Source organism: Bordetella ansorpii (genome assembly GCF_900078705.1).
Lineage (GTDB): Bacteria > Pseudomonadota > Gammaproteobacteria > Burkholderiales > Burkholderiaceae_B > Bordetella > Bordetella ansorpii_A.
This window is the reverse complement of record NZ_FKIF01000010.1, coordinates 1-113,617: the sequence shown is the minus strand read 5'-3', so window position 1 is coordinate 113,617 and position 113,617 is coordinate 1. Positions and strand designations below refer to the sequence as shown.

Sequence of the window (113,617 nt, the reverse complement as noted above, 5' to 3'; positions counted from 1 at the left end):
TTGATCCAGCGTTCGGGATCGGCGGGCTTGCGCCATTCCTCGCCGCCCCAGTCGGGGTACGTCGATTCGTATGACCACGTCGGCGTGTGTGCGTCTTGCAGGATGCCCGCGTCGAAGCCCATCAGGGCGATGGGCAGCTTGAACGACGAGGCGGGCGTGTAGCGCGACGTGCAATCGCCCTGCGTACCCTGCTGGACCAGGATGCGGCCATCGGAGGCATCGGCGACGAGGGTGCACAGCATGCGCGCCGATGCGGGCAAGGCGGTCAAGGCGGAGCAGGACAGCGCGGCAGTCAATGCATGGCGCAGATAGCGTCGGATCATGGCCAACAACCCGATATCACGACACGCCCGGCGGCGGATTCGTCTGGTCGCCCACCTCTTCCGGCGGCGAGAACAGATCCCAGCACGCCACGAACAGCGCGGCGATCAACGGTCCGATGACGAAGCCGTTCAGGCCGAACAGCGCCATGCCGCCCAGCGTGGAAATCAGCACCAGATAATCAGGCAGCTTGGTGTCCTTGCCCACCAGGATGGGGCGCAGCACGTTGTCGACCATGCCGATGACCAGCACGCCGAACAGGATCAGCACGATGCCCTGCCAGGTGTCGCCCGTCAGCAGGAAATAGATGGCCACCGGCGCCCAGATCAGGCCCGCGCCGATGGCCGGCAGCAGCGACAGGAACGCCATCACCACGCCCCACAGCAGCGCGCCCTGGATGCCCAGCACCCAGAAGATGATGCCGCCCAGCGTGCCCTGCGCGGCGGCCACGGCGACGTTGCCCTTGACCGTGGCGCGGATCACCGTGGTGAACTTGCGGAACAGATGCTGCTTGTGCATGTCGGACAGCGGCACGGCGCGGCGCACGCGGCGCGACAGGGCCGAGCCGTCGCGAAGCAGGAAGAACAGCAGATACATCATCACGCCGAAGCTGATGAGGAACTGGAACGTGTCCTGGCCGATGTTGAACGCCTGGGTCGCCAGGAACTGGCTGGCCTGCATGGCGCCGGACGTGAGCTTGTCCTGGATGCTCCTGACGTCGCCGACGTCGAAGCGCGCCAGCATGTCGTGCACGGGTTCGGGCAGCGCGCTGATGGCCTGCTGGAAGAACTTGCCGAAATCCAGGTTGCCGGAACGCATGCTCTGATAGAGATTGGCGCCTTCCTGCACCAGCGCGCCCGCGATCATGGCCAGCGGCAGGATGACCAGCAGCAGCACCATGGCCAGCGTGAGCAACGCGGCCAGATTGCGCCGTCCGCCCACACGGTTGATGATGCGGCGCTGCACCGGCGCGAACAGGATCGCCAGCGTGCCGCCCCAGAACACGGCGCTCCAGAACGGCAGGAGCACCCACGCGAAGGCAAGGGAAACCACGATCAGCAGGTAGTGGAACGTTCTGCTGTGCATCAAGCTGATCTTGCTCATGAGCCATCCATAGGGCCGCGCCCTGCGCGAGGACCGGCCATTGTACGAGTTACAAAGAATCAAGGAGTGGGCGACTTCAGCGCGCTCAACTGGCGCTGTGCCGCGTCGATGTCGCCCGATCGGCCATTGAGCCGCGCCAGAAGCGTATTGAATTGCGCCTGGACCGAGGGATCCCGCACCTGCGCCAGCGCGCCATCCACCACCAGTTGCTCCTCATGCGATTGCGCATAGGCGGCCACGCGCCCCGCATCGCCCAAGGTGTCCTCCATCGTGGGATACAACGCCAGCAAGGTGCCGGCAGGCTCGGTCACCGCCTTGTGATACGCCGGCGTGAAAGCCTGCTTCAGATCGTCCGCCTGCAGCAACGCCGCGCGCGCCTCGTCGGCCCGCGCACGCGCCTTCAGCAGGGCCTGCCTCGATTGCGCCAGGCGCGTCTGCAATGCCTGGAACCGCATGCCGCGCGCCGCGACCTCGGCCAGGCTGTGCAGCGTCAAAACGCGCACCGCCTCGCCCATGTCCGCCATGCTGTCCTTCAACGTCTCCTGGAAATCGCTGATGACCTCGTACTGGCGGGTGTAGCCGCCCAGCGCCTCGCGCTCAGGCTCGGACGGCGGGCGCACCAGCGCGCCGGGCGACGCGGTCACGCGGGTCTGCAGGAACAGGATGAAGGCGGCGCGCTGCTGCGGCTCGCGATCCACGCAGCCGGCCAGCGCCAGCAGGCACAGGCCAAGCACACAATAGAACGGGCGATACAAGGAGGGTCGCATCGGCGGGCAAATTCAAGCGGCGCTGCGCAGCTTATCCCACGGCAAGCCTGGCGGCGCGCTGGCGTGGAAATTGTTGCCATCGAAGCGGACTGTGACAGAGGCGCGACAAAACATCTTGACAAAACAAGTGGTTACGCATATAGTGTTGAAAGTTTGCCTCAGCAGCCACAGAATAATCACGCAAAACAGCTGCGGCCCCCGTCTGGTATCGACCTTCCCCAAGATCCATCCAACGCCCTGACCGAGCCATTCATCAAGTCAGGCGGTCGAACCTTTATCGGGTTTCCGATGCGCTAATCGGCAAACCAGTTCTCGTGCCCTTGGGCCGAGTCACCCTGCGTCGAAAAGTGCATCCCAGGTGCCTTGCATCGGCGTATTCACCCCGGCGATGCCTCGCATTTCCCCGGCATGGCAGGCGCCTTTGGCCCTGGCTTCGGAACGCAGCCGTCTTGTCACGTCATCGCGATTCTGCGGTCACGCTGTTGCAACGCGTTCGGGCCATATTGGTCCGTTCTTTACGCTCGGGTTCGCCCGCGCATCGCAGTCCCCATAACAACTCAAAGAGAGAATCCTATGAAAAAAACGATCACCCCCATGCTGCTGAGCCGTCCGCAGCACACCCCGCTGGACGACACGCCCATCCACGTCGGCGACATCGTCCATCTGCAGCCGGCGGAAGGCCCGTCCATCCGCGCCCAGGTCATCTACAACGCGCCGCTGAACGGCACGGTCACCTACACCACCGATCTGGTCCGCTGCAACGGCGGCGACGCCAGCAAGCAGACGCGCATCCGCTTCCGCCACGAGCACGTGCATCGCGTCGAATCGGTGCAGCGCCGCGCGGCCGCCTGCTGAAATCTTGCCGACCCATGGGCACGAGCACGTGCCCATGCGTGCTAGAGTGCCCCGGTTCCCCACTCCAGCAGCCTCGCCATGCCCTATTCCCGCCACTCGGTGCGCATCTGGGATGTGCCCACCCGACTGTTCCACTGGGCGTTTGCCGCCTGTGTCGTCGGCGCCTACGTCTGTGTGAAGCTGGGCGGCCTGTATATGGACTGGCACGTGCGCCTGGGCCTGGCGGCCTTCGGCCTGGTGGTGTTCCGCATCGTCTGGGGCTTCATCGGCCCGCGCCATGCCCGTTTCTTCAACTTCGTGCGGGGGCCGGGCGCGCTGATGGCCTACTTGCGCGGCGCCTCGGCGCAAGGCGGCCACAATCCGTTGGGCGCGCTGTCGGTGCTGGCCATGCTGCTGGCGATCGGCGTACAGGCCGCCTCGGGCCTGTTCATCACCGACGACATCATGGTGCAGGGCCCGCTGTATGGCCGGATCGACGAGTCCTCGTCCAGCTTCCTGGCCTGGCTGCATCACAGCAACGAGTGGATCATGGTCGCGCTGGTGGGGCTGCACTTGGCCGCCATCGCCTGGTATACGCTGGTGCGCCGCCAGAAACTGGTGCGCGCGATGATTTCCGGCGACATGCCGGCCGGCCAACTGGCCGACGACGCCCAACCGAGCGAAGACGGCCCCGCCGTATGGCTGCGGGGGCTGGTGCTGGCCGCCTGTGTGGCTGGCCTGGTGTGGTGGATACAGTCGCTGGAAGCGACGGCCTCGATGTCGTACTGACACCGGGGCCGCCCCGGGGCCGGAAGCCTCAGCGCTTCTGGCGATAGGAGTCGTGGCAGGCCTTGCAGCTGGCGCCCACGTCGCCGTAGGCGGCGCGCAACTGGGCCAGGTCGCCCGAATCGGCGGCCGCGGCCAGCTTGTCCACATTGGCGCGGAAGGCATCCTGTTTCTGCTTGAAGTCGGCCGCGTCGCTCCAGACCGCGGGCAGCGCGTGGCCACCCTCGGTGCCGGCGCCGAAAGCCGCCCACGGCAGCGCGGACAGCGTCTGCAGGACTTGCACATTGGCCTTGACCTGGGCGGCATCGAACGGCGCCTGGCCGCGCACCACCGGCTGCATGCGGCCGAAATGCGAAGCAATCAGGGACAGGGCCGATTGGCGGTACTTGACGGCGTCTTCAGGCTTTGCGAATTGCGCTTGCGCCGGAGCCGCCCAGAAGGCGGCCCCCGTACAGGCCACCAGAGCGGCCGCAAACAATTTCTTCATCTATCAACTCCTGGAGTGAATCGGACAGTGCGCGCCCGCGGCACGCACCGCATCGACCACTACCAGGAGTGGACGCGAGCGGCGCGCGCGTTCCTCGCGCCCCGCTTGGACTATACCTGCCGGGCGAGGTTCGCGGCCAATCCGAGATAAGAACGCGGCGTCATGTCGAGCAGGCGCTGCTTGGCGTGCGCCGGCAGGGCCAAGCCCGTGATGAACTCGCGCAGCGCCTCTTCGGTGATGCCCTTGCCGCGGGTCAGCGCCTTCAATTGCTCGTAGGGCTGCGGCAGGCCGTAGCGGCGCATGACGGTCTGCACCGGCTCGGCCAGCACTTCCCAGCACGCGTCGATGTCGGCATCGATGGCGGCCGTGTTGACCTCGAGCTTTTCCAGGCCGCGCAGGCAGGCGTCCCAGGCCACCAGGCAGTAGCCCAGGCCCACGCCCAGGTTGCGCAGCACGGTGGAGTCGGTCAGGTCGCGCTGCCAGCGCGACACCGGCAGCTTCTCGGACAGGTGGCGCAGCACGGCGTTGGCCAGGCCCAGGTTGCCTTCGGAGTTCTCGAAGTCGATCGGGTTGACCTTGTGCGGCATGGTCGACGAGCCGACCTCGCCTTCCTTCAGGCGCTGCTTGAAGTAGCCCAGCGAGACGTAGCCCCAGATGTCGCGGTCCAGGTCCAGGATGATGACGTTGGCGCGCGAGATGGCGTCGAACAGCGCGGCCATCCAGTCGTGCGGTTCGATCTGGATGGTATGGCGGTTCTGGGTCAGGCCCAGGCCGGCCAGCACGTTGCGGCTGAACTCGGGCCACTCGATTTCCGGGTAGGCCGACAGGTGGGCGTTGTAGTTGCCGGTGGCGCCGTTCAGCTTGGCCAGCGGCTCGACCTTTTCAATGGCCTCGATGGCGCGCAGCAGGCGCGCGGCCACGTTGGCGAATTCCTTGCCCAGCGTGGTGGGGCTGGCGGGCTGGCCGTGCGTGCGCGACAGCATCGGCTGGTCGGCCTGGACGGCGGCCATTTCGGTCAGCTTGGCGGCCAATTGGCGCAGGCGAGGCACCACCACATCGGTGCGGGCGCGGCCCAGCATCAGCGCATGCGAGGTGTTGTTGATGTCTTCCGACGTGCAGGCGAAGTGGATGAACTCGGCGGCGGCGGCCAGCTCGGCGTGGTCGGCCACCTGCTCTTTCAGCCAGTACTCGACGGCCTTGACGTCGTGGTTGGTGGTGCGCTCGATTTCCTTGATGCGGCGGGCATCGGCTTCGGAGAAATTCCGCACCAGGGCGGCCAGGCGTTGGCGGGCCTCTTGGGTGAAGGGCTTGAGCTCGGGCAGGCCGGCGTCGGACAACGCCACCAGCCAGGCCACCTCGACCTCGACGCGATGCGCCATGAAGCCGGCCTCGGACAGCAGCCCCCGCAGCGCATCGCCGCGCGACGCATAGCGTCCGTCCAGTGGCGAAAGCGCATTGAGTTGGGTAAGCTGGTCGGCAATCTGCATGATTTGTCTGGAAAAAATAGAGGAGGAAGAAAACGGGCGCGAAGGACTCAGCGCGGCGGCAGGACGGGGAGGATTGGAAACCACGCCGTCTTCCGAGATCGGGAAGAAGCGTTGCACATGCTTCATGAAACGGGCCCGATTTTATCATTGCACCCCCTGTAATACTGTCGCACCCGCGCATCGCCCGCGGCCCGCCCCGGCCGGCCGGCCCTTTGGGCCTGCTATACTTCGGCCCGCTTTCCGACTATGCCTTTTCCGTGACTCCATGAAACTGATCGGCTCGCTTACCAGTCCTTACGTCCGTAAAGTACGTGTCGTCATGGCCGAGAAGAAGCTGGACTACAAGCTCGAGCTCGAGAACGTCTGGGCCGCCGACACGCAGATCCAGAAGTTCAACCCGCTGGGCAAGGTTCCGTGCCTGGTCATGGAAGACGGCGGCGCGCTGTTCGACTCGCGCGTCATCGTCGAGTACCTCGACACCCTGTCTCCCGTGGCCCGCCTGCTGCCGCAATCCGGCCGCGAGCGCGCGGCGGTCAAGTGCTGGGAAGCCATCGCCGACGGCGTGCTGGATGCCTGCGTGCTCATCGTCAAGGAGCGCCAGCGCCCCGAGGCCCAGCAAGGCGCCGACTGGATCGAACGCCAGTACGGCAAGATCGAGGCCAGCCTCGACGCCATGGACAAGAGCCTGGGCGACCATCCCCACTGCATGGGCGTGAACTACAGCCTGGCCGACATCGCGCTGGGCTGCGCGCTGGGCTACCTGGACCTGCGCTTCCCCGACCTGAACTGGCGCGCCAACCACGCCAACCTGGCCCGCCACTACGACAAGCTGTCGGCGCGCCAGTCGTTCATCGACACGGCGCCGCAAACGGCCTGACGCTCGGTCGCGGGTCGCGGCATCCAGAAACGCGAAGGCGGACCACGAGGGTCCGCCTTTTTTGTCTGCCGCGCGTGCGGTGCGCCATGCCGCGCCAACCCGTCGCGCCAACCCGTCGCGGCATGCCGGTGGCATGAGACCCCGAGCGCCCTCGTGATGAGGGCTCGGCGGACGCCGTCCCGGCTCAGGCAAACGCCTGCCAGGCCTTCACCAGCATGTACGCCGACAGGGCGAACAGCAGGCAGGCGAACACCCGCTTGAGCGTGGCCACCGGCAGCTTGTGCGCCATGCGCGCCCCCGCGGGCGCCGTCAGCACGCTGGCGCAGACCAGCGCCAGCAGCGCGGGCCAATAGATGAAGCCCAGCATGCCGGGTTGCATGCTTTCTTCCCGGATGCCCGACAGCACGTAGCCCACGCTGTTGGCCAAGGCGATCGGAAAGCCCAGGGCGGCGGAGGTCGACACGGCGCTGTGCAGCGCCACGTTGCACCACACCATGAACGGCACCGACAGGAAGCCGCCGCCCGCGCCCACCAGGCCCGAGATGAAGCCGATGCCCACGCCGGCCGCGCTGGTGCCGGCGAAACCCGGCATCTGGCGGCTGGGCTTGGGCTTGGTGTTGCGCAGCATGTTGAAGGCCGAATAGCCCACGAACAACGAGAAGAACAGCGACAGCCAGGCCGTGTTCAAGGCGGCGAACGCCGCGCCGCCCGACAGCAGGCCGCCGACGATGATGCCCGGCGCCATCGCGAACACGATGCGCCACTGGATGGTGCCCTTCTTCTGGTGCGCGCGGATGCTGGACAGCGAGGTGAACAGGATCGAGGTCATCGACGTGGCGATGGCCGCGTGCACGACCAGATCCCGGGGCATGCCCTGCAGGGTGAAGATCATGGTGAGGAACGGCACCAGCAGCATGCCGCCGCCGATGCCCAGCAAACCCGCGGCGAAGCCGGCCACTGCGCCCAATGCCAGCAGGCACAGCACGATCGAGATATCCACGCGAAGCTCCCCTTCCCTTTATATGAGCGGCAGGCCGCTACCTGGCGCCGCGCGCGCCTGTGCTGATGATGGCCGTGGGAAATGCGTGCGCATCCCCACCGCCGCGCGATCACGCGATGATACCGCCCCCCAGGCACACATCGCCGTCATACAGCACGGCCGACTGGCCGGGCGTGACGGCCCATTGGTCCTGCGTGAAGGCCAGCCGGAAGGCGGCCTCGCCGGCGTCCGTCAGCACGCAGGCGGCGTCGGCCTGCCGGTAGCGGGTCTTCGCGCCGTACGTGGCGGCGGCGGGCGCATGACCGGCGATCCAGCTGGCGTCCTGCGCCTTCAACTCATTGGACAGCAGCCACGGGTGATCGTGGCCCTGCACGACGTACAGCACGTTCTTTTCCAGGTCCTTGCGCGCCGCGTACCAGGCGTCGGCGGTGCCGTCGTCGTTCTGGCGTCCCTTCACGCCCCCCACGCCCAGGCCCTTGCGCTGGCCCATCGTGTAGAAGGACAGGCCATGGTGCGTGCCGACCTTCTGCCCCTCGGGCGTCAGGATGGGGCCCGGCGCGGTGGGCAGATAGCGGTTGAGGAATTCGCGGAACGGGCGCTCGCCGATGAAGCAGATGCCGGTGGAGTCCTTCTTGGCCGCGTTGTGCAGGCCGATCTCGTGCGCGATGCGGCGCACTTCGGTCTTGTGCAGTTCGCCCAGCGGGAACAGCGTGCGCGCCAGCTGCGCCTGGTTCAGGCGGTGCAGGAAGTAGCTCTGGTCCTTGCTGGCGTCGACGGCCTTCAGCAGTTGGTGTTCGGAGCCGTTCGGGCCGTCGACCGTGCGCCGGCGCGCGTAGTGGCCCGTGGCGATGTGCTCGGCGCCCAGCGCCATGGCGTGGTCGAGGAAGGCCTTGAACTTGATCTCGGCATTGCACAGCACGTCGGGATTCGGCGTGCGGCCGGCGGCATATTCGCGCAGGAAGTCGGCGAAGACGCGGTCTTTGTATTCGGAGGCGAAGTTGACGAACTCGAACTCCACGCCGATGAGGTCGGCCACGCTGGCGGCGTCCAGCAGGTCTTGCCGCGTGGAGCAGTATTCGGAATCGTCGTCGTCTTCCCAGTTCTTCATGAACAGGCCGACGACCTCATAGCCTTGTTGCTTGAGCAGCCAGGCGGTGACGGAGGAATCGACGCCGCCGGACATGCCGACGACGACGCGGCCAGGCTTGGTGGGGGATACGGACATGATGGCGATATTTTATCTGCAGGGCATGGCGGCGTCAGGTGGCGGCGCCCGGCCGGAGCACGAGGGCGCCGGCGGGCGCCGGCGTGGCGGGCTCGGCGTGGCTTTCCGCATCGAGCCGCGGCTCGGCCGCCAGCGACACCTCCATCAGCCAGGCCCGGAACGCCTGCAGCATGGGCAGGCCGGCCTTCTGCTCGGGGTAGCACAGGTAATAGCCTTGCCGCGCGCGGATCGGCAGTTGCACCGGCACGACCAGCGTGCCGTCCACCAGTTCGTCGCCGATCAGGCAACGCGGGACCAGCGCAATGCCGAAGCCCGCGGCGGCGGCCTGCGACAGCAGCGCGTACTGGTCGAAGCGCGCGCCTTCGCGGGCGCGGCGCGTGTCGCAGCCGGCCTGCTCCAGCCAGTCCAGCCAGCCTTCCAGCGCGGAAGTATGGTGCAACAGCGGATAATCCAGCAGTTCGGCCGCCTGGGCGCCTTCGTGCGGAATCAGGCGGGGGCTGCATACCGGCACCACGTCGCGGCCCACGATGTAGTCCGCCCCGCTGCCGGGCCAGATGCCCTCGCCGAAGCGCACCGCGGCGTCCAGTTCCGGGGTGGAGAAATCGTAGCCCTGGCGATGCGGCAGGAATTCGACATGGATGTCGGGCCGCAGGCGCATGAAGGCCGCCAGCCGGGGAATCAGCCAGCGGGCGCCGAAGGTGGGCATGCAGGTCAGGTGCAGCGTGCCGCCGCGCCCCTGGTGCGCCATCAGTTCCACGGTGGCCGCCTCGATCTGTCCCAGGCCGGCCTGGATCTTCTTCAGATAGGCCTGTCCGGCCTCTGTCAGCACCAGGCCTTGCCGGATCCGCAGGAATAGCTGGACGCCGACGAAATCCTCCAGATGCTTGACCTGCTTGCTGACCGCGCCCTGCGTGACGCACAGCTCCTGCGCCGCGCGCGTGAAGCTGCTGTGGCGGGCGGCGACCTCGAAGGCCTGTAAATCAGTAAGGGACGGACAGAATCGACGCATGGGGGCGCCCGGCGCCCGGTGCGCGCGGGAGGAATGGGAAACGGAGGTGTCGCCCGGCGATGCCGGGCGCGATGCCGGCCAGCCATGACTAAACGGAATAGATTACGGAGAATCTTTCGTTTGCGCAAATCGTGCGCGTCCCGCCAGAATCGAGGGTCGTGCCGATCTTTGCGGCCTTCTTAGAACAGCTATCCCCCAAGGAAAGAAATATGCAACGCCGTTCCGCCCTGCTGGGCCTGTCGCTGGCCGCCCTGGCCACCCTGCCGCTGTTTTCCGGTGTGGCCCATGCCCAGGACTACCCCAACAAGCCCATCCGCCTGATCGTTCCCTTTCCTCCCGGCGGCACCACCGACATCGTCGGCCGCCTGTTCGCCGACAAGCTGACGCGCGCCCTGGGCCAGACCGTGGTCGCCGAGAACCGCGGCGGCGCCGGCGGCTCGATCGGCAGCGCCTTCGTGGCCAACAGCGCCCCCGATGGCTACACGCTGGGCATCGCCACCGTCAGCACGCACGGCATCAACCCGGCCATCTACCCCAACCTGCCCTTCGACGTCACCAAGGACTTCACGCCGATCTCGAACCTGGCGTCGGTGCCGAACATCATGTCGATCAACCCGAAGGTGCCGGCCAAGAACATGGCCGAGTTCATCAAGCTGGCCAAGAGCGAGCCGGGCAAGCTGACCTACGCCTCGGCCGGCAATGGCTCGGTCTCGCACATGATGGGCGAGATGTTCAAGATGGCCTCGGGCACCAACCTGATGCACGTGCCCTACCGTGGCGTCGGCCCCGCGCTGAACGACACGCTGGCCGGCCAGGTCGACATCCTGTTCGACAACCTGCCGTCCACCCTGCCGCACGTGCAGGCCGGCAAGCTGGTGGCCATGGCCGTGGCCGCGCCCAAGCGCGTCGCCGCCCTGCCCGACGTGCCGACCTTCGCCGAAGTGGGCCTGGGCCCGGTGAACGATTCGTCGTGGTTCGGCCTGGTGGGTCCGGCCAAGCTGCCGCAGCCCATCATCGACAAGCTGTACAAGGCCGTGGTCGAAGTCAGCGCCGATCCCGAGGTCAAGAACAAGCTGCAAGGCCTGGGCGCCGAGACGGTGGCCAACACGCCGGCCGAGTACGCCAAGCAGATCAGCGATGAAGTCGCCAAGAACAAGCGCATCGCCAAGGAAGCCAACGTCAAGATCGACTGAGGCCCGCAGCACCTTCAGGACTCGAGCCCCGCGCCCGTGCGCGGGGCCGCGATCCCAAACGGCAGTACCCAAAGCAGCACCCCAAGCCATGCTTATCCAGCAACCTCTTTCCTACCGCTTCGAACTGCCGGCCGATTATCCGGCCGCCGCCCTTTCCGCGCCGCTGGTGCTCGACTCGCCGCACAGCGGCACGACCTACCCGCCCGATTTCAAGTCGGTCATCGAGGCCGGCGTGCTGCGCACCGCCGAAGACACCTGGGTCGACGACCTCTGGAGCGACGCCATCGAGCTGGGCGTGCCCCTGCTGGGCGCCACGTTCCCGCGCGCCTACATCGACGCCAACCGCAGCGAGCAGGACATCGACCCCGACATGCTGGACGCCCCGTGGCCCGGCCCGGTGTCGGCCTCGCCGAAGATCAAGCTGGGCAAGGGCCTGATCTGGCGCATGATGGACGACGGCACGCCGCTGTACGACCGCAAGCTCAGCGTGGACGAGGTGCGCCATCGCCTGGAAACCTGCTGGCGCCCGTATCACCAGGCGCTGGGCCGCGTGCTCGACCAGGCGCATGCGCGCTTCGGCCGGGTCTGGCACATCAACTGCCACTCCATGCCCAGCGTGGCCGGCGCGTTCGCCACCGACAAGCCCGGCCTGGTCCATCCCGACTTCGTGCTGGGCGACCGTGACGGCGCCACCAGCGATCCGGCCTTCGCCCGGTTCGTGGCCGACTTCCTGCGTCCGCGCGGCTATGACGTCGCCATCAACGATCCGTACAAGGGCGTCGAGCTGGTACGCGAATTCGGCCGCCCCACCGAGGGCCGCCACAGCCTGCAGATCGAGATCAACCGCAAGCTGTACATGGACGAAGTTTCCCTGCGTCCGACCGCCAACTACGGCAAGCTGAAGAACGACCTGCGCGAACTGACCATCGCGCTGGTCGAATGGACGCGCGCGCAGGTCGCCTGACGCGCGCCAGGGCGGGGCGAGGCTACTCGGCGTGCAGGTGTGCCTTCGCCACGACTTCTTTCCACTTCGCCAACTCCGACCGGACCCGCTGATCCAGCTGCGCCGGCGTGCCGGCCTGGACCGTCGCCCCCTCCCTCTCGATGTGCCTGACAACGCCGGGGTCGGCCAGCGCGGCGTTCAGCGCCTGGTTCAGCTTGCCGATGATCGGCGCTGGCGTCCCCGGCGGGGCGAACAGCGCGTACCACTGCGTCACGTCGACCCCCTTCACGCCCAGCTCATCCAGCGTGGGCACGTCGGGCAGCACCGGCGATCGATGCGAACCGGCGATGGCCATCGCCCGCAGCTTGCCGGACTGCACATGGGCATACGCCCCGATCAGGCTGGGAAACATGACCTGGGTCTGTCCTGAAATGGTGCCCAGCATGGCCGGAGCCGAACCCTTGTACGGAATGTGCGCCAGTTGCGCGCCCGTGGCGATCTTGAACATCTCGGCCGCAAAATGCGGCGCGGTGCCGTTGCCTGCCGAGGCGTAATTGAACTTGTCGGGGTGCGCCCTGGTATCCGCCACGAACGCGGCCACCGTCGCGTCGGACACCGCCGGGCTGATGACCATCAGGGTGGGAGACTCGCACACCATGCCGATCGGCGTGAATCCGCCCACGGGATCGTATCGGACGGTCTGCAGGGCGGGATTCATGCCATGCGTGCCGATGTAGCCGAACAGAATCGCATAGCCGTCGGCCGGCGCGCGCGTGATGTATTCCGAGGCGATGGCGCCGTTGGCGCCGGCGCGGTTTTCCACCACCACGGGCTGTCCCAGCACGACCGACATTTTCTGGGCGACGACGCGGGCGATGGCGTCATTGCCGCCGCCCGGTGACGTCGGCACCACCATCGTGATGGGCCGTTCCGGATAGTTTCCGGCGCTGGCGGACAGCGGAATGAGGGCCGCTGCCGTTGCCAGCAGCCAGAGATGGCGAATGCGTTCGGACGTGCCTTTCCAGGGCTTCATGGTTGTCTCCTGATGTTTTCTTGGATTCAAAGAGCGGGCGTCAATCCGGCAGGAACAAGGTGCCTTCGAGGATCTTGCGGGCAGTGCGCACCAGCGAGGCGCTCTGCAGATTCAATTGGCCGTGCTGCTGTGTCGCTTCGACCTGGACATCGATCTTGCCGGCGGGATGCAGGACGGCGACGTGATGCGTGCCTGGGCAGGATGGCGCGGCAGAGATGACGGTCCCCGGCAGCACGCTCATCGCGGCCACGCCGATGGCGCCCGTGGCCGCATGCGACCGATGGCAGCGGTGTGGCGTGAAGTATCGCGACAGCACGGTCCCGGCCCGTGGGCCCGGCGCCACCAGAACGGGCTTGGGCAGCACCCCCTGCGAGACATCGCCCAGCCCCATCCGGCGTCCGGCCTCCAGCCGGATACGTTCCAGGCGGGTGGACAACTCCGTGTCGCCGTCCAACGCCTCGGGCCGCTCGGCGGCCGTCAGCCCCAGACAGGCGCTGCGGATGAGCACCATGACCTGCGCCGCGTCCACGCAGCTCACGTCGACGCCGTCGATGATCTCGCTGCGCTGGCCGGTGGGGAAGACGCGTCCCGTGACGCTGCCCCAGACATCCAGGAAACTGAGCAGGATCGGCGCGGCCGTGCCGGGCACGCCGTCTATCGATACGTCGCCGTCGTAGCGCACGCATCCGGACGGGGTATCGATGATGGCGTCGATGCGCGAGCGCGTATTGATGTTGAAGATGCGCACCCGTGTCGTGCCGTCACGCCGCGCCCGTACCAGGCCCCGCTCGATGGCGAACGGACCGACGGCGGCCAGCATGTTTCCGCAATTGGGCGACACGTCGACCTTGGCACGCTCGACACTGACCTGCGCGAAGAGGTAGTCGACATCGCAATCCGGCAAGTGGGAGCGCGACACGATGGCGACCTTGCTCGTAAGCGAATTGCCTCCCCCCAGTCCATCGATCTGAAGTTCGTGCGGGGAGCCCATGGCAGCCAGCAGCGCGCGGTCCCGTTCGGCGGGATCGGACGGCAGCCAATCGCTGAGGAAGAACGGCCCCCGGGAGGTGCCGCCGCGCATGAGGACGCAAGGGATATTTTTCGACATGGCCGCCATGGTGACGCCACCACGTTCCTGCTGTAAATTGCAATTTTTCTTCGTATTGATGCACCCTGTGCATTTATATGAATTCAGCAAGCAGAAAGAAATACATCCGGCTCATGCAACTTGACGATGCACTGATGCATGGCAAGCAATTATCAAAAGTGGCGTCCCCCGCACGATGAACAGAAACTTCGATCTTGGCGACATGCAGGCATTCGCCGCCGTGGTGCAACTGGGCAGCTTCCGCGCCGCCGCCACGTCGTTGCACCTCTCGCAGCCGGCGCTGAGCCGGCGCATCGAGAAACTCGAGGATGCCTTGGGCGTACGGCTGCTCGACCGCACCACCCGCAAAGTGACGCCGACCACCGTGGGCCGCGACTTCGCGGGCAAGACCCAGGACTGGCTGGAAAGCCTGGACGCGATGCTGCTGGGGCTGGGAGATGTGACGGCGCGGCGCATCGGCGAAGTGTCCGTGGCCTGCGTACCCTCCGCGGCCTATTACTTCCTGCCCCAGGTCGTGCGGCAGTACCACGAACTCTCCCCCAACATCCGTGTGAAGGTGCAAGACTCCAGCGCCAACGAGGTCCTGCTGGCCGTGGCCAGCGGCGAGGCCGAGTTCGGCCTGAACTTCATCGGCAGCCAGGAAGCGGAGATCGAGTTCAAGCCCGTCCTCACCGAACGCTTCGTGGCCGCCTGCCGCCGCGACCACCCGCTTGCCAGGCGCAGGCGCGTGACCTGGGCGGATCTGGGCGAGCACGAATTCATGTCGGTGGGCAAGAGTTCGGGCAACCGGCTGCTGATGGATCTGGCCTTGGCCAACGTGCCGAACCGGCCGCAATGCCTGTTCGAGTCCAAGCACGTGACGACGCTGCTGGGCATGGTGGAGGCCGGACTGGGCGTGGCGGCCGTGCCGCAACTGGCGATGCCCAGCCACGACCACGCCACCCTGGTCAGCATCCCGCTTCACGAGCCGGTCGTGACACGCCAGATCGGCCTGATCAAGAAGCGCGGCCGATCCCTCTCGCCCGCCGCCCAGAAACTCTATGACCTGCTTGCCCAGTCGCGCAAACCGCGGGCCCGCAAACGCTGACCGCCGGCGCTGGCGCTTCCTGGCGCTTCCTGGCGCTTCCTGGCGCTTCCTGGCGCTTCCTGGCGCGGCATGACGCGGCATGACGCGGCATCGCTGCGCGGTCAGGGGTTCGTGTATAACTACACCCACCCTTCGAAGGAGGAGGAGCGTGATGCAGATCGGGATACCAAAAGAAACCCGGGACGGGGAAACCCGTATCGCAGCAACGCCGGAGACAGTCAAACGATACGTCGCGGCCGGGCACCGTGTCTGCTTCGAGCGCGGCGCGGGCATGGCCGCGCGGTTTCCGGATCAGTCCTATGAAGAAGCGGGCGCGCAGCTCTGCGATGCCGCACAGGCGCTGGGCAGCGAAGTCGTACTGAAAGTGCGCGCGCCCTCGCCGGACGAGCTGGCGCACATGAAGGCCGGCAGCGTCGTGGCGGGCATGCTGGATCCTTACGACATCGACGGCATGAGGGCGATGGCCCAGGCGGGCCTGACCGCCTTCGCGCTGGAACTGGCGCCGCGTATTACACGCGCCCAAAGCCTGGACGTGCTGTCGTCGCAGGCAAACCTGGCGGGCTACAAGGCGGTGCTGCTGGCTGCCCACTACTACGGCCGCCTCTTCCCCATGATGATGACGGCCGCCGGCACGGTGAAGGCGGCGCGCGTCGTGGTGCTGGGAGCGGGCGTGGCGGGATTGCAGGCCATCGCCACCGCGCGCCGATTGGGCGCGGTGGTGGAAGCGTCGGACGTGCGGCCCGCCGCGCGCGAACAGATCGAGTCGCTGGGCGGCAAGTTCATCGACGTGCCCTACGAAACCGACGAGGAACGCGAGATCGCGCAAGGCACGGGCGGCTACGCGCGCGCCATGCCGCCCGCGTGGATGGCGCGGCAGGCCGTGCTGGTGGCCGAGCGCTGCAGGCAGGCGGACATCGTCATCACCACGGCGCTGATACCGGGGCGTCCCGCGCCCATGCTGCTGTCGGCAGAGACGGTACAGCAAATGAAGCCGGGCTCGGTCGTGGTGGACCTGGCGGTGGAGCGCGGCGGCAACTGCCCGCTCAGCGAAAAAGGGCTGGTCGTGCACAAACACGACGTGACGCTGGTCGGGCTGACCAATCTGCCCGGCATGGTGGCCACCGATGCATCCGCGCTGTATGCGCGCAATCTGCAGGACTTCCTGAAGCTGATCGTGGACGCGGAAGGCAAGCTGGCGATCAACCGCGACGACGAGATCGTGGCCGCCTGCCTGCTGTGCGAGAACGGCGACCTGGCGAGGAAGATCTAGATGACGACCCCCACGTTCATTGCCTACGGTTGGAACTGATATGGAAGGCATCGACCACACCCTGATCAACCTGATCATCTTCGTACTGGCCATCTACGTGGGCTACCACGTCGTCTGGAACGTGACGCCGGCGCTGCACACGCCGCTGATGGCCGTCACCAACGCCATCTCGGCCATCATCATCGTGGGCGCCATGCTGGCCGCGGCGCTGACCGAAGGCGGGCTGGCGCGCACCATGGGCGTGGCGGCCGTGGCGCTGGCGGCCGTCAACGTGTTCGGCGGCTTCCTGGTCACGCGGCGCATGCTGGAGATGTTCAGGAAGAAGGACCGCAAGGCCGCCCGCGCCGGGGAGAAGCATCCATGACGATCTCGATGAACCTGGTGACGCTGCTGTACCTGGTGGCGTCGGTGTGCTTCATCCAGGCGCTCAAGGGCCTGTCGCATCCCACCACGTCCCGGCTGGGCAACGCGTTCGGCATGGCCGGCATGGCGATCGCCGTGCTGACCACCGCGGCATTGATCATCGGCCTGGCGCGCGAGGGCCAGGCGGGCATCGGCCTGGGCTGGGTGCTGCTGGGCCTGCTGGCGGGCGGCAGCGTGGGCACCTTGATGGCCCGGCGTGTCGAGATGACCAAGATGCCCGAGCTGGTCGCCTTCATGCACAGCATGATCGGGCTGGCGGCGGTGGCCATTGCCGTGGCCGTGGTGGCCGAACCGCATGCATTCGGCATCGCGGCGGCGGGCATGCCGATTCCGGTGGGCAACCGGCTGGAACTGTTCATCGGCACCTTCGTGGGCGCCATCACGTTCTCGGGCTCGGTCATCGCTTTCGGCAAGCTGTCGGGCAAATACAAGTTCCGCCTGTTCCAGGGCGCGCCGGTGGTGTTCGGCGGGCAGCACATGCTGAACCTGCTGCTGGCCCTGGCGATGCTGGGCTGCGGTTTCTGGTTCATGGCCACGCAGGCCTGGCTGCCCTTCGTGCTGATGACGGCGATCGCCTTCGTGCTGGGCGTGCTCATCATCATCCCGATCGGCGGCGCGGACATGCCGGTGGTGGTGTCCATGCTCAACAGCTATTCGGGCTGGGCGGCGGCGGGCATCGGGTTCTCGCTGAACAACCCCATGCTGATCATCGCGGGCTCGCTGGTGGGCTCGTCGGGCGCGATCCTGTCGTACATCATGTGCAAGGCGATGAACCGCTCGTTCTTCAACGTGATCCTGGGCGGCTTCGGCGGCCAGGCGGGAGCAGGCGCCACGGCGGGCGACGGGCAGCAGCGCAGCGTGAAATCGGGCAGTCCCGAGGACGCGGCCTTCCTGATGGCCAACGCCGAGACCGTGGTGATCGTGCCCGGCTATGGCCTGGCCGTGGCGCGCGCGCAGCATGCGCTGAAGGAGCTGGCGGCCAAGCTGGGCGAGAAAGGCATCGCGGTGAAGTATGCGATCCATCCCGTCGCCGGCCGCATGCCGGGCCACATGAACGTGCTGCTGGCCGAGGCCGAGGTGCCCTACGACCAGGTGTTCGAGATGGACGAGATCAACGGCGAATTCGGCCAGACCGACGTGGTGCTGGTGCTGGGCGCCAACGACGTGGTGAATCCGGCCGCGAAGAACGACCCGCAATCGCCGATTGCGGGCATGCCTATTCTGGAAGCCTACAAGGCGCGCACGGTGATCGTGAACAAGCGCTCGATGGCGGCGGGCTATGCGGGGTTGGACAACGAACTGTTCTACCTGGACAAGACCATGATGGTATTCGGCGATGCGAAGAAGGTGCTGGAGGAGATGGTGAAGGCGGTGGAGTGAACGCATGGGCTGCGGTGTGCCATGGCGGGGCGTGCCAGGGCCATTCATGGCGGACATCGACAGGACTCGTGCGCACGCCGTTGGTTCGCCCCGCCGGGGCCGGCCACCCGCACCTAGGCCTTGCGATTGCGAGGCCTCTTTCGGCGTGGACCATCCCTAAGTCCTCATGGCATACGTGGGGGCGGCCGCGCCGAACCCCGGTCTGGCCCGCGTGGAACCGCCCTCTCCCACCACCAATACAAGCCGCGCACGCCGCAGTTCGCCTTGCACGCTACGTACGGTGATGCCATAGCGCAAAGCCACCTCCTGTGCCGACAGGTCTTCCATCTGTGCCGCCAGCAGGATGCCCAGGCGCCGCCGGGGCATCGAGCCAGGAACTGGGCGCCGAGGGCGCGCCGGGGACGAATCATCGGAGAGAACCAGGACAGGCCGCGAGACGCGCGGCGGCGGACAGCAATGCGGCCGGATCGTAGCCCCGGCACATGACCAAAACGTTACTCCGTTGTGAACACGCCTCAGCGCGCCAACGCCATGTCCACCGCCTCGATCCAGTGCCGCACCGGCGTATCGGTCCCCCCTTGCAGATGCCCGATGCACCCCATGTTGGACGACACGATCATCTCGGGCCTGGCCTGCGCGATGTTGCCCAGCTTGCGATCCCGCAGCGTCTGCGAAATCCCGGGGTTCAGCACCGAATACGCGCCCGCCGACCCGCAGCACAGGTGAGCCTCGCCAAACGGCTGCAGGTCGAACCCGAGGGCCGCCAGCATCTGCTCCGACAGCGGACGCAACCCCTGCCAATGCTGCAGCGTGCACGGCGGATGGAACGCCACGCGCGGGCCGGGTTTCAAGCGCGCCTTCAGTTCCGCGGCATGCGGCGCGACGATCTCTGCCACGTCCTTCACCAGCGCCACGATGCGCGCGGCGCGCTCGGCGTAACGCGGATCGCGCCGCAGATGATGCGCATAGTCCTTCACCATGGCGCCGCAGCCCGAGGCATTCATCACGATGGCCTCGACGCCGCCCTGCTCCACCAGCGGCCACCACGCGTCGATGTTGGCGCGCATCTGCGCCAGGCCGTCTTCCTGCGCGTCCAGGTGGAAGTGGATGGCGCCGCAGCACCCCGCGCCCGGCGCCACGCGCGCGCCGATGCCGATGGCATCCAGCACGCGGACCGTGGCCGCGTCGATGGTGGGCATCATGGCGGGCTGCACGCAGCCGGCCAGCAGCAGCACCTGCCGCACATGTCCCGCCCCATCGGGCACGCGGCCCGCCGCGCGGCGCGCGGGCACCTTCAGGCGCAGCGCCGCCGGCAGCATGGGCCGCAGCGCCTGCCCCAGCCGCATGGCGGGCGCGAACAGCGGCGAATTCATCGCCTTGCGCAGCAGCAGGCGGCGCATGCGGTCGGACCAGCGGCGCGTCACGCGCTCGTCCACGATCTGGCGGCCGATGTCCACCAGATGCCCGTACTCGACCCCTGACGGACAGGTCGTCTCGCAATTGCGGCACGTCAGGCAACGGTCCAGGTGCTGCTGCGTGGCCTGCGTGGGCTCGACGCCTTCCAGCACCTGCTTGATCAGGTAGATGCGGCCGCGCGGCCCGTCCAGCTCGTCGCCCAGCACCTGATAGGTCGGACACGTGGCCGTGCAGAAGCCGCAATGCACGCAGCGCCGCAGGATGGCGTCCGCATCGTCACCCAGGGGCGTCTCGCGTGCCCAGCTTGCCAGGTTGGTTTGCATAGGCTTACAGCTCCGGGTACAAACGGCCTGGGTTGAACAGGCCGGCTGGATCGAGCTCTTGCTTCAGGCGCCGCGTGAGCGTGGCCACCGCGGGCGCCAAGGGATGGAACACGCCGTCGGCCGGCGCGGCCGATCGCGCGGCGCGGAACAGCGTGGCATGGCCGCCCGCGCGCGCCGCGGCATCACGCACTTCCCGTACATCGGCCTGGCCGCTGAACCAGCGTTGCCCGCCCCCCCATTCGATCAACATGGGCGCCAGCGCCAGGGCCGGCGCCGTGGGCGGCACGGCCACGCGCCACAAGGGCCGCGACGTGTCGAAAAACGGATGCGTCTGCTCGCGCAAGGCGAGCCACCATGCATCGGCGTCTTGCAGTTCCTGCCCGCCGATGCGCGCCGCGGCGGCCTCGACGGCGGGCGGCGCGCCGGACAGGCGCACCGCCAGTTGCCCACGGCCATCCGCTTGCGGCGCCCAGCACGAGGCCGAAACCGGCATGGGCCGGCCACGCCACTGCGAGAACAGGTCCAACGCTTCGTCCTGGGTGGCCTCGCGCAGCAACGTGCGTTCCTGCATGGGACGCGGCAGCACCTTCAGCGACACTTCGACGATGGCCCCGAAGATGCCTTGCGATCCGGCCAGCAGGCGCGACACGTCGTAGCCCGCCACGTTCTTCATCACTTCGCCGCCGAAGGCCAGCAGGCGCCCATGCGAATCCAGCAGGCGGGCGCCCAGCACGAAGTCGCGCACCCCGCCCGCCGCCATGCGGCGCGGCCCCGCAAGGCCCGCGGCCACGCAACCGCCCACCGTGGCATCGGGCCCGAAGTGCGGCGGCTCGAAGGCCAGCATCTGCCCGCGCGCGGCCAATTCGGCTTCGAGCTCGGCCAGCGGCGTGCCGGCGCGCGCCGTCACCACCAGTTCCGAAGGCTGGTAATTGATGATGCCGCGGTACCCCGTCATGTCCAGCAGGCAGTGCCCATCCTGCGGCGTCAGCGGCCGGTGGTTGCCATAGAACGACTTGCTGCCGCTGCCCGCGATGAACAACGGCTTCTGGCCCGCGCGGGCGGTCAGGACCTGCTCGCACAGTTCCGACAGGACGAATTCCATGATTCGCCTCTAGAAACGGGACAGGTCGGGGAAACGCATCTCGCCGCCGTGCACGTGCATCTTGCCGTACTCGGCACAGCGCGCCAGCGTGGGAATGACTTTTTCGGGATTGAGCAGCAGGGGCGGATCGAAAGCCCGTTTCACGGCAAGAAAGGCGTCCAGCTCGTCACGCGAAAATTGCACGCACATTTGATTGATCTTCTCCATACCCACACCGTGTTCACCTGTCACGGTGCCTCCGACCTGCACGCACAGTTCGAGAATGGCGGCGCCGAACTTGTCGGCGCGTTCGATCTCTTCCGGCTTGTTGGAATCGAACAGGATCAACGGATGCAGGTTTCCGTCGCCCGCATGGAACACGTTGGCGCAGCGCAGCCCGAACTCATCCTCCATCTGCTCGATGGCGTTGAGGACGCGGCCCAGGTGCCGGCGCGGAATCGTGCCGTCCATGCAATAGTAGTCGGGCGATACCCGGCCCGCGGCGGGAAAGGCGTTCTTGCGGCCCGCCCAGAAGCGCAGCCGCTCGGCCTCGCTGCCCGAGACCTGGCAGCGCGTGGCGCCAGCCTGCCGGCATACCGCCTCGATGCGCGCGATCTCGTGCGCGACCTCTTCGGGCGTGCCGTCGGACTCGCACAGCAGCAATGCCTGCGCGTCGAGGTCGTAGCCGGCCTTCACGAAGGGCTCGACCATATGCACCGCGCGGCGGTCCATCATTTCGAGCCCCGCCGGAATGATGCCCGCGGCGATGATCTGCGCCACCGCGTTGCCCGCGCTCTCGACGCTGGGGAAGCTGGCCATCACCACCTGCGCGCACAAGGGCTTGGGCACCAGCTTGACCGTGACTTCGGTCACGATGCCCAGCATGCCTTCGGAGCCCACGAAGACCGACAGCAGGTCGAGGCCGGCCGCATCCGGCGCCCCGCCGCCCAGCTCGACGATCTCGCCTTCGATGGTGACCATCCGCACGCGCAATACGTTGTGCACCGTCAGGCCGTACTTCAGGCAATGCACGCCGCCCGAGTTCTCGGCCACGTTGCCGCCGATGGTACAGGCGATCTGGCTGGACGGATCCGGCGCGTAGTAGAGGCCATGCATGGCCACCGCCTCGGATACGGCCAGATTGCGCACGCCCGGCTCGACCACGGCCGTGCAGGCCGCGGGGTCGATGTGCTTGACGCGATTGAACTTGGACATGCCCAGCAGCACCCCGCGCGCATGCGGCATGGCGCCGCCCGACAGGCCCGTGCCCGCCCCGCGGGCCACCAGCGGCACGTTCATGCGCTTGCACAGGCGCATCACGTCCTGTACCTGCGGCTCGGATTCGGGCAGCACCACCGCCACCGGCAGGCAGCGGTACAGCGACAGGCCATCGCACTCGTACGGGCGCGTATCCTCTTCGCGAAACAGCACGCAGTGCGCCGGAAGCAGGGCGCACAGAGCATCGATCACGGCTTTCGCGGAAAAGGCGCCCTGGCTGCTGACGGCCAGGCCGGTATCGGCCAATGTATTCATCCATCAACGATAACGCGGCCCCAGGCCGCGCACACGACGGGACTTACCCGCACCCAGGGGACGGATCGCACGCGACGCCTGCGCGGGCGGTCCGTCCGCCGATCCTCACCAGGCGATGATCTTGCCAGGATTGAGGATATTGTTGGGATCGAACGCGTGCTTCAGGCTGCGCATCAGCGCCAGCGCGTCGGCGCCGTGTTCGCTTTCCATGAACTGCATCTTGTGCAGCCCCACGCCGTGCTCGCCGGTGCAGGTGCCGTCGGCCGCGATGGCGCGCTCGACCATGCGATGGCTGATGGCCTCGGACTCGCGCCATTCGTCCTGGCTGTCCTGGTCGAGCAGCATCAGCACGTGGAAGTTGCCGTCGCCCACGTGCCCCACGATGGTGTAGGGGAAGCTGGCCCGATCCAGGTCCTCGACCGTCTCGCGCACCACGTCGGCCAGCCGCGAGATCGGCACGCACACGTCGGTGGTGCTGGCGCGGCAGCCGGGGCGCAGTTGCAGGCCCGCGAAATAGGCGTTGTGCCGCGCGGTCCACAGGCGGCTGCGGTCTTCGGGGCGCTCGGCCCAGTCGAAGTCCATGCCGCCGTGTTCGGCCGTGATGGCCTGCACCGTCTGGGCCTGCTCCTGCACGCCGGCCGGGCTGCCGTGGAATTCGAACAGCAGCAGCGGCGATTCGTTCAGGTCCAGCTTGCTGTGCAGGTTGACCGAGCGCACGGCCGCCGTGTCCATGAACTCGACGCGCGCCACCGGCACGCCCATCTGGATGATCTCGATGACGCTCTGCACCGCGTCGTCCAGCGTGGGGAAATTGCACACTGCTGCCGAGATGGCCTCGGGCTGCGGATACAGGCGCACCGTCACTTCCGTGATGATGCCCAGCGTGCCTTCGCTGCCCACGAAGATGCGGGTCAGGTCGTAGCCCGCCGACGACTTGCGCGCGCGGCCGGCGGTGCGCACGATGCGGCCGTCGGCCGTGACCACCGTCAGCGACATCACGTTCTCGCGCATCGTGCCGTAGCGCACGGCATTGGTGCCCGAGGCGCGCGTGGCGGCCATGCCGCCCAGGCTGGCGTCGGCGCCCGGATCGATGGGGAAGAACAATCCGGTATTGCGCACTTCCTCGTTCAACTGCTTGCGCGTCACGCCGGCCTGCACCGAGGCCGTCAGGTCCTCGGCATCGACGGACAGCACCGCATTCATCTGCGACAGGTCGATGCTGATGCCGCCCTGCACGGCCAGCAGATGGCCTTCGAGCGACGAGCCGGCGCCGTAGGCTATCAGCGGCACGCCATGCGCGTTGCACTGCCGCGCCACCTCGGCGACCTCCTCGGTGGTGCGGGCGAAGACCACCGCGTCGGGCAGCATCGCGGGATACGGGGACTCGTCGCGGCCGTGGTGTTCGCGCACGGCCGCGGCCACGGACAGGCGCTCGCCGAAGCGGGCGCGCAGGGCATCCAGACAGGCGTCGGGCACGGGCCGGCGCAGGGTTTCGGCTTCCAGGGGAGCATTCATGGCAAAGGGCGTTCGGGTGGACGACGCGACGATTTTACGCCTGCGCCGTCCCCGCTCCCTCCTGGAGCCTTACTTGCCCGTGGTCGTGGCCACGCGGCGGCGCTCCTGCACGGCATCGGCCAGGCGCCGCAGCACCTTTTCCGAGGCGTCCCAATCGATACAGCCGTCGGTGATGCTCTGGCCATACGTCAGCGGCTTGCCCGGCACCAGATCCTGGCGGCCGGCCACCAGGTGGCTTTCGATCATCACGCCCACGATGCGCGACTCGCCCTGCTCCATCTGGCGCGCCACGTCGTCGATCACCAGGGGCTGGTTCTCGGGCTTCTTGCTGCTGTTGGCGTGGCTCGCGTCGATCATCACGCGCTGCGCCATGCCCGACTTGCTCATGTCCTGGCACACGGCCTCGACGCTGGCCGCGTCGTAGTTCGGCGCCTTGCCGCCGCGCAGGATCACGTGGCAGTCCTCATTGCCGGCCGTGGACACGATGGCCGAATGGCCGCCCTTGGTCACCGACAGGAAATGGTGCGGCTGCGACGCCGCCTTGATGGCATCGACCGCGATGCGGATGTTGCCGTCCGTGCCGTTCTTGAATCCCACCGGGCACGACAGGCCCGACGCCAGCTCGCGGTGTACCTGGCTTTCCGTCGTGCGCGCGCCGATCGCGCCCCACGACACCAGGTCGGCCATGTACTGCGGCGTGATCATGTCCAGGAACTCGCAGCCCGACGGCAGGCCCATGCTGTTGATTTCCAGCAGCAGTTCGCGGGCCATGCGGATGCCCTTGTTGATATTGAAGCTGCCGTCCAGGTCGGGGTCGTTGATCAGGCCCTTCCAGCCCACCGTGGTGCGCGGCTTCTCGAAATACACGCGCATGATGATCTCGAGTTCGCCGGCGTAGCGGCGGCGCGCCTCGACCAGCCGCTCGGCATATTCGATCGCGGCGCGCGTATCGTGGATCGAGCAAGGCCCGATCACCACGATCATGCGGTCGTCCATGCCATGCAGGATGCGATGCGCGGCCTGGCGCGCGGCATACACGGTCTCGGATGCCTCGCGGGTGCACGCGAATTCGCGCATCACGTGCGAAGGCGGCGTCAGTTCTTTGATTTCGCGGATGCGAAGGTCATCGGTATTGTGCGACACGGGGCTGCTCCTGGGGTATGGCCCGCCGGCTTCTTTCTGACGGCAACAAAAAAGCCGCCAGGTTTCGCTGGCGGCTTTTTTGAGGGATTCTGCGACTTTTCAGTTTGAACGCGACCCTTCCTCCGCCAGCGGCTTCAGAAAAGCATAAAAATAAAAGAAAAAGGCGGGGTGCGCGAAGTTCATGAGGGGCACTCTAGCACAAAAAATCTGACCTGGTCATGACAGACTTTCCGGCATGAGGAAAAAAGATGGATGCCGACATCACCCTCACCAGCACGGCTCTCATGACCGCAGGAGGCATCTGAAGATGCGAATACCTGACGCCAGCCTCGGCCTGATGGCGCGCCCGAGCCGACCGACTTGGCCGGCACGCGCGGGCACATCAGGCCGAGGCGACTCAAGAACCCGAATCCCTCACCCGGTACTCAATCAGGCAGTGCCGCCGACGGTCAGCCCATCCATCCGCACCGTAGGCATCCCCACCCCTACGGGCACGCTCTGCCCATCCTTGCCGCAAGTGCCCACGCCCGAATCCAGCTTCATGTCGTTGCCGATCAGGCTGACCCGCGTCATGGCGTCCGGCCCGTTGCCGATCAGCGTCGCGCCCTTCACCGGATACGTGATCTTGCCGTCCTCGATCATGTAGGCCTCGGACGCCGAAAACACGAACTTGCCGTTGGTGATATCCACCTGGCCACCGCCGAAATTGGCGGCATACAGCCCGCGCTTGACCGAACCGATGATTTCCTCGGGCGCCTTGTCGCCGCCCAGCATGTAGGTATTGGTCATGCGCGGCATCGGCAGGTGTGCGAACGATTCGCGGCGGCCGTTGCCCGTGGCCGCGGTTTTCATCAGGCGCGCGTTCAGCGTGTCCTGCATATACCCGCGCAGGATGCCGTCCTCGATCAGCACATTGCGCTGCGTCGCATTGCCTTCGTCGTCGACATTCAACGACCCACGGCGGTCAGGCAGCGTGCCGTCATCGACCACGGTGACGCCGGGCGAAGCCACGCGTTCGCCGATGCGGCCGGAGAACACGCTGGAACCCTTTCGATTGAAATCGCCTTCCAGGCCGTGGCCCACGGCTTCGTGCAGCAGAATGCCAGGCCAGCCCGAACCCAGCACCACCGTCATTTCGCCGGCGGGCGCGGGACGCGCTTCCAGATTCACCATGGCCTCATGCACGGCGCGATCCACATACTCCTTCAGCAGATCGTCCGAGAACAGATTCAGACCCGTACGGCCGCCGCCACCGCCGTGGCCCATCTCGCGGCGGCCATTGCGTTCGGCGATGACCGTGACGGACAAGCGCACCAGCGGCCGCACGTCGGCGGCCAGGCGGCCGTCGCTGCCGGCGATCAGCACCACGTCGTATTCGGCGCCCAGGCCGGCCATCACCTGAATGACGTGCGGATCCGCGGCGCGCGCCATGCGCTCGACGCGCTCGAGCAGCGCCACCTTCTCGGCGGCGGTCAGCGTGGTCAGGGGATCGATGTCGGAATACAGGCTGCGGGCATCATCGGGCGGCACGTGCGCCGCCACCTTGACGCGGCCCGCACCGCGGCGGGCAATGCCGCGCACGGTATGGGCGGCGGATTGCAGGGCCTCGGCCGACAGGCTGTCGGAATAGGCGAAAGCGGTTTTCTCGCCGCTGACGGCGCGCACGCCCACGCCCTGGCCGATGGAGAAGCTGCCGGTCTTGACGATGCCCTCTTCCAGGCTCCAGCCTTCGCTGCGCGTGTATTGAAAATACAGGTCGGCGTAATCGACCTTGTGCGTGAAGATTTCGCCCAGGGCGCGGGCCAGGTCGGCCTCGGTCAGGCCCCAGGGGTCCAGCAACAACGATTTGGCGGTGGCCAGGGACTGGATAGCGGGATCGGTCAATTTCATGGATGAGCGGTCTACAGGACTCGGTGACGCAGGGCGGGCAAGGCGGCCCGCACCTCGGACAGGCGATCAGCCTCTATCGTACCCCCGATCACGCCCGGCTCTTCGGGCAGCACGTCCACGATCTCGCCCCACGGGTCGATCAGCATGGAATGGCCCCAGGTACGGCGGCCGTTCGGGTGTCTGCCCCCTTGCGCGGGCGCCAATACGTAACATTGGTTTTCGATGGCGCGGGCCCGCAGCAGCACTTCCCAGTGCGCCTTTCCGGTGGTGTAGGTGAACGCCGCCGGCACCAGAATCAGGCTGACCTGCCCCATCGCGCGGTACAGCTCGGGAAAGCGCAAGTCGTAGCACGTGGACAGCCCGACCGGGCCGCACGGCGCATCGAACGTCCGCACCGTGCTGCCGGCGTGAATAGCCACCGATTCGTCGTAGGACTCGGCGCCGCGCTGGAAATTGAACAGGTGAATTTTGTCGTACCGCGCGCGCTGCTTGCCGTCCGGGCCATATACGAAGGCGGTATTGAACACGCGGTTCGGATCCGGGCAGGCCAGCGGCAACGTGCCGCCCACGATCCAGATACCGAGGCGGGCAGCCAATCCGGACAGGAACTCCTGTATCGGGCCATGTCCTTCGGTCTCTTTAATCGCAAATTTGTCAATATCTCGCTGCCCCATGAAACAGAAGTACTCGGGCAATGCGACCAGACTGGCGCCAGACGCCGCCGCCTTTTGGATTAATTCGCCGGCCTGTTTCAGATTTTCATAAACATCCGGCGTGCTGACCATTTGGACAGCCGCCACATGCCACGATCCACACAATTCTTTCGATTGCATTTCAGTCATGATACAAAATTGTCTCAGTCAGGATACAGTCTGGAGGCAATAAGCTAGTATTATTCACCCACAAAACCAAGTAGTAACTGTTCTACCAGCCGGCGAAGGCTATCAACTTATTGATAATCAGGATTAAAACTATGCCCCGCGAATCCTACGCAACGCAGCAAGCCAAGATCGAAAAAGAAATCACGAAGCTCCAGAAGCGAGCCGAGGCCCTGTTGACCAAGCGCCGCAAGCCAGTGCTTGCCTCCATCGTCAAGTCGATGCGCGACTACGATATCACTCCGGAAGAAATCACGGCCGCCTTCGGCGCCGCCAAATCCACCGCCGCGCGCGCGCCGTCGGCCGGCGGCCGCCGCAAGGCCGCGTCCAACGGCGGCCCCAAGCGCGCCGTGGCCCCCAAGTACCGCCACCCGCAGACCGGCGAAACCTGGAGCGGCCGCGGCAAGGCGCCGCGCTGGCTGGCCGCCGAGGAAGCGAATGGCGCCGACCGCGCCAGCTTCCTGATCGCCGCATAATCCGGGATCAGAGTCCCACCAAAATGGCGCGCCTCGGCGCGCCATTTTCTTTGGCGCGTCAATGAATATCGACGCGCCGCCCTACCGGTCGACCGGATATTCAATCTGGCGCTCGCTGCCGTTGTTGCCGGGGAACCCATCGAAAATGGCGCGCACCAGATAAGGCATGGCGCGCAACAGGTTGTCGGCGCGGCTGAGCGTATAGGACGAGGAACGATAGACCTCGGCCCCGCCGCGCTCCCGGTCGCGGATCTCGACATTCAGGTAATGGCGGAACGCCGGCTCCGGCACGTCGACCCATTCGGGGCCCCAGAAGCCCGGTCCCCAGAAGCCGTAGCCCCAGCGGCGCGGACCGTAGTAACCGGGATAACCGCCATACATGTACGGGTCATATGCCTGGCGGGTCATCACCGTGGTCTGCGACGTGCCGTAGTTATACGAGACGGTGAATCGGGCCGGCTGGCCGGCGGGCGCTTCGGTCAGGCCGGTGGCGCCCAGGCCGGCGCGCAGGGTGTCACGATAGGACTGGTATTCGAGATTGTTGGATTGCTCGGGCGAGACGGCGGCAAAGGCATACGACTGCCCTTGCACGCCTTGCGGCCAACGTTGGAAGGAGGTGACGTGCGTCGAGACGGTGGGCGCCGCGCAGCCGGCCAGCAGCACGCTGCCCAGCGCCAGAGACACCCCGGCCATGCGCAAGCCGCGCGACCAGGAAATTTGGGACATGACTTGATTCCTCCACGCCCCGTTCGGGCGACATGCGGATACGACCGCGCGCAGTCTGGAAAGTTTTCGCACGGCATGCCACTACAATAACCCGGTCTCCCCTTTGCATCGTGGAAACCCAATGCGTACCGACACGCCCGTGACGATTTACCGCAAGGATTACCGGCCCTATCCGTACGCAATCCCGCAGGTGGCGCTGGAGTTCGACCTGGACCCGGACACCACCACCGTCCGCTGCACCATGCAGGTCGAACGCCACGCGGACGCGGCGGCGGACGCCGTCATGCAACTGGACGGCGAAGCGCTGGAACTGGTCTCGCTACGCGTCGACGGCCAGGCCTGGCCCGATGCGCAGTACAGCGTGGGCGCGCATGCGCTCACCCTCAGCGGGCTGCCCGCGCGCGCCGAGATCGAGATCGTCAGCCGCTGCCATCCGGCCGCCAACTCCACCCTGATGGGCCTGTACGTCTCCGGCGACAGTTTTTTCACGCAGTGCGAGGCCGAGGGCTTTCGCCGCATCACCTGGTTCGCCGACCGCCCCGACGTCATGTCGCGCTACCGTGTGACGCTGCGCGCGCCCGCCGCCTATCCGCTGCTGCTGTCCAACGGCAACCTGATCGCCACGCGCCAGTTGCCCGATGGCCGCGGCGAAGCCGAATGGGAAGACCCGTTTCCCAAGCCTTGTTATCTGTTCGCCCTGGTGGCGGGCCGCCTGACCCACCGGGAAACCCGCGTGAACACCGCCTCGGGCCGTGAAGTGCTGCTGCAGGTCTACAGCGACCCGGGTTCCGAGAACCGCACGCAGTGGGCGCTGGATTCGCTGGTGCGCGCGCTGCGCTGGGACGAAACCCGCTTCGGCCTGGAACTCGACCTGGACCGCTTCATGGTGGTCGCCGTGCGCGACTTCAACATGGGCGCCATGGAGAACAAGGGCCTGAACATCTTCAACGCGGCCTATGTGCTGGCCGACGCCGACACCGCCACGGACGCCAACTACGAGGGCATCGAATCGGTCATCGGCCACGAGTACTTCCACAACTGGACCGGCAACCGCGTCACCTGCCGCGACTGGTTCCAGCTCAGCCTGAAGGAAGGCCTGACCGTTTTCCGCGACCAGGAGTTCAGCGCCGACATGATGGCGCGCGACCTGGACCCGGCCGCCGCCGCCAGCGCGCGCGCGGTCAAGCGCATCGACGACGTGGCCACGCTGCGCGCGGCGCAGTTCCCGGAGGACGCGGGCCCGATGGCTCACCCCATCCGCCCCGACAGCTACCAGGAGATCGGCAACTTCTACACCGCCACGGTGTACGAGAAAGGCTCGGAAGTCATCCGCATGCAGCACACCTTGCTGGGCGAGGAAGGCTTCCGCGCAGGCATGGACGAGTATTTCCGCCGCCATGACGGCCAGGCCGTCACCTGCGACGACTTCGTCGCGGCCATGGAGTCGGTCTATGTGAAGCAGCATCCGGGCCGCAATCTGGAAGTGTTCCGCAACTGGTACCGCCAGGCCGGCACGCCGCGCGTGGCCGTGACGCTGGACTACGATGCCGCCGCCCAGCGCTGCACGGTCACGCTGGCGCAGCAATGCCAGCCCGTGGGCGTCGAACGCCGCGCCGACAACCCCGCCAAGCAGCCCTTCCACATTCCGTTCGCGCTGGGCCTGCTCGACCGCCAGGGCAAGCCCATCGCGCTGCGCGTCGATGGCCGCGAACAGGAGACCGCGCTGCTCGAACTCACCACCGCGCGCCAGCAGTGGGTATTCGAGGGCGTGCCCTCGGCCCCTGTGCCGTCGCTGCTGCGCGGCTTCTCGGCCCCCATCATCGTCGAGTACGGCTGGAGCGACGCCGACCTGGCGCTGTTGTCGGCCCATGACACCGATCCGTTCGCGCGCTGGGAAGCGGGCCAGGAACTGGCCACGCGCCAGATCCTGGCGCTGGCCCGCCTGCACCAGTCCGGCCAGACGCTGCGCGCCGACGGCGCCTTCATCGACGCCTGGCGCGCCCTGCTGACCGATCCCGCGCTGGACGCGGCTTACCGCGCGCGCACGCTGGCGCTGCCTTCCGAGAAGACGCTGGCCGAACGCATGGCGCAGATCGATCCGCCGGCGCTGGCCGCCGCGCGCGATTTCCTGCGCGCCGAACTGGGCCGCCAGTTGCAAGCCGAATGGCGCGCCGCGTTCGACGGCAACCAGACGCCGGGCGAATACAGTCCCGCCCCCGGCCCCGCCGGCCGCCGCGCCCTGAAGAACCAGGCGCTGGCGCACCTGATGGCCGCCGGCATCGACGGCGCGCAAGGCCTGGCGCAGCAGCAATACGCCTCGGCCGGCAACATGACCGACAGCATGGCGGCGCTGTCCGCGCTGCTGAACTACGGCACCGGCGAAGCCCCGGCGCAGGCGCTGGCAGCCTTCTACGAGCGCTGGAAGCACGATCCGCTGGTCGTCGACAAGTGGTTCACGCTGCAGGCCACGGCGCGCTCGGCCACGGTGCAGACCGTGCGCGCGCTGATGCAACATCCCGCCTTCACGCTGCGCAACCCGAACCGCGCCCGCGCGCTGGTGTTCCAGTTCTGCCTGAACAACGCACGCGGCATGCACCACGCCGACGGCACGGGCTACGCCTACTGGACGGAACAGGTCATCGCGCTCGATGCCCTGAACCCCGAGGTCGCCGCCCGCCTGGCGCGCGCGCTCGACAACTGGTCGCGCTTCGTGCCTGCGTTACGCCAGCCGATGCAGCAGGCATTGCAGGCGGTGAGCGCGCATCCGGGGTTGTCGCGCAACGTGCTGGAGATCACGTCCAAGGCGTTGGAGTTTGCGGCGCAGTCGTAGAAGAGTGGCTTCGGGTTGGAGGTATTTTCTTCGTAGGGCGTCCTCGGCGGGGTTGGGGGATGAGGGCCAGCCAAGTCGTCGGGCTCGGGCGCGCCAGCAGGCGCCCTCGGTCCCCTTCGGGGACTGCCCCTCCTCCAATTGGCCGGCCCTCATCCCCAAACCCCGCCGAGGACTCACTGCAATGGCACACGCCGGTCGACGGCAAAGCCGCTGGCCCGTTGTTCGGCAAGAACCCGGTCCACGATTTGCACAGGCCTTCCTCCCCGCTAGCCCAGGACGTGAGTCGGGAGATCATTTGAACCAGAGATGTTGTGAGCCTGGGTATGCCAATGGGACCGAGCCGGCCAATTGGAGGCGGGGAAGTCCCGCGTAGCGGGACCGAGGACGCCTGATGGCGCGCCCGAGCCCAACGACTTGGCCGGCTCGGCCCCATTGGCATACCCAGGCGCCTCAAGAACCCAGATCCACGCAAAGAACACAGAAACTCACCCGTATACATACGACCCTCCACATCAAGACAGGAGAATCAATGAAACGTAAAACCCTCACTCAATACCTGGTCGAACAGCAACGTTCGGCCGAACTCGTCCAGCCCGAAGTCCGCCTGCTGATCGAAGTCGTCGCGCGCGCCTGCAAGGCCATCAGCCACGCCGTCAGCAAGGGCGCGCTGGGCGGGGTGCTGGGCAGCCTGGAAAGCGAGAACGTCCAGGGCGAAGTGCAGAAGAAGCTGGACGTGCTGTCCAACGAGATCCTGCTCGAAGCCAATGAATGGGGCGGTCACCTGGCCGCCATGGCCTCGGAAGAGATGGAGACCATCCATCCGATCCCGAACCGCTACCCCAAGGGCGAATACCTGCTGCTGTTCGATCCCCTGGACGGCTCGTCGAACATCGACGTCAACGTGTCCATCGGCACCATTTTCTCGGTGCTGAAGGCGCCGCACACGGTGGAAGGCGAAACGCCCATCACCGAGCAGGACTTCCTGCAGCCGGGCAGCCAGCAGGTGGCCGCGGGTTATGCGGTGTACGGCCCGCAATCGATGCTGATCCTGACGGTCGGCAATGGTGTGGTCGGCTTCACGCTGGATCGCGAGATGGGCTCGTGGGTGCTGACGCACGAAAGCATGCGCGTGCCGGAAGACACCAAGGAGTTCGCCATCAACATGTCGAACATGCGCCACTGGGCGCCGCCGGTGCGCCGCTACATCGACGAATGCCTGGCCGGCGCCACCGGTCCGCTGGGCAAGGACTACAACATGCGCTGGGTCGCCTCGATGGTGACGGACGTGCATCGCATCCTGACCCGCGGCGGCATCTTCATGTATCCGTGGGATGCCCGCGAGCCGGGCAAGGCGGGCAAGCTGCGCCTGATGTACGAAGCCAATCCGATGAGCATGCTGATCGAACAGGCGGGCGGCGCGGCCATCACCGGCACGCAACGCATCCTGGACGTGCAGCCCGAGAAGCTGCACCAGCGCGTCAGCGTGATCCTGGGTTCGAAGAACGAAGTCGAGCGCGTGGGCCGCTACCACGCCGAAGCCGAAGCCGCCGGCAAGGCCTGAGGCCGGAAGGACACAGGGCCTGTCCTGCCCCGCCGCCGGGCGGGCGCGGACAGGCCCTGGTCATTTGCCGCGCGCCGCAATGGGCGCGGCGGGCTGGCAGCCGTCAGCGGACTGCGGCCCAACCGGAGGTCACGTCAGTCGACGTCCTCGATGGACTTCACGTCGTCCTTGTTGATGCGGACGATACGGCCACCCTGGTTGTATTCGTAGAAGCCGCTATCGTCGTTGTACTTCGGCCGGTCGGCCGTCGTGACCTGCGTGCCGTCGTTCTTGTGGATGATGGTCGGCGTGGAACAACCGGCCAGGACAGTCAGACTCGAAGCGGCAACGACCATCATCAGGGTTTTCGGGCTCATAAAGCCTCCGTGTGTTGTCATGAGGGTGACTCCACTGTAGAGGCGGCCCGGCCCGGCTTCCGTGACCGGATGTCTTGAAAATGTAAAGCCCGGGCGGGCTATGTCAGGCCTTGTATCCCTATCCCCGGGAAACAGGGCCTGAGTACCGAAGTCTTACACTTTGGCGTGCGCCTCGATGTAGCGCCGGACCGACACCGCGTCGCAATCCATGACCGTGACGCGCTGCGGCAATGACTCCAGATTGGCCAGGGCGGCGGGAGGCGGCGCGGGCTGGCCCAGCGCGGCCTCGATGGTTTCCGAGAACTTGGCGGGCAGCGCCGTTTCCAGCACCAGCATCGGAATGCCGGGCTCGACGTACTGGCGCGCCACCTTCACGCCGTCGGCGGTGTGCGGATCGATCAGCACGCCGCAGGTGTCGTACGTGGACTTGATGGTGGACAGGCGGTCGGCATGCGTGCTGACACCGGCCACGAAGCCATGATCGGCATCGAAGCGCGGCAGCTCGGCGGACAGGTCGAACTGGCCATCGCGCGCCACGTCGTCCCATAGCGCCTTGACGCGCGCCGGATCGGCATCGACCAGGTCGTAGACGAAGCGCTCGAAGTTGGACGCGCGCGAGATGTCCATGGACGGGCTGGACGTGGCGTACGTCTGGGCCGGGGCGCGCGGACGGTAGATGCCCGTGCGGAAGAACTCTTCCAGCACGTTGTTCTCGTTGGTGGCCAGCACCAGGCGGCGGATCGGCAGGCCCATGCGGCGCGCGATGTGGCCCGATAGGATGTTGCCGAAGTTGCCCGAGGGCACGGCGAACGACACCTGCTGGCCAGTGCCGGTGGTGGCGGACAGCCAGCCATGGAAGTAGTACACCACCTGGGCGGCGATGCGCGCCCAGTTGATGGAGTTGACCGCGCCCAGGCGCCAGCGCGTCTTGAACGCCAGGTCGCCGGACAGGGCCTTGACGATGTCCTGGGCCTCGTCGAACACGCCGTGCACGGCGATGTTGTGGATGTTCTCGTCCTGCAGCGAGTACATCTGGGCGCGCTGGAAGGCGCTCATGCGGCCGTGCGGCGACAGCATGAACACGGCCACGCCGCGTTTGCCGCGCAGCGCGTATTCGGCGGCCGAACCCGTGTCGCCGGAGGTGGCGCCCAGGATGTTCAGCGTGGTGCCGCGGCGCGTCAGCACGTACTCGAAGACCTGGCCCAGGAACTGCATGGCCATGTCCTTGAACGCCAGCGTGGGGCCTTCGGACAGGCCCAGCAGATGCATCCCATCGTGCAGCGGGCGCAGCGGCACGATGTCTTCGCTGTTGAAGGCCTCCTGGCGATAGGCCGCGCGGGTCAGCGCGCGCAGGTCGTCGGCGGGGATGTCGGTGGCGAAGCGCGACAGCACTTCGAATGCCAGGTCGGCATACGGCAGGCCGCGCCAGGATTCGAGCGTGGCCGCGTCGACGCGCGGCAAGGTCTCGGGCACCGCCAGGCCGCCGTCGGGCGCCAGGCCCTCCAGCAGGATGTCGGAGAAGGCTTGCGGGGCCATGCCGCCGCGGGTGGATACGTACTTCATGTCAGCCTCGCTGGGCCGCCGCGGCGGGCTGGCAGGCCTGCCCGGCGGCGAGAAACGGAATGGTCAGGACAGATGCTCGACACGCAGGCGCGTGAGCTTGGAACGGACGAACGAGGTCGCCTCGATCTCGGCGATGGCCTGGTCCACGTCGCCTTCCCGCGCCTCGTGCGTCAGGAAGATGAGGTCGGCGCCACCGATGTGCGACGGCTGCTGGATCATGGAACCGATGGAAATGCCACGGTCGGCAAGGATGCGCGCGATGTCGGCCAGCACGCCCGGCTGATCGTCGACGCGCACGCGCAGGTAATACGAGGTGCTGACCTGTTCGATCGGCAGGATCTGCACGTCGGACAGCGCTTCGGGCTGGAACGCCAGGTGCGGCACGCGGTTGCCGGGATCGGCGGTGTGCAGGCGCGTGACGTCGACCAGGTCGGCCACGACCGCCGAGGCGGTGGGTTCCTCGCCCGCGCCCTGGCCGTAGTACAGCGTGGGGCCGACGGCATCGCCGCGCACCAGCACGGCGTTCATGGCGCCTTCGACGTTGGCCAGCAGGCGCTCGGCCGGCACCAGCGCCGGGTGCACGCGCAGCTCGATGCCTTCGGCGCGGCGCTTGGTGATGCCCAGCAGCTTGATGCGGTAGCCCAGGCGCTCGGCGTGGGAAATGTCTTCCTGCGCCAGTTGCGAGATGCCTTCGATGTAGGCGCGGTCGAACTGCACCGGCACGCCGAAGGCCAGCGAGGCCAGCAGCGTCAGCTTGTGCGCGGCGTCCACGCCTTCGACGTCGAACGTGGGGTCGGCCTCGGCGTAGCCCAGCCGCTGGGCCTCGGCCAGCACGTCGGCGAACGGCAGGCCGCGCGAACGCATTTCGGACAGGATGAAATTGGTGGTGCCGTTGATGATGCCGGCCACCCACTGGATGCGGTTGGCGGTGAGGCCTTCGCGGATGGCCTTGATGATGGGGATGCCGCCGGCGACCGCGGCCTCGAAGGCCACCATCACGCCGCGCGCGGAGGCCGCGGCGAAGATCTCGTTGCCGTGCTTGGCCAGCAGCGCCTTGTTGGCCGTGACCACGTGCTTGCCCTGCGCGATGGCTTCGAGCACCAGTTCGCGGGCCAGCGTGTCGCCGCCGATGAGCTCGACCACGATGTCGATCCGCGGATCGCGCACCAGCGCGTGGCCGTCGGTGGACACCTCGACGCCCTCGCCCACCTTGCTGCGCGCCTTCTCGACGTCGCGCACGGCGATGCGCGCGACCTCGATGCGCCGGCCCGCGCGGCGGGCGATCTCTTCGGCGTTGCGCGCCAGCACCGTCCAGGTGCCGCCGCCCACCACGCCCAGGCCCAGCAGGCCCACGCGCATGGGTTGCATGCCCTGCGCCGCGGGCGAGGACGAATCGGAATGAAGCATTTGTACAGCCTGAGTCATGGTTGAGCCTTCCTGTCGCCAAGCGACGCATCCCCAGGGACGGCCGCGCCCAGCAGCCCGTCCTTGCGGAACATTTCCTTGATACCGCGCACCGCCTGGCGGGTGCGCTGTTCGTTTTCGATAAGAGCGAAGCGCACGTATTCGTCGCCGTATTCACCGAAGCCCACGCCGGGCGACACCGCGACGCGGGCCTCGGACAGCACGCGCTTGGCGAACTCGAGAGAGCCCATGGCGCGGTACGGTTCGGGGATGCGGGCCCAGATGTACATCGAAGCCTTGGGGACTTCGACGTTCCAGCCCGCCTCGTGCAGGCCGCGCGCAAGCACGTCGCGGCGGTTGCGGTATTGCTCGACCACCTCGTTCACGCAATCCTGCGGGCCTTCGAGGGCGGCGATGGATGCCACCTGGATGGGCGTGAAGGTGCCGTAATCGTGGTAGCTCTTGATGCGCGCCAGCGCATTGACCAGCTCACGGTTGCCCACCATGTAGCCGATGCGCCAGCCCGCCATGTTGTAGCTCTTGCTCATGGTGAAGAACTCGACGGCGACGTCGCGCGCGCCGGGCACCTGCATGATGGACGGCGCCACGTAGCCGTCGAAGCAGATGTCGGCATAGGCCAGGTCGTGCACCACGAGGATGTCGTGTTCGCGCGCCAGGGCCACCACCCGCTCGAAGAACGCCAGGTCGACGCACTGCGCGGTGGGATTGCTCGGGAAGCCCAGAATCATCATCTTGGGCTTGGGGATGGACTCGCGCACCGCGCGTTCGAGTTCCTCGAAGAAGTCCACGCCGGGCGTCATGCGCACCGAACGGATATTGGCGCCGGCGATGACGGCGCCATAGATATGGATGGGGTAGCTGGGATTGGGCACCAGCACCGTGTCGCCCTGGTCGAGCGTGGCCAGCATCAGGTGCGCCAGGCCCTCTTTCGAGCCGATGGTGACGATGGCCTCGGCGTCGGGATCGAACTCGACGTGATAGCGGCGCTGATACCAGTCGCAGATGGCCTTGCGCAGCCGCGGGATGCCCTTGGACACGGAATAGCCATGCGTGGTGGGCCGCATGGAGGCCTCGACCAGCTTGTCGACGATATGCTTCGGCGTGGCGCCGTCGGGGTTGCCCATGGACATGTCGATGATGTCCTCGCCGCGGCGGCGCGCCGCCATCTTCAGCTCGCCCGTGATGTTGAACACGTAAGGCGGCAGGCGCTCGATGCGGGAGAACTTCCTCATGGGACAGGTCCTGGAAATGGGGCGGAAAAGAGAACGGGGACAGCGCGGGGAAATTACCCCGGGCAAACCCTGTAATCTAACGTAAGCGAGCACTGGCGGCAAATAGGAGCAAACCGTCTCCCGGCCCCCTTATTTCCCCTGCGGCGCAGCGTCGGCCGATGCGCTATCATCGGCACGTCTAGCGGAGTTTTTTATTGAAGCTGCATAACGATCCTGCGATGGCGCTCAATACCGTCACCGCCTATGGTGAAGGCTATATCGAGGTCAACCAGGTACGCTTTTCCCATTCGGTCGCCTTCGGTCCCGAAGGCAAGATCGCCGAGTGGCCGGCAACCTCGCCGGCCGACATCACTTCCGCCCTCCTGCTGCAGGCCGCCGGCGTGTCTGTGGCCGCCCGCGATCCTCTCTCGTTCCTGGACGAACCCGAACAGACGCCCGCCCGGCCCGCCAACGCGCCGGAAGTGCTGCTGGTGGGCACCGGGCGCCGCCAGCGCCTGCTGCCCCCGGACGTGCTGCGCCCGCTGCTGGCCGCCGGCATCGGGGTCGAAGCCATGGATACCGAAGCGGCCGCCCGAACCTACAACATCCTGATGGCCGAGGGGCGCCGAGTGATCGTCGCCCTGATCCCCACCGACGGAGCCTCCTCCTGATGACCGCCCTGATAGGCAAGCCCGCCCCGCTGTTCGTCGCCGAAAGCACCATCGGACCGCTCTCCCTCGAACAATGCCGAGGCCGGGCCGTGGTGCTGTATTTCTATCCCAAGGACAACACGCCCGGCTGTACCACCGAAAGCCAGGACTTCCGCGACGCGCACGCCGAATTCCTGTCGTCCAGCACGGTGGTGGTCGGCATCTCGCGCGACTCGCTGAAGTCGCACGAGAATTTCCGCAACAAGTACGAACTGCCCTTCCCGCTGATCGCCGATACGGACGAGACCGTCTGCAACCTGTACGGCGTCATCAAACAGAAGAACATGTACGGCAAGCTGGTGCGCGGAATCGAGCGCAGCACCTTCCTGATCGACGCCTATGGCGTGCTGGTGCAGGAGTGGCGCGGCGTGAAGGTTCCCAACCATGCGAAGGAAGTCCTGCAGGCCGCGCGCAGCATCGGCTGAGCGCGTTCCGCAGACCCCAGCAGGTCCCGTTTTTTCCAGGTCTCGTAGCCGCCCAGGGCCCACCGGCCCGCACAGGAGAGTGACGCGTATGCCGCTTCCGAAGTTGCCCACCCGCCCCGCCGCCATCCTGACCTTCCCCAAGGGCGAAGCCGCCCGCGCAGCAGTACGCAGCGAGAAGCCGGCGGCCCCCGCCGCCAATCTTTCCATGCAACCCGAACTGGCCGGCATGGCCGCGCTGCGCGCGCCGGTCGAGGACGACGACCTGATCGAGCCGCTGGACATGCCGCTGGCCCCCACGGCGCCCGCCGCCAGGCCGGCCAAGAGCAGGTCCTCGGCGCGCCAGCCCGCCAGCTCGCGCGCCGGCAAGACCGCGCAAGCGCCTGCCGCGGCGGCGGCCGAGCCCGCTGTCGCCCCGGCTCGCAAGTCCAAGGCGGCCACGCAGCCGGCCGTGCGCAAGCTGTTCGTGCTGGACACCAACGTGCTGCTGCACGACCCCAGCTCGCTGTTCCGCTTCGAAGAGCACGACATCTTCCTGCCGATGATGACGCTGGAAGAGCTCGACCACCAGAAGAAGGGCATGTCCGAGGTGGCGCGCAACGCCCGCCAGGTCAGCCGTTCGCTGGACTCGCTGGTGCAGGATATCGGCAACCTGGACGACGGCCTGGCGCTGTCCGCGCTGGGCAACAAGGACGCCACCGGCCGCCTGATGTTCCAGACGACGGCCATCCACAGCACCCTACCGTCCGACCTGCCGATGGGCAAGGCCGACAACCAGATCCTGGGCGTGGTGCGCGCCCTGCAAGAGAAATTCCCGCAGCGCGAGGTCGTGCTGGTGTCCAAGGACATCAACATGCGCCTGAAGGCCCGCGCACTGGGCATGCTGGCCGAGGACTACTACAACGACCACGTCCTGGAAGACAGCGACCTGATGTACACGGGCGTGATGCAGCTGCCCGAGGACTTCTGGAACCGCCACGGCAAGGACGTCGAATCGTGGCAGCAGGGCGGCACCACGTTCTACCGCATCCGCGGCCCGCTGTGCTCGCAGTTCATGGTCAACCAGTTCGTGTTCTTCGAAGGCCAGATGCCGCTGTACGCGCAGGTGCGCGAAGTCAGCGGCAAGACCGCCGTGCTGGCCACGCTGCGCGACTACACGCACGGCAAGAACAACGTGTGGGGCATCACCGCGCGCAACCGCGAGCAGAATTTCGCCATGAACCTGCTGATGAACCCCGAGTGCGACTTCGTGTCGCTGCTGGGCCAGGCGGGCACGGGCAAGACGCTGCTGGCGCTGGCCGCCGGCATCACGCAGGTGCTGGAAACCAAGCGCTATACCGAGATCATCATGACGCGCGTCACGGTGCCGGTGGGCGAAGATATCGGCTTCCTGCCGGGTACGGAAGAAGAGAAGATGATGCCGTGGATGGGCGCGCTCGAGGACAACCTCGACGTGCTGAACATGGGCGACGGCGAAGGCAGCGGCGACTGGGGCCGCGCGGCCACCATGGACCTGATCCGTTCGCGCATCAAGGTGAAGTCGCTGAACTTCATGCGCGGCCGCACCTTCCTGAACAAGTACCTGATCATCGACGAGGCGCAGAACCTGACGCCCAAGCAGATGAAGACGCTGGTCACCCGCGCGGGCCCCGGCACCAAGGTCATCTGCCTGGGCAACGTGGCGCAGATCGACACGCCCTACCTCACCGAAGGCAGCTCGGGCCTGACCTTCGTGGTCGACCGCTTCAAGGGCTGGCCGCATGCCGGGCACATCACCCTGCAACGCGGCGAGCGCTCGCGCCTGGCCGACTACGCCGGGGACGTGCTGTAGCGATGACGCACGACACGCCCGCCAGGGCAGACGCCGGCGCGCCCTCCGGGGCGCCCGTCGGCTTCACCATGGGCGATGCCGCCGGCATCGGCCCCGAGATCATCGTCAAGGCCTACGCCCAGGGGCTGCAAGCCCCGGCGGTGGTCTATGGCGACGCCGGCGCGCTGCGCCGCGCGGCGCAACTGCTGGGCGCCCGCATCGACGTGGTTGAAATCGAGTCGGCGCGCCAGGCCCGCCGGGAGGCGGGACGTATCGAGGTCGTGGCCTGCCACCCCGCCCTGCCCGCCGGCCTGCCCGCGGGCCAGGTCAGCGCGGCGGCCGGCGCGGCGGCCTACGCCTATCTGTGCGCGGCCATCGCCGAGGCCCAGGCAGGCGCCTTGCGCGCCATCGTCACGGCGCCGCTGAACAAGCACTCCATGCACCTTGCCGGCATCGACCAGCCTGGGCACACCGAGATCCTGGCCGAGAAATCGCACACCGCCGACTACGCCATGATGCTGGCCAACGACGAACTGCGCGTGCTGCTGGTCACCATCCACGTGGCGCTGGCCGACGTGCCGGCGCGCATCACGCCCGAGGCCGAGATCCGCGCCATCCGGCTGGCCGGCATCGCCTGCCGCCAGATGGGCATCGCCCGTCCGCGCATCGCCGTGGCGGGCCTGAATCCGCATGCGGGCGAGGACGGCAAGTTCGGCCGGGAAGACATCGACGTCATCGCGCCCGCCATCGCGCGGGCACGCGCCGAGGGACTGGATGCCTCGGGTCCGTGGCCCGGCGACACCATCTTCATGCGCGCGCGGCGCGGCGAGTTCGACATCGTGGTCGCGCAGTACCACGACCAGGGCCTCATCCCCGTGAAGTACCTGGGCGTGGACCACGGCGTGAACGTCACCGTGGGGCTGCCCTTCGTGCGCACCAGCGTGGATCACGGCACGGCGTTCGACATCGCCTGGCAAGGCGTGGCGGACCATGCCTCGCTGGTGGCGGCGTTCGACCTGGCGCTGGCGATGACGCCGCCGCCCTCCTGAACGGCGGCGCGCACGGCGTTCACTGCTTGCCGGCCTCCTGGTAGTCCGGGCTCTGCAGCGCATGGTACTGGTGGCGGACCCGCGCCTGGTCCAGCCGCTGGCCGGCCCGGATCGCATCGCGGATGGCCGACTCCTTGCGCGTGATGTCCTCCGCCACCTCCAGCAAGGCATCCTCGTGGCTGCGCGGCAATACCACCACGCCGTCGGCATCGCCTCGCACGATGTCGCCGGGATTCACCACCACCCCGCCGATCGTCACCGGCGCCTGCAAGGCCTTGAGCTGGATGCGGCCCTTGCCGGTACGCATCCACCAGTCGCGGCTGAAGATCGGATAGCCGATGCTGCGCGACAGCGCGACGTCGCGGCAGTTGCCGTCGATCAGCGTGCCGGCCATGCCGCGGCGGTGCGCCATCTCGGTCAGGATGTTGCCCCAGGTGCCGACGTCGTCACGGCCCCGGTTGTCGATGACGATGACGCTGCCGGGCTCGACGTCGTCGATGAATTCGCCGACGTTCCCGTCACCGGTCGTGGCCGGTTCGTATTGCACGGTAAAGGCCCGGCCCGTCATGCGGAAGGACGGGTCGCACGGCTTGATCCTGTAGCACTGCCCCGCGATGGACAGGCGGTCGAGCGCATCGCTCAACGATGCGCAATCGAGTTCCGCGGCGCGCGCGACGTTGCGGTCTTGTTGGGTCATGCGTATGGCTCCGTAGAAAGAAAGGTCAATCGACCTTGATGTTGGCGTTGCGGATGACGGGCTGCCACCGCGCGATGTCGGCATCGACCTGTTTGGCGAGTTCGGCCGGCGACAGATAGCTGGGCTGCGCCCCGGCGGCATCCAGCGACCGCACGACGGCAGGGTCCTTCAGGGCGTCGCTCACCGCCGCGGACAGCTTGTCGATGACGGGCTGCGGCGTCTTGGCGGGCGCGAAGAACGCCACCCAGGCCTCCAGCTCGAAGCCCGGAAAACCCGCCTCGGCCGCCGTCGGCACGTCGGGCAGCAAGGGCGAGCGCGTCTTGCTGGCAACCGCCAGCGCGCGCAGCTTGCCCGCCTTGATGAAACTGGCCACCGACGGCAACGTGGCGACGATGCTCTCGACATTGCCCGCCAGCACGTCCTGCACGGCCGGCCCCGCGCCCTTGTACGGCACGTGCACCACCTGGATCTGGTTGGTCTGCTTGAACAGTTCCATGCCCACGTGCGGCACGGACCCGTTGCCCGAGGTCGCGTAGTTCAGCTTGCCCGGATGGCTGCGCGCATATTCGACGTATTCCTTCAGGGTGTTCACCGGCACCGAGGGGTGCACCGCAACGACGTGCGGCGACACCACCAGCATGGCCACCGGCGCGAAATCGCGCACGGGGTCCCAATCCAGGTTCTTGAACATCACCGGATTGCCGACGTGGAACATCGAATAGCCCGCCAACAGCGTGTAGCCGTCCGGATTGGCGCGGGCCACGCTGTTGGCGGCGATGTTGCCGCTGGCGCCGGGCCGGTTCTCGACCACGATGGTCTGCCCCAGGCGCTTGGACATGGCCGGCGTAATGACGCGGGTGACCTGATCGATGATGCCCGCCGGCGGCACCGGCACGGTCACCATGATGGGGCGTTCGGGAAATTCCGCCAGGGCGGAAGTGGAAATGGCCAGGCAGAGCAAGGCCGCGGCGCCGCGCGCGAGTCGATTCATGGTTTGTCTCCTGTGGTACCGTTGGGTGTTTTTGTGGACGGCAGTAATAATCTACATGCTCGCTGTAATTACACAAGCCGCTGAATCTGGCGATGCCGCCCCGGCGCGGGCGACCAATACGCCCGAGCGCATCCGCGTCCTGATCGAACGCGAAATCGAGCGTGGCCGGCTGGCGCCGGGCGCGGCCCTGGACGAGAAAGCGCTGGCGCGCAGCTACGCGGTGTCGCGCACGCCCGTGCGCGAGGCCCTGCTGATGCTGGCCGCGCAGAAGCTGGTGAGCATCGTGCCGCGCGCGGGCACCTTCGTGCACCGGCCAGCGGCGGGCGAACTGATCGCGTTGCTGGAATTCCTGGGCGAGACCGAGGGCGTGGCGGCGCGCCTGGCCGCCAGCCGCATGGCGCCGGAGCAGCGCGAACGGCTGCGGACGCTGCACGAGCATTGCGCCCAACTGTCGGCGAACGGCGACCGCGTCGGCTACGAAGCCGCCAACCTGCAACTGCACGACGCCGTGCACCAGGGCAGCGGCAATGCGGTCATCATCGAACAGATCACCGGCGTGCGCCGCCGCCTGGCCAGCTTCCGACGCCACGTGTTCGATCGTCCCGGACGGCTGCAGACCTCGCATGCGGAACATGCGCCGGTCGTGGATGCGATCTGCGCGGGCGACCCGCAGGCCGCCGCCGACGCCATGCGCGATCACATCATCGGCAAGGGCAAGGCCTACGCCGACCTGGTCTTGACCAGCGGCTGAACGCATTTGCAAGCACGGCGATATCGCCCACGCCGCCGCGTGCGTGCCACTACAATACGCGCAGCCTATCCGTCCATCTCCCTCCTCATCTCATGTCACGCCTCACCCGCTTTCTGCCGGACCGCTTCACCCTCCTCCTGATCACTACCGTCATCATCGCCAGCCTGGTGCCCGCCCACGGCCAGGGCATCGTCATATTCGGCTGGATCACCAACCTGGCCGTCGCCGCGCTGTTCTTCCTGCACGGTGCGCGCCTGTCGCGCGACGCCATCGTCGCCGGCATCACGCACTGGCGCCTGCACGCCACGATCTTCTCGGCCACGTTCATCATGTTCCCGGTGCTGGGCCTGGCGCTCAAGCCGCTGCTGGAGCCCCTGGTCACGCCCGAGCTGTACCTGGGCATCCTGTTCCTGTGCTGCCTGCCGGCCACGGTGCAGTCGGCCATCGCGTTCACGTCGATGGCGCGCGGCAACGTGCCCGCCGCGGTGTGCAGCGCGTCGGCCTCCAGCCTGCTGGGCATCTTCCTGACCCCGCTGCTGGTCGGCACGGTGATCGCGCAGGCGGCCAGCGCGCCGATCTCGTTCGATGCCGTGGGCAAGATCATGCTGCAGCTGCTGCTGCCCTTCGTGCTGGGCCAGTTGCTGCGCCCCTGGATCGGCGCCTGGGTCACCAAGCGCAAGGCGATGCTGAAGTGGGTGGACCAGGGTTCGATCCTGCTGGTGGTCTACACGGCGTTCTCGGAAGCCGTCAACGAAGGCCTGTGGCAGAAGACGCCGGTGCCGGCGCTGCTGGGCCTGGTGGTGTGCTGCGTGGTGATCCTGGCGCTGGCGCTGATCGGTTCGCAATTGCTGGGCAAGTTGTTCGGCTTCGACCTGCCCGACCGCATCACGCTGCTGTTCTGCGGCTCGAAGAAGAGCCTGGCCAGCGGCATTCCCATGGCGCAGGTCATCTTCGCCGGCCAGGCCGTGGGCGCCATCGTGCTGCCGCTGATGCTGTTCCACCAGATCCAGTTGATGGTGTGCGCGGTGCTGGCCTCGCGCTACGCCAAGCGTCCCGAAGGCGAGGACGAGTAAGTCGTCTCGTGCCGGTGATGCGCGGGTCTTCTTCCGAGTGCTCGTGAATTCGAGTTCTTGGGACGCCCGCGTATGCCGGCGGGGCCGAGGCGGCCAAGTCGCTCGGCTCGGGCGCGCCATCAGGCGCCCTCGGCCCCCTGCGGGGGCTTCCCTCTCTCCAATTGGCCGCCTCGGCCCCGCCGGCATACGCGGGCTCGCATTATCTGCGGCTCCGAAGATCTCCGGCCGCGCATCCCTCATCTGCAAGAACTAGCGGCCGTCTCTGGTCGCGGGTTCAATTGCTGCTGCGAGCTTCGTGGGCGGCCATGCCGTCGAACCGACGCATGCTATTGGCGTGAGTCCTCGCCGAGGCGGTGGCGCGCGGGACGGCCAATTGGAGGAGGGGCAGTCCCGCGCAGCGGGACCGAGGGCAATGGGATGGACGCCCCACCTCTACGGCATCGATGTGCCAAAGTGACGGTGTCAAAGCCTCACTAACGAAGGGAGCGTCCGCATGAAGATTACCGCTATCGGCCTGGATTTGGCAAAGCAGGTGTTCCAGGTTCATGGAGTCGATGAGTCAGGCAAACCCGTGATCAGAAAGCGTCTGAAGCGAGATCAGTTGACAGCCTTCTTTGCGCAACTGCCGCCGTGCCTGGTGGGCATGGAGGCCTGCGCCAGCGCGCATCACTGGGCGCGGGTGCTGCGAGACCTGGGGCATGAGGTGCGGCTGATCTCTCCACAATTCGTCAAACCCTACGTGAAGTCCAACAAGAACGATGCCAATGATGCCGAAGCCATTTGCGAAGCGGTAGGCAGGCCCAGCATGCGATTTGTCGCCATCAAGAGCATTGATCAGCAAACCGTCTTGTCGATGCATCGAGCCCGCGAGGGGTTCGTCAAGGCGCGCACCGCCACGGGCAACCAGATCCGCGGCCTGCTGGCGGAGTTCGGATTGATCTTGCCGGCCGGATTGTCCAACCTTGGTCCGCGGGTGCCGGCCCTGTTGGAACAAGCCGCCGATCGCGTGGGGCCGGCGCTGATCCAGTTGATCGATCAACTCATGGACCACCTGAAATTACTGGATGCGCGCGTCAAGGAGCTGGAAAAAATGATCGCCAACTGGCATCGCCACGATCCCGTGAGCCAGCGCCTGGCCCAGATCCCGGGCATCGGCCCAATTACCGCCAGCGCCCTGGTGGCATCGGTCGCCGATCCCCGCTTGTTCAAGAACGGCCGTCACATGGCCGCCTGGATCGGCCTGGTGCCGCGCCAACACTCCAGCGGCGGCAAGTCCACACTGCTCGGCTTGAGCAAACGGGGCGACGGTTATTTGCGCCGCTTGCTTCTGCTGGGCGCGCAATCGGTGCTCATGCGCGTTCGCCAGCCCGGCGCCGCACCGAGCTGGGCCGGACAGTTACTTCAACGACGGCACGTCAATGTCGTCGCCGCCGCCCTGGCCAACAAGAATGCACGCATCGCATGGGCGCTCATGGCCAGACCCCAGGACTATGTCCCCTGCGACAACCTCACCTGAACCCAGGAGCCTGACGACACTCGACTCGCAGTACCGCAATCAGCACGTGCAACACTTCTCGATTGCCTTGAAACACTCGCAATAATGGCAATACAGGTCAGACCGTGGCCCCCAAAACCCGACTCAGGCGCAGCACTCCGAAGTGCGAGAGGGCGTTAGGGAGGGGGGCAGCAGATTCCATTAGGGGACAAGGCGCTTGCGCCACAAGCCCGGATGTACGGTTGCAATCTGTTCTGTCGTCATTACGCCTGTGAGCTTGGCAAACCCGGGGCGTCCATGTACGCCTGATGGCGCGCCCGAGCCCGACGACTTGGCCGACCCGCGCGCCACCGCCTCGGCGAGGACGCCCTACGAAGAAAGAACGATCTCGACCGAACAAGATCGCCCTCGCCATCAATACTGCTGCGCCGCCGTGTAGTTCAGGAAGCGCGTGCTCATGCCCTGGAAGGTCAGGCGCACCGTACCGATCGGACCGTTACGCTGCTTGCCGATGATGATCTCGGCCGTGCCCTTGTCCGGTGAATCGGGGTTGTAGACCTCGTCGCGGTAGATGAACAGGATCACGTCCGCGTCCTGTTCGATGGCGCCGGATTCGCGCAGGTCGCTCATCACGGGACGCTTGTTCGGACGCTGCTCCAGGCTTCGGTTCAGCTGCGACAGCGCGATCAGCGGGCAGTTCAGCTCCTTGGCCAGGCCCTTGAGCGAACGGCTGATTTCCGACACTTCGGTGGCCCGGTTCTCGCCGCTGCCGTTACCCGACATCAGTTGCAGGTAGTCGATGATGATCAGGCCCAGTTGGCCGCACTGGCGGGCCAGGCGGCGCGCGCGGGCGCGCACTTCCATCGAGCTGAGCGCGGGCGTCTCGTCGATGTAGACCTGCGCATCCTGCATCAGTTGCACGGCATGCGTGACGCGTGGCCAGTCTTCGGCGACGAGCTTGCCGGTACGCATGCGATGCTGGTCCAGCATGCCCACGGAGCCCAGCATACGCATGGCCAGTTGCACCGCGCCCATTTCCATGGAGAACACGGCAACGGGCAGGCCCTGCTCGATGGCCACGTGCTCGCCGATGTTCATCGAGAACGAGGTCTTGCCCATGGAAGGACGGCCCGCCACGATGATCAGGTCTCCGCCTTGCAGGCCCGAGGTCATCTTGTCCAGGTCGTCGAAGCCCGTGGGCACGCCCGTCACGTCGGAAGTGCTGTCGCGGTGATACAGCTCGTCGATGCGCTCGACCACCTGGCTGAGCAGCGGCTGGATCTCCTGGAAGCCCGCGGAACCCCGCTCGCTCTCCTGCGAGATCTTGAACACCTTGGACTCGGCCTCGTCCAGCAGTTGGCGCGCTTCCTTGCCCTGCGGATTGAACGCGGTGGACGAGATCTCGTCGGCGATGGACACCAGCTTGCGCAGCATGGAGCGCTCGCGCACGATCTCCGCGTAGCGGCGGATGTTGGCCGCCGACGGCGTGTTGTGGGCCAGCGCATTGATGTAGGCCAGGCCGCCCACGTCCTCGGACTTGCCGGCGCTGTGCAGCGACTCGTTGACCGTGATGACGTCGGCCGGGCGGGCCAGGCCGATCAGGCGCGCGATGTGATGCCAGATCAACTGGTGATCGTGGCGGTAGAAGTCGTCCTCGATCAGGACGTCGGCAATGCGGTCCCAGGCGGCGTTGTCCAGCAGCAGGCCGCCCAGGACGGCCTGCTCGGCCTCGACGGAATGCGGGGGAACGCGCAGGTATTCAAGCTGAGGATCGGCGGGAGTATTCATGGATGCAATAGTAACCCTGGGCGTTGCCGCCGGGTGCGCCCGGGCCCTGCGGCGAGGCGACAACGGAGCGCGGCGGCGGGCCGCCATCCTGGGGCGTCGCCATCACGGCAGACGAAAAGAAAAAAGCCGGCACAGGCCGGCTTGAGGTCGAAACCGGGGCCGTCTGCTGGCCCCGCCTCGAAACAGCACGAAGGATGGCTCAGGCCATTTCGCCTTCGACTTGCACGTTGATGTCGACCAGCACGTCGGGGTGCAGCGACACTTGCAGGGGGAACTCGCCAACGGTCTTCAGGTGACCGTTCATCAGGCGAACCTGCGACTTCTCGATGCCTTCGAAGCCGGACTTGCGCAGGGCTTCGGCGATGTCGGCGTTGGTGACCGAGCCGAACAGACGGCCGTCCACACCCGCCTTCTGGCTGATCTTCAGCTGGTAGCCGTTGACGCGCTCGCCCAGGGCCTGGGCAGCGGCCAGCTTCTCGGCCTGGACCTTTTCCAGTTCGGCGCGGCGGGCTTCGAATTCCTTCAGCGCGGCGTCGGTGGCGCGGCGCGCCATCTTTTGCGGGATCAGGAAGTTGCGGGCATAGCCGTCGCGCACGCGCACGACTTCGCCGAGGTTGCCCAGGTTGACGACTTTTTCGAGCAGGATAACTTGCATGTCAGCGCCCCGGATTAGTTGTGGTTGTCGGTGTAGGGCAGCAGAGCCAGGAAGCGGGCGCGCTTGACGGCCGTATCCAGTTGGCGCTGATAGATCGCCCGGGTGCCCGTCAGGCGAGCCGGAATGATCTTGCCGTTTTCTTGCACGAAGTCGCGCAGGGTGTCGAGATCCTTGTAGTCGATCTCTTCAACGCCGGCAGCGGTGAAGCGGCAGAACTTGCGGCGCTTGAACAGCGGGTTCTGCTGGGTGAATTTGCGTTTTTCCTTGCGTTTTCCGAAAGCCATGATTGATGCCTTTAGTTTGCTTGGGCCGGGAGCGCCGTGTCGGCCTCTCGCCTGCCCTGATCTGTATTGTCCGAACTGCCCGCGCCGTCATGCCACGGCAGGATCGACCCCGGCGCTGCCAGCGACTCGTCTCGCGCGCTGCAAATGCAGCTTGAGCTTTACCGAGTCCTTGCGCACCGGAGCCAGAAAGCCCTGTACGTGAAGGTCGGTGCCCAGCGGGACCTCTGCCAGCAACATCGCCAGGTCGCCCAATGCCACTGCGGCAATGGTGAGCGCGACGCGGCGCGGGTGACCTGCCTCGACGACGTCCGACTCGTGGGAGAACAGGAACTCGACCGCCGGCAATCCGCCTGGCGTATGGCGCATGGGTTCGCGTTCGAGAACGCGTACTTCCAACTCCACCGTGTTCATGCTGCGCTCCGCGAGCCGGCCGGAGGTTCGGCCGGTCGTCCTGCTTACTCGGCGGCCTGGGCCGCGGTCGCTTCAGCCGAAGCCTTGCGGGCTTCTTCGCGCTCGACCGACTTCATCATGATCGAAGCGGCGGCCGGCGCCTTCTTGGTCTTGATGACCAGGTGGCGCAGCACGGCGTCGTTGTAGCGGAACGAGTGCTCGAGTTCGTCCAGGGTAGCCTGGCCGCACTCGATGTTCATGCAGACGTAATGGGCCTTGACCAGCTTCTGGATCGGGTACGCCAGTTGACGGCGGCCCCAGTCTTCCAGGCGGTGCACGGAACCACCCTGGCCCGTCACCAGCGACTGGTAACGCTCGACCATGGCGGGCACTTGCTCGCTTTGGTCCGGATGGACGATAAACACTACTTCGTAGTGACGCATAGGGTAAGACTCCTTGAGGATGTCTTGCGGAAAACGGGACCCATTACCCATCGGGGTTCAGCGCCGCCGTTGTTGTTCCAGCATTGTTTCAACACGCTGCTTGAACAACCCAGGCGCTTCACCGGACACAGGCCTAAACCCCTGTCCGCCCGCCCGCAAGGGGCAGCCCGCCGCCAAAGAAACATGGCAGTCGAGCAAGAAAGCTTTCGATTATCGCCGAATTGTCACGCTATCGCAAGAAGCGCGTTGACAAACCGCAACGGCAAGCAAGAACGCGGGGGGCGCCCCCGGGTTCTCGCCAGAGGGGTTCAGCCCTCGACCACGGCGTAAGCCGAGTGGTTGTGGATGGACTCGAAGTTCTCGGCTTCGACGCGGAAACGCGCGATGCCGGGGTGCGCCTGCAGGCGGGCGGCCACGTCGCGCACCAGGTCTTCGACGAACTTGGGGTTGTCGTAGGCGCGTTCGGTGACGTACTTCTCGTCGGGACGCTTAAGCAGGCCCCACAGTTCGCAGGAAGCCTCGTCCTCGACCAGGCGGATGATCTGGTCCATGGCGATTTCGCCATCCACGATGGCCGACACGGTGACGTGCGAGCGCTGGTTGTGCGCGCCGTACTCGGAAATGGCCTTGGAACAGGGGCACAGGCTGGTCACCGGCACCTGCACCACGAGTTCGAACTCGACCTGCTGGCCGACGGCGCGGGCGATCCACTGGACTTCGTAGTCCAGCAGGCTTTGCACGCCGGATACGGGAGCCGACTTGTTGATGAAATACGGGAACGTGGTGGAGATGTCGCCGCGCTCGGCCTGCAGCAGGGGCAGCATCTCGCGCGCCATGTCGGCGAACGAGGCCGGCGTCATGGGGATGACGCGGTGCTTTTCGAGCAGGGCCACGAAGCGGGACATGTGCGTGCCCTTCTCTTCGGGCGGCAGCGCCACCGTCAGGGTCCAGGTGCCGACCGTGGGCTGCGCGCTGCCGTCGCCGGCCTGCACGAGCATGGGGTGGCGCACGCCGCGGATACCGACGCGCTGGATGGTGATGTGCCGCGTGTCGGCGGAGCTTTGCACATCGGGCATCACCACGGCGGGATCGATCGGGGAATTCATGTCGCTTACCTGTTCAGGGCGCGCCCGGGCACGCTCGCTGGAAACAAACTGGAGGGTCATTATGACCCAAATACGGGTTGGAGTCGGGGAAAACCCTTTTGGCGGTAGGCGCGTGGCGCCGCAACGGACGCGCTGGCGCCGCGGCGACCGACGAGGCGCCCCTTGGGGGCCATCCGGCGGCGGGGCGCGCGGCCGCAGAACGCCGCGCCTCGCCAGACGATGGCCTGGAAAGGCCTCAGGATTGCGCGTCGCCGAAACGGGTGCGGATCGAGGCCTCGATGCCAGCGGCGTCCAGCCCGACGCCAGCCAGCAGCGCGGCCTGGTCGCCATGATCGATGAACAGGTCGGGCAGGCCCAGCTGCAGCACGGGAATGGTGACGCCGGCTTCGTTCAGGGCCTCGGTGACGGCGCTGCCCGCGCCGCCCATGATGGCGGCCTCTTCCACCGTGACCAGCGCGTCGTGGCGCGCGGCCAGGTCGAGGATGAGCTCTCGGTCGATGGGCTTGACGAAACGCATGTCGGCGACGGTGGCGTCCAGCCGCTCGGCGGCCTGCAGGGCGGCCGGCACCAGCGTGCCGAAGCCCAGGATGGCGATGCGCCTGCCTTCGCGGCGCACCACGCCCTTGCCCATCGGCACGGCGTCGAGCGTTTCGCTGGTGGGCGCGCCCACGCCCGAACCGCGCGGATAGCGCACGGAGGCCGGCCCCGGATGGAGATAACAGGTGGTCAGCAGCAGGCGGGTCTCGTTCTCGTCGGACGGCGTGGCCACCACCATGTTGGGGACGCAGCGCAGATAGGCGATGTCGTAGTTGCCGGCGTGCGTGGCGCCGTCGGCGCCGACCAGGCCGGCGCGGTCCAGCGCGAACGTGACGTCCAGGTTCTGCAGGGCCACGTCATGGATCAGTTGGTCGTAGCCGCGCTGCAGGAAGGTGGAGTAGATGGCGACCACCGGCTTCTGTGCTTCGCAAGCCAGGCCGGCGGCGAAGGTGACGGCGTGCTGCTCGGCAATGCCCACGTCGAAGTAGCGTTGCGGGAAACGCTGTTCGAACTCGACCATGCCGCTGCCCTCGCGCATGGCGGGCGTGATGCCGACCAGGCGGGAATCCTGCTGGGCGGTGTCGCACAGCCACTGGCCGAACACCTGGGTGAAGGTCTTCCTGGAAGGCGTCTTGGCCTTCTGGATGCCTACCGCGGGGTCGAACTTGCCCGGGCCGTGATACAGCACGGGATCGGCCTCGGCCAGCTTGTAGCCCTGGCCCTTGCGCGTGACCACGTGCAGGAACTGCAGGCCCTGCAACTGGCGCAGGTTCTGCAGCGTGGGCACCAGCGCGTCCAGGTCGTGGCCGTCGATGGGACCGACGTAGTTGAAGCCGAACTCTTCGAACATCGTGGCCGGCGTGACCATGCCCTTGGCATGCTCTTCGAAGCGGCGCGCAAGTTCGAGCATGGGCGGCACGTGCTGCAGCACGGCGCGGCCGACGTTGCGCGCGGTCGCGTAGAAGCGGCCGGACATCAGGCGCGCCAGGTAGCGGTTCAGCGCGCCCACGGGCGGCGAGATCGACATGTCGTTGTCGTTGAGCACCACCAGCAGGTTGACGTCGGGCGTGACGCCCGCGTTGTTCATGGCCTCGAACGCCATGCCCGCCGACATGGCGCCGTCGCCGATGACGGCGATGTGCTGGCGCGGGATGCCCGCATTGCGCGAGGCCACGGCCATGCCCAGCGCGGCCGAGATGGACGTGGACGAGTGCGCGGTGCCGAAGGCGTCGTATTCGGATTCGCTGCGCTTGGGAAAGCCCGAGATGCCGTCCTGCTGGCGCAGCCGGGCCATGCCGTCGCGGCGGCCGGTCAGGATCTTGTGCGGGTAGGACTGGTGGCCGACGTCCCAGACGATGCGGTCGTGCGGGGTGTCGAACACGTAGTGCAGCGCCAGCGTCAGCTCCACCGTGCCCAGGTTGGAAGACAGATGGCCGCCCGTGCGCGAGACCGAATCGAGCACGAAGCCACGCAGTTCGTCGGCCAGGCGCTTGAGTTCGCGGCGGTCGAGGCGCCGGAGTTCTGCGGGGGAAGCGATGCGGTCCAAAAGATCTGTGGTCATACCTGGGAGTCGGATATCCGGTGCGCGGACCAGCCGCGCGTTGTGTCAACGGTCGCGCAGAACGATGAAGTCGGCCAGTTGCGCCAGCCGCGCTCCGCCCTCGCCCAGCGGCTCGAGCGCGCGATGGGCGGCTTCGCCCAGTTCATGCGCGAAGCGGCGGGCCTCGGCGAGGCCCAGCAGCGAGACGTAGGTAGGCTTGTTGTCGGCGGCGTCCTTGCCGGGCGTCTTGCCCAGGCTGGCCGAATCGGCGGTGACGTCCAGCACGTCGTCGACCACCTGGAAGGCCAGGCCGACGGCCTGCGCATAGGCGTCCAGCGCCTGGCGCACGCTGGAGCTGGCGCCGGCCACGATGCCGCCCAGCGAGACGCTGCACGCCAGCATGGCGCCCGTCTTCATGCTGTGCATGGTTTGCAGTTCTTCGCGGGACAGGGTGCGGCCCACGCTGCCGAGATCGATGGCCTGGCCGCCCGCCATGCCCAGGCTGCCGGCCGCGCGGGCCAGCACACGGGTGGCCTGCAGCCCCAGCGCCGGCGCGATGGGCATCTCGGCCAGCAGTTCGAAGGCCAGCGGCTGCATGGCGTCGCCGGCCAGCATGGCGGTGGCCTCGTCGAACTGCACGTGCGTGGTGGGACGGCCGCGGCGCAGCGTGTCGTCGTCCATGCAGGGCAGGTCGTCGTGCACCAGCGAGTAGGCGTGGATCAGTTCGACGGCGGCCGCGGCGCGGTCCAGCGAAGCGTCGACGGCAACCGTGCTGCCGCTGATGGGGCAGGCATGGCCGGCCGCGTAGACCAGCGCCGCGCGCACGCGCTTGCCGCCGCCCAGCACGGCATAACGCATGGCGTCGTGCAGGCGGGCCGGGGCGGTGCCGGCCGCAGGCAGCAGCTCGTCGAGCACGTGTTCGACGTGCTCGGCGCATTCCTGCAGCCAGTCCGCGAAGGCGAGTTGATTCTGCTTCATGCGTTCATTCGTCGTCGAGCGCGGCCGGGTCCAGCGGGCGCAACAGGTCGCCTTCCAGCACCTTGACCTGTTGTTCGGCCTGCGTCAGGCGTTCCTGGCACACGCGCGTCAGTTCGACGCCGCGGCGATAGGCAGCCAGGGATTGTTCGAGCGGCAGGGTGCCGTCCTCCATGGCGGCCACCAGCGATTCGAGTTCGGCCAGCGCCGTCTCGAAATCCTGCGGCAGGGGCCGGTCGTTCGGGGTCTGAGGATCGGCTTGCTTCGTCGGGGCCAAGCGGGTCTCCGGGCGCAACAAAAAAAATAGGGAGGGCAATCCCGGGATTGTACGGGATCGCGGCCCACGGAAAGCGGCCACGCCCGCCCGCCTCGCGCAGACCACGCATTGGCCCGCGCACGGCGCCTGGCGCCGCGGGGTTCAGCGCACGGCGCCAGGGGCGGACAACTGCGCCACCGCCGCGCGCAGCATCGCCGCGACGCGCCCGCGCAAATCGGCTTCGGGCAACAGGTGCTCGGGGCCGCCGCAACTGAGCACGAAACGGCCCTCGCCGGTGATCGAGGTGAACGGCACGGCCACGGCGTTGATGCCCTCTTGCCACTCGCCGATGGCGTAGCAACAGCCGCCTTGCCGCAATTCGTCGGCCGCGCGTTCGATCACGTCCGCCGCGGGCGCCGCGCCGCCCAATCGGGCCAGCAGCGCATCGCATTGTGCGCGCGGCAGACCCGCCAGGCAGGCGCGGCCCATGGCGGTATCGAGGCTGGCGCGATAGCCCACGGGCAGCCGCAGGTACAGCGCGGACGACCCGTGCACCGCCTCCAGGTAGACCATGGCGTCGCCATCCAACGCCCCCAGCGCGACGGCGCCGCCGGTGGCCTGCGCCAGCGCCGTCATCGCGCTTCTGGCCAATTCGCGCACCTCCAGCCCGGCCAGCAGGCCAAAACCCAGCGCGAGCACACCGTAACCGGGCGAATACTTGCCCGTGTCGCCGTGATAGCGCAGGTAGCCCAGTTCCGTCAGCGTGTACGTCAGGCGGCTGACCGTGGCCTTGGGCAGCCCGGTCAGCCGTGCCAGATCCTGGTTGCCCAGCGCGGGCGTATTCGGCTGAAAACAACGGAGCAAGGCCAATCCGCGCGCCAGGGCGGTGATGAATTCGGGACGGGCCGGGGCGTCCCCGGCTGCCCCGGTCCGCTTGCGCCGTGCCGGGCCGCTGGCCCCGGGGTTGGGGTTTTCCCCATTCAAAAAGGATTGCATGACGTCCGCAAGATTTTTATAGTTTGTTTCGAATGACAAAATTAAATTCCACAATACGGAATTTATTCCACATCAGCGTCACGCGCAATACAAGGGACTCACATGCTTCGCAACGGATTCAAACTGCTTGCCGCCGCCCTGCTGTCGTCGGCCATCGCCGCCACCGCCGCCGCCGCCGGCTACCCGGAACGCCCCATCTCGGTGGTGACGCCGTTTCCCGCGGGCGGGGCCACCGACGTGCTGACCCGCATCCTGGCCGAACGCATGGGCAAGGAACTGAACCAGTCGATGATCGTGGAGAACAAGGCCGGCGCCGGCACCAACATCGGCGCCGCCTACGTCTCGCGCGCCAATCCGGACGGCTACACCATCCTGATGGCAACCAACTCGACGCTGGTCACCAACCGGTTCCTGTACAAAGAGCTGCCCTACGACCCGGACGGGTTCGCACCGATCGGCATGGTGGGCATCGGCCCGCTGGTGCTGCTGGCCAGCCCCAAGGCGCCGTTCAAGAACACCCAGGACCTGGTGGCCTACGCCAAGAAGAATCCGGGCAAGCTGACCATGGCCAGCTTCGGCCCGGGCACCTCGTCCCACCTGGCCGGTGAACTGTTCAAGGAGCAGGCGGGCATCGACATGCTGCACGTGCCGTTCAAGGGCGCCACGCAGGCGCTTCCCGCGCTGATCAGCGGCGACGTGGACGTCTTCTTCGACATGGTGGCCACCGGCATGCCGCAGGCGGACGCCGGCAAGGTGAACGTGTTCGGCATCTCCAGCCCGACGCGACTGCCCACGCTGCCGAACCTGGCCACGCTGGCCGAGGAAGGCTATCCCAAGTTCGACATGACGGCCTGGTTCAGCTTCGTCGCGCCCAAGGGCACGCCGGCCGACGCCGTGGCGCGCCTGCAGCAGGCCCTCCAGGCCGCGCTGAAGGACGAAACCGTGCGCAAGAAGATGCTGGACATGGGCATCAATCCGCGCAACGGGACCGCCGAAGAGCTGACTGCCCAGATCAAGAACGAGCAGCCGGTGGTCGGCCAACTGGTCAAGCAGGCCAACATCCAGGTGCAGTAGGCGCCGGCACGGTAACAATCCGTGCACCCCATGCGCCCCCAGAGCGGGGCGCGCCGGCCGTCCGGGCTTTGGCCCGGGCGGCTAACAGCTCGAAACAGCCGGCCCGCAACGGGCGCTGCTAAGGTGAAGCCGGCCCGCATGGGAACCGGCGTCCGGTTCGCGCGGCAGCCGCGATCCCGAGCACATGTCCGACCTCACCGACCGCTACGCAAGACTGGACGCCGCCCGCTGGGTGGCGGCGCTGGCCGTCGTGCTGCTGCACAGCGCCGCGCAGACCGTGTCCGACGCGGCCACCTACGGCAGCAACGCCTGGCTGGCCGCGAACCTGTACGACTCAGCGGCGCGCTGGTGCGTGCCGGTGTTCGTGATGGTCAGCGGCGCGCTGCTGCTCGATCCCGCCCGCAACCAGGACATCCGCGGCTTCTACAGCCGCCGCGTGGCGCGCATCCTGGCGCCGCTGGCGTTCTGGTCGCTGTTCTACCTGGCCTGGCGCACCACCCTGGACTGGTGGGACGACGGCCGGCTGGATTTCTCGTTCTGGCCTCGCAAGGTGGCCGAGGGCGCCCCTTATTACCACCTGTGGTACCTGTACATGATCGTGGGCCTGTACCTGTTCGCGCCGCTGGTCCGCATCCTGTATGCGCGCAGCAGCGCGCAAGGCCGCCGCTTGTGGGTGGTCGGTATCCTGGGGGTTGCGGTGCTGGACGCGCTGTACCGCCAGGCGCTGGACATCAGCAGCGGTTTCTTCCTGACCTGGTGCCTGCCCTACCTGGGCTATTTCGTGGCGGGCCGCATGATCTTCGATGGCGAGCTGCGCCTGCCCCGGCCTGGCCTGCTGGCGCTGGGCTGCATCGCGGTCACGGCCGCCGGCGTGCACGTGCTGTCCCGCACGGGCTCGCTGAACCTGTATTTCTACGATTACTTCAGCCTGACCGTCCCCCTGATGTCGCTGGCGGCCTTCCAGTGGATCGTGGACTCGCCGCGCATCCCCGCCCTGCCCTGGTTGGCGCCGCTGACCTTCGGCGTGTACCTGATCCACCCCGTGCTCCTGGACCTGGCCCATCGCGCCGGGTTGTACACGGGCGGCGCCGCGCAGGCCTGGCAGTTGCCGGTGATCGCCGCGGGGGTATTCGCGCTGTCGGCGGCCATCAGCTGGTTGCTGCGCAAACACGCGGTGACACGGTCGCTGGTTTGAAAAATCCCTGAAGTTTCATGACACTGTCATAAAATAGGTGCGGGCATATACCCCCCGATTCGGGTACAATCTACGGTTTGGTATCGGCCAGTCCGATTTTTCTTCGCGCCAGGTAAGCAGCACGGCACGGGCGAAGCGAGACATATCTACCAAGATTCCTCCCGCTTATCCACGGCACCCACGTAACCATTCTTGCGTGGCCGGGACCCTTACGCCGCGTCGCGAGACCTGGCTTTTTGATCCGAGCGGAGGGAATCATGACCGACGTTGGTCGGATGGCACATGTCGTGCCAGCTCGCACCCAGCTTCCCGTCAATGCCTATTTTGACGAAGCCCGTTTGGCGCGCGAGCGAGAGCTCATCTTCAAGCAGTCTGCCTTGTATGTCGGTCACGAGAAACTCGTGCCCGAAGTGGGCGACTATCGAACCCTGGTCCAGGAGAATGGAGGCCGCGCGCTGGTTCGCAACCAGCAAGGCGTGGAACTCATCTCAAATGTCTGCCGTCACCGCCAGGCATTGATGCTTGGCGGCGCCGCTGGCAATGTCAGCGGCAACGTGAACACGCACGGCAGCCTGAAGGGCACGGGCGGCAATATCGTGTGCCCGCTGCACCGCTGGACCTACAACGATCGCGGCGAACTGCTGGGCGCGCCCCAGTTCGAGGCCACGCCCTGCATGAACCTGCAGCGCTTTCGCCTGCGCGATTGCCATGGCCTGCTGTTCGAAGGCCCGCGCGACCCGGCCTCCGACCTGGCGCCGCTGTTCGCGCGGCCCGAGTTCGACTTCGGCGACTACGTGCTCGACCACGTTGAAGTGCACCAGTGCAACTACAACTGGAAGACGTTCATCGAGGTGTACCTCGAGGATTATCACGTGGGCCCCTTCCACCCGGGCCTGGGCCGCTTCGTCACCTGCGATGACCTGAGCTGGGAGTTCTCCGAGCAGTACAGCATGCAGCGCGTGGGCGTGCACCAGGCGCTGGCGCAGCCGGGCTCGGACGTGTATCGCCAATGGCACGACCGCCTGCTGGATTTCCGCGCGGGCCGCGCGCCCGATTTCGGCGCGGTGTGGGTCACGTATTTCCCGACCCACATGATCGAGCTGTATCCGCACGTGCTGGTGCTGTCGACGCTCTACCCCAAGAGCCCGCAGGAAACCATCAACGTGGTCGAGTTCTACTACCCCGAGGAAATCGTCGCTTTCGAGCGCGAGTTCGTCGAGGCGCAGCGGGCCGCGTACATGGAAACGGCGATCGAGGACGACGAGATCGCGGAACGCATGGACGCGGGACGCCGCGCGCTGATGGAGCGCGGCACGACCGAGGCGGGGCCTTACCAGTCGCCGATGGAAGACGGCATGCAACACTTCCACGAGTGGTATCGGAAGGTGATGGGGGAGGAAGAAGGGGCTTGATCTGCTTCTCTATTCGGGAAGATTGAGGGTTCTTTCTTTTCGGCGATGTGATCTTGGTTGTTGAAAGGTCGTGTCGTTCTTGAGGCGTCATTGTCCATGGGCCGTGCCCGCGCCGGCCAAGCCGGTCGGCTCGGGCGCGCCACCAGGCGCCCTCGGCCCCGCTACGCGGGGCTCCCCTCCCTCCAATTGGCCGTCACGGGCACGGCCCATGGCCAAGGACTCACTGCATCAGCAGGGGCGGGGCCGATTCAACATTCTTCATGTCCGGCGCAATGTCGATGGCAGCATCAGAGGCTTGCTGGGACCGAGGCTGTGCGCGGCTTCCTCCCACCATTTGGGGAGCGGTTCATCCGCCTCGCTTGCGCATCGGGGAAGCCGGGAAAGTACTATCGCTCCATGATGACTTCAGGAGCGATGATGACCCGCACCGCATTCGGCAAAGCCATTCCCGTCCTGGCGTCTCTGGACATGAGGCGGACGCTGTCGTTCTACGAATCCATCCTTGGCTTCGAGACGCGCCACTTTGAAAATGACTCGTATGGCATCGCGGTTCGCGGCGATACCGAACTGCATTTCTGGGCGTGCGACGACAGGAAAATTGCCGAGAACACGTCCTGCTATCTGCGCGTTCCCGATATCCATGCCGTGCATCGCGAACTGAGCGCGAAGCTCCCCAAGCTTGGGAGCGTGGTGCAAACGGCCTGGGGCATGGACGAGCTGTACGTCATCGACCCCGATGGCAATCTGATCAAGTTCGGACAGGAAAGGCTGGCTGCCGAATAACGGCATCGCCCTTCTCTATTGACGAAGCACGTCCGTCAGATAAACATCGCTGCTCGACCAGGCAATGATTACGACGCGACGGCTTGTCGATGTTGCAGCCGCAGGCCGTCATGCGGGGCCGTGCCGGCCAATTGGAGGAGGGGCAGTCTCGCGCAGCGAGACCGAGGGCCTGATGGCGCGCCCAAGCCCGACGACTTGGCCGGCGCGGCCCCGCATGACGGCCTGCGGCGGTCCAAGAACACCAAAAACCTCCGCATCAAAAAACAGAAACGCCCGAGAAAATCAGAGACATCACAAACGTGATATTCCAATCACCTCGGGCATCACAAGATGGCAGAAAACCGTCAACCAAGCACTGCGGCCACCGCGTTCTCGCCGATCGCCAGTCCCACCGTCATGCCGACCCCCGAGTGCATCACCGCCACCGTCGTCTGCGCATCCGCTTGAAGCACCGAGAATGGCGCCGGGCCATGCGCCCCATACACCCCTTGCCAGCGCTCGACCACCTTCAACCGGCAGGCCAGGGTCTGCTCGGCCAGGTCCAGCATCATGTTGTCGATGTCTTCCGCGTTGAACGGCGACGCGTCCACGCCATACGCGTGCGAATCGCCGATGATCAGTTCGCCGTACGGCGTGGGGCTGATCAGCAGGTGGATGCCGTTGTCCAGCAGCTCCGGATGCCGCTCCCGCAGCGTCGCGTGCAGCACCTGCGCCGACGGCAGGTCCGACCAGGCGCCGTAGTGCACGCATGACAGGCCCGTCAGCAGCGGACGGTCCAGGCCGAAGGCGTGCGTCTCGAACTGCACGCGCAGCATCTGCAGGCGCGAGACCTCCAGGTGCAGCGGCGCGAACAGCTCGGGATACAGCGTCAGGTAGTCGTGGCCCGGGCACACGAAGACGTGCCGCGCGCGCAACGTGCCCGCCGAGGTATGAACCTCGCCGCCCGCCGCCGCGCGCGCCAGCGTGGCGGTTTCGAAATGCACGCCCATGTCGTTGGCCAGGTGGGCCGTGATCGCGGGCAGCGCTTCGCGCGAATAGACCTGCAGGTCGTCCAGACCGCGCAGCGCGGCGCGGTGGTGACCCAGGCGGCCGCCGAACAGGCCGGCCAACTCCCGGCCCGTCAGCATCTCGGCGCGATAGCCTTCGGCGTCCAGGCGCGTGGCCATGAACTCCTGCAGCACGTCCTCTTCCTGCGCCGTGCGCGCCACCACCAGGCTGCCGTTGGCGCGCACGTGGAAACCGGCCTTGCCAGCCAGTTGCAGCCACAGTTCGCGCGCCTGCCGGGCGTGCCGGGCCATCAGGCCAGGCGCCTGGCCCGTGACCAGCACCTGGCCGAAATTGCGCACGGTGGCGCCATGCGCCTGGCGGCTGCGCTCGACCACGGCCACCGACAGGCCGCGGCGCGCCGCGGCCCAGGCGTGGGCGATGCCGAGGATGCCGGCACCGACCACCACTACGTCATACGTCTTCATTTTTTCTTGGGCTCGGACTTGCCGTCGTAGCGCTTCGTCCACTCGGCCAGGATCTTGTCGCGGTTGGTGGCGGCCCACACGAAGTCGTTCTTGATCATGCGGTTGCCCAGGTCCTTCGGCAGGTTCGGGTTCGACGTGGCCACCGACGGGATCGCCAGCACGGCGAAGTTGGCCTTGTACAACTCGTTGGCCTCGCGGCTGGCGGAGAAGTCGGCCAGCTTCTTGGCGGCGTCCAGGTTCTTCGTGCCCTTCATGATGGCGGTGGCTTCGACTTCCCAGCCCAGGCCTTCGGACGGGAACACGGGCTCGATCGGCGCGCCGTCGGCCTTCAGCTTGGCCGCGCGGTAGTCGAACGACACGCCGATGGGAAACTCGCCCGCGGCCGCCATGTTGCAGGGCTTGGAACCCGAGTGCGTGTAGCTGCCGATGTTCTTGTGCAAGGCGTCCATGAAGGCCCAGCCCTTGTCTTCACCGAAGATCTGCAGCCAGGCGCTGACGTCCAGGAACCCCGTGCCCGACGACGCCGGGTTCGGCATGACGATCTTGCCGGCGTACACCGGCTTGGTCAGGTCCTGCCACGAGGTGGGCATGGGCAGGTTCTGCTTCTTGGCTTCGATGGTGTTCACGCACACGGCCGCGGCGAAGGCATCCATGCCGACCCACGACGGCGTGGCGGCGGCATCGCGCATCTTGGCGTCGATCTGGTCCAGGCCCTTGGGGGCATAGGGCTCCAGCATGCCCTCCTTGGCCATCAGGCCCAGCGAGGTGCCGGCCAGGCCCCAGACGACGTCGGCCTTGGGATTGTTCTTCTCGGCCAGCAGCTTGGCCGTGACGATGCCGGTGGAGTCGCGCACCCACTGGATCTTGATGCCGGGGTTGGCCTTCTCGAAGGCGGCCTGGTAGGCCTTGATCTGGTCGGCTTCCAGGGCGGTGTAGACGGTCAGCGTCGTCTCGGCGGCGGCGGCGCTGCTGAGGCCGGCCAGCGCCAGGGCGGCCAGGGTAAGGGCGTATCGCTTCATGGGGTAACTCCTGCGAGGGGGTTGTTGTAGGTGTGGCGAAGGATCGGGCCGCCGCGCCATCGGCTTTCCGCCCCTGCGTGGCGAGCAGGCCACGCAGGGGCATCGGCCATACGGCAGCCCCCGTACGAAAATCAGCAGTGCTGCGGCCGGTCGCCGGCCGCCAGGCGTGCGGCGATCTGCGCCAGCACGTCGGGCAGGTCCCTGATGGTGTCGATCAGGTAATGCGGCGCGGCGGTGTCCAGTTCGGCGCGGGCGCGCTCGCGCGCGGCCTGGCGGCCGGCCTCGTCCAGCGCCTCGTATTCCTCCAGGGACAGTCCGGCGGCATTGCCCGACAGCAGCAGCCCCACCGTCCACATGCCGGCGCGGCGGCCTTCCTCGATGCCGGGCGCGGTGTCGTCGACCTTCACGCAGCCAGCCACGTCGGCCAGGCCCATCAGCACGACGTTGCGCAGCGCCATGCCGGGCGCGGGCCGCGCGCGCGGCACGTCGTCGCTGGCCACCACGCAGTCGGGCCGGATGCCCGCGGGCTCGGCGCCCTCGCGCACGTGGCGCATGACGACATCCGGATAGCCCGAGCACGAGCCCAGCTTCAGGCCCTGCGCGCGCAGCGTGCGCAGCACGTCCGCCGCGCCGGGAATGGGCGCCGAATACTGCGCCACCTTGGCCACCTGCATGGGCAGGAAACGCTCGTAGATGGCGGTGACGTCGTCATCGGTGGGCATGCGGCCGAAGCGTTCGCGGTACTGGCCGGCGATGCCCGGGTCGTTGCACAGCGTGCGGATGTGGTCCCACTTGCCCATGCCCATCGGGCCGCGCGCCTGCCGCAGGGTGACGGTCATGCCGAACTCGGCGAAGGCGTCGACGAACACGCGCGTGGGCGCGAAGGAACCGAAGTCCACCAGGGTGCCGGCCCAATCGAAGATCACCGCCTCCAGGCGGACGGGCAGTTGCGTTTGGATCATGTCAAAAAGCCTTTCAGGAAAGAGCCGGACGGCGCCACGCCTGGCTGCGCGCCACCAGCGCGCGGCTGGCCATGTGCAGCAGCAGGGCGGCCACGGCCGACGTGGCCATGATCACCGTGCACATCGCCGCGGCCGGTCCGATGAAACCCGCGTCGTCCATGTTCAGCACGGCCACCGAGGCCAGCACGGTTTGCGGGCTGTAGAGAAACACCACGGCCGACACGGTGGTCATGGCCGAGAGGAAGAGATAGCGGGCGGTGTCGATCACCGCGGGCAGGCACATCGGCAAGGTGACGCGCAGGAAGGTGACGGGCGCCGGCACCTTCAGGGACGCCGATGCCGCCTCGAATTCGGGATCCAGCGCGTTCAGCGCGGTGGTCGCCGTCAGGTGCGCGCTGGTGTAGAAGTGCACGACGGAGCACGCCACCAGCAGCGCCATCGTGCCGTACAGCGGCGCCAGCGGATTGGCCGGATGGTTGAAGAAAAAGATGTAGCCCAGGCCCAGCACCAGGCCGGGGACGGCCATCGGCGTCAGCGCCAGGGCGCGGGTCGCGCCACGCAGGGCCTGCGCCGGCCGGCGGCGCGCGGGCAGCTTCTCCAGCAGCCACGCCCCCGTGAACACCAGCGCGGTGCCCAGCACGGCCGTCCAGCCCGCCATCTGGACGCTGTTGCGCCAGGCCAGCCAGCCTCCGCCGTCCATGTTGTCGAAGTCGTACGAGCGCAGTCCCAGCGACAGGTTGTACGGCCACATCTTCACGAACGAGGCCCAGACCGCCACGCCGACAATGCCGACGATGGCCAGCGCCAGCACGGCCAGCAGCGCAAGGAAGCCCGCGTCGCGGCCGCGGTGGAGGCCGGGAGCATAAGGCTGGGCGCGGCCGCTGAGCGCGGCGCCGGCGCGCGTGCGCAGGTGGCGGTCGCACAGGAAGGTCAGCGCGGCCGGCACCAGCAGCAGGATGCCGATGGCCGCCCCCTTGGCGAAGTTCTGCTGCCCCACCACCGCCTTGTAGGCCTCCATGGCCAGCACGTTGTAGTCGCCGCCCACCACCTTGGGCACGCCGAAGTCGGTGACGGTCAGCGTGAATACCAGGCAGCAGGCCGAGAACACGGCGTAGCGCGTGCCGGGCAGGGTCACCGTCCAGAAGGTGCGCAGCGGACCCGCGCCCATGGCGCGCGCCGCGTCGTACAGCCGGCCATCGGCCAGGCTCAGGCCCGTCAGCAGGATCATCAGCGCATGCGGGAAGGTGTAGAACGCCTCGCCCACCACGATGCCCCAGAAGCCATAGATGGTCTGTCCGCCCGCCAGCGCCTTCAGCAAGCCCTGGTTGCCCAGCAGGTAGATCAGGGCAATGCCCGGCAGCAACGACGGCGCGAGCAGCGGCAACAAGGCGGCCAGCCGCAATATGCCCTTGCCCGGGATGCGGGTGCGCGCCAGGCCGTAGGCGAAGGCATAGGCGCACGGCACCACCAGCAGCACGGTGGTGGCGCCCACCATCAGGCTGCGGCCGACCATGCCCAGGAAGGCGGCGTCGGCGACGATGTCCACGATCACGGCCGCGCCCGCTTCGCCGCCGAAGGCGCGCAGCAGGATGGCGACCAGCGGCAGGGCCAGGAACAGCGCCAGCAGCAGCGCGTAGACCGACTGCCCGGCGGGCGCCCCCAGGCGCGAGGCCCAAGCCGGCAGCGGACGGCGGGCGGGAACGGCCCCGCCCTGCTGCGCCAGGACAACAGGCGCCGACGGCGCGGCGCCCGCCATCAGGGGCGGCATGGGCGTGACCTGCGCGGCGGGGTGGGAATCAAGCATAGGCACGGAGCGCATCCTGCGGCAGTTCCACCCAGCAACGGCCGGCGGCATGGGCGTCCAGCAGGGCGTCCCCGGTTTCGCTGGAGACGATGGACTGCAGCGTGGTGCCCGGCATGCCCTCGGGCCGCAGGGACATGCGATAGCCACGGCCCAGGAACACCCCGTCCAGCACCTCGGCCAGCAGCGCATTGGGCGCGCCGTCGGGCCTGGCCGCCGTCACGCGCACGGCTTCCGGACGCAGGAACAGGCGGCCCGCGGCATCGGCCAGGGGCCGATCCACGGCCAATACGTGGCGGCCCACGCGGGCGCGATGCGCCTCGACGCGTTCGTAGGGCAGCCAGTTGGCCTCGCCCACGAAATCGGCGATGAAGGCCGAGGCCGGCGTGCGGTAGAGGTCGCGCGGCGAGCCCACCTGCTCGATCACGCCGGCGTTCATGACGGCGATGCGGTCGGCCATCACCATCGCCTCTTCCTGGTCGTGCGTGACCATCAGCGTGGTGATCGACAGGCGGCGCTGCAGCGCGCGCAGTTCGGTGCGCAGGTGATCCCGCACGCGCGCGTCCAGCGCCGACATGGGTTCGTCCAGCAGCAGCAGGGAGGGCGACGGCGCCAGGGCGCGCGCCAGCGCCACGCGCTGCTGCTGGCCGCCCGAGATCTGGCCCGGATACTTGCCGGCGATGCCGGCCAGGCCGACCATTTCCAGCATCTCCTCGACGCGGGCGGCGACCCGCGCGCGCTGGCCCAGCCGGCCGCTCAGCCCATAGGCCACGTTCTGCGCGACGGTCAGGTTGGGAAACAGCGCATAGGACTGGAACAGGATGCCGTAGTCGCGCGCCTGCGGCGGCGCCTGCGAGATGTCGCGCCCGCTGAGCACGATGGCGCCGCTGTCCTGCTGCTCCAGCCCGGCGATGGCGCGCAGCAGCGTGGTCTTGCCACAGCCCGACGGCCCCAGCAGGCAGACCAGCTCACCCGCCTGGATATCCAGCGATACGTCGGACAGCGCGCGGTGCGCGCCGAAATGCTTGACGAGATTGCGCACCGAAAGGAACGCCTGCTCGGGAAGTGCCATGACGTCTCCTTGGGGCCTGGACAAGTACCCAAGCAGTATCGGAGGCGCGCATGCACCATTTATTACACATATCAAAAATGCAGTAATGAAAACATCAAGGAATTTTGGTGAACTGGCCGGTCCTTGATTTTTTGCGAAGGCTTCGCGCGCCGTGCTGGTCGCTGAACTGAAATCCTTCTATGCCGTGGCGCGCTGCGGCACCGTCACCAAGGCCGCCGCCCAGCTGGGCGTCAGCCAACCCACCGTTACCGCCCAGTTGCGCCAGTTGGAGTCGCGCTATGGCGTGGAACTGTTCCACCGCCAGGGGCGCGGCCTGCACCTGTCCGAGGCCGGCCGCCGGCTGATGCCGCAGGTGGAAAAGCTGGTGCAACAGGAAACCGAGATCGAATTCCGCCTGCGCGACGCCAGCGACCTGCGCGAGGGCCTGCTGCGTATCGGCGCCACCGGCCCTTTCTACATCATGGAGACCGTGCAGCGCTACAACCAGCGCTATCCGGGCGTGGATCTGGTGCTGACCATCGGCAATTCGCAGTCCATGTTGCAGGCGCTCCATGACTACCGTATTGAAGTCGCCACCTCGTCGTACCTGATGCAGGACGCCCATCTTTACCACCGCCAGATTGCCAGCGATCCGCTGCGCATCGTCGTGCACCGCACCCATCCGCTGGCTGGCCGCAAAGAGGCCCGGTTGCAGGACGTCGCGCAATATACATTGCTGTTACGGGAACCTGGCTCCATGACCCGCCAACTAACCGAACAGGCGTTGCGGGAAGCGGGGGTCGCCCCCAAGCGGGTGCTGGAGATCGGCAGCCGCGAATCCATCCGGCAGGCCGTCCTGGTCAACCTCGGGATCAGCCTGATTCCGAGCCGCGAGATTCCCGCGCATACTGAGTTGGCCACGCTGGCCGTGGCAGGCGCTGAAATCCTGATGCACGAATATCTCTATTGCCTGCGCGAGCGGCAGCCCGCGCAGTTGATCGCCCGCTTCCTGGAAATGGCTCCCGCCGCCACGGGAAGCACGGGCTGAAAGGAGTGATCATGGCCCTGAGCCTGAGCGACATCGAAAGGGTTTTCCTCGAGCGCGGCCACCGCGCCTACGACGGCGAGCCGGTCAGCCACCTGACACACGCCCTGCAGACGGCCACGCTGGCCGAGCAGAACGGCGCCACGCCCGAATTGGTGGCGGCCTGTCTGCTGCACGACCTGGGCCACTTGCTGGCGGATCACCCCGACACCCCGACCCTGGCCGGCATCGACGACAAGCACCAATATTTCGTGCTGCCATTCCTGCGCGGGCTGTTCGGCAGCGGCGTGCTGGAGCCGATCCGCCTGCACGTCGAGGCCAAGCGCTATCTCAGTTTCGTCGAACCCGGGTATCTGCAGTTGCTGTCGGAGGATTCGCGCCGCAGCCTGGCGCTGCAGGGCGGCAGCTTCGATGCCGTGCAGGCCACCGATTTCGCCGCCCTGCCCGGCGCGCCGGACGCGATCCGGCTGCGCCGCTGGGACGACATGGCGAAATCGCCGGCCATGCCGACGGGGTCGCTGGATTATTTCCTGGGCGTGGCGGAAGGCATCTCGCGCGTGGCGGTGGCTCACCGGTAGCACGGCGGCACGACGCCGCCACGGCAGGCCGCGCCGGTCATCGATGCCCGCTCGGGCGGCGCCCGAACCCGCGCGGCTCGCTGGATCGGGCCGGGCTCAGCCCTTGGCCACCGGCCGGCTGGGATCGGCCACCCATTCGCTCCACGAACCCGGATACAGCCGCGAGCCGCCCAGCCCGGCCATCTCCATGGCCAGCAGATTGTGGCAGGCGGAAATGCCCGACCCACATTGGTGCACGATGGATTCCGGCGCGCGGCCCGCCAGCAGCGTGTCGAACTCGGCGCGCAGTTGCGCCGGCGCCTTAAAGCGGCCGTCGGCTTCCAGGTTCTCGCTGTTCGGACGGTTCAAAGCCCCCGGGATGTGGCCGGCCACCGGATCGATGGGCTCGGTCTCGCCGCGATAGCGGTTGGCCGCGCGCGCATCGATCAGCGAGAAATCGGGTTTGTCGAGATTGGCCAGCACGGCCTGTACGTCCACGGTACCGGCCAGTGGCTTGCCAGCCTTGGCATCCGGCAACGGCGCCAGCGGCGCGGCGGGGCCCGCCTGCACCGGCAGGCCGGCCGCGTTCCAGGCCTGCCAGCCGCCATCCAGCACCACCACCCGATCGTGTCCGATCCAGCGCAGCATCCACCACAGGTGCGCGGCGAACGTGCCGCCGCTGGCGTCGTACGCCACCACCAGCGTCTCGGGCCGCACGCCGTGCGCGGCCATCAGGCCGGCGAAGCGGTCGCGTTCGGGCAAGGGATGACGGCCGTTGGCGCCGGTCTTGGGCGCGCACAGCTCGGTTTCATGGTCCAGGAAACGCGCGCCGGGCACGTGGCCCGGCTCGAAGGCGCGGCGGCCGGCGGTGGCGTCCATCAGGTCGTGGCGCACGTCGAAGACGCGCAGCGCGCCGGATTCGACGTCGCCGGCGTCGATACGCGCGGCCAGGTCAGTCACCGAGATCAAAGGGGTCGTCATGGGAAGTACTCCGAGGAAGGACTGCCGGAAGCCTGGCGATCAGGCTGGTTCATGTCAGCAGTGTATCCATATCCCGGCGAGAATCGCCCTTGGGCGAACCGTGCGATGGATGCGCAGCCGCGCAGGCTGCGTTACAGGTGGGCCCCGCCCTCGGCACCGCAAGGCCCGGGGCGCGCGGCAGGGCCGGCCGCGCCCGCCACGCTACTTGGCCTTGGGCTTGGCGGGTGCCGCCGCCGGCTCGCGCATCGTGCGCCACACCGACAGCAGTCCCGCGCAGATGATCATGCCCATGCCGGCCCATGCAAACCCGTCCAGCGCATCGCCCCAGAACCCCATGCCGATCAGCGCGGCGAAGATGATGGTGGTGTATTGCAGCGCCGCCGTCAGCAGCGCCGAGCCGTGGCCGAAGGCGCGCGTGAGCGCCAACTGGCCGAACATGCCGGCCGTTCCCACGCCCACCAGCGACAGATAGCCCCGCCAGTCGGCGTCGCCCCAGCCGCCGACGAACAGTCCGACCATGCTGCTGACGCACACGCCCACCGAGAAGAACAGCACCGTGCGCCATTCGGGTTCGCCGATGCGGCCCAGTTGGCGGATCTGCATCATGGCCACGGCCGACATGGCGCCAGCCACCAGGCCGGCCGCCGCGGCCATCCATTGATCCTCGCCGATGCTGGGCCGCAGCACCGCGATGACGCCGAAAAAGCCGATGGCCACGGCCATGATGCGCACGGGATCGCGTTGCGCGCCGCCCCAGCCCAGCATGTAGCACGCGATGAACAGCGGCGCGGTGTAGTTCAGGCTGGTGGCGGTGGCCAGCGGCAGGTGCGAGACGGCATAGAAACCCATCCACATCGACGTGACGCCGGCCAGGTTGCGCCACAGGTGCAGGCGCCAGCTGGTGGGGATGATGGACTGGCGGGCGGCACGGGCCCACAGCAACAGCAGCACCACCGACGGCAGGCCGCGAAAGAGGATCACCTGCGGCAGCGTCGCGCCATGATCGACGCCCAGCTTCACGAAGGACCCCATGACGGCGAACATCGCGGACGCCAACAACATCCAAAGAGCCTGCATGGGGCCAACCGCCAGGGAATATTGAAATAAGGGAAAGCGATACTATACTCCCCCTCGAAAGGCGGGCCCGTCCGCCGCCCGGGTTCCGCGGGGAACCCGGCGCCGGACGGGCCGTCCAACCTGGTCACTCCGCTCGCAGAGGAATACAAGAAACATGAAGCGCATTTTTCTGTTCATCATCACCAACCTCGCGGTCATGGTCGTGCTGTCGGCCACGCTGCGCATCCTGGGGGTGGACCGCTACATCACCGCCCAGGGCCTGAACGTCCAGGCACTGCTGATCTTCTCGGTGGTGGTCGGTTTCACGGGCGCGATCATCTCGCTGCTGATCAGCAAGCCCATGGCCAAATGGAGCACCGGCGCGCGGGTCATCGACCCCAGCGCCCCCGCCAGCCACCGCGAAGCCTGGCTGGTGGAAACCGTGCACCAGTTGGCAGACCGCGCCGGCATCGGCCGTCCCGAGGTCGCGATCTATGAAGGCGAGCCCAACGCGTTCGCCACCGGCGCCTTCAAGAACGACTCGCTGGTCGCCGTGTCCACGGGCCTGCTGGAAAGCATGACCGAAGAGGAAGTGGCCGCGGTGCTGGGCCACGAGGTCGCGCACATCGCCAACGGCGACATGATCACGCTCACGCTGATCCAGGGCGTGGTCAACACGTTCGTGGTGTTCCTGGCGCGCGTGGTGGGTTACTTCATCGACAAGGCCGTGTTCAAGAACGAGCGCGGCGTGGGCATCGGCTACTACGTCACGGTGCTGGTCTGTGAAATCATCTTCGGCATCCTGGCTTCGGTCATCGTGGCCTGGTTCTCGCGCCAGCGCGAATACCGCGCCGATGCCGGCTCGGCCCACCTGATGGGCTCGCGCGAGCCGATGATCCGCGCCCTGGCCCGCCTGGGCGGCCTGGAGCCGGGCGACCTGCCCAAGTCGTTCCAGGCGTCGGGCATCACCGCCAAGGGTGGGATCGCCGCGCTGTTCGCCTCGCACCCGCCCATCCAGAACCGCATCGCGGCGCTGCAACAGAACCGCGTGGGCTGATCCCCCTGCGCGTGTTGGCGGCCAGAGTGGCGGCCGTCGCCGCCCGCAAGAAAACCGGGCCGGACTGCACCTTGCAGTCCGGCCCGATTGTTTTGTGCCCCGCGCCCGGCGGCGGCCGCCGCCGGACGGCGATGCACCGGGATCAACCCAGCGTCAGCACCGTGGCGCCGGTGGTCTTGCGGCTTTCCAGCGCGGCCTGCGCTTCGCCAGCCTGCTCCAGCGTGTAGCGCTGGTCGATGCGGACCTTGATCTTCTTCCTGGTCACCAGGCCGAACATCTCGTCCGCGGCGGCCTTGAGCTTTTCCGGCGTATTGACGTGCAGGCCCAGCGAGGGGCGCGTCAGGTACAGGCAGCCCTTCTGGTTCAGTTGGCCCACGTTCACGCCCGTGACCGGACCCGAGGCATTGCCGAAGCTGACCATCAGGCCGCGCGGCTCCAGGCAGTCCAGCGAGGTTTCCCAGGTGTCCTTGCCCACGCCGTCGTACACCACCGGCACTTTCTTGCCCTTGGTCAGTTCCAGCACGCGCTCGGCGACGTTCTCGCGCGAGTAGTCGATGGTTTCCCAGGCGCCGTTGGCGCGCGCCAGCGCGGCCTTCTCGGGGCTGGAGACGGTGCCGATCAGCTTCACGCCCAGCGCCTTGGCCCATTGGCAGGCGATCAGGCCCACGCCGCCGGCGGCCGCATGGAACAGAATGGTCTCGCCGCCTTGCAGGCGATAGGTCTGGCGGAACAGGTACTGCACCGTCAGGCCCTTGAGCATCAGCGCGGCGGCGTCGTCGAACTCGACGCCGCGCGGCAGCTTGACGACCTGCGCGGCCGGCACGTTGCGGGCTTCGGCATAGGCGCCCAGCGGGCTCTGGCCGTAGGCCACGCGATCGCCGACCTTCAGGTGGGCGACGTCGGCACCGGCGGCCTCGACCACGCCGGCGGCCTCGAAACCCAGGCCATGCGGCAGCGGATGCGGATACAGGCCGGTGCGGTAGTAGATGTCGATGAAGTTCAGGCCGACGGCATGCTGGCGGATGGTGACTTCATTGGGCGCGGGCGCGGGCACCTCGACCTCGGCGACCTTCAGGACTTCCGGTCCGCCATGCTGTTCGATTCGGACTGCCTTGACGAGCTTGCTGGCCATGCCGGCCTCCTTTTCTTATTACGGATGCAATGAACGAAACCCATGGCCCGCGGCAGGAGCCAAGGGAAGAAATGACGAAGAACTATCCCGCCCGCTTGCCGCGGCCCGACAGCACGAACACGCCGCCCAGCACCAGCGCCGTGCCGGCCAGTTGCCAGAGCGTGATCGGCTCATCCAGGAACCAGGCCGCCAGGAACAGCACCGACACCGGCCCCAGCATGCCCAGCAGCGCCGCCGTGGGCGCGCCGATGAGCGCCACGCCCCACATCAGCATGAACACCGGCAGCACCGTGTTGAAGGTGGCGTGGATCAGCGAATAACCATAGACGCCGGCAGGCTGGGCGAACAGCAGCGACAGCGGATGCACCACGGCGAACTGCACCAGGCAGGCCACGCACGAGACCGTCATCGCATAGGCCACCAAGCGGGTGGCGCCGACGCGCTTGACGATCTCGCCCGAGCAGATCAGGTAAACAGCATAGCTGAGGGCGGACAGGAAAACGAAGAAAGACCCTGTCACGACATCGGAGCCGGTGTTCTGGCCCAGGTCGTGCGCGAACACCAGCACCACGCCCAGGTACGACAGGCCCATCGCGATCCACTGCCGAGCCAGCACCGGCCGCTTGAACCAGGCGGCCGACAGCAGCACCACCATGGATGGCGACAGGAACAGGATCAGGCGTTCGAGGCCCGCCGAGACGTAGCGCAGCCCGATGAAGTCCATGAAGCTGGAGAAGTAATAGCCCAGCAGGCCGAGCAGGCAGATCTTCAGGCGCTCTTGCACGGTCAGCAGCGGCAATTCGCCGCGCGTGGCGCGGCGCGACTGCCACCAGGCGATGGCGGCGAAGAACGGCAGCGCGAACAGCATGCGGAACGCGATCAGCGTGACCGCGTCGATGCCGTAGCGGTAGGTGAGCTTGACGACGATGGCCTTGGCCGCGAACAGGATCGCGCCCAGCGAAGCCAACAGAAAGCCCACCAGCCTTTGCTCGGAGGGTGAGCGGGGTAAGCGGGTGGGCACGGACTCGGCGGAGGGATTCATGCGATCATTTTATAGTTTGCCCGCGCCCGCCCGCGCGCCGTGCGCGGGCTTTTTTCAGCAGGACGCGCCACGCTGCCGGCGGAAAACCGCCGCGAACAAGGCTCGACCAATACGCCCTTGCGGCAGACCCCGTCCCATGACCTCCCACCGCTACGCCCTGATCCAGATCCACTTCGCTGCCGTGCTGTTCGGCCTGACCGGCGTATTCGGGGAACTGATCCATGCCAGCGCCAGCGTCATCACGCTGGGACGCGCGATGTTCGCCGTGGCGGCGCTGATCTTCTTCGCGCGGCTGCAGCGCCGCAAACTGCTCAGCCCGCTGACGCCCGCGCAGATGACCGGGCTGATCCTGGCCGGCCTGCTGCTGGCGGCGCACTGGGTCACGTTCTTCGTCTCGGTCAAGGTGGGCGGCATCGCCATCGCCACGCTGGGCTTCGCCAGTTTCCCGGCCTTCATCACGCTGCTCGAAGGCCTGGTGTTCCGCGAGAAGGTGCGCATGGCCGAGTGGATCGTGCTGGGGCTGGTCACCGCCGGCCTGGTGCTGGTCACGCCCTCGTTCGACCTGGCCGACCAGGGCACCGTCGGGCTGGCCTGGGGCCTGCTGTCCGGCCTGGCCTTCGCCCTGCTGGCGCTGATGAACCGCCGCTCGGCCGCCGGCATCGACGCCATGCAGGTGGCCTGCTGCCAGAACATCGTGGTGGCGCTGGCCCTGCTGCCCGCCTCGGCCTCCCAACTGCCTACGGTCGCCGCCATCAACTGGATGTGGCTGGCGCTGCTGGGCGTATTCTGCACCGGCCTGTCGCACTATCTGTTCGTCTCCAGCCTGACGCGCCTGAACGCGCGCAGCGCCGGCCTGGTGATCGCGCTGGAACCTGTCTACGCCATCGCCTTCGCCTGGATGCTGTTCGACCAGCAGCCCACCGTGCGCATGGTGGCGGGCGGCGTGCTGATCGTGGCCGCCATCGTCTGGTCGGGACTGCGCAAGCCGGCGCATTGAAGACGGCTTCACGATACTGTCACGATCTTCTGCATTGACAGTAGTTGCCTGGTCAGATAAATTGGCGGCCATCATGACCGCATCCCGATCTTCCTCCGACGGCGTCCAGCACTACCGCAGCGACAGCCAGAGCCTCAGCGACGACAATACCGGCTTTCTCATCAAGCTGGTGTTCCACTCGATGAATCGCATGCTCGACCAGGAGATGGCGCCGCTGGAACTGACCGCCATGCAGTGGCGGCCCATCTCCCTGCTGTGCAGGGGCCGCGCCGACACCCCCGCCGAACTGGCCCGCCTCAATGGCGTGGACACCGGCGCCATGACCCGCACGCTCGACCGCCTGGAGGCCAAGGGCCTGGTGCGCCGCAACCGCAGCCTCGAAGACCGGCGCGTCATCCGCATCGAACTTACCGAAAGCGGCAAGGAAAAAGGCCGGCAGATCCCCCAATACATCGCCAAGGTGCTCAACCACCACCTGCGCGGTTTCTCGCCCGAAGAGGTCAGCCAGCTGCGCCACCTGCTGCGCCGCATGCTGGCCAACGGCTCGGACGGTCTCTGACAACGCGCGGGTAACCCTGCCGGCAGCGCGGTTGACAGGGTTTACCCGATTTTTTCAGGCATATAATTGCCTAGGCAATTACAGATCAGTCAAATATTTTCAGCTTTTCGTCAGAATGAAACGCCTACTACTCACTACCCTGGTGCTTGCGCTCAGCGGGTGCGCACTGATGGATCCGGCCGCGCCGCCGGCCACCGAGATCGACGGCGCCCGGCTGGGCCTGGCCCGGCAGGACGTAGCCTGGCCCGACGCCCAATGGTGGCGGCGCTACGGCGACCCGCAGCTCGATCGACTGGTCGATGAAGCCCTGGCCGGCAATCCCTCGCTGGCCGCCGCCCAGGCGCGCCTGGCGCAGGCCAACGCCGCCGTGGCCCGTTCAAGAGCTCCGCTGCTGCCGCGCGTGGACGGCAACTACGCGCTGACGCGCGAGCACCTGCCAAAGAACTACATTTACCCTGCCCCGCTGGGCGGTTCGGTGACCAGCGACAACCGCCTGGCGCTGGACTTCACCTGGGAACTGGATTTCTGGGGCAAGAACCGCGCCCTGCTGAAGTCGGCCGTGTCGCAGCGCGACGCCGCGTCGGCCGACGCCCAGGCCGCGCGCAACGTGCTGGCGCGGTCCGTGGTGCGCAGCTATCTGAACCTGCAGAACGGCTTTGCGCAGCGCCAGGTGCTGGAACGCACCGTCGAGCAGCGGGCCGACGTGCTGGACCTGACCCGAGGCCGCGTCGGCGCGGGCCTGGACACCCAGGTCGAGGTCAAGCAGGCAGAATCCTCGCTGGCGGCGGCCAAGGTGGAACTGACGCAGGAAGAGACCACCATTGCCCAGTTGCGCAACCAGATCGCCGCGCTGGCCGCGGCCGGTCCGTCGCGCGGGCAATCGGTGCAGCCCGTGAAGCTGACGGCGCCCTCGGGCGTGGTGCCGGCCTCGGTGCCGCTGGAACTGCTGGGCCATCGGCCCGACGTGGTCGCCGCGCGCTGGCGCGCCGAGGCCGCTCGCAGCCAGATCGACGCGGCGAAAGCGCAGTTCTATCCCAACGTCAATCTGGTCGCTTTCGCGGGTTTCCAGGCCTTGGGCACCAACCAACTGCTGGACGCGGGTTCTCGCACCTTCGGCATCGGCCCGGCCGTCACGCTGCCGATCTTCCATGGCGGCGAACTGAACGCCAACCTGGCGGGCCGCCGCGCCGACGCCGACGTCGCCGTGTCCGACTACAACCAGACCGTGCTGGACGCCGTGCGGCAGACCGCCGACGCTCTCGACGCGCTGCGCCTGATCGACCGCGAGAAGCAGGAACAGCGGCAGGCCCGCGAAGCCATCGAATCGGCCTACGACATCGCGGTGCGGCGCTACAAGGCCGGCATGGGCAACTACCTGTCCGTGCTCACCGCCCAGACGTCCGTGCTGACGCAAGCCCGCCTGGACACCGACCTGCAGGCGCGCGCCTACCAGCTCGACGCCGACCTGGCCTACGCGCTGGGCGGCGGCTACCGTCCCGACCAGACAGAAACGGCCCAGGCCCAGCAGGCCCAGGCCGACGCCACCCATTGATACCGAACGACACGACTCCTACGTCATGACTACCGCAACCCCCAATCCCAAGCGCAAGCGCCTGCTGCTGATCGCCGCCGGCGTGTTCATCCTGCTGGCCATCGCCTATGCCATCTGGTGGGCGATGTTCGGCTCCCACTACGAAAGCACCGACGACGCCTACGTGCACGGCAACCTCGTGCAGATCACCCCGCAGGTGGCCGGCACCGTGGTCGCCATCGAGGCCGACGACACCGACACCGTGAAGGCCGGCCAGCCGGTCGTGCGCATCGATTCGTCCGACGCCGACGTCGCGCTGCAGCAGGCCGAGGCGCAACTGGCGCAGACCGTGCGCCAGACCCGCACGCGCTACGTGCAGAACGATTCGCTGGCCGCCAACGTCGAAGTGCGCCAGGCCGATATCGAGCGCGCCCAGGCCGAACTGAGCCGCGCGCAGAGCGACCTGAAGCGCCGCCAGGAACTGGCCCGCTCGGGCGGCGTCAGCGGCGAGGAAATCCTGCACGCACAGACCACCCTGAAGTCGGCCCAGTCGGGCCTGGCGCAAGCCCGCGCCGCGTTGGCCGCCGCGCAGGCCGAATTGACCACCAACCAGGCGCTGACGCACGGCACCGACGTGGCCCACCACCCCGACGTGCTGCACGCCGCCGCCGCGGTGCGCCGCGCCTGGCTGGACAAGTCGCGCACGGTGCTGCCCGCGCCGGTCGACGGCATGGTCGCGCGCCGCAGCGTGCAGGTGGGCCAGCGCGTCGCCCCCGGCTCGGTGCTGATGAACGTGGTGCCGCTGGACCAGTTGTGGATCGAAGCCAACTTCAAGGAAGGCCAACTGCGCAAGATGCGCATCGGCCAGCCCGCCACGCTGACGGCCGACCTGTACGGGGATTCCGTCACGTACCACGGCAAGATCGTGGGCATGGACGCCGGCACCGGCAGCGCCTTCGCCCTGCTGCCCGCGCAGAACGCCACCGGCAACTGGATCAAGGTGGTGCAGCGCGTGCCCGTGCGCATCGCGCTCGATCCCGCCGAACTGAAGCAGAACCCGTTGCGCGTGGGCCTGTCGATGAACGTGGAGGTCGACATCGCCGACCAAGAGCACGGCCAGGCCCTGACCGCCGCCGCGCGCGCCGAACCCGCCTTGTCCACGCGCGCCTTCGAGCCCACGCACGACGACGCCGACAAGCAGATCGCCAGGATCATCCAGGCCAACCTCCAGTAATCCGGGTCCTGCCATGAGCGACGATACCCAGGCGACCGCCCCCGCGGCGGCGCCCAAGCCCGCCGGAGGCCCGCCCGCCCCGCGCACGTTCCCGCCGCTGGAAGGCGCCACGCGCATCCTCGGGTCGGTGGCGCTGTCCACCGCGGTGTTCATGAACGTGCTGGATACGTCCATCGCCAACGTGTCCATTCCCACCATCTCGGGCGACCTGGGCGTCAGTTCCAGCCAGGGCACGTGGGTGATCACCTCGTTCGCGGTGGCCAACGCCATCACGGTGCCGCTGACGGGATGGCTGACGCAGCGCTTCGGCCAGGTGCGCCTGTTCCTGGCCTCCACGCTGCTGTTCGTGCTGGCCTCGTGGCTGTGCGGCTTCGCGCCGTCGCTGGAGGCCCTGATCCTGTTCCGCGTGCTGCAAGGCGCGGTGGCGGGCCCGATGATCCCGCTGTCGCAGACGCTGATGCTGGCCAGCTTTCCCAAGGAAAAGGCCGGCATGGCCCTGGCCATCTGGGGCATGACCACACTGGTGGCGCCGGTGGCCGGGCCGCTGCTGGGCGGCTGGATCTCGGACAACTACACCTGGCCCTGGATCTTCTACATCAACGTGCCGGTGGGCCTGTTGGCCGCATGGATCAGCTGGTCCATCTACAAGGACCGTGAATCCGTCACGCACAAGCTGCCCATCGACAAGGTCGGCCTGGCGCTGCTGGTGGTGTGGGTCGGCGCCATGCAGATCATGCTGGACAAGGGCAAGGAGCTGGACTGGTTCGCCAGCGGCACCATCCAGATCCTGGCGCTGATCACCGTCGTGGCGTTCGTGTTCTTCCTGATCTGGGAGCTGACCGACAAGCACCCCATCGTGGACCTGCGACTGTTCAAGGTGCGCAACTTCACGGTGGGATCGATCACGCTGGCGGTGGCCTATGGCGTGTTCTTCGGCAACGTGGTGCTGCTGCCGCTGTGGCTGCAGAGCAATATGGGCTACACGGCCACGTATGCCGGCCTGGTCACGGCGCCGGTGGGCATCCTGGCCATCGTGCTGACGCCCATCGTCGGCAAGCTGCTGGCCACGCGAGACCCGCGCCAGATCGTGACCGTGTCGTTCATCATCTTCGCCACGGTGTTCTTCATGCGTTCCGGCTTCAACACCGACGTGGACGTGCGCGGGCTGATGATTCCCACCATCATCCAGGGCGCGGCCATGGCGGCGTTCTTCGTGCCGCTGACGTCCATCACGCTGTCGGGCCTGGAGCCGTGGCGCATTCCGGCCGCCTCGGGGCTGTCGAACTTCCTGCGCCTGACCCTGGGCGCGTTCGGCACCTCGATCGCCACCACGCTGTGGGAAAACCGCACCACGATGCACCACGCGCAGCTGACCGAAGTCGCCAAGCCCGGTGAACAGGCCTTCGACCACTTCATGAACACTTTCCAGCAGACGCTGGGCGCGACCCGTGAACAGGCGCTGGTGATGATCGACCGGCTGATCAACACGCAGGCGGCCACGCTGTCGGCCACCGACGTGTTCCATGCCTCGGCCATCATCTTCCTGTTCCTGACGGTGCTGGTGTGGTTCGCCAGGCCCAGGCTGAACAAGGGCGGCAAGGATGCCGGCGCGGCGGAGGCCGCGGCGGGCGCGCACTGATACGGTGCTCATGATGGTGCGCCGGATCCGCACGGCGCACCATCATCGAGTATTCGCGGCGGTAATAGACAGTATTAGCACAAAGACATTGACCGCCAGGCCGCAACGGCCGAACACTAGCCGCCTTCGATCGCATCCGCATACGGAGAGGCCATGAGTTCCCCACCCGCCGACATGGACTGCACGCCCGAGGAATGGGCCGTCCGCACCGATCTCGCCGCGCTGTACCGGCTGGTCGCCCATTTCCGCATGACGGACATGATCGACACGCACATCTCGGCGCGCCTGCCGGCAGACGAGCCCACGTTCCTGATCAACCGCTACGGCATCCTTTTTCACGAGATGCGCGCGTCCGACCTGGTCAAGATCGATCATCTGGGCAACGTCATCGACCCGCGCGCCCAGGCCGAACCGCAGCGCTTTCGCGTCAATGCGGCGGGCTTCACGATACACTCGGCCATCCATCTGGCGCGCCACGACCTGCACTATGTGGTGCATACGCATACGGCGGCCGGCATCGCGGTATCGGCGCAGCGCGACGGCCTGCTGCCCATCAGCCAGCATGCGCTCAAGTTCCACGGCAAGCTGGGTTACCACGACTACGAAGGCATCGCGCTGGACCTGGCCGAACGCGACCGCCTGGTGCAAGACCTGGGGCCGCACAAGGCCATGATCCTTCGCAATCATGGCCTGCTGGCCGGTGGCGCCACGGCGGCCGAGGCCTTTCACGAGATCTACTTCCTTGAACGGGCCTGCCAGGCGCAGGTGCAAGCCATGGCCGGCGGCGCCGCACTGATCTTTCCTCCCGAGGAGGTGCGCACCCGTGTCGCCGGGCAGTTCGCGCGCGACGAGTCGGAAGAGATCCGCAATACCGCATGGCTCGCGGCGCTACGCCTGATCGACGACAGCTATCTCGGATGAACCGAATGGCGCGGCCGCACGGCGCGGCGGCCCGCGATGCCGCTCACGCGCTGCCGCGCCGCACCACCAGTCCCGTCAGCAAGTCCTGCTTCTCGATGAAGCCGTGCAGCGCAGCCATGAATTCGCTCTCGGCCACGCTCAGCTTGCGGTTGCGAGACCACAGCAGATGCACATCCACGTCGGCCACGCCCTGGTCGGGCGGCAACCGCTGAAAGCGTCCGCTGCGCACGTCGTCATACACGGTGTGCTCGGGCAGGCAACCGATGCCGAAGCCTGCATAGATCAGGCGCTTGATCTCCGTCATGCTCGATGACGAGCCGATCACCCTGCCCGTGAATCCCATCTCGTCGCGAAAGATCGCCAGGGGCGACAGATGACCGCCCACCCTGTCGCTGTTGAAGGACACCAGCGGATAGCTGGTGATGTCCGCGATGCGCAGGTCATCGCGGCCGAACAGCGGATGGTGCTGCCCACAGAACAATGCATAGCGCTGACGCAGGAAGATGCGCGCGTCGATGCTGGCCGGCAGCGTGCGGCGAGGCGTCAGCCCCAGCGTGATGGCCTTCTGCTGCAGGCCGTTCACGACGTCGGCGCTGCGCATGACCTGCACCTCGAATTCGATGCGCGGATAAGTGCGATGGAATTCGGACAGGAATTCGTCATAGGCCGGGTAGTCGATGCCGCTGGCCGCTCCGATGCGGATCGTGCCCGAGATGTCGGTATCGCGATCCACGTCGGCCAGGGCCAGGCGGGAAACCGTGCCGTAGATTTCCTCGGCGATCTTCTGCACCTCGATGCCGGCCTGCGTGACCTCGATGCGCGGACCATGGCGGTCGACCAGGCGCATGCCCAGCCGGTCTTCGAGCCGGCGCAGGGCCTGGCTGACCGCGGGCTGCGTCAGATGCAGATGCATGGCGGCGCGGCTGACACTGCGCTCGCGCGCGATGGCCAGGAACGTTCTCAGCAGGTTCCAGTCCAGGCGGTCGTTCAGGTAGGTGTCGGGCTGGTCGTTGCCCATCTCGGATTTCATGGTTCGCGCGCGGGAATCCCATGCCGGCTGCACGGTTTCGTGCATGTTGCTCGCCTATATGCACACCGGTCAAGCATAAATGCTGCTAATACTTCGAATTGAAAAAGCGAATTTTACGAACGCCGCCGATGCGGTGACACTTCAGTGACCGCCCGGCCACAGGCCGGGCGCATAACGCGACGGGAACCCGTCCAAGACACTTTGCAAGGGGAAATCTTGCAGCCTGATACGCAACGCATCACTGATGCGGTCGATGCGCTGGAGCCCTATATGCTCCAGACGCTGGCCGGCTTCGTGCGGGCGGAAAGCCCGTCCGGGTCCGAAGAGCCGGCCGCGGCCTTCTTCGAGGAGGCCCTGCGCGCCCTGGGCCTGGCGCCCGAGCGCATCCTGCTGGACAGCGCGGCGCTGGAAAAGCTGCCGTACTTCGCCTGCCCCTGTTCGCCGGACAACGGCCGGGCCAATCTGCTGGCGCGCCACCTGCCCCACTCGGGCCAGGGCCGCTCGCTGCTGTTCAATGGGCACCTCGACGTGGTGCCCACCGGGCCCGCGCGGATGTGGTCCCGGCCGCCCTACGAGCCCGCCCTCGTCGACGGCTGGCTGCATGGCCGGGGCAGCGGCGACATGAAGGCGGGCCTGGTGTGCGCGCTGGTGGCCTACAAGGCCCTGCTGCAATTGGGCGTCCAGCCCGCAGGCACCGTCGGCTTCAACGCGGTGCTGGACGAGGAAAACACCGGCAACGGCGCGCTGGCCACCGTGTACGCGTTGCAGAACGCCGTGGGCCAGGCGAAGCTGGCCGACTTCGACGCCGTCGTCATTCCCGAACCCTTCGGCGAAGCGCTGCTGTGCGCGCAGGTCGGCGTGTGCTGGCTGACCGTGCACCTGACGGGCATTCCCGCGCACGTGGCCTACATGGGCAGCGGCGTGAACCCCATCGAGGCCGGCATCGCCATCATGGCCGACCTGAAGGAGCTCGAGGCCGAATGGAACGCGCCCGCGTTCAAGCATCCGGCCTTTGCCGACCAGGAGCATCCGATCAATTTCAACCTGGGGCGCATCGAGGGCGGCGAGTGGCACTCCTCCGTGCCCTGCACCTGCACGCTGGGCATCCGCATCAGCTTCTATCCCGGCATGGAGCCGGACGAGGCGCGCGCCATCGTGTCCGCGCGCATCCGCGCCGCGGCCGAACGCGCCAATCCGAACCTGGCAGTCGAGATCGACTACCAGGGCCAGTACGGCGAAGCCTGCGTCTTCGACCTGGAGGCGCCGGCCATGCAGGCCCTGGCGCGCGCGCACGAGAAAGTCACGGGCGCACGCCCGCGCACGCTGGCCTGCACGGCGACCACCGACGCCAAGCACTTCCGCCACGCAGGGGTGCCCGTGACCTGCTATGGCCCTGAAGCCCGCAACATACACGGCATCGACGAAGCCGTTTCCCTTGCCAGCATGAAGCGCGTGGCGGCCGCCATGGCGCAACTCATGGTCGATTGGTGCGGCGTCGAGCCCGCCACGCACTGAACCGCGGGCAGATCTGCCCATCCACCCTCGTTGTCCCCCAGCCGGAGATTGATCATGAAGTTCAAGCAAATCCTGAAACTGTCGGCCGGCGCACTGGTCCTGTCGGCCCTCCTGCCCCTGAACGCCGTGCAGGCGCAAACCCGCGGCGGCACCCTCAACATGATCGTGCAGCCCGAGCCGCCCATCCTGGTGCCGGCGCTGAACCAGCAAGGCCCCACGCAGTTCGTCGCCGGCAAGATCTACGAGAGCCTGCTGACCTACAACTTCGATCTGAAACCGCAGCCCGGCCTGGCCAAGTCGTGGGAGGCCTCCCCCGACGGGCTGAGCTACACCTTCCACCTGCAGGACGGCGTGAAGTGGCACGACGGGCAGCCGTTCACCGCGGACGACGTGGTGTTCTCGCTGACGGAAATGCTGCCCAAGACGCACGCCCGCGCCAAGGTCATCCTGGGCAACTTCATCGACAAGGTCGAGAAGACTGGCGACCTCACCGTCAAGATCACCCTGAAATCGCCCTTCCCGGCCTTCATGCTGATGTTCGAGCCGGGCTTCGCGCCGATGATGCCCAAGCACATCTATGCCGGCACCGACTATGCCAACAACCCGGCCAACCAGAAGCCCGTCGGCACGGGCCCCTTCATGTTCAAGGAATGGAAGCGCGGCCAGTACATCAAACTTGAGCGCAACCCGAACTACTGGAAGCCCGGCAAGCCCTACCTGGACGAACTGGTGTTCAACGTGATTCCGGACTCGGCATCGCGCGCCGTGGCCTACGAGCGCGGCAGCGTGGACGTGCTGCGCGGCGGCGACGTGGACAACGTCGACATCAAGCGCCTGCGCGCCGTGCCGGGCACGGAGTTCAGCACAAAGGGCTGGGAGATGTTCTCGCCGCAGGCCTATCTGATCTTCAACCAGCGCAAGCCGCCCTTCGACAACCTGAAGGTGCGCCAGGCGGTGATGCACGCGATCAACCGCAAGATGATCGCGGACAACATCTTCTTCGGCCTGGGCCGGCCGTCGACCAGCCCCTTCGTGGCCAGCGAGATGTTCTTCGATAAAAGCATCCCCGCCACGCCGTTCGACATGAAGCAGGCGCGCGCACTGATCAAGGAATCCGGCATCAAGCCAGAGGACTACACCATCCGCCAGTTGAGCTTCCCGTACGGCTCGACCTGGGACCGGCTGGGCGAGTACACCAAGCAGGCGCTGACGCAATTGGGCTTCAAGGTGAACACCGAGTCCACGGACGCCGGCGGCTGGGCATCGCGGACCGGCAACTGGGACTTCGACATCACCACCAACTTCACGTACCAGTACGGCGATCCCGCGCTGGGCGTTCAGCGCCTGTACATCTCGTCGAACATCGTCAAGGGATCGCCCTTCGCCAACGTGCAAGGCTACAGCAACCCCGCGACGGACAAGCTGTGGACAGCGGCCGCGGCCGAGACCGATCCCGCCAAGCGCCAGCAGATGTACAGCGAGCTGCAGAAGGTGCTGGTCGACGAAGTGGCCAATGGCTACCTGCTCGATCTCGAGTTCCCGACGCTGTACCGCGGCAAGGTGAAAAACCTCGTCAAGACGGCCATTGGCCTGAACGAGTCGTTCGACGACGTCTACATCGAGAAATAAGCCGTGCGTTTCCTGTCCTTTTTTGCCTCGCGCCTGGGCAAGGCCATCCTGGTGGTCCTGGGCGTGGTGGTCATCAACTTCTTCCTGATCAGGCTGGCCCCCGGCGATCCCGCCGAGGTGCTGGCCGGCCAGGCCGGCGCGGGCGACCCCGCCTTCGTGCAGCAACTGCGCCAGCAGTTCGGCCTGGACCAACCCCTGCTGGTGCAGTTGGGCATCTACCTGAAGGGCGTGGCCACGCTGGACCTGGGGTACTCGTACCGCAGCCAGTTGCCGGTGCTCGATCTGATCCTGGAGCGCCTGCCCGCGACCTTCCTGCTGATGACCTGTGCCTTCGTGTTCTCGCTGGTGCTGGGCGTGCTGCTGGGCGTGCTGGCGGCCCGCGTCCGCTACGCCAACAAGCGGCGCTGGCTGGACAGCAGCATCATGGCCGGCGCGCTGCTGCTGTACGCCACCCCGCTGTTCTGGCTGTCGCTGATGGGCATCCTGCTGTTCTCGGTGCTGCTGGGGTGGCTGCCGGCATTCGGCATGGAGACCGTGGGCGCCAATCTGCAGGGCTGGGAGCGCGCCTGGGACATCGCACAGCATCTGGTGCTGCCGACCGTCACGCTGGGCTGCTTCTTCATGGCGGTGTACGTGCGGCTGACCCGCGCCTCGATGCTCGAAGTGATCGGCATGGATTTCGTCAAGACGGCGCGCGCCAAGGGCGTGCCGGCGGGCCGCGTGATCCGTTCGCACGTCCTGCGCAATGCCTTGCTGCCCGTCATCACCTTCGCGGGCATCCAGCTCGGACAGATGGCCGGCGGCGCCGTGCTGACGGAGACGGTGTTCGCCTGGCCCGGCATCGGCCGCCTGATGTTCGACGCGCTGCTGCAACGCGACTACCAGTTGCTGCTGGGCATCTTCCTGGCGACGTCGATCATGGTCGTCGTCTTCAACCTGATGACAGACATGGTGTATCGCTGGGTGGACCCGCGCATCGCCGCCGGCGGACACGGAGGCGCGGCATGAAACTGCTAGCCAAACGCTATGCCCGCAATGCGGGCGCCGTCATCGGCCTGGCGATCCTGCTGGCCGTGATCGTGATGGCGCTGGCCGCGCCGCTGCTGTACGAAGAATCGCCGTGGACCATGGTGGCCGCGCCGCTGATCCCGCCGTTCACGGATGCCGCCTACCCGTTCGGCACGGACATGCTGGGCCGCGACATCACCGCCGGCCTGGTCTGGGGTGCGCGGGTCTCGCTGCTGGTCGGCCTGCTGTCCACGGGCGTCGCGCTGCTGTTCGGCATCTTCGTGGGCACGGTCGCCGGCTACTGCGGCGGCCGCATCGACGATGCGTTGATGCGCTTCACCGAGTTCTTCCAGACCATTCCGCAGTTGGCCATGGCCGTGGTGCTGGTGGCCGTGCTGGGACCGTCGGTGTATTCGATCATGGGTGCGATCGCGGTGGTGTCCTGGCCGCCGGCCGCACGCCTGGTGCGTTCCGAGTTCATGACGCTGAAGCAACGCGAATTCGTGCAGGCGGCCATCGTCATCGGCCAGACGCCGGCACGCATCGTCTGGTCGCAGATCCTGCCCAACGCCATGGCGCCCATCATCGTCTCGGCGTCGTTCATGGTGGCCACGGCCATCCTGACCGAGTCGTCGCTTTCCTTCCTGGGCCTGGGCGATCCCAACATGATGAGCTGGGGATTCATGATCGGCGCGGCGCGCACCATGATTCGCGAGGCCTGGTGGATGAGCGTGTGGCCCGGCGTGTCCATCCTGCTGACCGTGCTTGCCATCAATCTGATGGGCGAAGGACTGAACGACGCCCTGAACCCGCAGCTGCGCAAGCGCGGCGAATAAGGAGTCCTCCGTTGAACCAGGCTTCCTCCGCTCTGTTGTCCATCCGCGGCCTGAGCATCGCCCTGCCGGAAGGCGGCGACCGCCCCTGGGCGGTGCGCGACGTCTCCTACGACATCAACGCCGGCGAGATTCTCTGCATCGTGGGCGAATCGGGCTCGGGCAAATCCATGAGCGCCAACGCCATCATGGGCCTGCTGCCCGGCTACCTGACGCCGCAGTCCGGGCAGATCCTGTTCCGTGGGGAGGATCTGCTGACCCTGTCCGAAGAGCGCCTGCTGGGCATGCGCGGCAAGGACATCGCCATGATTTTCCAGGAACCCCTGTCGGCCCTGAACCCGCTGATGCCGGTGGGCGAGCAGATCGCCGAGGTGATGCGCGTGCATGGCGTGGATGGACCGCACGCCGCCGTGCCGTCCCCCGGGCAGACGCGCCCCCGGAACCGCGAGACGGCACGGCAGCGACGCGTGCTGGAACTGCTGGATTTCGTCGGCCTGCCCGATCCCACCGCCTTGGCGCACGCCTATCCGTTCAGGCTGTCGGGCGGCCAGCGCCAGCGGGTCATGATCGCCATGGCGTTGGCCCTGGAGCCCGCGCTGTTGATCGCCGACGAACCCACCACCGCGCTGGACGTGACCACCCAGGCGCAGATCCTGGCGCTGATCGCCCGCATCCAGAAAGAGAAAGGCATGGGGGTGATGTTCGTCACGCACGATTTCGGCGTGGTGGCGGAGATCGCGCATCGCGTGGCGGTGATGGAGAAAGGCGTGCTGGTCGAGCAGGGCAGCGCCGACCAGGTGCTCAACCATCCCTCGCATCCCTATACCCAGCGCCTGATCGCCGCCGTGCCGCATCAGCGCGCGCACGCGCGCCCCGAGGCCTTGCGCGACAAGCCGGTGCTCCAGGTACGGGGCCTGCGCAAGACCTATTCCCTGGGCGGCGGCCTGCTCAGCAGGAAGCGCGAAGTGCATGCCGTGGACGGCGTCAGCTTCGAGGCCCGCCGAGGCCAGACGCTGGGCATCGTCGGCGAATCTGGTTCCGGCAAATCCACCATCGGCAAATGCCTGCTGAAACTGGTCGGCATCGATGGCGGCGAACTGATCTTCGATGGCCGCGACATCGCCAACCTGCCCGAAGCCCAGTTCCGGCCGCTGCGCAAAGAGATCCAGATGATCTTCCAGGATCCTTTCGCGTCGCTCAATCCACGCCACTCGGTGGGCCGCATCATCAGCGACGGCCCGGTGGCCAATGGCGTGCCCCGGCCGCAGGCCGACAGGCGCACGCGCGAACTGCTGGAACTCGTGGGCCTGGACCCCTCCGCCTTCGACCGCTATCCCAACCAGTTCTCGGGCGGCCAGCGCCAGCGCATCGGCATCGCGCGCGCGCTGGCGCTGGAGCCCCAGGTGCTGGTGGCCGACGAGTCGGTCTCCGCGCTGGACGTCTCCGTGCAGGCCCAGGTGCTGGCGCTGCTGCGCGAGCTGCAGCAGAAGCTGCGCATCGCGTTGATCTTCATCACGCACGACCTGCGGGTGGCGGCGCAGATCTGCGACGAGGTGCTCGTCATGCATCGTGGCAAGGTCGTCGAGCACGGCAGCCCCGCGCAGATATTCGACCGCCCGCAGCATCCTTACACCCAGCAACTGATCGCCGCCATTCCCGGCCAGCACTGGGCCCCCACGCAGGCGCGCATCGCCTGAGTCCCTTTTCGCGGAGAACCATGAAACGCCCCGCCGCCGTCCCCACCGTGCAGATCGACAACGAACAGGTCCGCGTCACCGAATGGCGCTTTCCGCCCGGCGCCGAAACCGGCTGGCACCGCCACGGCATGTATTACGTGGTAGTGCCGCAGACCACGGGCGAACTGTTGCTGGAAACGCCGCAGGGCGAGGTCCGCAGCGCACTGACCACCGGCGTGGCCTACAGCCGTCCGGTGGGCATCGAGCACAACGTCGTCAACCCCAACGACAGCGAATTCGTGTTCGTCGAGATCGAACTGAAGACGACCGAGGCCTGAACCACGATATGAAGGCTTTTTTCTCAGAAGAGCAACTGCTGCACACGCCGCAGCAGTTCATGCGCGCCGGCCGCATCAGCAAGCCGACCGACGTGCCCGCGCGTGCCGAAACCCTGCGCGCCATGCTGTCCAGCCGAGGCATTGCACTGGCCGCGCCCCTCGACTATGGCCGCGCTGCGCTGGACGGCGTGCACAGCGCGGCCTACCTGGACTTCCTGGAGCACGCGTACGAACGCTGGCAGGCGCTGCGCGGCCAGGGGCCCGAACCCGGCATCGAAGTCCTGCCCAACCTGTCGCCCTATGGCGGCAGCCCGGCCCCGCACGCGCGCCGGCCGCCCTGCCCCTCGCCCTCGATCATCGCGCAGGCCGGCTACTACCTGGGCGATCTCTCCTGCCCCATCGGTCCGCACACCTGGCGCGCCGCGCTGCGCTCCACCCACAGCGCAGTGGCCGCGGCCGACCATGTGCTGCAGACAGGTGATCTGGCCTACGCCCTGTGCCGTCCTTCCGGCCACCACGCGCACCACGACCGTGCGGGCGGCTTCTGCTACCTGAACAGCTCGGCCGCCGCCGCGCAACGGCTGGCGCACGCGCTGGGCCGCGTGGCCGTGCTGGACGTGGACGCGCATCATGGCGACGGCACGCAGAACATCTTCTATTGCCGCGACGACGTCTACACCGTTTCCACGCACGCGGACCCCATCGGCTACTACCCGTTCTATTGCGGCTACGCCGATGAACGCGGCGCGGACGCGGGCGCGGGCTGCAATCTGAACCTGCCCTTGCCGCACGGCACCGACGGCCGGGCCTATGGCGCCTTCCTCGAACGCGCCCTGGCGTCCGTGACGCAGTACCAGCCGCGCGCGCTGGTGCTGGCCCTGGGTTTCGACACCTACAAGGACGATCCCATCAGCGTCCTGCGCTTCGACATCGAGACCTACCGCGACATAGGCGCCCGAGTCCGCGCACTGGGCCTGCCCACGGTCGTCGTGCAGGAGGGCGGCTATCAGGTCGACAGCATCGGCCAGGCGCTGGACGCCTTTCTGCGAGGCATGGCGGCCGCCTGACGCCCGCGCACGACAACATCTTTTCCGAGACGAGCATCACCATGAATACCGACACCGACATGCAAGCCCCGCTCTCGATCAACGGCCAGCGGCTATGGCAGTCCCTGATGGACCTGGCCCGGGTCGGCGCCACGGAAAAAGGCGGCAATTGCCGGCTGGCGTTGACCGACCTGGACCGCCAGGGCCGCGACCTGGTCGCCGGCTGGATGCGCGAGGCCGGGCTGGAAGTCAGCGTGGACCAGATCGGCAATGTCTTTGGCCGCCGCGAGGGCCGCGATCCCTCGCGGCCGGCCGTCTGCACGGGCAGCCACATCGACACCCAGCCCACCGGCGGCCGCTTCGATGGCTGCTTCGGCGTGATGGCCGGCCTGGAGGTGATGCGCACCCTGCGGGAACGTGGCATCCAGACCGACTCCGCGCTGGAGCTGGCCATCTGGACCAATGAGGAAGGCAGCCGCTTCGTGCCCTTCATGATGGGATCGGCGGTGTACTGCGGCAAGTTGCCGCTGGAGCAGGCGCTGGCCACCGCCGACAGCGAGGGCAAGCGCGTGGGCGACGAACTGCGGCGTATCGGCTATGCCGGAGACCGCCCCGTGGGCCAGCGCAGCTTCGGCCACTATCTCGAAGCCCACATCGAACAGGGTCCCATTCTGGAAGCCGAGGATACGGTCATCGGCGCCGTGACCGGTTCCCTGGGCATGTACTGGTACGAGGTGGTCGTGACGGGCATGGAAGCCCACGCCGGCCCCACGCCCATGCCGCTGCGCCGGGACGCCCTGTACGCCGCCACTTTCATCATGCAGGAAGTCGTGCGGATCGCGCTGGACCATGCGCCGCACGGCCGCGGCACGGTCGGGTCGGTGCAGGTCCATCCCGGCTCGCCCAACGTCATTCCCGGCGCCGTCACCTTCACGGTGGACATCCGCCACGAGGACGCCGCGAGGCTGGCCGGGATGAACGCCCGCTTCCACGAGATCGTACGCGCCGTGGCATCCGGCGAACGCACCGGGCACGAGATGCGGGTCCAGGTGCGCCAGACCGCCTACTTCCCGCCCACGCCCTTCGCGCCGGCGCTGGTCGAGGCCGTGCGCGGCCAGGCGCGCGCGCGCGGCTACTCGGCCATGGACATCGTGACCGGCGCGGGCCACGACGCCGTGCACATCGCCGGGATCGTTCCCACCGCGATGATCTTCGTGCCTTGCAAGGACGGCATCAGCCACAACGAGATCGAGGATGCCGATCCGAAGCACCTCGAAGCCGGCGCCAATGTGCTGCTGGGCGCGATGACCCAGCTGGCGGGCATCGCGCCCTGAGCCGCGTGGCGTGCAAGACCGCTTGCGCGCACGCCTTTCCGAGTCCGAGGATGCCGTGAGCGCCCCGCCCCTCCCTTCGTCCGCCGACGCCGCCAGGCGCACCGGCATCGCCTGCTTTCTGCTGGCGCTGCTGGCCAACGCCCTGTTCGACGCCGGCGCCAAGCACCTGCTGGAGACCTATCCCGCGCCGTTCCTGAACGTGATGCGCTACGCCACGGTGACGGCGCTGGGCCTGGCGCTGCTGATGCGGCAACGCAGGCTGCCCGCGTGGTCCACCCTCCCGCACAAGCCCATCCTGCTGGCCCGGGGCCTGGCGCTGGCCACGGTCGGCACCTGCTTCATGACCGCGCTGATCTGGATGCCGCTGTCCGAGGCCACGGCCATCTATTTCACGGCGCCGCTGATCATGGTGATCCTGTCGCCGTGGATGCTGGGCGAACGCGTGCGCGCCGCGCAATGGCTTTCCGTGGCCATCGGCCTGTGCGGCATGCTGCTGATCGTGCGGCCAGGCAATGCGCTGCCGCCCCTGGGCACGGCGCTGATGGTGATCTCGGCCGTGTGCTACGCCGTGTTCCAGCTGCTGACACGCCGGCTGGCGGGCGCGATCGACCCGCGGGTGCAGTATCTCTGCGCCGCACTGACCTGCCTGGCGGCCACCCTCCCGCCAGCGATCCTGTTTCCGCCGCCCACCTGGCCCGATGCGAGCGACTGGCTGCTCATCATCGGCCTGAGCGCCATCAACGGCAGCGCGCAGGTGCTGTTCCTGACGGCCTTCCGCCACGTGGACGCGGCGACGCTGGGTCCGTTGAATTACCTGCAGTTGTTGATGGCGGTGCTGCTGAGCGCGACGATCTTCCATCGCCCGCCCGATATACTGGCCATGACCGGCATGGCCATGATCGCCGCGGCGGGCATCCTGCTGGTCAAGCGCCCCGTGCGCGCCGCGCGCATGGCCCGACCCCCTTTCGAGACCTCTTCCCCCAAAGACCCCACGTGAAAATCATCTGCTGCTCCCAAACGCTGCCGGATCGCGATGTCTGGCCCGAACTCCTGTCCAAGGCGCTGCCCGAGGCCGACGTCGTGTACTGGGACGAGCACTCGCCCGTGCAGGATGCCGACCTTGCCGTGGTCTGGCGCCCGCCCGCCGTGCTGTTCGAACGCGAGCGCAAGCTGCGCGCCGTGTTCAACCTGGGCGCGGGCGTCGACGGCCTGTTGAAACTGTCCACGCTGCCGCCCGATCTGCCCGTGGTGCGCCTGGAGGACGCCGGCATGGCAGTGCAGATGTCAGAATACGTGGTGCACTTCCTGACCGGCGCCTGCCGTCAGTTCGATGCCTACGCCGCGCAGCAACGCGCCGGCGTGTGGCAGGCGCTGCCCGAACTGCGCCGCGAGCAGTGGCCCGTCGGCATCCTGGGCATGGGCGCGCTGGGCAGCCATGTCGCACGCACCCTGCAGGCGCTGGGCTACGACGTCGCGGGCTGGTCGCGCAGCGGCCAGGCGCCCGAGGGCGTGCAGGCCTTCGGCGGCGTCGAGGCGCTGCCGGCCTTCCTGGCCCGCACGCGCGTGCTGATCAACCTGCTGCCGCTGACGCCGGATACAGAGAACATCCTGTGCCGCGACACCCTGTCGCAACTGCTGCCCGGCGCGCACCTGATCAACCTGGCGCGCGGTTCCCACCTGGTCGAAGAAGACCTGACCTCGCTGCTGGACAGCGGCCACCTGTCCGGCGCCACGCTGGACGTGTTCCGCGAAGAGCCGCTGCCGGCTGGCCACCCGTTCTGGGCCGACCGCCGCATCTCGATCACGCCGCACATCGCGGCGGCCAGCCTGCGCCGCGAGACGGTCGAGCAGATCACCCACAAGGTCCGCGCGCTGATGCGCGGCGAGCCCATCACCGGCGTGGTCGGCCGCGCGCGCGGCTATTGACGGGCGCCGCCGCTGCGCACGCCGCGCGCGGACAATTGGCGGATAATGCCTGGTGACAGGCGCGCATCACCCCTTCGTGCGTGATGCGCGCGCCCCCATAACCCAAGCCTCCCCCGGATCCCTGGCCCATGTCGGAACTCAGCCCCGCCCAACAGCAAGACGTCCAGCACCACCTGCATTCGTACACCAACGCGGTCAAGCACCGCGCGGTCGGGCCGCGCGTGATCGAGCGCGGCGAGGGCATCTACGTGTACGACGACCAGGGCAATCGCTATCTGGAAGCGATGTCGGGCCTGTGGAGCGTGGCCGTGGGCTTCGGCGAACCACGCCTGGCCGAGGCCGCGCACCGCCAGTTGACCAGACTGCCCTATTACCACACGTTCACGCACAAGTCGCACCCGGCGGTCATCGAACTGGCCGAGCGCCTGATCGGCTACACCGGCGGCCGCATGTCCAAGGCCTTCTTCACCAATTCGGGGTCCGAGGCCAACGACACCGTCGTCAAGCTGGTCTGGTTCTACAACAACGCGATGGGCCGCCGCGACAAGAAGAAGATCATCGCGCGCCAGCGCGGCTACCACGGCGTCACCGTGGCTTCGGCCAGCATGACCGGCCTGCCCGGCAACCACAAAGACTTCGACCTGCCGCTGCCGCAGATCTTCCACACCGGCTGCCCGCACCACTACCGCAACGCGCTGCCCGGCGAAAGCGAGGAAGACTTCGCCACCCGCCTGGCCAACGAGCTGGACGCGCTGATCCTGCGCGAAGGCGCCGACACCGTGGCCGCCTTCATCGGCGAGCCCGTCATGGGCGCGGGCGGCGTGGTCGTGCCGCCGCGCACCTATTGGGAGAAGATCCAGGCCGTGTGCCGCAAGCACGACGTGCTGGTCATCGCCGACGAAGTCATCACCGGCTTCGGCCGCCTGGGCATGCGATTCGGTTCGGAACGCTTCGGCATCGAGCCCGACATCCTGGTGCTGTCCAAGCAGATCACCTCGTCCTACCAGCCGCTGGGCGCGGTGCTGATCAACGAGCGCGTGGCCGGCCCCGTGGCCGAACACAGCGGCAAGCTGGGCACCTTCGGCCACGGCTACACCGCCAGCGGCCACCCCGTGGCCACCGCCGTCGCGCTGGAAAACCTGAAGATCATCGACGAGCGCAACCTCATTCAGAACGCCGCGGACATGGGCGCGCTGATGCACGAACTGCTGCGCGGTTATGCCGACCACCCGCTGGTGGGCGAAGTGCGCGGCGTGGGCTTGATCGCCGGCGTGGAACTGGTGGCGGACAAGGCCACCAAGCGCCCCTTCGACCCCGTGGGCCGCGCCGGCGGCTATGCCTACGAGCGCGCGCACGATCACGGCCTGATCGTGCGCGGCATCGGCGACACCGTCGCCTTCTGTCCGCCGCTCATCATCCAGGAAACCCAGGTGCGCGACATGGTGGACCGCTTCGGACGCACGCTGGAAGACGTGGCGAAGCACGTCGGTTAAAGAGGCCAACCGGGACAGCAAAGAGACCCGGCGGCCGGGCAAGCAACTGATGTCGCGCGGCCGCCCGGCCGCGGCGCCTTAGCGCCGGCGCGATCCCAGCAACGACCCCAACACGCCCCGCACCAACTCGCGCGCCACCGAGCGCGCGGTGCTCTTGGCCACCGACTGCACCACGCCGTCGCGGCGTCCGCCGCGCGGGCCGACCGAGCCGAACAGCACCTCGTTCACGCTTTTCATCAGCCCGCCTTCCTCTTCCCGGGGCGCGGCGGTCGTGGGCGCCGTCTTGCCCGGGGGAGCCTTGCCGGCGCCGCTGCTGCCCGCCGGCACGTCCGAAGCCGCCCGCGCCGTCAGCACCTCGTAGGCAGATTGACGGTCGATGGCCTGCGCATACTTCCCCGCCAGCGTGCTGCCCTGCCGCAGCGCCTGCCGTTCGGCATCCGTGGCCGGGCCGATGCGGCTGCCCGGCGGCATGATCCATGCGCGCTCGGTGGGCATCGGCCGGCCCTTCTCGTCCAGCAGCGACACCAGCGCCTCGCCCACGCCCAGCTCGGTGATGGCCGCCTCGATGTCCAATCCGGGATTCGGCCGCATGGTCTGCGCGGCCGTGCGCACCGCCTTCTGGTCGCGCGGCGTGAAGGCGCGCAACGCGTGCTGCACGCGATTGCCCAACTGGCCCAGCACGGAGTCGGGAATATCCAGCGGATTCTGGGTGACGAAAAACACGCCCACGCCCTTGGAGCGCACCAGGCGCACCACCTGCTCGATTTTCTGCAGCAATGCGTCGGGCGCGTCCTTGAACAGCAGGTGCGCCTCGTCGAAGAAGAACACCAGCCTGGGCTGCTCCACGTCGCCCACCTCGGGCAGCTTCTCGAACAGCTCGGCCAGCAGCCACAGCAGGAACACACCGTACAGGCGCGGCGCCTGCATCAGCTGGTCGGCCGCCAGGACGTTGACGATGCCGCGCCCTTGCGCATCGGTGCGCATCAGGTCGGCCACGTCCAGCATGGGTTCGCCGAAGAACTGGCCGGCGCCCTGCGATTCCAGGCGCAGCAGGCTGCGCTGGATGGCCCCCACCGAGGCCGAGGACACGTTGCCGTAGCGCGTCTTCAGCTCGCTGGCGCGATCGGCCACGTTCTGCAGCATCGCCCGCAGGTCTTTCATGTCCAGCAGCAGTTGGCCTTCGTCATCGGCCACGCGGAACACCAGGGTCAGCACGCCTTCCTGCGTATCGTTCAGTTCCAGCATGCGCGACAGCAGCAGCGGCCCCATGTCGGACACGGTGGCGCGCACCGGCAGCCCCTGCCTGCCGAACACGTCCCACGGCGCCACGGGGCTGGCGCCCCAGGCCGGCTCGGGCAAGCCCAGCTTTTGCAGGCGCTCCTGCAGCTTGGGCGAACTGGCGCCCGCCTGCGAGATGCCGGTCAGGTCGCCCTTGACGTCGGCCATGAACACCGGCGTGCCGATGCGCGAGAAGGCCTCGGCCATCACCTGCAGCGTGACCGTCTTGCCGGTGCCGGTGGCCCCGGTGATGCAGCCGTGGCGGTTGGCCAGGGCCGGCAGCAGCGCCAGTTCCGCCCGGGCATTCCGGGCGACGATGAGAGGAGCGGTCATGGGCTTGGACTCCAGGGGGACGGGGTGTGGTGGCGCAAGTGTAGACGCCCGTGCGTGGCGCGCGCGACACACTCCTGACGGCGCGGCAAGGTCGGGCAGGCTAAAATAACGTTCTTTGACACCATTATTAGATAAGAGTAACCATGGCCGGACACAGCAAATGGGCCAATATCCAGCACCGCAAGGGCCGCCAGGACGCCAAGCGGGGCAAGCTCTGGACCAAGATCATCCGCGAGATCACCGTTGCCGCCCGTGCCGGCGGCCCTGATCCGGATACCAATCCGCGCCTGCGTCTGGCCTGGGACAAGGCCACCGACGCCAACATGCCCAAAGACAACGTCCAGCGCGCGATCCAACGCGGCGCGGGCGGCGCCGATGGCGCCAATTACGAAGAAGTCCGCTACGAAGGCTACGGCATCGGCGGCGCGGCGGTCATCGTCGAGTGCATGACCGACAACCGCACCCGCACCGTCGCCGAAGTTCGCCATGCTTTTGCCAAGAACGGCGGCAACCTGGGCCAGGAGGGCTCGGTCGCGTTCATGTTCAAGCATTGCGGCCAGTTCGTGTTCGCCCCCGGCACCTCCGAGGACAAGGTCATGGAGACCGCCCTGGAAGCCGGCGCCGAAGACGTCGCCACCGATGAAGAAGGCGTCATCGAGGTGCTGTGCGCCCCGGCCGACTACGCCGCCGTGCGCCAGGCCTTCGACGCCGCCGGCCTGAAGGCCGAGGTCGACGGCATCATCCAGAAAGCCCTGAACGAAACCGAACTGGCCGGCGAAGACGCCGTGAAAATGCAGAAACTGCTCGACGCCCTGGAAGGCCTGGACGACGTGCAGGACGTCTACACCAACGTCGTATTCGACGAAGCGCAATGAAGCGAGCGGCGCTGCTGCGGCTAGGGGTGCCGCGCAACGCTGGCGGACCAGCCTGGCCGGCATGTACTGGCGGGGCGACTATTCCACTACGGGCCGAAGTGGCAACTTCAAGCATCACCACATTATTCTCATGAAACTCCTGGTTATCGGCTCGGGCGGCCGCGAACACGCTCTCGCCTGGCGGCTCGCACGTTCACCGCGCGTCCACAAGGTCTACGTCGCTCCCGGCAACGGCGGCACCGAGCAGGGCGACCTGCTCGAAAACCTCGCCCTCACCCACCCCGAAGAGCTGGCCGACTTCGTCCAGCAGAACGGCGTGTCGCTCACCGTGGTCGGCCCCGAGGCTCCCCTGGCCGCCGGCGTGGTCGACGTGTTCCGCGCGCGCGGCCTGAAGATCTTCGGCCCCACCCGCGCCGCCGCCCAGCTCGAAAGCTCGAAGGACTACGCCAAGGCCTTCATGATGCGCCACGGCATCCCCACGGCCGCGTACGCCACCTTCACCGATCCGGCGCAGGCGCATGCCTACGTCGACCAGCAAGGCGCGCCCATCGTCATCAAGGCCGACGGCCTGGCCGCCGGCAAGGGCGTGGTGGTCGCCATGACCGCCGAGGAAGCCCACGACGCCATCGACGCCATGCTGGGCGACGGCGCGCTGGGCGCCGCCGGCGCGCGCGTGGTCATCGAGGAATTCCTGGTCGGCGAAGAAGCCAGCTTCATCGTCATGTGCGATGGCCGCAACGTGCTGGCCCTGGCCACCAGCCAGGACCACAAGCGCCTGCAGGATGGCGACGCCGGCCCCAACACCGGCGGCATGGGTGCCTATTCGCCCGCCCCCATCGTCACGCCGGAACTGCACCACCGCATCATGCGCGAAATCATCCTGCCGACCGTGCAGGGCATGGCGCGCGACGGCATTCCGTACACCGGCTTCCTGTATGCCGGCCTGATGATCGCCCCGGGCGACAGCCCCGACCGCGCCATCAAGACGCTGGAATTCAACTGCCGCATGGGCGATCCCGAAACCCAGCCCATCATGATGCGCATCAAGAGCGACCTGCTGGACGCGCTCGAGCACGCCGTGGAAGGCACGCTGGACCAGGCCGACATCACCTGGGACCGCCGCACCGCGTTGGGCGTGGTCCTGGCCGCGCACAACTACCCGGGCACGCCGCGCACCGGCGACGTCATCAACGGCCTGCCGGCCGACGCCGACGACGTCATGGTCTTCCACGCCGCCACCAGGCGTGAAAACGGCCAGGTGCAGACCTCGGGCGGCCGTGTGCTGTGCGTCACGGCGCTGGCCGACTCGATCCGCATCGCGCGCGAACGGGCCTACGAAACCGTGTCCGCCGTCCACTTCGACGGCCGCCAGTACCGCTCCGACATCGGCTGGCGCGCGCTGAAACCCTCGCAGCAGAAGCCGCGCTCGTAGTCCCATCGCACCGCCCATGACCGAAGCCGTCTCCGCCACCGCCGTCCGCGACTATTTCACCGGCCTGCAAACCCGCATCGTGCAGGCCCTCGAACAGGCGGGCGGCGAGCCCTTGCGCACCGACCAATGGCAGCGCGAGGAAGGCGGCGGCGGCATCTCGCGCCTGATCGAAGGCGGTCAATTGCTCGAACGCGGCGGCGTGCTGTTCAGCCACGTCATGGGCACGCGCCTGCCGCCTTCCGCCAGCGCGCACCGGCCCGAGCTGGCCGGCCGGCCCTGGCAGGCCATGGGCGTGTCCATGGTGCTGCACCCGCGCAATCCCCACGTGCCCACCACGCACATGAACGTGCGCATGTTCCTGGCCTCGGCGCGCCCCGGCCACGACGAACGCGACGTGTTCTGGTTCGGCGGCGGCATCGACCTCACGCCGTACTACCCCCACGCCGAAGACGCCCGTCACTTCCACCAGGCCTGCCGCGACGCGCTGGCGCCGCACGGCGCCGACTACTATCCGCGCTACAAGCGCTGGTGCGACGAGTACTTCTTCCTGAAGCACCGCAACGAAACGCGCGGCATCGGCGGCATCTTCTTCGACGACCTGAACGAACCGGGCTTCGACGCCTCGTTCGCGCTGGTGCGCTCGGTGGGCGACAGCTTCCTGGGCGCCTACCTGCCCATCGTCGAACGCCGCCGCGACCTGCCCTACGGCGAACGCGAACGCGATTTCCAGGCCTATCGCCGCGGCCGCTACGTCGAATTCAACCTGGTCTACGACCGCGGCACGCTGTTCGGCCTGCAATCGGGCGGCCGCACCGAATCGATCCTGCTGTCGATGCCGCCCGTCGCCCACTGGCGCTACGATTGGCAGCCGCGGCCCGGCACGCCCGAGAGCGAGCTGGCCGCCTATCTTTCTCCCCGGGAATGGGTATGACCCCGGGGCCCCGTATCCCGATGCGCGCGCCCGGCATCCAGGCGTCCCGCCCCCGGGCCGCCGCATGAACCCGCCTGGCATCGCCGGAAATGCGCCCCGGCAGGATGGCGACCTCGCCGGCCGCCGCGCCGACCGCCGTATCGGCCTGCTGGGCGGCAGCTTCGACCCCGTGCACGACGCGCACATCGCGCTGGCCCAGGCGGCCGTGCGCGCGTTGGACCTGGCTGAAGTCCAACTGATCCCGGCCGCCAATCCCTGGCAGCGCGCACCGCTCAAGGCCGCGCCCGAACACCGCCTGCGCATGCTGGAACTGGCCGTCGATGGCCATCCCGGCCTGGCCGTCAATCCGATCGAGATCACGCGCGGCGGCGCCACCTACACCATCGACACGCTGCGCGCCCTGCCCCCTGGCCGGTACGTCTGGCTGCTGGGCGCCGACCAACTGGCCAACTTCTGCACCTGGCGGGCCTGGCAGGACATCGCCGCGATGGTCGACCTGGCCGTCGCGGTGCGCCCCGGCACCGCCCTGCACGTGCCGGACGAACTGGCCCAATGGCTGCAAGACCATGGGCACGTCCTGCAGGAACTGCCGTTCGCGCCCATGGACGTGTCGGCCTCCGGCATCCGCGAACGGCTGGCGCACGGCGCGCCCGCCGCCAGCATGCTCAACCCGGCCGTCGCCGGCTACATCGCGGCGCACGGCCTTTACCGCTAAGCCTGTCCCCTGTTGCACGAAGGATGCACGAGCATCCTGCGTGCGGGTTATATTTGGAACACATGGATATTCAAAAACTACAGCGCGCCGTCATCGATGCCCTCGAAGACGTCAAGGCGCAAGACATCAAAGTCTTCAACACCACGCACCTGACCAGCCTGTTCGATCGCGTGGTGATGGCCACCGCGACCTCCAACCGGCAGACGCGAGCCTTGGCCGCCAGCGTGGCCGATTGCGGCCGCGCCCTGAAACTCACCGGCATCACGATCGAAGGCGAAGATACCGGCGAATGGGTCGTGGTCGACCTGGGCGACATCGTCATCCACATCATGCAGCCGGCCATCCGGCAGTACTACAACCTGGAAGAGATCTGGGGCGACAAGCCGGTGCGCGTCAAGCTGCTGCCTGAATCGACGGCCCGCTCGGCCATGTTCACCAGCGACGACGAACCGGCGTAGCCTCCTTCCCCATGAAACTCATCGTACTGGCCGTCGGCACCCGCATGCCCGGCTGGGTCGAGACGGCCTGGGACGACTACGCCAAGCGCCTGCCGTCCGATTGCGCGCTGGAGCTGCGCGAGATCAAGCCCGAACCCCGCACCACCGGCAAGACACCGGCCCAGATGATGGCGGCGGAAGCGCGCCGCATCGAGGCCGCCTTGCCGTCGGGCGCGCTGCGCCTGGCGCTTGACGAGCGCGGACGCGACCTCACCACCATGGCGCTGTCCCAGCAGCTCGAACAATGGCGGTCGGGCGGCCGCGACGTCGCTTTCCTGGTGGGCGGGCCCGATGGCCTGGACGCCGCGCTGAAGGCCTCGTGCGACGGCCTGCTGCGCCTGTCCTCGCTGACCTTGCCGCATCCCATGGTGCGCGTGCTGCTGGCCGAGCAGCTCTACCGCGCCTGGGCGATCATGACCAATCACCCGTATCATCGCGCCTGACGCCCCGCCCGGCAAAAGGCCTCTGGCCACATCCGCCTCCCCTGAACCGGGCGTGCCGGTCCACGGTCCGGCCAGGCGGCGCCTCATCCCTCCCGCGCATCCCAACATGTCCGACGCCCACACGCCCGCCTCCGCCCCTCGCCTGTACCTGGCTTCGGCCAGCCCGCGCCGACGCGAACTGCTGCAGCAGATCGGCGTGGCGCACGAGGTGCTGCGCGTGCCCGCGCCGCCCGGAGAGGACGAACCGCAACTGCCCGGCGAAAGCGCCGCCGACTACGTGCAACGCACCGCGCTCGACAAGGCGCGGCGGGCGGTCACGTGGATGCGCGAGCAACGTCTGGCAATCCTGCCCATCCTGGCGGCGGACACCACCGTCATCCTGGACGGCGCCGTGCTGGGCAAGCCCGCCGACCGCACCGATGCGCTGCGTATCCTGCAGGCGCTGTCCGGCGTCGAGCACGAGGTGCATACCGCCGTGGTGCTGGCCGTCGATGGCCGACTGCACGAAGCCCTGTCCGTCACGCGCGTCGGCATGCGCGCGACCACGGACGCCGAACGCGAACGCTATTGCGACAGTGGCGAGCCCTTCGGCAAGGCCGGCGCCTACGGCATCCAGGGCCTGGCCAGCGCATTCATCGCCCACATCGCCGGCAGCTACAGCGGCGTGATGGGACTGCCGCTGTTCGAAACCGCCGCGCTGCTGGCCCGCGCGGACATCCAGATCCCCTGATCGCGCGAGGCCATCCTCGAATACGCAAAAAGAAGGGCCGGTCATCCCGGCCCTCCTGCTTCCCGCTGCCTCGTGAGCAGCGGGACCTTGCTCTGTACGTCTACGCCTTACGCGTGGCTCACGCTCGGTTGATGGGCGGGCATGGCGGCGGGCTCGTCCAGGGGCAGCGCGTTGCCGGCCATGGCGGCATCCAGGCGCTCGCGGTCCAGTTCGCCTTCCCAGCGGGCCACGACGACGGCGGCGGTGGCGTTGCCGACCAGGTTGGTCAGGGCGCGGCATTCGGACATGAAGCGGTCCACGCCCAGGATCAGCGCCATCGCGGCCACCGGGATGGTCGGCACCACAGACAGCGTGGCGGCCAGGGTGATGAAGCCCGCGCCCGTGACGCCGGCGGCGCCCTTCGAACTCAGCATCGCCACCAGCAGCAGCAGGATCTGGTCGCCCAGCGACAGCGGGATGTCACAAGCCTGGGCGATGAACAACGCGGCCATCGTCATGTAGATGTTGGTGCCGTCCAGGTTGAACGAGTAGCCGGTCGGCACGACCAGGCCCACCACCGACTTGGCGCAACCGGCGCGCTCCATCTTCTGCATCAGCGTGGGCAGCGCGGCTTCGGACGAACTCGTGCCCAGCACCAGCAGCAGTTCTTCGCGGATGTAGCGGATCAGGCTGAAGATCGAGAAGCCGTTGTAGCGGGCCACCGCGCCCAGCACGATCACCACGAACAGCAACGCGGTCAGGTAGAACGTGCCGACCAGCATGGCCAGGTTGACCACCGAACCGATACCGTACTTGCCGATGGTGAAGGCCATGGCGCCGAACGCGCCGATGGGCGCCGCGCGCATCAGGATGGCCACCAGCTTGAACACCGGCGAGGCCAGCGCCTGCAGGAAAGCCGTGACCGGACGGCCGCGCTCGCCCACGATGGCCAGCGAAATGCCGAACAGCACCGCCACGAACAGCACCTGCAGGATGTCGCCCGACACGAACGGGCTGACCATCGTGTTGGGGATGATGTTCAGCAGGAAACCCGTGATGGTGGAATCGTGCGCCTTGTTGACGTAGTCCTGCACCGCCTTCGAATCCAGCGAGGCCGGGTTGATGTGCATGCCGGCGCCCGGCTGCACCACGTGGCTGACGATCATGCCCACGACCAGCGCCAGCGTCGAGAAGATCAGGAAGTAGATCATCGCCTTGCCGACCACGCGGCCGACCTTCTTCAGGTCGCTCATGGCGGCGATGCCGGTGGTCACCGTCAGGAAGATCACCGGCGCGATGATCATCTTGACCAGCTTGATGAAACCATCGCCCAGCGGCTTCATGGCTTCGCCCCACTGCGCGTGGAAGTGACCCAGCAGGATGCCCACCACGATGGCGAATAGAACCTGCACGTACAGGATCTGATAGAACTTTTGCTTGCGAACGGGCGTAGCGTCGCCCTGGCTGACGTCGAGCATTGGGAATGTCCCCACCAAAAACCGGATCCGGCCTGTTGTCCAGGCGTATGGACCGGATGTTTTTTTCAAAGTCCCTTGCCGCACGGCGGGCGCGGCATCCACGATGCTTATGCAATTGGCGTGCCAGATTTTTGTTGCACCGCAGCAGTGCATTAAGCCCTTGAAAGGTGCGGGACTTTTTTGTGACGCCCCCGGATGGGGCAAAGGAGGCGGGCGGAAGCCCGCACACCATCGGGGGTAGAATGTGCGGAATTCCACACAGCCGGCGCGGCGCCTTTTTACGCACGCATGTCCCGAAATCTCACTTCCCCCCCGGCCGGTACCGCCAGCCGCGGCACGCATGCCGTGCCGCCGGAACCGATCCCCTCCGTCCGCCGCGGGATGCGCGCCGCGCTGCTGCTGGCCGTGCTGGCGCTGGCCGCCTGGCTGGTGCACCGGGCTGGCGTCTGGGGGGCCGACCGCGCGGTCCAGGAACTGGCCGCCCACGCCCGCGCCGCCGCGCAGCTCAACACCGTGGCCCTGCGCAGCAGCCTGGACAAATTCCGCTCGGTGCCCTTCGTGCTCGCGCAGGACCCCGAGGTGCGCGCCACGCTGCTGGCGCCCGAGTCCGAGCGCATCCTGCAACTGGACCACAAGCTCACGGCGCTCAGCCGGGGCGTGGGCGCCTCCGCCATTTACCTGCTGGACATGGCCGGCCTGGCCATCGCGGCCAGCAACTGGAACGAGCCGGCCACCTTCGTCGGCGTCGACTACCAGTTCCGCCCGTACTTCCGGCGCGCGGCCAGCGAGGGCGAGGCGGAATATTTCGCCCTGGGCACCATCAGCCACGAACCCGGCCTGTACCTGTCGCGCCGCATTTCCGACAGCGCCGGCAAGCTGCTGGGCGTGATCGTGCTGAAGATGGACTTCACTCTTCTCGAACGCAACTGGGAGGCCCTGGAAGACGCCCTGTTCATCACCGACGGCAACGGCGTGGTGCTGATGGGCAACGTGGCCGACTGGCGTTTCCGCGCCATCGGCCCGCTGCCCGAGGCCACGGCGCAAGCCATGCGGGCCAACCAGCAGTTCGGCGACGCGCGCTTCGAACCGCTGCCCGTGACGCTGCCATCGGGATCGCAGGATGCCGGCACGCTGGTGCGCGCGCGTGAAGCCCTGCGCAGGCAACCCGCCGGCTCGCGGCTGCTGCATACCGCCTTTCCGGTGGCCAGCTCAGACCATTGGACGCTGCACACGCTCTCCTCCGTGCAGCCGGCCATCGACCGCGCCGCGGCCAACGCCCAACTGGCCACGCTGCTGGCGCTGACGGCCTGCGGGCTGTCCGCCGGCCTGTACATCCATCTGCGTACCCGCGCGCGGCGCCGCGCGCACGCCCAGGCCGTCGTGCGCGCCGAGCTGGAACACCAGGTGCAGCAACGCACCGGCGAACTGCGGCGCGCCAATACCGAGTTGCAGGCCCTGATCGACGAGCGCCAGCATGCCGAGGCGCGCCTGCACCAGATGCAGGACGAACTGGTGCAGGCCAACAAGCTGGCGCTGCTGGGCCAGGTGGCCGCGGGTGTCGCGCATGAGATCAACCAGCCGGCCGCGGCCATCAGGGCCTATGCCGACAACACGGCCGAGTTCGCCCGCCGCGGCCAGGACGCCGCGGTGCTGGAGAACCTGCGCACCATCGCCGCGCTGACCGAACGCATCGGCGGCATCACGGGCGAACTGCGCGCATTCTCGCGCAAGGCCGCCGCCAGCGTGGCGCCCATCCCGTTGGACGACGCCCTCGAAGGCGCCCTGCTGCTGGTGGGGCCCCGCATCACGCGGCAACGCGTACTGCTGACGCATCCGGGCCGGCCGCACCTGAAAGTGCTTGCGGACCGCATGCGCCTGGAACAGGTTTTCGTGAATCTGCTGCAGAACGCCATGGATGCGCTGCAGGACAGCGTCGATCCGCGCATCGACATCCTGATCGAGCCCCAAAGCCCGCCAGGCGAGGCGCCGCGGGCATCCCATGGCCTGGCCGCCCGGGGCCCCGCCGGCGCGACGGGCCAGGTGCTCGTCCACATCCGCGACAACGGCCCCGGCCTGGCGCCCGAACTGCGCGAGAAACTGTTCACGCCCTTCCAGACCACCAAGCCCGAAGGACTGGGATTGGGCCTCATCATCTGCCGCGACATCCTCACCGAATTCGGCGGCGGGCTGTACGCCGCCGATGCCACGCCGCATGGCGCCATCTTCACCGTCACCCTGGCCGCCGCCCCGGCCGCCGAGTCCGCATGACGCGCCGCCACGCCCCCTCTCTGCCGGACGCGCATCAAACGCGTCCCGTCACGCGGTGCGCCGCCGCGATCGCCAGCCACGCATGACCACTACCGCACATACACCGGTTCCTTTCCTGGACGCGCCCGCCGCCTGTCCCGTCACGCTGGTCGATGACGACGCCGACCTGCTGCGCGCCACCGCCCAGACTCTCATGCTGCACGGCTACGACGTGCACGCGCACGGCAACGCCGAAGCCGCGCTGGCGCAACTGGACAGCGGCTATGCCGGCGTGGTCGTCACCGACGTGCGCATGCCCGGCATGGACGGCCTGGAGTTCTTCCGGCACGTGCGCAGGCGGGATCCCGATATTCCCGTCATTCTGATCACCGGGCACGGCGACATTCCCATGGCCGTGCAGGCCATGCGCGATGGCGCCTACGATTTCCTGGCCAAGCCCTATCCCTCGGACATGCTGCTGGCCGCCATCGGCCGCGCGGCCGAGAAACGGCGGCTGCTGCTGGAGAACCGGCAACTGCGCCAGACGGCCCAGGAAACCGATTTCGACGAGCAGGCCTTCATCGGCGCCACGCCGGCCATGCAACGCATCAAGGACACCCTGCGCCATGTCGCGGGCGCCGACGTGGACGTGCTGATCGAAGGCGAGACCGGCACCGGCAAGGAGGTCGTGGCCACCGTGCTGCACCGCCTGAGCGGACGGCGCGACCGGCCGCTGGTCGCCATCAACTGCGGCGCGCTGCCCGAGACCGTCATCGAAAGCGAACTTTTCGGCCACGAACCCGGCGCCTTCACCGGGGCGCAGAGAAAGCGCATCGGCCGTATCGAGCATGCCGGCGGCGGCACCCTGTTCCTGGACGAAATCGAAAGCATGCCGCCCGCCGTGCAGGTCAAGCTGCTGCGCGTGCTGGAAAGCCGCCAGGTCGCGCCGCTGGGCACCAACGAGGTACGCGACGTGGACCTGCGCGTGGTGGCCGCCGCGAAGGTCGACCTGGGCGATCCGGCCGTGCGCGCGCGGTTCCAGTTCCGTGACGACCTGTACTACCGGCTGAACGTCGTCACCGTGCACCTGCCGCCGCTGCGCGAACGGCGCGAGGACATCCCGCTGCTGTTCGCGCACTATGTGGGCCTGGCCGCCCGGCGCTTCCGGCGCGACGTGCCCGTGCTGTCAGGCGCCATACGCGATCATCTGGCGCAATACGGCTGGCCGGGCAACATCCGCGAGCTGGCCCATTACGCGGAGCGCTTCGTGCTGGGCGTGCTGCCGCCCGCCACGCGGGCCGACGCCGATACGCCGTCGGGCGAACCGCCCACGCTGCACCAGCGCGTCGAGCGCCACGAGGCCCACCTCATCCGCCAGGCCCTGGCCGAAAACGGCGGCGATGTACGGGCCACGCTGCATGCGCTGGGCCTGCCCCGCAAGACCTTCTACGACAAGCTGCGCAAGCACGGCATCGACCGGCAATCGTATGCCTGCGGCGCGTCCGCCCGGGACGAACCTGAGTCCCCCCGGAGCCCCTGACGCGGTCCCCCGGGCATTTCCCTCATCCGCAATCTCCAGGTCTGGCGCCACCGCCCCCCGTACTTTCACTGATGCCGGCAGGCCGCAAGCCGTTCAGCGGGGGGTCCCATCACGGCCTTTTCCGCCGCGCCGCACGGCGAACATGATTTCCCCAAGCACCTGATCCATAACTGTTTTTTTGAATCCAACCGGCGGAGGAAGATCCTGCCGCAAGCGGCGCTCCGCTCATCCACATAATTCAGACGAATGCAGGGAATAAATATTTAGAATTTTTCTTATAGCGACGGCCAGACGTATAAAAGCGACCGGCCACCGTGCAATCCCGCCGGCCAAACCACACCGCACCGCACCGCATCGAGAGAAAAGAAATGAAGGGGAATCCCACCACGGCGACGCACCAGCCCGTCCGCGCTTCCGGCGCCGCATTCGTCGGCACCATGATCGAGTGGTATGACTTCTACATCTACGCCACCGCGGCCGCGCTGGTGTTCGGCAAACTGTTCTTCCCGTCGGCCGACGGGTTCTACGGCACGCTGGCCGCCTTCGGCACGTTCGCCGTCGGCTTCTTCGCCCGCCCCTTCGGCGGCGCGGTGTTCGGCCACATCGGCGACCGCATCGGCCGCAAGAAATCGCTGGTCATCACGCTGTTGATGATGGGCTCGGTCACCATACTGATCGGCCTGCTGCCCACCTATGCCTCCATCGGCATCTGGGCGCCCATCCTGCTGGTGCTGCTGCGCCTGGTGCAAGGCATCGCCGTCGGCGGCGAATGGGGCGGCGCCGTGCTGATGGCCGGCGAACACTCGCCCGACAAGAGCAAGCGCACCTTCTTCGCCTCGTTCGCGCAGTTGGGCAGCCCTGCCGGCCTGATCCTGTCGATGCTGATGTTCAAGCTGGTCACCTCGCTGGACGACGCCGAGTTCATGAGCTGGGGCTGGCGCGTGCCGTTCCTGTTCAGCGCCGTGCTGCTGATCGTGGGCTTCGCCATCCGCATGAGCGTGCAGGAATCGCCCGACTTCCTGGCCGAGCAGGAAGCCCGCGCCCAGCGTGCCGCCGCGAAGGAAGAAGAGAAGGTGCCGCTGTTCGAAGTGCTGCGCGGCGCGCCCCGCCTGCTGGTGCTGGCCGTCGGCGCCAACGTGCTGGGCATTGCCGGCTTCTACTTCACCAATACCTTCATGCTGGCCTACACCACGCAATACGTGGGCCTGACACGCGCCGTCATCCTCGACTGCCTGCTGCTGGTCTCGATCATGCAGTTCTTCATCACGCCGCTGTCCGCCTACATCGCCTCGCGGATCGGCAACCGCCGTTTCCTGCTGATCACGTCGTTCATCTCCCTGTTCACGCCCTACGCCATGTTCAACCTGGTCGACCAGGGCACCCTGCTGTCCCTGACGCTGGGCGTAGGCGTGGCCGTGATGTTCATGGGCGCCTACTACGCCGTCATCGCCGGCCACGTCAGCGACAGCTTCCCGACCCGCATCCGCTACACCGGTATCTCCATGGCCTATCAACTGTCCGGCGCCATCTTCGGCGGCCTGACCCCGATGCTGGGCACCATTCTTGCCCAGAAGTTCGCGGGCCAATGGTGGCCGCTGGCCCTGCTGTTCAGCGTCATCGCCCTGCTGTCGATGCTGTCGGTGGCCTTCCTGACCGAGCGCAAGCCCGGCACGCAACCCGCACCTTCCACGGTACGAGCATGAAGACCTTCTACCATCCCGACCAGAAGCTGCATCACCCGCAAACCTATTTCTCGCGCGGCAAAATGCGCACGCCACAGGAAGTGCCGTCCCGCCTGGACGCGCTGGTCGAGGGCGTGCGCAAGCTGAAGTTCGACGTGATCCAGCCGGCCGACGCGGGCGCCGCCGCCATCGGCGCCGTGCATGCGCTCGAGTACCTGCGTTTCCTGCAGGATGCCCATCCACGCTGGAAGCAACTGCCCGACGACTGGGGCGACGAAGTCGTCTCCAATGTCTTCGTGCGCGAGCCCAACGCCCTGCGCGGCGTGCTGGCCCAGGCCGCGCGTTACCTGGCCGACGGCAGTTGCCCGGTCGGCCCCAATACATGGCGCTCGGCCTACTGGGCCGCGCAATGCGCCATCAGCGGCGCGCAGGCCCTGCTGGACGGCGGCCGCCAGGCCTACGCCCTGTGCCGTCCCCCCGGCCACCATGCCCGCCGCGATGCCGCGGGCGGCTTCTGCTACCTGAACAACGCCGCCATCGCCGCGCAGATGCTTACCGCGAAGTACAAGCGCGTGGCCATCCTGGACACCGACATGCACCATGGCCAGGGCATCCAGGAGATCTTCTACGAGCGCCGCGACGTGCTGTACGTCTCCATCCACGGAGACCCGGAGAACTTCTATCCCGTCGTGGCGGGCTTCGAGGACGAGCGCGGCGCCGGCGAAGGCTACGGCTACAACGTCAACCTGCCCATGCCGCACGGCTCGCCGGAACCGGTGTTCTTCGACCGCCTGGACCAGGCGCGGCGCGCCATCGAACTGTTCCAGCCCGATGCGCTGGTGCTCTCGCTGGGCTTCGACGTCTTCGAGAAGGATCCGCAGGCCATGGTCGCGGTCAGCGCCAACGGCTTCGAGCGACTGGGCCGCGCCGTCGGTCGGTTCGACGTGCCTACGGTCGTCGTGCAAGAGGGCGGCTACTATATCGAAGGCCTGGAAGACAACGCCGAACGCTTCTTCAACGGATTGGCCAGCGTGTAAGGCCGCGCCGGCTCGACCGGCTCATTGGAAAAGGCGACCGCCTTTTTCTCGGGCGTCGGACATGCCTGGCGATGCGCGATGCGATGTGTCGCGCAGTCCGCGCAAGCCCTCTTATTCGACGTCATCGCCAAGCCAAGCCATGTCCAACGCCGCCCAGCCCAGCAAGCCCGTCTCTCCGCTCTCGCCGGAACGCCTGGACTGGAACCTGCTGCGCACCTTCATGTTCGTGGTGCAGGAGCGCGGCATCAGCCGCGCGGCCACCGCCCTGCACCTGAGCCAGCCCGCGGTCAGCCAGGCCTTGAAGCGCCTGGAAGACGCCGTGGGGGGCACGCTGCTGTACCGGCGTAATGGAGAGTTCAGGCTGACAGGCCTGGGCGAAGCCCTCTATGGCATCGCCCGCGACATGTACGGCATGGTGGCGCGCATCGACGAGGCCGCCGCCCAGGACGAGGGCGAGATCGCCGGCACGCTGCGCCTGATGCTGATAAGCAAGATCCAGAGCGCGGCCTATGACGAATTCCTGATGCAATTCCACCGCCGCTACCCGAAGATCGAGTTCTACGTGGATGTCATGCAAAGCACCTTCATCCTCGATGCGCTCAGCAAGCGGATCCCTGCCCTGGGCATCTGCCTGTGCCGCAAGGCCATCGACAGCCTGGAGCGGCGCATTTTCATGCGCCATCGCTACGTGATGGTCTGCGGGCGCAACCACCCGCTTTTCTCGCGCCGGAACATCCAGGTCGAAGACCTGCTCGACCAGAGCTTCGTCAGCTTCGCCAGCGACCAATTGGGCGACACACTGTCGCCGCTGACGATCTTCCGCGATCAGCAGGGCTTCACCGGCCGCATCGTCGGCACGTCGCCTTATGTGGAAGAGATCCGGCGCATGGTCATCGCCGGCATGGGCCTGAGCTGCCTGCCCGAACACATGATCCGGCAGGACATACTGGCCGGCGACCTGAAGCGTGTGCTGCCCGATGACGTCATGGCCGAGATCGATGTCTTCCTGACCTGGCACAAGCAACGCAAGCTGTCGCTGGCGGAACAGACGTTTCTCGGCGCGCTCGAGCGCTTTCTGGAAAGAACGCCGATCGAGATGCGGGGAGGTTGAAAGGCCCGCGCCCGTCAGGCGGATGGCCTCGGATCCGCGGCCAGACTCAAGCCAGAGACAGGATCTGGCCAACCTCTACGTGCGCGCAGCGAACCGCGCCGCCCACGCCCCAATCCGACACGATCTCGACGGCGATCAAGGTGCCGCCCGATTGGCTGAAGTCGATCAGGTCCAGGACATTCTGTTCATTGAAATCGTACAGGGCCAGATGCTCGATATCGCGCATCACCAGCTCGATCAAGGCGCTGTGGCTGCTCTGGCCGGCCGCCGCGGCGATTTCCTCGCCATGATCGGCCCGCGCGTGCACGAACAAATTGGCGGTGGTCGACGGCGCCTGCCCCGGCAGCGCACGGGACACGGAAAAGGAGACAACCTCCGCGCCATGGAAGGACGGCCAGCACCCGAGCATTTCAATCACGCGTTCCGCTCCGGGGATTAATGCCTTGATGTCCATGATTCGACCACCTCGCTACGGTTTCGAAACCGCAAAAGCAAAACCCCGCAGACGGTTGGTCTACGGGGTTTTGGGGATAAGAGCCTGACGATGACCTACTTTCACAGATGTACATCCACTATCATCGGCGCAAAGGTGTTTCACGGTCCTGTTCGGGAAGGGAAGGGGTGGGACCACCTTGCTATGGTCGTCAGGCGTAAGGGGTTGAGCGGTTGACGTGTGTGTCAAACGCTCTGAAGAAGAAGCACGCGGTGCAGGGGGTAGGTTCCTGCGACGTAAAGCGTGTTGGATAGGTATGTTGGGTTGTGTTTGCACGGCGTTCTCGCCGGCACGGTGCGCGTTAGCACCTTGGCGGCGCGCTCGATGGCGCCGCTTATGAAGACTGTAGAGTTATAGGATCAAGCCTCACGGGCAATTAGTATCAGTTAGCTCAATGCATTACTGCACTTGCACACCTGACCTATCAACGTCCTGGTCTTGAACGACCCTACAGGAGAGTCAAGCTCTCAGGGATACCTAATCTTCAGACGAGTTTCCCGCTTAGATGCCTTCAGCGGTTATCTCTTCCGTACTTAGCTACCCGGCAATGCCATTGGCATGACAACCGGTACACCAGCGGTACGTCCATTCCGGTCCTCTCGTACTAGGAACAGGCTCCGTCAAGTATCCAACGCCCACGGCAGATAGGGACCAAACTGTCTCACGACGTTTTAAACCCAGCTCACGTACCTCTTTAAATGGCGAACAGCCATACCCTTGGGACCGGCTACAGCCCCAGGATGAGATGAGCCGACATCGAGGTGCCAAACACCGCCGTCGATATGAACTCTTGGGCGGTATCAGCCTGTTATCCCCAGAGTACCTTTTATCCGTTGAGCGATGGCCCTTCCATTCAGAACCACCGGATCACTATGTCCTGCTTTCGCACCTGTTCGACTTGTCAGTCTCACAGTCAAGCACGCTTATGCCATTGCACTATCAGCACGATTTCCGACCGTACCTAGCGTACCTTCGAACTCCTCCGTTACGCTTTGGGAGGAGACCGCCCCAGTCAAACTGCCCACCATGCACTGTCCCCGATCCGGATAACGGACCAAGGTTAGAACCGCAAACAAACCAGGGTGGTATTTCAAGGTTGGCTCCACTCAATCTGGCGACTGAGTTTCTGCGCCTCCCACCTATCCTACACAGGCCGGTTCACAATCCAATGCAAAGCTACAGTAAAGGTTCATGGGGTCTTTCCGTCTAGCCGCGGGTAGATTGCATCATCACAAACACTTCAACTTCGCTGAGTCTCGGGAGGAGACAGTGTGGCCATCGTTACGCCATTCGTGCAGGTCGGAACTTACCCGACAAGGAATTTCGCTACCTTAGGACCGTTATAGTTACGGCCGCCGTTTACCGGGGCTTCGATCAAGAGCTTGCACCCCATCACTTAACCTTCCGGCACCGGGCAGGCGTCACACCCTATACGTCGACTTTCGTCTTAGCAGAGTGCTGTGTTTTTAATAAACAGTCGCAGCCACCGATTCTCTGCGACCCTCTCAGGCTCGTTGCGCAGGCAACTCACCCTAACAGGGCATACCTTCTCCCGAAGTTACGGTATCAATTTGCCGAGTTCCTTCTCCCGAGTTCTCTCAAGCGCCTTGGAATATTCATCCCGTCCACCTGTGTCGGTTTGCGGTACGGTCTCGTACAGCTGAAGCTTAGAGGCTTTTCCTGGAACCACTTCCAATCACTTCGCGAATAAATTCGCTCGCGCCACACCCTTGAGTCATGTACCCGGATTTGCCTAAGTACCCTCTTCAATGCAGCAACAGGGACATCCAACACCCTGATGATCTTCCGCGATCCGTCCCCCCATCGCACTGTACGACGGTGCTGGAATATTAACCAGCTTCCCATCAGCTACGCATCTCTGCCTCGCCTTAGGGGCCGACTCACCCTGCGCCGATGAACGTTGCGCAGGAAACCTTGGACTTACGGCGAGGAGGCTTTTCACCCCCCTTTATCGCTACTCATGTCAGCATTCGCACTTCTGATACCTCCAGCAGCCTTTACAAGCCACCTTCGCAGGCTTACAGAACGCTCTCCTACCGCGTGTACCAAAGGTACACACCCGCAGCTTCGGTTTATCGCTTAGCCCCGTTACATCTTCCGCGCAGGACGACTCGATCAGTGAGCTATTACGCTTTCTTTAAAGGGGTGGCTGCTTCTAAGCCAACCTCCTGACTGTCTATGCCTTCCCACTTCGTTTCCCACTTAGGCGATAATTTGG

General features: G+C 67.0%; 103 protein-coding genes and 2 rRNA genes (1 of these 105 cut by a window edge). 55 read left to right on the top strand and 50 right to left on the bottom strand.

Features of this window, described 5'->3' with window-relative positions; translation table 11 throughout:
- The 3 genes in view from blaOXA to A6745_RS25020 are tightly spaced (at most 59 nt apart) and all read right to left on the bottom strand, a layout consistent with a single transcriptional unit that may run on beyond the window.
- Window positions 1-323, bottom strand: partial view of a class D beta-lactamase gene (gene blaOXA / locus A6745_RS25030; RefSeq protein WP_066134802.1) — the 5' end (the start) only. 511 nt of this gene lie to the left of the window's left edge; the window shows 323 of its 834 coding nt (coding positions 1-323); the start codon lies at window positions 321-323; the stop codon falls past the left edge of the window.
- A gap of 16 nt (window positions 324-339) precedes the next feature.
- Entirely contained in the window at window positions 340-1,425 is a 1,086-nt protein-coding gene (locus tag A6745_RS25025) for an AI-2E family transporter (protein WP_066133531.1), read from the bottom strand.
- A 59-nt stretch (window positions 1,426-1,484) separates the two neighbouring features.
- Entirely contained in the window at window positions 1,485-2,192 is a 708-nt protein-coding gene (locus A6745_RS25020; RefSeq protein WP_066133528.1) for a DUF3053 family protein, read from the bottom strand.
- Between the two features lie 573 nt (window positions 2,193-2,765).
- Between A6745_RS25020 and A6745_RS25015 the strand changes: the two genes are divergently transcribed.
- Window positions 2,766-3,047, top strand: a complete 282-nt coding sequence (locus A6745_RS25015) for a hypothetical protein (protein ID WP_066133525.1) — start codon at window positions 2,766-2,768, stop codon at window positions 3,045-3,047.
- 78 nt (window positions 3,048-3,125) lie between these two features.
- Window positions 3,126-3,815, top strand: a complete 690-nt coding sequence (locus tag A6745_RS25010) for a cytochrome b/b6 domain-containing protein (protein WP_066133522.1) — start codon at window positions 3,126-3,128, stop codon at window positions 3,813-3,815.
- Between the two features lie 28 nt (window positions 3,816-3,843).
- On the opposite strand, the gene A6745_RS25005 is transcribed toward A6745_RS25010, so the two are convergent.
- Together A6745_RS25005 and purB are read right to left on the bottom strand one after the other, a co-directional pair.
- Window positions 3,844-4,299: a c-type cytochrome gene (locus tag A6745_RS25005; protein ID WP_066133519.1), complete on the bottom strand. Its 456-nt coding sequence runs from the start codon at window positions 4,297-4,299 to the stop codon at window positions 3,844-3,846.
- A gap of 110 nt (window positions 4,300-4,409) precedes the next feature.
- Entirely contained in the window at window positions 4,410-5,786 is a 1,377-nt protein-coding gene (gene purB, locus A6745_RS25000) for an adenylosuccinate lyase (protein ID WP_066133516.1), read from the bottom strand.
- Window positions 5,787-6,051: 265 nt separating this feature from the next.
- Here purB and A6745_RS24995 point away from each other — a divergent pair, with 265 nt between their 5' ends.
- The gene (locus A6745_RS24995; RefSeq protein ID WP_066133513.1) at window positions 6,052-6,663 is read left to right on the top strand and encodes a glutathione S-transferase; all 612 of its coding nucleotides are present in this window, start codon (window positions 6,052-6,054) and stop codon (window positions 6,661-6,663) included.
- Window positions 6,664-6,847: 184 nt separating this feature from the next.
- Here the strand turns inward: A6745_RS24995 and A6745_RS24990 are convergent, their stop codons facing one another.
- From A6745_RS24990 to A6745_RS24980, 3 genes are all read right to left on the bottom strand, one after another.
- Window positions 6,848-7,651: a sulfite exporter TauE/SafE family protein gene (locus A6745_RS24990; protein WP_407922754.1), complete on the bottom strand. Its 804-nt coding sequence runs from the start codon at window positions 7,649-7,651 to the stop codon at window positions 6,848-6,850.
- A gap of 121 nt (window positions 7,652-7,772) precedes the next feature.
- Window positions 7,773-8,888 (bottom strand): tRNA 2-thiouridine(34) synthase MnmA, encoded by a 1,116-nt coding sequence (gene mnmA, locus A6745_RS24985; protein WP_066133506.1) that lies wholly within the window; start codon window positions 8,886-8,888, stop codon window positions 7,773-7,775.
- 34 nt (window positions 8,889-8,922) lie between these two features.
- Window positions 8,923-9,897: a LysR substrate-binding domain-containing protein gene (locus tag A6745_RS24980; protein WP_066133505.1), complete on the bottom strand. Its 975-nt coding sequence runs from the start codon at window positions 9,895-9,897 to the stop codon at window positions 8,923-8,925.
- Window positions 9,898-10,106: 209 nt separating this feature from the next.
- On the opposite strand from A6745_RS24980, the gene A6745_RS24975 reads away from it, so the two are divergent.
- Both A6745_RS24975 and A6745_RS24970 read left to right on the top strand, forming a co-directional pair.
- Complete coding sequence (locus A6745_RS24975; protein ID WP_066133502.1) at window positions 10,107-11,090, top strand: Bug family tripartite tricarboxylate transporter substrate binding protein; 984 nt, start codon at window positions 10,107-10,109, stop codon at window positions 11,088-11,090.
- 88 nt (window positions 11,091-11,178) lie between these two features.
- Window positions 11,179-12,054, top strand: a complete 876-nt coding sequence (locus A6745_RS24970; protein ID WP_066133499.1) for an N-formylglutamate amidohydrolase — start codon at window positions 11,179-11,181, stop codon at window positions 12,052-12,054.
- A gap of 22 nt (window positions 12,055-12,076) precedes the next feature.
- Here the strand turns inward: A6745_RS24970 and A6745_RS24965 are convergent, their stop codons facing one another.
- Complete coding sequence (locus A6745_RS24965; protein WP_066133496.1) at window positions 12,077-13,066, bottom strand: Bug family tripartite tricarboxylate transporter substrate binding protein; 990 nt, start codon at window positions 13,064-13,066, stop codon at window positions 12,077-12,079.
- 40 nt (window positions 13,067-13,106) lie between these two features.
- A complete protein-coding gene (locus A6745_RS24960) occupies window positions 13,107-14,174 on the bottom strand; it encodes a 4-oxalomesaconate tautomerase (RefSeq protein ID WP_066134799.1) in 1,068 nt (355 codons plus the stop codon).
- A gap of 175 nt (window positions 14,175-14,349) precedes the next feature.
- Here A6745_RS24960 and A6745_RS24955 point away from each other — a divergent pair, with 175 nt between their 5' ends.
- From A6745_RS24955 to A6745_RS24940, 4 genes are all read left to right on the top strand, one after another.
- Complete coding sequence (locus tag A6745_RS24955) at window positions 14,350-15,261, top strand: LysR family transcriptional regulator (protein ID WP_066133495.1); 912 nt, start codon at window positions 14,350-14,352, stop codon at window positions 15,259-15,261.
- Window positions 15,262-15,412: 151 nt separating this feature from the next.
- On the top strand, window positions 15,413-16,531 hold the full coding sequence (locus A6745_RS24950; RefSeq protein WP_066133492.1) for a Re/Si-specific NAD(P)(+) transhydrogenase subunit alpha: 1,119 nt from the start codon (window positions 15,413-15,415) through the stop codon (window positions 16,529-16,531).
- Window positions 16,532-16,571: 40 nt separating this feature from the next.
- Window positions 16,572-16,895: an NAD(P) transhydrogenase subunit alpha gene (locus A6745_RS24945; protein ID WP_066133489.1), complete on the top strand. Its 324-nt coding sequence runs from the start codon at window positions 16,572-16,574 to the stop codon at window positions 16,893-16,895.
- Complete coding sequence (locus A6745_RS24940; protein WP_066133487.1) at window positions 16,892-18,334, top strand: NAD(P)(+) transhydrogenase (Re/Si-specific) subunit beta; 1,443 nt, start codon at window positions 16,892-16,894, stop codon at window positions 18,332-18,334. Before A6745_RS24945 ends, A6745_RS24940 begins: the two co-directional genes overlap by 4 nt.
- A 156-nt stretch (window positions 18,335-18,490) precedes the next feature.
- Here A6745_RS24940 and A6745_RS24935 read toward each other — a convergent pair whose 3' ends face one another.
- The 8 genes from A6745_RS24935 to A6745_RS24900 form a co-directional block, all read right to left on the bottom strand.
- Window positions 18,491-18,700 carry a hypothetical protein gene (locus A6745_RS24935; protein WP_066133482.1) on the bottom strand — a complete coding sequence of 70 codons (210 nt, stop codon included), beginning with the start codon at window positions 18,698-18,700 and terminating at the stop codon, window positions 18,491-18,493.
- 149 nt (window positions 18,701-18,849) lie between these two features.
- Window positions 18,850-20,073 (bottom strand): glycolate oxidase subunit GlcF, encoded by a 1,224-nt coding sequence (glcF, locus tag A6745_RS24930; RefSeq protein WP_066133479.1) that lies wholly within the window; start codon window positions 20,071-20,073, stop codon window positions 18,850-18,852.
- A gap of 4 nt (window positions 20,074-20,077) precedes the next feature.
- Window positions 20,078-21,175 (bottom strand): glycolate oxidase subunit GlcE, encoded by a 1,098-nt coding sequence (gene glcE / locus A6745_RS24925; protein ID WP_066133475.1) that lies wholly within the window; start codon window positions 21,173-21,175, stop codon window positions 20,078-20,080.
- 9 nt (window positions 21,176-21,184) lie between these two features.
- On the bottom strand, window positions 21,185-22,687 hold the full coding sequence (locus A6745_RS24920) for an FAD-linked oxidase C-terminal domain-containing protein (RefSeq protein ID WP_066133471.1): 1,503 nt from the start codon (window positions 22,685-22,687) through the stop codon (window positions 21,185-21,187).
- Between the two features lie 105 nt (window positions 22,688-22,792).
- Window positions 22,793-24,202, bottom strand: coding sequence for an FAD-binding oxidoreductase (locus tag A6745_RS24915; RefSeq protein WP_066133468.1), 1,410 nt, complete (start codon window positions 24,200-24,202; stop codon window positions 22,793-22,795).
- Window positions 24,203-24,271: 69 nt separating this feature from the next.
- The gene (gene aroG, locus A6745_RS24910; protein ID WP_066133465.1) at window positions 24,272-25,345 is read right to left on the bottom strand and encodes a 3-deoxy-7-phosphoheptulonate synthase AroG; all 1,074 of its coding nucleotides are present in this window, start codon (window positions 25,343-25,345) and stop codon (window positions 24,272-24,274) included.
- A gap of 429 nt (window positions 25,346-25,774) precedes the next feature.
- Window positions 25,775-27,235, bottom strand: coding sequence for a metalloprotease TldD (gene tldD, locus A6745_RS24905; protein WP_066133461.1), 1,461 nt, complete (start codon window positions 27,233-27,235; stop codon window positions 25,775-25,777).
- An 11-nt stretch (window positions 27,236-27,246) separates the two neighbouring features.
- Complete coding sequence (locus tag A6745_RS24900) at window positions 27,247-28,068, bottom strand: carbon-nitrogen hydrolase family protein (RefSeq protein ID WP_231886103.1); 822 nt, start codon at window positions 28,066-28,068, stop codon at window positions 27,247-27,249.
- A 140-nt stretch (window positions 28,069-28,208) separates the two neighbouring features.
- Between A6745_RS24900 and A6745_RS24895 the strand changes: the two genes are divergently transcribed.
- Window positions 28,209-28,589 carry an H-NS histone family protein gene (locus A6745_RS24895; protein ID WP_066133456.1) on the top strand — a complete coding sequence of 127 codons (381 nt, stop codon included), beginning with the start codon at window positions 28,209-28,211 and terminating at the stop codon, window positions 28,587-28,589.
- A gap of 81 nt (window positions 28,590-28,670) precedes the next feature.
- Here A6745_RS24895 and A6745_RS24890 read toward each other — a convergent pair whose 3' ends face one another.
- Window positions 28,671-29,315 (bottom strand): DUF4136 domain-containing protein, encoded by a 645-nt coding sequence (locus tag A6745_RS24890; RefSeq protein WP_066133453.1) that lies wholly within the window; start codon window positions 29,313-29,315, stop codon window positions 28,671-28,673.
- Between the two features lie 121 nt (window positions 29,316-29,436).
- Between A6745_RS24890 and pepN the strand changes: the two genes are divergently transcribed.
- Both pepN and A6745_RS24880 read left to right on the top strand, forming a co-directional pair.
- The gene (gene pepN, locus A6745_RS24885) at window positions 29,437-32,145 is read left to right on the top strand and encodes an aminopeptidase N (RefSeq protein WP_066133452.1); all 2,709 of its coding nucleotides are present in this window, start codon (window positions 29,437-29,439) and stop codon (window positions 32,143-32,145) included.
- A 529-nt stretch (window positions 32,146-32,674) separates the two neighbouring features.
- Window positions 32,675-33,706: a class 1 fructose-bisphosphatase gene (locus tag A6745_RS24880; protein WP_066133449.1), complete on the top strand. Its 1,032-nt coding sequence runs from the start codon at window positions 32,675-32,677 to the stop codon at window positions 33,704-33,706.
- Between the two features lie 134 nt (window positions 33,707-33,840).
- On the opposite strand, the gene A6745_RS24875 is transcribed toward A6745_RS24880, so the two are convergent.
- The 4 genes from A6745_RS24875 to alaC all read right to left on the bottom strand — a co-directional run bounded on the left by A6745_RS24875 (window position 33,841) and on the right by alaC (window position 38,282).
- Complete coding sequence (locus A6745_RS24875; protein WP_066133446.1) at window positions 33,841-34,062, bottom strand: YgdI/YgdR family lipoprotein; 222 nt, start codon at window positions 34,060-34,062, stop codon at window positions 33,841-33,843.
- Window positions 34,063-34,215: 153 nt separating this feature from the next.
- Complete coding sequence (gene thrC / locus A6745_RS24870; protein WP_066133445.1) at window positions 34,216-35,625, bottom strand: threonine synthase; 1,410 nt, start codon at window positions 35,623-35,625, stop codon at window positions 34,216-34,218.
- Between the two features lie 63 nt (window positions 35,626-35,688).
- Window positions 35,689-36,993 carry a homoserine dehydrogenase gene (locus A6745_RS24865; protein WP_066134797.1) on the bottom strand — a complete coding sequence of 435 codons (1,305 nt, stop codon included), beginning with the start codon at window positions 36,991-36,993 and terminating at the stop codon, window positions 35,689-35,691.
- Window positions 36,994-37,046: 53 nt separating this feature from the next.
- Window positions 37,047-38,282, bottom strand: coding sequence for an alanine transaminase (alaC, locus tag A6745_RS24860; RefSeq protein WP_066133443.1), 1,236 nt, complete (start codon window positions 38,280-38,282; stop codon window positions 37,047-37,049).
- 194 nt (window positions 38,283-38,476) lie between these two features.
- Here alaC and A6745_RS24855 point away from each other — a divergent pair, with 194 nt between their 5' ends.
- The 4 genes from A6745_RS24855 (at window position 38,477) to pdxA (ending at window position 42,252) form a co-directional block, all read left to right on the top strand.
- Entirely contained in the window at window positions 38,477-38,932 is a 456-nt protein-coding gene (locus A6745_RS24855) for an Mth938-like domain-containing protein (protein ID WP_066133441.1), read from the top strand.
- Window positions 38,932-39,396 (top strand): peroxiredoxin, encoded by a 465-nt coding sequence (locus A6745_RS24850; protein ID WP_066133439.1) that lies wholly within the window; start codon window positions 38,932-38,934, stop codon window positions 39,394-39,396. Before A6745_RS24855 ends, A6745_RS24850 begins: the two co-directional genes overlap by 1 nt.
- Window positions 39,397-39,484: 88 nt before the next feature.
- On the top strand, window positions 39,485-41,224 hold the full coding sequence (locus A6745_RS24845; RefSeq protein ID WP_066133434.1) for a PhoH family protein: 1,740 nt from the start codon (window positions 39,485-39,487) through the stop codon (window positions 41,222-41,224).
- Window positions 41,225-41,226: 2 nt separating this feature from the next.
- On the top strand, window positions 41,227-42,252 hold the full coding sequence (gene pdxA / locus A6745_RS24840; protein WP_066133432.1) for a 4-hydroxythreonine-4-phosphate dehydrogenase PdxA: 1,026 nt from the start codon (window positions 41,227-41,229) through the stop codon (window positions 42,250-42,252).
- 19 nt (window positions 42,253-42,271) lie between these two features.
- Here pdxA and A6745_RS24835 read toward each other — a convergent pair whose 3' ends face one another.
- Together A6745_RS24835 and A6745_RS24830 are read right to left on the bottom strand one after the other, a co-directional pair.
- Window positions 42,272-42,949 carry an RraA family protein gene (locus A6745_RS24835; protein WP_066133428.1) on the bottom strand — a complete coding sequence of 226 codons (678 nt, stop codon included), beginning with the start codon at window positions 42,947-42,949 and terminating at the stop codon, window positions 42,272-42,274.
- A gap of 25 nt (window positions 42,950-42,974) precedes the next feature.
- Window positions 42,975-43,940, bottom strand: coding sequence for a Bug family tripartite tricarboxylate transporter substrate binding protein (locus tag A6745_RS24830; RefSeq protein ID WP_066133425.1), 966 nt, complete (start codon window positions 43,938-43,940; stop codon window positions 42,975-42,977).
- A gap of 55 nt (window positions 43,941-43,995) precedes the next feature.
- On the opposite strand from A6745_RS24830, the gene A6745_RS24825 reads away from it, so the two are divergent.
- From A6745_RS24825 to A6745_RS24815, 3 genes are all read left to right on the top strand, one after another.
- Window positions 43,996-44,691: a GntR family transcriptional regulator gene (locus A6745_RS24825; RefSeq protein ID WP_066133422.1), complete on the top strand. Its 696-nt coding sequence runs from the start codon at window positions 43,996-43,998 to the stop codon at window positions 44,689-44,691.
- 92 nt (window positions 44,692-44,783) lie between these two features.
- Window positions 44,784-45,764, top strand: a complete 981-nt coding sequence (locus tag A6745_RS24820; protein ID WP_066133419.1) for a bile acid:sodium symporter family protein — start codon at window positions 44,784-44,786, stop codon at window positions 45,762-45,764.
- Window positions 45,765-46,257: 493 nt separating this feature from the next.
- Window positions 46,258-47,280: an IS110 family RNA-guided transposase gene (locus tag A6745_RS24815; RefSeq protein ID WP_066133416.1), complete on the top strand. Its 1,023-nt coding sequence runs from the start codon at window positions 46,258-46,260 to the stop codon at window positions 47,278-47,280.
- Window positions 47,281-47,673: 393 nt separating this feature from the next.
- On the opposite strand, the gene A6745_RS24810 is transcribed toward A6745_RS24815, so the two are convergent.
- The 10 genes from A6745_RS24810 to A6745_RS24765 form a co-directional block, all read right to left on the bottom strand.
- On the bottom strand, window positions 47,674-49,047 hold the full coding sequence (locus A6745_RS24810; protein ID WP_066133411.1) for a replicative DNA helicase: 1,374 nt from the start codon (window positions 49,045-49,047) through the stop codon (window positions 47,674-47,676).
- A 199-nt stretch (window positions 49,048-49,246) separates the two neighbouring features.
- Window positions 49,247-49,702 (bottom strand): 50S ribosomal protein L9, encoded by a 456-nt coding sequence (rplI, locus tag A6745_RS24805; RefSeq protein WP_066133408.1) that lies wholly within the window; start codon window positions 49,700-49,702, stop codon window positions 49,247-49,249.
- Between the two features lie 14 nt (window positions 49,703-49,716).
- Window positions 49,717-49,989: a 30S ribosomal protein S18 gene (gene rpsR, locus A6745_RS24800; protein WP_156513536.1), complete on the bottom strand. Its 273-nt coding sequence runs from the start codon at window positions 49,987-49,989 to the stop codon at window positions 49,717-49,719.
- An 84-nt stretch (window positions 49,990-50,073) separates the two neighbouring features.
- On the bottom strand, window positions 50,074-50,397 hold the full coding sequence (gene priB, locus A6745_RS24795) for a primosomal replication protein N (protein ID WP_066133402.1): 324 nt from the start codon (window positions 50,395-50,397) through the stop codon (window positions 50,074-50,076).
- A 44-nt stretch (window positions 50,398-50,441) separates the two neighbouring features.
- Window positions 50,442-50,819, bottom strand: a complete 378-nt coding sequence (gene rpsF, locus A6745_RS24790; protein WP_066133401.1) for a 30S ribosomal protein S6 — start codon at window positions 50,817-50,819, stop codon at window positions 50,442-50,444.
- Between the two features lie 308 nt (window positions 50,820-51,127).
- Window positions 51,128-51,925 (bottom strand): GTP cyclohydrolase FolE2, encoded by a 798-nt coding sequence (folE2, locus tag A6745_RS24785; RefSeq protein ID WP_066133399.1) that lies wholly within the window; start codon window positions 51,923-51,925, stop codon window positions 51,128-51,130.
- A gap of 235 nt (window positions 51,926-52,160) precedes the next feature.
- Window positions 52,161-54,023: a 1-deoxy-D-xylulose-5-phosphate synthase gene (gene dxs / locus A6745_RS24780; RefSeq protein WP_066133396.1), complete on the bottom strand. Its 1,863-nt coding sequence runs from the start codon at window positions 54,021-54,023 to the stop codon at window positions 52,161-52,163.
- Window positions 54,024-54,068: 45 nt separating this feature from the next.
- Window positions 54,069-54,980: a polyprenyl synthetase family protein gene (locus A6745_RS24775; protein WP_066133394.1), complete on the bottom strand. Its 912-nt coding sequence runs from the start codon at window positions 54,978-54,980 to the stop codon at window positions 54,069-54,071.
- A gap of 4 nt (window positions 54,981-54,984) precedes the next feature.
- Window positions 54,985-55,254: an exodeoxyribonuclease VII small subunit gene (locus tag A6745_RS24770; RefSeq protein WP_066133391.1), complete on the bottom strand. Its 270-nt coding sequence runs from the start codon at window positions 55,252-55,254 to the stop codon at window positions 54,985-54,987.
- Between the two features lie 141 nt (window positions 55,255-55,395).
- Entirely contained in the window at window positions 55,396-56,229 is an 834-nt protein-coding gene (locus A6745_RS24765; protein ID WP_066133388.1) for an IclR family transcriptional regulator, read from the bottom strand.
- A gap of 102 nt (window positions 56,230-56,331) precedes the next feature.
- Between A6745_RS24765 and A6745_RS24760 the strand changes: the two genes are divergently transcribed.
- The 4 genes from A6745_RS24760 (at window position 56,332) to A6745_RS24745 (ending at window position 60,693) form a co-directional block, all read left to right on the top strand.
- Window positions 56,332-57,303 (top strand): Bug family tripartite tricarboxylate transporter substrate binding protein, encoded by a 972-nt coding sequence (locus A6745_RS24760; protein WP_066133385.1) that lies wholly within the window; start codon window positions 56,332-56,334, stop codon window positions 57,301-57,303.
- 184 nt (window positions 57,304-57,487) lie between these two features.
- Window positions 57,488-58,498 carry an acyltransferase gene (locus tag A6745_RS24755; RefSeq protein WP_066133380.1) on the top strand — a complete coding sequence of 337 codons (1,011 nt, stop codon included), beginning with the start codon at window positions 57,488-57,490 and terminating at the stop codon, window positions 58,496-58,498.
- 257 nt (window positions 58,499-58,755) lie between these two features.
- Complete coding sequence (locus A6745_RS24750; protein WP_066133379.1) at window positions 58,756-59,910, top strand: aromatic ring-hydroxylating oxygenase subunit alpha; 1,155 nt, start codon at window positions 58,756-58,758, stop codon at window positions 59,908-59,910.
- 417 nt (window positions 59,911-60,327) lie between these two features.
- The gene (locus A6745_RS24745) at window positions 60,328-60,693 is read left to right on the top strand and encodes a bleomycin resistance protein (protein ID WP_066133373.1); all 366 of its coding nucleotides are present in this window, start codon (window positions 60,328-60,330) and stop codon (window positions 60,691-60,693) included.
- Window positions 60,694-61,037: 344 nt separating this feature from the next.
- Here the strand turns inward: A6745_RS24745 and A6745_RS24740 are convergent, their stop codons facing one another.
- From A6745_RS24740 to A6745_RS24720, 5 genes are all read right to left on the bottom strand, one after another.
- Window positions 61,038-62,165 carry a TIGR03364 family FAD-dependent oxidoreductase gene (locus A6745_RS24740; protein WP_066133368.1) on the bottom strand — a complete coding sequence of 376 codons (1,128 nt, stop codon included), beginning with the start codon at window positions 62,163-62,165 and terminating at the stop codon, window positions 61,038-61,040.
- Complete coding sequence (locus tag A6745_RS24735; RefSeq protein WP_066133365.1) at window positions 62,162-63,184, bottom strand: putative 2-aminoethylphosphonate ABC transporter substrate-binding protein; 1,023 nt, start codon at window positions 63,182-63,184, stop codon at window positions 62,162-62,164. The genes A6745_RS24740 and A6745_RS24735 overlap by 4 nt, the downstream gene beginning before the upstream one ends.
- A 131-nt stretch (window positions 63,185-63,315) precedes the next feature.
- A complete protein-coding gene (gene phnX, locus A6745_RS24730) occupies window positions 63,316-64,146 on the bottom strand; it encodes a phosphonoacetaldehyde hydrolase (protein ID WP_066133362.1) in 831 nt (276 codons plus the stop codon).
- 13 nt (window positions 64,147-64,159) lie between these two features.
- Window positions 64,160-65,902 (bottom strand): putative 2-aminoethylphosphonate ABC transporter permease subunit, encoded by a 1,743-nt coding sequence (locus A6745_RS24725; RefSeq protein WP_156513576.1) that lies wholly within the window; start codon window positions 65,900-65,902, stop codon window positions 64,160-64,162.
- 40 nt (window positions 65,903-65,942) lie between these two features.
- Window positions 65,943-67,019, bottom strand: coding sequence for a putative 2-aminoethylphosphonate ABC transporter ATP-binding protein (locus A6745_RS24720; RefSeq protein ID WP_066133356.1), 1,077 nt, complete (start codon window positions 67,017-67,019; stop codon window positions 65,943-65,945).
- A gap of 151 nt (window positions 67,020-67,170) precedes the next feature.
- Here A6745_RS24720 and A6745_RS24715 point away from each other — a divergent pair, with 151 nt between their 5' ends.
- Together A6745_RS24715 and A6745_RS24710 are read left to right on the top strand one after the other, a co-directional pair.
- Window positions 67,171-68,046, top strand: coding sequence for a LysR family transcriptional regulator (locus A6745_RS24715; protein WP_066133353.1), 876 nt, complete (start codon window positions 67,171-67,173; stop codon window positions 68,044-68,046).
- A gap of 11 nt (window positions 68,047-68,057) precedes the next feature.
- Window positions 68,058-68,621: a phosphonate degradation HD-domain oxygenase gene (locus A6745_RS24710; RefSeq protein ID WP_066133350.1), complete on the top strand. Its 564-nt coding sequence runs from the start codon at window positions 68,058-68,060 to the stop codon at window positions 68,619-68,621.
- A 96-nt stretch (window positions 68,622-68,717) separates the two neighbouring features.
- Here the strand turns inward: A6745_RS24710 and A6745_RS24705 are convergent, their stop codons facing one another.
- On the bottom strand, window positions 68,718-69,581 hold the full coding sequence (locus tag A6745_RS24705) for a sulfurtransferase (protein ID WP_066133347.1): 864 nt from the start codon (window positions 69,579-69,581) through the stop codon (window positions 68,718-68,720).
- Between the two features lie 201 nt (window positions 69,582-69,782).
- Window positions 69,783-70,658, bottom strand: a complete 876-nt coding sequence (locus tag A6745_RS24700) for a DMT family transporter (protein WP_066133344.1) — start codon at window positions 70,656-70,658, stop codon at window positions 69,783-69,785.
- Window positions 70,659-70,812: 154 nt separating this feature from the next.
- Here A6745_RS24700 and htpX point away from each other — a divergent pair, with 154 nt between their 5' ends.
- On the top strand, window positions 70,813-71,694 hold the full coding sequence (gene htpX / locus A6745_RS24695) for a protease HtpX (RefSeq protein WP_066133339.1): 882 nt from the start codon (window positions 70,813-70,815) through the stop codon (window positions 71,692-71,694).
- A 142-nt stretch (window positions 71,695-71,836) separates the two neighbouring features.
- On the opposite strand, the gene A6745_RS24690 is transcribed toward htpX, so the two are convergent.
- Window positions 71,837-72,826, bottom strand: a complete 990-nt coding sequence (locus A6745_RS24690; RefSeq protein ID WP_066133337.1) for a quinone oxidoreductase family protein — start codon at window positions 72,824-72,826, stop codon at window positions 71,837-71,839.
- An 82-nt stretch (window positions 72,827-72,908) separates the two neighbouring features.
- Window positions 72,909-73,868: a DMT family transporter gene (locus tag A6745_RS24685; RefSeq protein WP_066133334.1), complete on the bottom strand. Its 960-nt coding sequence runs from the start codon at window positions 73,866-73,868 to the stop codon at window positions 72,909-72,911.
- A 136-nt stretch (window positions 73,869-74,004) separates the two neighbouring features.
- Between A6745_RS24685 and A6745_RS24680 the strand changes: the two genes are divergently transcribed.
- The 6 genes from A6745_RS24680 (at window position 74,005) to A6745_RS24655 (ending at window position 80,749) form a co-directional block, all read left to right on the top strand.
- Window positions 74,005-74,865, top strand: a complete 861-nt coding sequence (locus A6745_RS24680; protein ID WP_066133331.1) for a DMT family transporter — start codon at window positions 74,005-74,007, stop codon at window positions 74,863-74,865.
- A gap of 73 nt (window positions 74,866-74,938) precedes the next feature.
- A complete protein-coding gene (locus tag A6745_RS24675) occupies window positions 74,939-75,424 on the top strand; it encodes a MarR family winged helix-turn-helix transcriptional regulator (protein ID WP_066134791.1) in 486 nt (161 codons plus the stop codon).
- 115 nt (window positions 75,425-75,539) lie between these two features.
- Window positions 75,540-76,976: an efflux transporter outer membrane subunit gene (locus A6745_RS24670; RefSeq protein WP_066133327.1), complete on the top strand. Its 1,437-nt coding sequence runs from the start codon at window positions 75,540-75,542 to the stop codon at window positions 76,974-76,976.
- A 25-nt stretch (window positions 76,977-77,001) separates the two neighbouring features.
- Window positions 77,002-78,189 (top strand): HlyD family secretion protein, encoded by a 1,188-nt coding sequence (locus A6745_RS24665; protein WP_066133324.1) that lies wholly within the window; start codon window positions 77,002-77,004, stop codon window positions 78,187-78,189.
- Window positions 78,190-78,202: 13 nt separating this feature from the next.
- Window positions 78,203-79,828 carry a DHA2 family efflux MFS transporter permease subunit gene (locus A6745_RS24660; RefSeq protein WP_066133321.1) on the top strand — a complete coding sequence of 542 codons (1,626 nt, stop codon included), beginning with the start codon at window positions 78,203-78,205 and terminating at the stop codon, window positions 79,826-79,828.
- A gap of 153 nt (window positions 79,829-79,981) precedes the next feature.
- On the top strand, window positions 79,982-80,749 hold the full coding sequence (locus A6745_RS24655) for a class II aldolase/adducin family protein (RefSeq protein ID WP_066133318.1): 768 nt from the start codon (window positions 79,982-79,984) through the stop codon (window positions 80,747-80,749).
- Between the two features lie 43 nt (window positions 80,750-80,792).
- On the opposite strand, the gene A6745_RS24650 is transcribed toward A6745_RS24655, so the two are convergent.
- On the bottom strand, window positions 80,793-81,767 hold the full coding sequence (locus tag A6745_RS24650) for a LysR family transcriptional regulator (protein WP_156513575.1): 975 nt from the start codon (window positions 81,765-81,767) through the stop codon (window positions 80,793-80,795).
- Between the two features lie 228 nt (window positions 81,768-81,995).
- Here A6745_RS24650 and A6745_RS24645 point away from each other — a divergent pair, with 228 nt between their 5' ends.
- From A6745_RS24645 to A6745_RS24595, 11 genes are all read left to right on the top strand, one after another.
- Entirely contained in the window at window positions 81,996-83,294 is a 1,299-nt protein-coding gene (locus A6745_RS24645) for an ArgE/DapE family deacylase (protein ID WP_269148921.1), read from the top strand.
- Between the two features lie 54 nt (window positions 83,295-83,348).
- Window positions 83,349-84,923, top strand: a complete 1,575-nt coding sequence (locus tag A6745_RS24640; protein WP_066133307.1) for an ABC transporter substrate-binding protein — start codon at window positions 83,349-83,351, stop codon at window positions 84,921-84,923.
- 3 nt (window positions 84,924-84,926) lie between these two features.
- Window positions 84,927-85,931: an ABC transporter permease gene (locus A6745_RS24635; protein ID WP_066133304.1), complete on the top strand. Its 1,005-nt coding sequence runs from the start codon at window positions 84,927-84,929 to the stop codon at window positions 85,929-85,931.
- Window positions 85,928-86,767, top strand: coding sequence for an ABC transporter permease (locus tag A6745_RS24630; protein ID WP_066133301.1), 840 nt, complete (start codon window positions 85,928-85,930; stop codon window positions 86,765-86,767). Before A6745_RS24635 ends, A6745_RS24630 begins: the two co-directional genes overlap by 4 nt.
- 11 nt (window positions 86,768-86,778) lie before the next feature.
- Entirely contained in the window at window positions 86,779-88,461 is a 1,683-nt protein-coding gene (locus A6745_RS24625) for an ABC transporter ATP-binding protein (RefSeq protein WP_066133298.1), read from the top strand.
- Window positions 88,462-88,481: 20 nt separating this feature from the next.
- Window positions 88,482-88,778: a cupin domain-containing protein gene (locus A6745_RS24620; RefSeq protein WP_066133295.1), complete on the top strand. Its 297-nt coding sequence runs from the start codon at window positions 88,482-88,484 to the stop codon at window positions 88,776-88,778.
- Window positions 88,779-88,786: 8 nt separating this feature from the next.
- Entirely contained in the window at window positions 88,787-89,845 is a 1,059-nt protein-coding gene (locus A6745_RS24615; RefSeq protein WP_066133292.1) for a histone deacetylase family protein, read from the top strand.
- Between the two features lie 41 nt (window positions 89,846-89,886).
- Window positions 89,887-91,158: a Zn-dependent hydrolase gene (locus A6745_RS24610; protein ID WP_066133289.1), complete on the top strand. Its 1,272-nt coding sequence runs from the start codon at window positions 89,887-89,889 to the stop codon at window positions 91,156-91,158.
- 55 nt (window positions 91,159-91,213) lie between these two features.
- On the top strand, window positions 91,214-92,155 hold the full coding sequence (locus A6745_RS24605; protein ID WP_082853335.1) for a DMT family transporter: 942 nt from the start codon (window positions 91,214-91,216) through the stop codon (window positions 92,153-92,155).
- Window positions 92,152-93,084, top strand: coding sequence for a 2-hydroxyacid dehydrogenase (locus A6745_RS24600; protein WP_082853276.1), 933 nt, complete (start codon window positions 92,152-92,154; stop codon window positions 93,082-93,084). The genes A6745_RS24605 and A6745_RS24600 overlap by 4 nt, the downstream gene beginning before the upstream one ends.
- Before the next feature lie 128 nt (window positions 93,085-93,212).
- Window positions 93,213-94,577, top strand: a complete 1,365-nt coding sequence (locus A6745_RS24595) for an aspartate aminotransferase family protein (protein WP_066133286.1) — start codon at window positions 93,213-93,215, stop codon at window positions 94,575-94,577.
- 78 nt (window positions 94,578-94,655) lie between these two features.
- Here A6745_RS24595 and A6745_RS24590 read toward each other — a convergent pair whose 3' ends face one another.
- Window positions 94,656-96,188 (bottom strand): helicase HerA-like domain-containing protein, encoded by a 1,533-nt coding sequence (locus A6745_RS24590; RefSeq protein ID WP_066133285.1) that lies wholly within the window; start codon window positions 96,186-96,188, stop codon window positions 94,656-94,658.
- Window positions 96,189-96,331: 143 nt separating this feature from the next.
- On the opposite strand from A6745_RS24590, the gene A6745_RS24585 reads away from it, so the two are divergent.
- The 7 genes from A6745_RS24585 to A6745_RS24555 all read left to right on the top strand — a co-directional run bounded on the left by A6745_RS24585 (window position 96,332) and on the right by A6745_RS24555 (window position 101,811).
- Entirely contained in the window at window positions 96,332-97,063 is a 732-nt protein-coding gene (locus tag A6745_RS24585; protein ID WP_066133282.1) for a YebC/PmpR family DNA-binding transcriptional regulator, read from the top strand.
- A gap of 130 nt (window positions 97,064-97,193) precedes the next feature.
- Window positions 97,194-98,495, top strand: a complete 1,302-nt coding sequence (gene purD / locus A6745_RS24580) for a phosphoribosylamine--glycine ligase (RefSeq protein ID WP_066133281.1) — start codon at window positions 97,194-97,196, stop codon at window positions 98,493-98,495.
- 16 nt (window positions 98,496-98,511) lie between these two features.
- On the top strand, window positions 98,512-99,426 hold the full coding sequence (hemF, locus tag A6745_RS24575) for an oxygen-dependent coproporphyrinogen oxidase (protein ID WP_066133278.1): 915 nt from the start codon (window positions 98,512-98,514) through the stop codon (window positions 99,424-99,426).
- 64 nt (window positions 99,427-99,490) lie between these two features.
- Window positions 99,491-100,141 (top strand): nicotinate (nicotinamide) nucleotide adenylyltransferase, encoded by a 651-nt coding sequence (nadD, locus tag A6745_RS24570; RefSeq protein WP_082853275.1) that lies wholly within the window; start codon window positions 99,491-99,493, stop codon window positions 100,139-100,141.
- 62 nt (window positions 100,142-100,203) lie between these two features.
- Complete coding sequence (rsfS, locus tag A6745_RS24565; RefSeq protein WP_066133275.1) at window positions 100,204-100,599, top strand: ribosome silencing factor; 396 nt, start codon at window positions 100,204-100,206, stop codon at window positions 100,597-100,599.
- An 11-nt stretch (window positions 100,600-100,610) separates the two neighbouring features.
- On the top strand, window positions 100,611-101,081 hold the full coding sequence (rlmH, locus tag A6745_RS24560) for a 23S rRNA (pseudouridine(1915)-N(3))-methyltransferase RlmH (protein WP_066133273.1): 471 nt from the start codon (window positions 100,611-100,613) through the stop codon (window positions 101,079-101,081).
- Between the two features lie 106 nt (window positions 101,082-101,187).
- Window positions 101,188-101,811, top strand: coding sequence for a Maf family protein (locus tag A6745_RS24555; protein WP_066133270.1), 624 nt, complete (start codon window positions 101,188-101,190; stop codon window positions 101,809-101,811).
- Window positions 101,812-101,918: 107 nt separating this feature from the next.
- On the opposite strand, the gene A6745_RS24550 is transcribed toward A6745_RS24555, so the two are convergent.
- Window positions 101,919-103,268, bottom strand: a complete 1,350-nt coding sequence (locus A6745_RS24550) for a dicarboxylate/amino acid:cation symporter (RefSeq protein ID WP_066133267.1) — start codon at window positions 103,266-103,268, stop codon at window positions 101,919-101,921.
- 288 nt (window positions 103,269-103,556) lie between these two features.
- Here A6745_RS24550 and A6745_RS24545 point away from each other — a divergent pair, with 288 nt between their 5' ends.
- The 5 genes from A6745_RS24545 (at window position 103,557) to A6745_RS24525 (ending at window position 110,885) form a co-directional block, all read left to right on the top strand.
- The gene (locus A6745_RS24545; RefSeq protein ID WP_231886087.1) at window positions 103,557-105,536 is read left to right on the top strand and encodes a sensor histidine kinase; all 1,980 of its coding nucleotides are present in this window, start codon (window positions 103,557-103,559) and stop codon (window positions 105,534-105,536) included.
- Between the two features lie 82 nt (window positions 105,537-105,618).
- Window positions 105,619-107,055 carry a sigma-54-dependent transcriptional regulator gene (locus A6745_RS24540; RefSeq protein WP_066133262.1) on the top strand — a complete coding sequence of 479 codons (1,437 nt, stop codon included), beginning with the start codon at window positions 105,619-105,621 and terminating at the stop codon, window positions 107,053-107,055.
- Window positions 107,056-107,423: 368 nt separating this feature from the next.
- Entirely contained in the window at window positions 107,424-108,758 is a 1,335-nt protein-coding gene (locus A6745_RS24535; protein ID WP_066133259.1) for an MFS transporter, read from the top strand.
- On the top strand, window positions 108,755-109,774 hold the full coding sequence (locus A6745_RS24530) for a histone deacetylase family protein (protein ID WP_066133256.1): 1,020 nt from the start codon (window positions 108,755-108,757) through the stop codon (window positions 109,772-109,774). Before A6745_RS24535 ends, A6745_RS24530 begins: the two co-directional genes overlap by 4 nt.
- A gap of 139 nt (window positions 109,775-109,913) precedes the next feature.
- Window positions 109,914-110,885: a LysR family transcriptional regulator gene (locus A6745_RS24525; RefSeq protein ID WP_066134775.1), complete on the top strand. Its 972-nt coding sequence runs from the start codon at window positions 109,914-109,916 to the stop codon at window positions 110,883-110,885.
- A gap of 46 nt (window positions 110,886-110,931) precedes the next feature.
- Here the strand turns inward: A6745_RS24525 and A6745_RS24520 are convergent, their stop codons facing one another.
- The 3 genes from A6745_RS24520 to A6745_RS24510 all read right to left on the bottom strand — a co-directional run.
- Window positions 110,932-111,339, bottom strand: coding sequence for an Imm50 family immunity protein (locus A6745_RS24520; RefSeq protein WP_082853273.1), 408 nt, complete (start codon window positions 111,337-111,339; stop codon window positions 110,932-110,934).
- A gap of 82 nt (window positions 111,340-111,421) precedes the next feature.
- A 5S ribosomal RNA gene (gene rrf / locus A6745_RS24515) occupies window positions 111,422-111,534 on the bottom strand.
- Between the two features lie 199 nt (window positions 111,535-111,733).
- A 23S ribosomal RNA gene (locus A6745_RS24510) occupies window positions 111,734-113,617 on the bottom strand; the annotation flags it as partial.

What these genes read in the sequence shown, in the direction of transcription:
- priB (WP_066133402.1), bottom strand. Translation starts at nt 50,397, where the DNA reads ATGAACACGGTGGAGTTGGAAGTACGCGTTCTCGAACGCGAACCCATG.
- A6745_RS25005 (WP_066133519.1), bottom strand. Translation starts at nt 4,299, where the DNA reads ATGAAGAAATTGTTTGCGGCCGCTCTGGTGGCCTGTACGGGGGCCGCC.
- A6745_RS24735 (WP_066133365.1), bottom strand. Translation starts at nt 63,184, where the DNA reads ATGAAGCGATACGCCCTTACCCTGGCCGCCCTGGCGCTGGCCGGCCTC.
- A6745_RS24595 (WP_066133286.1), top strand. Translation starts at nt 93,213, where the DNA reads ATGTCGGAACTCAGCCCCGCCCAACAGCAAGACGTCCAGCACCACCTG.
- A6745_RS24810 (WP_066133411.1), bottom strand. Translation starts at nt 49,047, where the DNA reads ATGAATACTCCCGCCGATCCTCAGCTTGAATACCTGCGCGTTCCCCCG.
- alaC (WP_066133443.1), bottom strand. Translation starts at nt 38,282, where the DNA reads ATGAGGAAGTTCTCCCGCATCGAGCGCCTGCCGCCTTACGTGTTCAAC.
- rsfS (WP_066133275.1), top strand. Translation starts at nt 100,204, where the DNA reads ATGGATATTCAAAAACTACAGCGCGCCGTCATCGATGCCCTCGAAGAC.
- A6745_RS24685 (WP_066133334.1), bottom strand. Translation starts at nt 73,868, where the DNA reads ATGAATCCCTCCGCCGAGTCCGTGCCCACCCGCTTACCCCGCTCACCC.
- A6745_RS24530 (WP_066133256.1), top strand. Translation starts at nt 108,755, where the DNA reads ATGAAGACCTTCTACCATCCCGACCAGAAGCTGCATCACCCGCAAACC.
- A6745_RS24720 (WP_066133356.1), bottom strand. Translation starts at nt 67,019, where the DNA reads ATGGCACTTCCCGAGCAGGCGTTCCTTTCGGTGCGCAATCTCGTCAAG.
- A6745_RS24895 (WP_066133456.1), top strand. Translation starts at nt 28,209, where the DNA reads ATGCCCCGCGAATCCTACGCAACGCAGCAAGCCAAGATCGAAAAAGAA.
- A6745_RS24610 (WP_066133289.1), top strand. Translation starts at nt 89,887, where the DNA reads ATGAATACCGACACCGACATGCAAGCCCCGCTCTCGATCAACGGCCAG.
- A6745_RS24825 (WP_066133422.1), top strand. Translation starts at nt 43,996, where the DNA reads ATGCTCGCTGTAATTACACAAGCCGCTGAATCTGGCGATGCCGCCCCG.
- htpX (WP_066133339.1), top strand. Translation starts at nt 70,813, where the DNA reads ATGAAGCGCATTTTTCTGTTCATCATCACCAACCTCGCGGTCATGGTC.
- A6745_RS24960 (WP_066134799.1), bottom strand. Translation starts at nt 14,174, where the DNA reads ATGTCGAAAAATATCCCTTGCGTCCTCATGCGCGGCGGCACCTCCCGG.
- A6745_RS25015 (WP_066133525.1), top strand. Translation starts at nt 2,766, where the DNA reads ATGAAAAAAACGATCACCCCCATGCTGCTGAGCCGTCCGCAGCACACC.
- rpsF (WP_066133401.1), bottom strand. Translation starts at nt 50,819, where the DNA reads ATGCGTCACTACGAAGTAGTGTTTATCGTCCATCCGGACCAAAGCGAG.
- folE2 (WP_066133399.1), bottom strand. Translation starts at nt 51,925, where the DNA reads ATGAATTCCCCGATCGATCCCGCCGTGGTGATGCCCGATGTGCAAAGC.
- A6745_RS24835 (WP_066133428.1), bottom strand. Translation starts at nt 42,949, where the DNA reads ATGACCCAACAAGACCGCAACGTCGCGCGCGCCGCGGAACTCGATTGC.
- A6745_RS24650 (WP_156513575.1), bottom strand. Translation starts at nt 81,767, where the DNA reads ATGGGCAACGACCAGCCCGACACCTACCTGAACGACCGCCTGGACTGG.
- A6745_RS24760 (WP_066133385.1), top strand. Translation starts at nt 56,332, where the DNA reads ATGCTTCGCAACGGATTCAAACTGCTTGCCGCCGCCCTGCTGTCGTCG.
- A6745_RS24850 (WP_066133439.1), top strand. Translation starts at nt 38,932, where the DNA reads ATGACCGCCCTGATAGGCAAGCCCGCCCCGCTGTTCGTCGCCGAAAGC.
- A6745_RS24675 (WP_066134791.1), top strand. Translation starts at nt 74,939, where the DNA reads ATGACCGCATCCCGATCTTCCTCCGACGGCGTCCAGCACTACCGCAGC.
- purB (WP_066133516.1), bottom strand. Translation starts at nt 5,786, where the DNA reads ATGCAGATTGCCGACCAGCTTACCCAACTCAATGCGCTTTCGCCACTG.
- nadD (WP_082853275.1), top strand. Translation starts at nt 99,491, where the DNA reads ATGAACCCGCCTGGCATCGCCGGAAATGCGCCCCGGCAGGATGGCGAC.
- A6745_RS24545 (WP_231886087.1), top strand. Translation starts at nt 103,557, where the DNA reads ATGTCCCGAAATCTCACTTCCCCCCCGGCCGGTACCGCCAGCCGCGGC.
- A6745_RS24670 (WP_066133327.1), top strand. Translation starts at nt 75,540, where the DNA reads ATGAAACGCCTACTACTCACTACCCTGGTGCTTGCGCTCAGCGGGTGC.
- pepN (WP_066133452.1), top strand. Translation starts at nt 29,437, where the DNA reads ATGCGTACCGACACGCCCGTGACGATTTACCGCAAGGATTACCGGCCC.
- A6745_RS24585 (WP_066133282.1), top strand. Translation starts at nt 96,332, where the DNA reads ATGGCCGGACACAGCAAATGGGCCAATATCCAGCACCGCAAGGGCCGC.
- A6745_RS24970 (WP_066133499.1), top strand. Translation starts at nt 11,179, where the DNA reads ATGCTTATCCAGCAACCTCTTTCCTACCGCTTCGAACTGCCGGCCGAT.
- A6745_RS25025 (WP_066133531.1), bottom strand. Translation starts at nt 1,425, where the DNA reads ATGAGCAAGATCAGCTTGATGCACAGCAGAACGTTCCACTACCTGCTG.
- A6745_RS24660 (WP_066133321.1), top strand. Translation starts at nt 78,203, where the DNA reads ATGAGCGACGATACCCAGGCGACCGCCCCCGCGGCGGCGCCCAAGCCC.
- A6745_RS24955 (WP_066133495.1), top strand. Translation starts at nt 14,350, where the DNA reads ATGAACAGAAACTTCGATCTTGGCGACATGCAGGCATTCGCCGCCGTG.
- thrC (WP_066133445.1), bottom strand. Translation starts at nt 35,625, where the DNA reads ATGAAGTACGTATCCACCCGCGGCGGCATGGCCCCGCAAGCCTTCTCC.
- A6745_RS24880 (WP_066133449.1), top strand. Translation starts at nt 32,675, where the DNA reads ATGAAACGTAAAACCCTCACTCAATACCTGGTCGAACAGCAACGTTCG.
- A6745_RS25010 (WP_066133522.1), top strand. Translation starts at nt 3,126, where the DNA reads ATGCCCTATTCCCGCCACTCGGTGCGCATCTGGGATGTGCCCACCCGA.
- A6745_RS24540 (WP_066133262.1), top strand. Translation starts at nt 105,619, where the DNA reads ATGACCACTACCGCACATACACCGGTTCCTTTCCTGGACGCGCCCGCC.
- A6745_RS24690 (WP_066133337.1), bottom strand. Translation starts at nt 72,826, where the DNA reads ATGGCCAGCAAGCTCGTCAAGGCAGTCCGAATCGAACAGCATGGCGGA.
- A6745_RS24995 (WP_066133513.1), top strand. Translation starts at nt 6,052, where the DNA reads ATGAAACTGATCGGCTCGCTTACCAGTCCTTACGTCCGTAAAGTACGT.
- purD (WP_066133281.1), top strand. Translation starts at nt 97,194, where the DNA reads ATGAAACTCCTGGTTATCGGCTCGGGCGGCCGCGAACACGCTCTCGCC.
- mnmA (WP_066133506.1), bottom strand. Translation starts at nt 8,888, where the DNA reads ATGTCCGTATCCCCCACCAAGCCTGGCCGCGTCGTCGTCGGCATGTCC.
- A6745_RS24950 (WP_066133492.1), top strand. Translation starts at nt 15,413, where the DNA reads ATGCAGATCGGGATACCAAAAGAAACCCGGGACGGGGAAACCCGTATC.
- A6745_RS24935 (WP_066133482.1), bottom strand. Translation starts at nt 18,700, where the DNA reads ATGCCCCGGCGGCGCCTGGGCATCCTGCTGGCGGCACAGATGGAAGAC.
- glcF (WP_066133479.1), bottom strand. Translation starts at nt 20,073, where the DNA reads ATGCAAACCAACCTGGCAAGCTGGGCACGCGAGACGCCCCTGGGTGAC.
- hemF (WP_066133278.1), top strand. Translation starts at nt 98,512, where the DNA reads ATGACCGAAGCCGTCTCCGCCACCGCCGTCCGCGACTATTTCACCGGC.
- A6745_RS24590 (WP_066133285.1), bottom strand. Translation starts at nt 96,188, where the DNA reads ATGACCGCTCCTCTCATCGTCGCCCGGAATGCCCGGGCGGAACTGGCG.
- A6745_RS24710 (WP_066133350.1), top strand. Translation starts at nt 68,058, where the DNA reads ATGGCCCTGAGCCTGAGCGACATCGAAAGGGTTTTCCTCGAGCGCGGC.
- A6745_RS24555 (WP_066133270.1), top strand. Translation starts at nt 101,188, where the DNA reads ATGTCCGACGCCCACACGCCCGCCTCCGCCCCTCGCCTGTACCTGGCT.
- A6745_RS24845 (WP_066133434.1), top strand. Translation starts at nt 39,485, where the DNA reads ATGCCGCTTCCGAAGTTGCCCACCCGCCCCGCCGCCATCCTGACCTTC.
- A6745_RS24775 (WP_066133394.1), bottom strand. Translation starts at nt 54,980, where the DNA reads ATGAAGCAGAATCAACTCGCCTTCGCGGACTGGCTGCAGGAATGCGCC.
- phnX (WP_066133362.1), bottom strand. Translation starts at nt 64,146, where the DNA reads ATGATCCAAACGCAACTGCCCGTCCGCCTGGAGGCGGTGATCTTCGAT.
- A6745_RS24740 (WP_066133368.1), bottom strand. Translation starts at nt 62,165, where the DNA reads ATGAAGACGTATGACGTAGTGGTGGTCGGTGCCGGCATCCTCGGCATC.
- A6745_RS24535 (WP_066133259.1), top strand. Translation starts at nt 107,424, where the DNA reads ATGAAGGGGAATCCCACCACGGCGACGCACCAGCCCGTCCGCGCTTCC.
- A6745_RS24665 (WP_066133324.1), top strand. Translation starts at nt 77,002, where the DNA reads ATGACTACCGCAACCCCCAATCCCAAGCGCAAGCGCCTGCTGCTGATC.
- A6745_RS24750 (WP_066133379.1), top strand. Translation starts at nt 58,756, where the DNA reads ATGACCGACGTTGGTCGGATGGCACATGTCGTGCCAGCTCGCACCCAG.
- A6745_RS24680 (WP_066133331.1), top strand. Translation starts at nt 74,005, where the DNA reads ATGACCTCCCACCGCTACGCCCTGATCCAGATCCACTTCGCTGCCGTG.
- A6745_RS24705 (WP_066133347.1), bottom strand. Translation starts at nt 69,581, where the DNA reads ATGACGACCCCTTTGATCTCGGTGACTGACCTGGCCGCGCGTATCGAC.
- A6745_RS24755 (WP_066133380.1), top strand. Translation starts at nt 57,488, where the DNA reads ATGTCCGACCTCACCGACCGCTACGCAAGACTGGACGCCGCCCGCTGG.
- A6745_RS24975 (WP_066133502.1), top strand. Translation starts at nt 10,107, where the DNA reads ATGCAACGCCGTTCCGCCCTGCTGGGCCTGTCGCTGGCCGCCCTGGCC.
- A6745_RS25020 (WP_066133528.1), bottom strand. Translation starts at nt 2,192, where the DNA reads ATGCGACCCTCCTTGTATCGCCCGTTCTATTGTGTGCTTGGCCTGTGC.
- A6745_RS24890 (WP_066133453.1), bottom strand. Translation starts at nt 29,315, where the DNA reads ATGTCCCAAATTTCCTGGTCGCGCGGCTTGCGCATGGCCGGGGTGTCT.
- pdxA (WP_066133432.1), top strand. Translation starts at nt 41,227, where the DNA reads ATGACGCACGACACGCCCGCCAGGGCAGACGCCGGCGCGCCCTCCGGG.
- A6745_RS24915 (WP_066133468.1), bottom strand. Translation starts at nt 24,202, where the DNA reads ATGAATGCTCCCCTGGAAGCCGAAACCCTGCGCCGGCCCGTGCCCGAC.
- A6745_RS24865 (WP_066134797.1), bottom strand. Translation starts at nt 36,993, where the DNA reads ATGCAACCCATGCGCGTGGGCCTGCTGGGCCTGGGCGTGGTGGGCGGC.
- A6745_RS24640 (WP_066133307.1), top strand. Translation starts at nt 83,349, where the DNA reads ATGAAGTTCAAGCAAATCCTGAAACTGTCGGCCGGCGCACTGGTCCTG.
- A6745_RS24520 (WP_082853273.1), bottom strand. Translation starts at nt 111,339, where the DNA reads ATGGACATCAAGGCATTAATCCCCGGAGCGGAACGCGTGATTGAAATG.
- A6745_RS24820 (WP_066133419.1), top strand. Translation starts at nt 44,784, where the DNA reads ATGTCACGCCTCACCCGCTTTCTGCCGGACCGCTTCACCCTCCTCCTG.
- A6745_RS24525 (WP_066134775.1), top strand. Translation starts at nt 109,914, where the DNA reads ATGTCCAACGCCGCCCAGCCCAGCAAGCCCGTCTCTCCGCTCTCGCCG.
- A6745_RS24965 (WP_066133496.1), bottom strand. Translation starts at nt 13,066, where the DNA reads ATGAAGCCCTGGAAAGGCACGTCCGAACGCATTCGCCATCTCTGGCTG.
- tldD (WP_066133461.1), bottom strand. Translation starts at nt 27,235, where the DNA reads ATGAAATTGACCGATCCCGCTATCCAGTCCCTGGCCACCGCCAAATCG.
- A6745_RS24550 (WP_066133267.1), bottom strand. Translation starts at nt 103,268, where the DNA reads ATGCTCGACGTCAGCCAGGGCGACGCTACGCCCGTTCGCAAGCAAAAG.
- A6745_RS24900 (WP_231886103.1), bottom strand. Translation starts at nt 28,068, where the DNA reads ATGCAATCGAAAGAATTGTGTGGATCGTGGCATGTGGCGGCTGTCCAA.
- rplI (WP_066133408.1), bottom strand. Translation starts at nt 49,702, where the DNA reads ATGCAAGTTATCCTGCTCGAAAAAGTCGTCAACCTGGGCAACCTCGGC.
- A6745_RS24830 (WP_066133425.1), bottom strand. Translation starts at nt 43,940, where the DNA reads ATGAATCGACTCGCGCGCGGCGCCGCGGCCTTGCTCTGCCTGGCCATT.
- A6745_RS24980 (WP_066133505.1), bottom strand. Translation starts at nt 9,897, where the DNA reads ATGCGTCGATTCTGTCCGTCCCTTACTGATTTACAGGCCTTCGAGGTC.
- A6745_RS24630 (WP_066133301.1), top strand. Translation starts at nt 85,928, where the DNA reads ATGAAACTGCTAGCCAAACGCTATGCCCGCAATGCGGGCGCCGTCATC.
- A6745_RS24615 (WP_066133292.1), top strand. Translation starts at nt 88,787, where the DNA reads ATGAAGGCTTTTTTCTCAGAAGAGCAACTGCTGCACACGCCGCAGCAG.
- dxs (WP_066133396.1), bottom strand. Translation starts at nt 54,023, where the DNA reads ATGACCACAGATCTTTTGGACCGCATCGCTTCCCCCGCAGAACTCCGG.
- A6745_RS24765 (WP_066133388.1), bottom strand. Translation starts at nt 56,229, where the DNA reads ATGCAATCCTTTTTGAATGGGGAAAACCCCAACCCCGGGGCCAGCGGC.
- glcE (WP_066133475.1), bottom strand. Translation starts at nt 21,175, where the DNA reads ATGGAATTCGTCCTGTCGGAACTGTGCGAGCAGGTCCTGACCGCCCGC.
- A6745_RS24940 (WP_066133487.1), top strand. Translation starts at nt 16,892, where the DNA reads ATGACGATCTCGATGAACCTGGTGACGCTGCTGTACCTGGTGGCGTCG.
- A6745_RS24725 (WP_156513576.1), bottom strand. Translation starts at nt 65,902, where the DNA reads ATGGCGGGCGCCGCGCCGTCGGCGCCTGTTGTCCTGGCGCAGCAGGGC.
- A6745_RS24875 (WP_066133446.1), bottom strand. Translation starts at nt 34,062, where the DNA reads ATGAGCCCGAAAACCCTGATGATGGTCGTTGCCGCTTCGAGTCTGACT.
- A6745_RS24945 (WP_066133489.1), top strand. Translation starts at nt 16,572, where the DNA reads ATGGAAGGCATCGACCACACCCTGATCAACCTGATCATCTTCGTACTG.
- A6745_RS24655 (WP_066133318.1), top strand. Translation starts at nt 79,982, where the DNA reads ATGAGTTCCCCACCCGCCGACATGGACTGCACGCCCGAGGAATGGGCC.
- A6745_RS24815 (WP_066133416.1), top strand. Translation starts at nt 46,258, where the DNA reads ATGAAGATTACCGCTATCGGCCTGGATTTGGCAAAGCAGGTGTTCCAG.
- A6745_RS24700 (WP_066133344.1), bottom strand. Translation starts at nt 70,658, where the DNA reads ATGCAGGCTCTTTGGATGTTGTTGGCGTCCGCGATGTTCGCCGTCATG.
- A6745_RS24620 (WP_066133295.1), top strand. Translation starts at nt 88,482, where the DNA reads ATGAAACGCCCCGCCGCCGTCCCCACCGTGCAGATCGACAACGAACAG.
- A6745_RS24920 (WP_066133471.1), bottom strand. Translation starts at nt 22,687, where the DNA reads ATGAATACATTGGCCGATACCGGCCTGGCCGTCAGCAGCCAGGGCGCC.
- A6745_RS24745 (WP_066133373.1), top strand. Translation starts at nt 60,328, where the DNA reads ATGACCCGCACCGCATTCGGCAAAGCCATTCCCGTCCTGGCGTCTCTG.
- rlmH (WP_066133273.1), top strand. Translation starts at nt 100,611, where the DNA reads ATGAAACTCATCGTACTGGCCGTCGGCACCCGCATGCCCGGCTGGGTC.